Source organism: Kitasatospora sp. P5_F3, from assembly GCF_054049135.1.
In genome coordinates this window covers 1-111073 of record NZ_JBFUMY010000014.1, presented here as the reverse complement: position 1 = coordinate 111073, position 111073 = coordinate 1, and the positions used below count along the sequence as shown (strand labels likewise).

The 111073-nt window shown below is 71.3% G+C and carries 109 protein-coding genes and 7 pseudogenes (1 of these 116 cut by a window edge); 61 read left to right on the top strand and 55 right to left on the bottom strand.

The window, feature by feature from the left end; all coding sequences use genetic code 11:
• A protein-coding gene (locus tag ACXJMZ_RS12695; RefSeq protein ID WP_457030132.1) for a hypothetical protein crosses the window boundary here: on the top strand, positions 1 to 909 show its 3' portion. It extends 588 nt beyond the left edge of the window; 909 of the gene's 1497 nt are visible here — the last part of the coding sequence; its start codon lies beyond the left edge, outside the window; it ends in the stop codon at positions 907 to 909.
• A gap of 79 nt (positions 910 to 988) precedes the next feature.
• Positions 989 to 1306 carry a hypothetical protein gene (locus ACXJMZ_RS12690; protein ID WP_457030113.1) on the top strand — a complete coding sequence of 106 codons (318 nt, stop codon included), beginning with the start codon at positions 989 to 991 and terminating at the stop codon, positions 1304 to 1306.
• A 627-nt stretch (positions 1307 to 1933) separates the two neighbouring features.
• Here ACXJMZ_RS12690 and ACXJMZ_RS12685 read toward each other — a convergent pair.
• The gene (locus ACXJMZ_RS12685) at positions 1934 to 2176 is read right to left on the bottom strand and encodes a hypothetical protein (RefSeq protein ID WP_457030112.1); all 243 of its coding nucleotides are present in this window, start codon (positions 2174 to 2176) and stop codon (positions 1934 to 1936) included.
• 358 nt (positions 2177 to 2534) lie between these two features.
• On the opposite strand from ACXJMZ_RS12685, the pseudogene ACXJMZ_RS12680 reads away from it, so the two are divergent.
• Positions 2535 to 3104: pseudogene (locus ACXJMZ_RS12680) on the top strand (transposase); the annotation flags it as partial.
• Positions 3105 to 3221: 117 nt separating this feature from the next.
• Here the strand turns inward: ACXJMZ_RS12680 and ACXJMZ_RS12675 are convergent.
• The 4 genes and pseudogenes from ACXJMZ_RS12675 to ACXJMZ_RS12660 form a co-directional block, all read right to left on the bottom strand.
• Positions 3222 to 4061 (bottom strand): hypothetical protein, encoded by an 840-nt coding sequence (locus ACXJMZ_RS12675; protein ID WP_457030111.1) that lies wholly within the window; start codon positions 4059 to 4061, stop codon positions 3222 to 3224.
• A gap of 155 nt (positions 4062 to 4216) precedes the next feature.
• Positions 4217 to 4288 (bottom strand): annotated as a pseudogene (locus tag ACXJMZ_RS12670) (DUF5995 family protein); the annotation flags it as partial.
• A gap of 387 nt (positions 4289 to 4675) precedes the next feature.
• Positions 4676 to 4987, bottom strand: coding sequence for an HD domain-containing protein (locus tag ACXJMZ_RS12665; RefSeq protein ID WP_457030131.1), 312 nt, complete (start codon positions 4985 to 4987; stop codon positions 4676 to 4678).
• A 350-nt stretch (positions 4988 to 5337) separates the two neighbouring features.
• Positions 5338 to 5622, bottom strand: a pseudogene (locus ACXJMZ_RS12660) (IS701 family transposase); the annotation flags it as partial.
• 125 nt (positions 5623 to 5747) lie between these two features.
• Between ACXJMZ_RS12660 and ACXJMZ_RS12655 the strand changes: the two are divergent.
• Positions 5748 to 6464, top strand: coding sequence for a DUF6333 family protein (locus ACXJMZ_RS12655; RefSeq protein ID WP_457030110.1), 717 nt, complete (start codon positions 5748 to 5750; stop codon positions 6462 to 6464).
• Here the strand turns inward: ACXJMZ_RS12655 and ACXJMZ_RS12650 are convergent.
• From ACXJMZ_RS12650 to ACXJMZ_RS12620, 7 genes are all read right to left on the bottom strand, one after another.
• Positions 6461 to 6781: a hypothetical protein gene (locus tag ACXJMZ_RS12650; protein WP_457030109.1), complete on the bottom strand. Its 321-nt coding sequence runs from the start codon at positions 6779 to 6781 to the stop codon at positions 6461 to 6463. The genes ACXJMZ_RS12655 and ACXJMZ_RS12650 overlap by 4 nt on opposite strands.
• A gap of 50 nt (positions 6782 to 6831) precedes the next feature.
• On the bottom strand, positions 6832 to 7821 hold the full coding sequence (locus tag ACXJMZ_RS12645) for a hypothetical protein (protein WP_457030108.1): 990 nt from the start codon (positions 7819 to 7821) through the stop codon (positions 6832 to 6834).
• Positions 7818 to 9098, bottom strand: a complete 1281-nt coding sequence (locus ACXJMZ_RS12640) for an MFS transporter (protein ID WP_457030107.1) — start codon at positions 9096 to 9098, stop codon at positions 7818 to 7820. The genes ACXJMZ_RS12645 and ACXJMZ_RS12640 overlap by 4 nt, the downstream gene beginning before the upstream one ends.
• Positions 9098 to 10510, bottom strand: a complete 1413-nt coding sequence (locus tag ACXJMZ_RS12635) for a discoidin domain-containing protein (protein WP_457030106.1) — start codon at positions 10508 to 10510, stop codon at positions 9098 to 9100. The genes ACXJMZ_RS12640 and ACXJMZ_RS12635 overlap by 1 nt, the downstream gene beginning before the upstream one ends.
• A gap of 238 nt (positions 10511 to 10748) precedes the next feature.
• Complete coding sequence (locus ACXJMZ_RS12630; RefSeq protein WP_457030105.1) at positions 10749 to 10880, bottom strand: hypothetical protein; 132 nt, start codon at positions 10878 to 10880, stop codon at positions 10749 to 10751.
• Positions 10881 to 10938: 58 nt separating this feature from the next.
• Entirely contained in the window at positions 10939 to 11688 is a 750-nt protein-coding gene (locus ACXJMZ_RS12625) for a hypothetical protein (RefSeq protein WP_457030104.1), read from the bottom strand.
• 92 nt (positions 11689 to 11780) lie between these two features.
• On the bottom strand, positions 11781 to 12323 hold the full coding sequence (locus tag ACXJMZ_RS12620) for an AAA family ATPase (RefSeq protein WP_457030103.1): 543 nt from the start codon (positions 12321 to 12323) through the stop codon (positions 11781 to 11783).
• 419 nt (positions 12324 to 12742) lie between these two features.
• Between ACXJMZ_RS12620 and ACXJMZ_RS12615 the strand changes: the two genes are divergently transcribed.
• Positions 12743 to 13621 carry an ATP-grasp domain-containing protein gene (locus tag ACXJMZ_RS12615; protein ID WP_457030102.1) on the top strand — a complete coding sequence of 293 codons (879 nt, stop codon included), beginning with the start codon at positions 12743 to 12745 and terminating at the stop codon, positions 13619 to 13621.
• Between the two features lie 8 nt (positions 13622 to 13629).
• Positions 13630 to 14403, top strand: coding sequence for an ATP-grasp domain-containing protein (locus ACXJMZ_RS12610; protein WP_457030101.1), 774 nt, complete (start codon positions 13630 to 13632; stop codon positions 14401 to 14403).
• Here ACXJMZ_RS12610 and ACXJMZ_RS12605 read toward each other — a convergent pair.
• On the bottom strand, positions 14374 to 15270 hold the full coding sequence (locus ACXJMZ_RS12605) for a carbon-nitrogen hydrolase family protein (protein WP_457030100.1): 897 nt from the start codon (positions 15268 to 15270) through the stop codon (positions 14374 to 14376). The genes ACXJMZ_RS12610 and ACXJMZ_RS12605 overlap by 30 nt on opposite strands.
• An 8-nt stretch (positions 15271 to 15278) precedes the next feature.
• Entirely contained in the window at positions 15279 to 16781 is a 1503-nt protein-coding gene (locus tag ACXJMZ_RS12600) for an APC family permease (protein WP_457030099.1), read from the bottom strand.
• Positions 16782 to 16885: 104 nt separating this feature from the next.
• Here ACXJMZ_RS12600 and ACXJMZ_RS12595 point away from each other — a divergent pair, with 104 nt between their 5' ends.
• From ACXJMZ_RS12595 to ACXJMZ_RS12580, 4 genes are all read left to right on the top strand, one after another.
• Positions 16886 to 17512, top strand: a complete 627-nt coding sequence (locus ACXJMZ_RS12595; protein ID WP_457030098.1) for a TetR/AcrR family transcriptional regulator — start codon at positions 16886 to 16888, stop codon at positions 17510 to 17512.
• A gap of 127 nt (positions 17513 to 17639) precedes the next feature.
• Positions 17640 to 18290, top strand: coding sequence for an HD domain-containing protein (locus ACXJMZ_RS12590; protein WP_457030097.1), 651 nt, complete (start codon positions 17640 to 17642; stop codon positions 18288 to 18290).
• The gene (locus tag ACXJMZ_RS12585) at positions 18278 to 18571 is read left to right on the top strand and encodes a hypothetical protein (protein WP_457030096.1); all 294 of its coding nucleotides are present in this window, start codon (positions 18278 to 18280) and stop codon (positions 18569 to 18571) included. The genes ACXJMZ_RS12590 and ACXJMZ_RS12585 overlap by 13 nt, the downstream gene beginning before the upstream one ends.
• Entirely contained in the window at positions 18544 to 18738 is a 195-nt protein-coding gene (locus ACXJMZ_RS12580; RefSeq protein WP_457030095.1) for a DJ-1/PfpI family protein, read from the top strand. The genes ACXJMZ_RS12585 and ACXJMZ_RS12580 overlap by 28 nt, the downstream gene beginning before the upstream one ends.
• On the opposite strand, the gene ACXJMZ_RS12575 is transcribed toward ACXJMZ_RS12580, so the two are convergent.
• From ACXJMZ_RS12575 to ACXJMZ_RS12565, 3 genes are all read right to left on the bottom strand, one after another.
• Complete coding sequence (locus tag ACXJMZ_RS12575; protein WP_457030094.1) at positions 18735 to 18965, bottom strand: ferredoxin; 231 nt, start codon at positions 18963 to 18965, stop codon at positions 18735 to 18737. The genes ACXJMZ_RS12580 and ACXJMZ_RS12575 overlap by 4 nt on opposite strands.
• Entirely contained in the window at positions 18962 to 20155 is a 1194-nt protein-coding gene (locus tag ACXJMZ_RS12570; protein WP_457030093.1) for a cytochrome P450, read from the bottom strand. The genes ACXJMZ_RS12575 and ACXJMZ_RS12570 overlap by 4 nt, the downstream gene beginning before the upstream one ends.
• A 184-nt stretch (positions 20156 to 20339) precedes the next feature.
• A complete protein-coding gene (locus ACXJMZ_RS12565; RefSeq protein WP_457030092.1) occupies positions 20340 to 21725 on the bottom strand; it encodes a DUF2252 domain-containing protein in 1386 nt (461 codons plus the stop codon).
• Positions 21726 to 21805: 80 nt separating this feature from the next.
• Here ACXJMZ_RS12565 and ACXJMZ_RS12560 point away from each other — a divergent pair, with 80 nt between their 5' ends.
• Positions 21806 to 22207: a TIGR03618 family F420-dependent PPOX class oxidoreductase gene (locus tag ACXJMZ_RS12560; RefSeq protein WP_457030091.1), complete on the top strand. Its 402-nt coding sequence runs from the start codon at positions 21806 to 21808 to the stop codon at positions 22205 to 22207.
• Positions 22208 to 22316: 109 nt separating this feature from the next.
• The gene (locus tag ACXJMZ_RS12555) at positions 22317 to 22508 is read left to right on the top strand and encodes a hypothetical protein (RefSeq protein WP_457030090.1); all 192 of its coding nucleotides are present in this window, start codon (positions 22317 to 22319) and stop codon (positions 22506 to 22508) included.
• Here ACXJMZ_RS12555 and ACXJMZ_RS12550 read toward each other — a convergent pair.
• The 13 genes from ACXJMZ_RS12550 to ACXJMZ_RS12490 all read right to left on the bottom strand — a co-directional run bounded on the left by ACXJMZ_RS12550 (position 22442) and on the right by ACXJMZ_RS12490 (position 35331).
• A complete protein-coding gene (locus tag ACXJMZ_RS12550; protein ID WP_457030089.1) occupies positions 22442 to 23992 on the bottom strand; it encodes a M4 family metallopeptidase in 1551 nt (516 codons plus the stop codon). The genes ACXJMZ_RS12555 and ACXJMZ_RS12550 overlap by 67 nt on opposite strands.
• A gap of 240 nt (positions 23993 to 24232) precedes the next feature.
• Entirely contained in the window at positions 24233 to 25039 is an 807-nt protein-coding gene (locus tag ACXJMZ_RS12545) for a DUF3050 domain-containing protein (RefSeq protein WP_457030088.1), read from the bottom strand.
• A 17-nt stretch (positions 25040 to 25056) separates the two neighbouring features.
• Complete coding sequence (locus ACXJMZ_RS12540; protein ID WP_457030087.1) at positions 25057 to 26025, bottom strand: alpha-ketoacid dehydrogenase subunit beta; 969 nt, start codon at positions 26023 to 26025, stop codon at positions 25057 to 25059.
• Positions 26022 to 26990, bottom strand: a complete 969-nt coding sequence (locus tag ACXJMZ_RS12535; protein ID WP_457030086.1) for a thiamine pyrophosphate-dependent dehydrogenase E1 component subunit alpha — start codon at positions 26988 to 26990, stop codon at positions 26022 to 26024. Before ACXJMZ_RS12535 ends, ACXJMZ_RS12540 begins: the two co-directional genes overlap by 4 nt.
• On the bottom strand, positions 26987 to 27892 hold the full coding sequence (locus ACXJMZ_RS12530) for a phytanoyl-CoA dioxygenase family protein (protein ID WP_457030085.1): 906 nt from the start codon (positions 27890 to 27892) through the stop codon (positions 26987 to 26989). The genes ACXJMZ_RS12535 and ACXJMZ_RS12530 overlap by 4 nt, the downstream gene beginning before the upstream one ends.
• Positions 27893 to 27901: 9 nt before the next feature.
• The gene (hppD, locus tag ACXJMZ_RS12525) at positions 27902 to 28879 is read right to left on the bottom strand and encodes a 4-hydroxyphenylpyruvate dioxygenase (RefSeq protein WP_457030084.1); all 978 of its coding nucleotides are present in this window, start codon (positions 28877 to 28879) and stop codon (positions 27902 to 27904) included.
• On the bottom strand, positions 28876 to 30159 hold the full coding sequence (locus ACXJMZ_RS12520; protein WP_457030083.1) for a beta-ketoacyl-[acyl-carrier-protein] synthase family protein: 1284 nt from the start codon (positions 30157 to 30159) through the stop codon (positions 28876 to 28878). Before ACXJMZ_RS12520 ends, hppD begins: the two co-directional genes overlap by 4 nt.
• Entirely contained in the window at positions 30156 to 31778 is a 1623-nt protein-coding gene (locus ACXJMZ_RS12515; RefSeq protein WP_457030082.1) for a class I adenylate-forming enzyme family protein, read from the bottom strand. Before ACXJMZ_RS12515 ends, ACXJMZ_RS12520 begins: the two co-directional genes overlap by 4 nt.
• 84 nt (positions 31779 to 31862) lie before the next feature.
• A complete protein-coding gene (locus tag ACXJMZ_RS12510; RefSeq protein WP_457030081.1) occupies positions 31863 to 32363 on the bottom strand; it encodes a beta-ketoacyl synthase chain length factor in 501 nt (166 codons plus the stop codon).
• Positions 32360 to 33421, bottom strand: a complete 1062-nt coding sequence (locus ACXJMZ_RS12505; protein ID WP_457030080.1) for a beta-ketoacyl-[acyl-carrier-protein] synthase family protein — start codon at positions 33419 to 33421, stop codon at positions 32360 to 32362. Before ACXJMZ_RS12505 ends, ACXJMZ_RS12510 begins: the two co-directional genes overlap by 4 nt.
• Positions 33418 to 33666: an acyl carrier protein gene (locus ACXJMZ_RS12500; RefSeq protein WP_057237135.1), complete on the bottom strand. Its 249-nt coding sequence runs from the start codon at positions 33664 to 33666 to the stop codon at positions 33418 to 33420. Before ACXJMZ_RS12500 ends, ACXJMZ_RS12505 begins: the two co-directional genes overlap by 4 nt.
• The gene (locus ACXJMZ_RS12495) at positions 33663 to 33926 is read right to left on the bottom strand and encodes a phosphopantetheine-binding protein (RefSeq protein WP_057237137.1); all 264 of its coding nucleotides are present in this window, start codon (positions 33924 to 33926) and stop codon (positions 33663 to 33665) included. Before ACXJMZ_RS12495 ends, ACXJMZ_RS12500 begins: the two co-directional genes overlap by 4 nt.
• A gap of 94 nt (positions 33927 to 34020) precedes the next feature.
• A complete protein-coding gene (locus ACXJMZ_RS12490) occupies positions 34021 to 35331 on the bottom strand; it encodes a class I adenylate-forming enzyme family protein (RefSeq protein ID WP_457030079.1) in 1311 nt (436 codons plus the stop codon).
• Positions 35332 to 35633: 302 nt separating this feature from the next.
• Here ACXJMZ_RS12490 and ACXJMZ_RS12485 point away from each other — a divergent pair, with 302 nt between their 5' ends.
• The 4 genes from ACXJMZ_RS12485 (at position 35634) to ACXJMZ_RS12470 (ending at position 39909) form a co-directional block, all read left to right on the top strand.
• Positions 35634 to 36719: an alpha-hydroxy acid oxidase gene (locus ACXJMZ_RS12485; protein ID WP_457030078.1), complete on the top strand. Its 1086-nt coding sequence runs from the start codon at positions 35634 to 35636 to the stop codon at positions 36717 to 36719.
• A gap of 45 nt (positions 36720 to 36764) precedes the next feature.
• Positions 36765 to 37529: a methyltransferase domain-containing protein gene (locus ACXJMZ_RS12480; protein WP_457030077.1), complete on the top strand. Its 765-nt coding sequence runs from the start codon at positions 36765 to 36767 to the stop codon at positions 37527 to 37529.
• A gap of 65 nt (positions 37530 to 37594) precedes the next feature.
• Positions 37595 to 38542 carry an alpha/beta hydrolase gene (locus ACXJMZ_RS12475; RefSeq protein WP_457030076.1) on the top strand — a complete coding sequence of 316 codons (948 nt, stop codon included), beginning with the start codon at positions 37595 to 37597 and terminating at the stop codon, positions 38540 to 38542.
• Complete coding sequence (locus tag ACXJMZ_RS12470) at positions 38539 to 39909, top strand: aminotransferase-like domain-containing protein (protein WP_457030075.1); 1371 nt, start codon at positions 38539 to 38541, stop codon at positions 39907 to 39909. Before ACXJMZ_RS12475 ends, ACXJMZ_RS12470 begins: the two co-directional genes overlap by 4 nt.
• Here ACXJMZ_RS12470 and ACXJMZ_RS12465 read toward each other — a convergent pair.
• From ACXJMZ_RS12465 to ACXJMZ_RS12455, 3 genes and pseudogenes are all read right to left on the bottom strand, one after another.
• A pseudogene (locus ACXJMZ_RS12465) lies at positions 39855 to 40469 on the bottom strand (ABC transporter permease); the annotation flags it as partial. The gene ACXJMZ_RS12470 and the pseudogene ACXJMZ_RS12465 sit on opposite strands and share 55 nt — an antisense overlap.
• 92 nt (positions 40470 to 40561) lie before the next feature.
• On the bottom strand, positions 40562 to 41518 hold the full coding sequence (locus ACXJMZ_RS12460) for an ATP-binding cassette domain-containing protein (RefSeq protein WP_457030074.1): 957 nt from the start codon (positions 41516 to 41518) through the stop codon (positions 40562 to 40564).
• 88 nt (positions 41519 to 41606) lie between these two features.
• The gene (locus ACXJMZ_RS12455; protein WP_457030073.1) at positions 41607 to 42884 is read right to left on the bottom strand and encodes a glycosyltransferase; all 1278 of its coding nucleotides are present in this window, start codon (positions 42882 to 42884) and stop codon (positions 41607 to 41609) included.
• 37 nt (positions 42885 to 42921) lie between these two features.
• Here ACXJMZ_RS12455 and ACXJMZ_RS12450 point away from each other — a divergent pair, with 37 nt between their 5' ends.
• The 6 genes from ACXJMZ_RS12450 to ACXJMZ_RS12425 all read left to right on the top strand — a co-directional run bounded on the left by ACXJMZ_RS12450 (position 42922) and on the right by ACXJMZ_RS12425 (position 48268).
• On the top strand, positions 42922 to 43854 hold the full coding sequence (locus ACXJMZ_RS12450) for a 3-oxoacyl-[acyl-carrier-protein] synthase III C-terminal domain-containing protein (RefSeq protein WP_457030072.1): 933 nt from the start codon (positions 42922 to 42924) through the stop codon (positions 43852 to 43854).
• Positions 43855 to 43950: 96 nt separating this feature from the next.
• Positions 43951 to 44238, top strand: a complete 288-nt coding sequence (locus tag ACXJMZ_RS12445) for a phosphopantetheine-binding protein (RefSeq protein ID WP_457030071.1) — start codon at positions 43951 to 43953, stop codon at positions 44236 to 44238.
• 5 nt (positions 44239 to 44243) lie between these two features.
• Complete coding sequence (locus ACXJMZ_RS12440) at positions 44244 to 44990, top strand: hypothetical protein (protein WP_457030070.1); 747 nt, start codon at positions 44244 to 44246, stop codon at positions 44988 to 44990.
• Positions 44987 to 45733 (top strand): 4'-phosphopantetheinyl transferase family protein, encoded by a 747-nt coding sequence (locus ACXJMZ_RS12435; RefSeq protein WP_457030069.1) that lies wholly within the window; start codon positions 44987 to 44989, stop codon positions 45731 to 45733. Before ACXJMZ_RS12440 ends, ACXJMZ_RS12435 begins: the two co-directional genes overlap by 4 nt.
• Positions 45726 to 46607 (top strand): hypothetical protein, encoded by an 882-nt coding sequence (locus ACXJMZ_RS12430; protein ID WP_457030068.1) that lies wholly within the window; start codon positions 45726 to 45728, stop codon positions 46605 to 46607. Before ACXJMZ_RS12435 ends, ACXJMZ_RS12430 begins: the two co-directional genes overlap by 8 nt.
• A complete protein-coding gene (locus ACXJMZ_RS12425) occupies positions 46604 to 48268 on the top strand; it encodes a condensation domain-containing protein (RefSeq protein WP_457030067.1) in 1665 nt (554 codons plus the stop codon). Before ACXJMZ_RS12430 ends, ACXJMZ_RS12425 begins: the two co-directional genes overlap by 4 nt.
• 8 nt (positions 48269 to 48276) lie before the next feature.
• On the opposite strand, the gene ACXJMZ_RS12420 is transcribed toward ACXJMZ_RS12425, so the two are convergent.
• Positions 48277 to 48489: an EF-hand domain-containing protein gene (locus ACXJMZ_RS12420; RefSeq protein WP_457030066.1), complete on the bottom strand. Its 213-nt coding sequence runs from the start codon at positions 48487 to 48489 to the stop codon at positions 48277 to 48279.
• Positions 48490 to 48627: 138 nt separating this feature from the next.
• Positions 48628 to 48996, bottom strand: a complete 369-nt coding sequence (locus ACXJMZ_RS12415) for a cupin domain-containing protein (protein WP_457030065.1) — start codon at positions 48994 to 48996, stop codon at positions 48628 to 48630.
• Positions 48997 to 49150: 154 nt separating this feature from the next.
• Between ACXJMZ_RS12415 and ACXJMZ_RS12410 the strand changes: the two genes are divergently transcribed.
• Entirely contained in the window at positions 49151 to 49879 is a 729-nt protein-coding gene (locus tag ACXJMZ_RS12410; protein ID WP_457030064.1) for a tyrosine-protein phosphatase, read from the top strand.
• A 26-nt stretch (positions 49880 to 49905) separates the two neighbouring features.
• Here the strand turns inward: ACXJMZ_RS12410 and ACXJMZ_RS12405 are convergent, their stop codons facing one another.
• The gene (locus ACXJMZ_RS12405; RefSeq protein ID WP_457030063.1) at positions 49906 to 50649 is read right to left on the bottom strand and encodes a helical backbone metal receptor; all 744 of its coding nucleotides are present in this window, start codon (positions 50647 to 50649) and stop codon (positions 49906 to 49908) included.
• A gap of 141 nt (positions 50650 to 50790) precedes the next feature.
• Between ACXJMZ_RS12405 and ACXJMZ_RS12400 the strand changes: the two genes are divergently transcribed.
• Both ACXJMZ_RS12400 and ACXJMZ_RS12395 read left to right on the top strand, forming a co-directional pair.
• Positions 50791 to 51666, top strand: coding sequence for a hypothetical protein (locus ACXJMZ_RS12400; RefSeq protein WP_457030062.1), 876 nt, complete (start codon positions 50791 to 50793; stop codon positions 51664 to 51666).
• Between the two features lie 96 nt (positions 51667 to 51762).
• The gene (locus ACXJMZ_RS12395) at positions 51763 to 52689 is read left to right on the top strand and encodes an AurF N-oxygenase family protein (protein ID WP_457030061.1); all 927 of its coding nucleotides are present in this window, start codon (positions 51763 to 51765) and stop codon (positions 52687 to 52689) included.
• A gap of 93 nt (positions 52690 to 52782) precedes the next feature.
• On the opposite strand, the gene ACXJMZ_RS12390 is transcribed toward ACXJMZ_RS12395, so the two are convergent.
• Together ACXJMZ_RS12390 and ACXJMZ_RS12385 are read right to left on the bottom strand one after the other, a co-directional pair.
• The gene (locus tag ACXJMZ_RS12390) at positions 52783 to 53949 is read right to left on the bottom strand and encodes a transglycosylase SLT domain-containing protein (protein WP_457030060.1); all 1167 of its coding nucleotides are present in this window, start codon (positions 53947 to 53949) and stop codon (positions 52783 to 52785) included.
• Between the two features lie 299 nt (positions 53950 to 54248).
• The gene (locus tag ACXJMZ_RS12385; protein WP_457030059.1) at positions 54249 to 54797 is read right to left on the bottom strand and encodes an SMI1/KNR4 family protein; all 549 of its coding nucleotides are present in this window, start codon (positions 54795 to 54797) and stop codon (positions 54249 to 54251) included.
• Positions 54798 to 54982: 185 nt separating this feature from the next.
• Between ACXJMZ_RS12385 and ACXJMZ_RS12380 the strand changes: the two genes are divergently transcribed.
• The gene (locus ACXJMZ_RS12380; protein WP_457030058.1) at positions 54983 to 55918 is read left to right on the top strand and encodes a hypothetical protein; all 936 of its coding nucleotides are present in this window, start codon (positions 54983 to 54985) and stop codon (positions 55916 to 55918) included.
• A 116-nt stretch (positions 55919 to 56034) separates the two neighbouring features.
• Here the strand turns inward: ACXJMZ_RS12380 and ACXJMZ_RS12375 are convergent, their stop codons facing one another.
• A complete protein-coding gene (locus tag ACXJMZ_RS12375) occupies positions 56035 to 56460 on the bottom strand; it encodes a MarR family winged helix-turn-helix transcriptional regulator (RefSeq protein ID WP_457030057.1) in 426 nt (141 codons plus the stop codon).
• A 61-nt stretch (positions 56461 to 56521) separates the two neighbouring features.
• Here ACXJMZ_RS12375 and ACXJMZ_RS12370 point away from each other — a divergent pair, with 61 nt between their 5' ends.
• The gene (locus tag ACXJMZ_RS12370; protein ID WP_457030056.1) at positions 56522 to 57322 is read left to right on the top strand and encodes an alpha/beta fold hydrolase; all 801 of its coding nucleotides are present in this window, start codon (positions 56522 to 56524) and stop codon (positions 57320 to 57322) included.
• 15 nt (positions 57323 to 57337) lie between these two features.
• Here the strand turns inward: ACXJMZ_RS12370 and ACXJMZ_RS12365 are convergent, their stop codons facing one another.
• Positions 57338 to 58264 carry a pseudouridine synthase gene (locus tag ACXJMZ_RS12365; RefSeq protein ID WP_457030055.1) on the bottom strand — a complete coding sequence of 309 codons (927 nt, stop codon included), beginning with the start codon at positions 58262 to 58264 and terminating at the stop codon, positions 57338 to 57340.
• A gap of 92 nt (positions 58265 to 58356) precedes the next feature.
• Here ACXJMZ_RS12365 and ACXJMZ_RS12360 point away from each other — a divergent pair, with 92 nt between their 5' ends.
• Together ACXJMZ_RS12360 and ACXJMZ_RS12355 are read left to right on the top strand one after the other, a co-directional pair.
• Positions 58357 to 59046: a pyridoxine/pyridoxamine 5'-phosphate oxidase gene (locus ACXJMZ_RS12360; RefSeq protein ID WP_457030054.1), complete on the top strand. Its 690-nt coding sequence runs from the start codon at positions 58357 to 58359 to the stop codon at positions 59044 to 59046.
• 125 nt (positions 59047 to 59171) lie between these two features.
• A complete protein-coding gene (locus tag ACXJMZ_RS12355; protein WP_457030053.1) occupies positions 59172 to 60182 on the top strand; it encodes a hypothetical protein in 1011 nt (336 codons plus the stop codon).
• Positions 60183 to 60303: 121 nt separating this feature from the next.
• On the opposite strand, the gene ACXJMZ_RS12350 is transcribed toward ACXJMZ_RS12355, so the two are convergent.
• Positions 60304 to 60576, bottom strand: a complete 273-nt coding sequence (locus tag ACXJMZ_RS12350; protein ID WP_457030052.1) for a hypothetical protein — start codon at positions 60574 to 60576, stop codon at positions 60304 to 60306.
• Between the two features lie 310 nt (positions 60577 to 60886).
• Between ACXJMZ_RS12350 and ACXJMZ_RS12345 the strand changes: the two genes are divergently transcribed.
• The 4 genes from ACXJMZ_RS12345 to menC all read left to right on the top strand — a co-directional run bounded on the left by ACXJMZ_RS12345 (position 60887) and on the right by menC (position 65338).
• Entirely contained in the window at positions 60887 to 61750 is an 864-nt protein-coding gene (locus ACXJMZ_RS12345; protein WP_457030130.1) for an alpha/beta fold hydrolase, read from the top strand.
• A gap of 87 nt (positions 61751 to 61837) precedes the next feature.
• Positions 61838 to 62431, top strand: coding sequence for a maltokinase N-terminal cap-like domain-containing protein (locus ACXJMZ_RS12340; RefSeq protein WP_457030051.1), 594 nt, complete (start codon positions 61838 to 61840; stop codon positions 62429 to 62431).
• A 67-nt stretch (positions 62432 to 62498) separates the two neighbouring features.
• Positions 62499 to 64064 (top strand): UDP-N-acetylmuramoyl-L-alanyl-D-glutamate--2,6-diaminopimelate ligase, encoded by a 1566-nt coding sequence (locus ACXJMZ_RS12335; protein WP_457030050.1) that lies wholly within the window; start codon positions 62499 to 62501, stop codon positions 64062 to 64064.
• 89 nt (positions 64065 to 64153) lie between these two features.
• The gene (gene menC / locus ACXJMZ_RS12330) at positions 64154 to 65338 is read left to right on the top strand and encodes an o-succinylbenzoate synthase (protein ID WP_457030049.1); all 1185 of its coding nucleotides are present in this window, start codon (positions 64154 to 64156) and stop codon (positions 65336 to 65338) included.
• A 30-nt stretch (positions 65339 to 65368) separates the two neighbouring features.
• On the opposite strand, the gene ACXJMZ_RS12325 is transcribed toward menC, so the two are convergent.
• Entirely contained in the window at positions 65369 to 65761 is a 393-nt protein-coding gene (locus ACXJMZ_RS12325) for a hypothetical protein (protein ID WP_457030048.1), read from the bottom strand.
• A gap of 93 nt (positions 65762 to 65854) precedes the next feature.
• Between ACXJMZ_RS12325 and ACXJMZ_RS12320 the strand changes: the two genes are divergently transcribed.
• The gene (locus tag ACXJMZ_RS12320; protein WP_457030047.1) at positions 65855 to 66349 is read left to right on the top strand and encodes a hypothetical protein; all 495 of its coding nucleotides are present in this window, start codon (positions 65855 to 65857) and stop codon (positions 66347 to 66349) included.
• A 3-nt stretch (positions 66350 to 66352) separates the two neighbouring features.
• On the opposite strand, the gene ACXJMZ_RS12315 is transcribed toward ACXJMZ_RS12320, so the two are convergent.
• Together ACXJMZ_RS12315 and ACXJMZ_RS12310 are read right to left on the bottom strand one after the other, a co-directional pair.
• Positions 66353 to 67416, bottom strand: a protein-coding gene (locus ACXJMZ_RS12315) for an IS630 family transposase (RefSeq protein ID WP_457030046.1) whose coding sequence is annotated in 2 segments (ribosomal slippage) — positions 66353 to 66969 and positions 66969 to 67416 — 1065 coding nt in all. Because the reading frame shifts where the segments join, the coding sequence is not laid out codon by codon here.
• Between the two features lie 113 nt (positions 67417 to 67529).
• Positions 67530 to 68444: an SDR family oxidoreductase gene (locus ACXJMZ_RS12310; RefSeq protein ID WP_457030045.1), complete on the bottom strand. Its 915-nt coding sequence runs from the start codon at positions 68442 to 68444 to the stop codon at positions 67530 to 67532.
• A 405-nt stretch (positions 68445 to 68849) separates the two neighbouring features.
• Here ACXJMZ_RS12310 and ACXJMZ_RS12305 point away from each other — a divergent pair, with 405 nt between their 5' ends.
• Genes ACXJMZ_RS12305 through ACXJMZ_RS12295 form a run of 3 tightly spaced genes read left to right on the top strand, consistent with a single transcriptional unit; the run spans position 68850 to position 71720 of the window.
• On the top strand, positions 68850 to 69902 hold the full coding sequence (locus ACXJMZ_RS12305; RefSeq protein ID WP_457030129.1) for a FecCD family ABC transporter permease: 1053 nt from the start codon (positions 68850 to 68852) through the stop codon (positions 69900 to 69902).
• A gap of 25 nt (positions 69903 to 69927) precedes the next feature.
• The gene (locus tag ACXJMZ_RS12300; RefSeq protein WP_457030044.1) at positions 69928 to 70698 is read left to right on the top strand and encodes an ABC transporter ATP-binding protein; all 771 of its coding nucleotides are present in this window, start codon (positions 69928 to 69930) and stop codon (positions 70696 to 70698) included.
• The gene (locus ACXJMZ_RS12295) at positions 70698 to 71720 is read left to right on the top strand and encodes an ABC transporter substrate-binding protein (protein WP_457030043.1); all 1023 of its coding nucleotides are present in this window, start codon (positions 70698 to 70700) and stop codon (positions 71718 to 71720) included. The genes ACXJMZ_RS12300 and ACXJMZ_RS12295 overlap by 1 nt, the downstream gene beginning before the upstream one ends.
• A gap of 9 nt (positions 71721 to 71729) precedes the next feature.
• Here ACXJMZ_RS12295 and ACXJMZ_RS12290 read toward each other — a convergent pair whose 3' ends face one another.
• On the bottom strand, positions 71730 to 72656 hold the full coding sequence (locus ACXJMZ_RS12290; RefSeq protein WP_457030042.1) for a DUF2797 domain-containing protein: 927 nt from the start codon (positions 72654 to 72656) through the stop codon (positions 71730 to 71732).
• 133 nt (positions 72657 to 72789) lie between these two features.
• Here ACXJMZ_RS12290 and ACXJMZ_RS12285 point away from each other — a divergent pair, with 133 nt between their 5' ends.
• From ACXJMZ_RS12285 to ACXJMZ_RS12260, 6 genes are all read left to right on the top strand, one after another.
• Positions 72790 to 74211: a DUF4190 domain-containing protein gene (locus tag ACXJMZ_RS12285; protein WP_457030041.1), complete on the top strand. Its 1422-nt coding sequence runs from the start codon at positions 72790 to 72792 to the stop codon at positions 74209 to 74211.
• The gene (locus ACXJMZ_RS12280; RefSeq protein WP_457030040.1) at positions 74181 to 74609 is read left to right on the top strand and encodes a hypothetical protein; all 429 of its coding nucleotides are present in this window, start codon (positions 74181 to 74183) and stop codon (positions 74607 to 74609) included. Before ACXJMZ_RS12285 ends, ACXJMZ_RS12280 begins: the two co-directional genes overlap by 31 nt.
• Positions 74603 to 74845: a helix-turn-helix transcriptional regulator gene (locus ACXJMZ_RS12275; protein WP_457030039.1), complete on the top strand. Its 243-nt coding sequence runs from the start codon at positions 74603 to 74605 to the stop codon at positions 74843 to 74845. The genes ACXJMZ_RS12280 and ACXJMZ_RS12275 overlap by 7 nt, the downstream gene beginning before the upstream one ends.
• Positions 74842 to 75822: an NAD(P)-dependent alcohol dehydrogenase gene (locus ACXJMZ_RS12270; protein WP_457030038.1), complete on the top strand. Its 981-nt coding sequence runs from the start codon at positions 74842 to 74844 to the stop codon at positions 75820 to 75822. The genes ACXJMZ_RS12275 and ACXJMZ_RS12270 overlap by 4 nt, the downstream gene beginning before the upstream one ends.
• 96 nt (positions 75823 to 75918) lie before the next feature.
• Positions 75919 to 76266, top strand: a complete 348-nt coding sequence (locus ACXJMZ_RS12265) for a polymorphic toxin type 44 domain-containing protein (RefSeq protein WP_457030037.1) — start codon at positions 75919 to 75921, stop codon at positions 76264 to 76266.
• 138 nt (positions 76267 to 76404) lie between these two features.
• Positions 76405 to 77658, top strand: a complete 1254-nt coding sequence (locus ACXJMZ_RS12260) for an MFS transporter (RefSeq protein WP_457030036.1) — start codon at positions 76405 to 76407, stop codon at positions 77656 to 77658.
• A 28-nt stretch (positions 77659 to 77686) separates the two neighbouring features.
• Here the strand turns inward: ACXJMZ_RS12260 and ACXJMZ_RS12255 are convergent, their stop codons facing one another.
• The 3 genes from ACXJMZ_RS12255 to ACXJMZ_RS12245 all read right to left on the bottom strand — a co-directional run bounded on the left by ACXJMZ_RS12255 (position 77687) and on the right by ACXJMZ_RS12245 (position 81425).
• A complete protein-coding gene (locus ACXJMZ_RS12255; protein ID WP_457030035.1) occupies positions 77687 to 78064 on the bottom strand; it encodes a hypothetical protein in 378 nt (125 codons plus the stop codon).
• Positions 78065 to 78214: 150 nt separating this feature from the next.
• Complete coding sequence (locus ACXJMZ_RS12250; RefSeq protein ID WP_457030034.1) at positions 78215 to 78637, bottom strand: hypothetical protein; 423 nt, start codon at positions 78635 to 78637, stop codon at positions 78215 to 78217.
• Positions 78638 to 79106: 469 nt separating this feature from the next.
• Positions 79107 to 81425, bottom strand: coding sequence for a glycoside hydrolase family 44 protein (locus ACXJMZ_RS12245; protein WP_457030033.1), 2319 nt, complete (start codon positions 81423 to 81425; stop codon positions 79107 to 79109).
• A gap of 945 nt (positions 81426 to 82370) precedes the next feature.
• On the opposite strand from ACXJMZ_RS12245, the gene ACXJMZ_RS12240 reads away from it, so the two are divergent.
• On the top strand, positions 82371 to 83015 hold the full coding sequence (locus tag ACXJMZ_RS12240; protein ID WP_457030032.1) for a dihydrofolate reductase family protein: 645 nt from the start codon (positions 82371 to 82373) through the stop codon (positions 83013 to 83015).
• A 220-nt stretch (positions 83016 to 83235) separates the two neighbouring features.
• On the opposite strand, the pseudogene ACXJMZ_RS12235 reads toward ACXJMZ_RS12240, so the two are convergent.
• The 3 genes and pseudogenes from ACXJMZ_RS12235 to ACXJMZ_RS12225 all read right to left on the bottom strand — a co-directional run.
• A pseudogene (locus tag ACXJMZ_RS12235) lies at positions 83236 to 83734 on the bottom strand (transposase); the annotation flags it as partial.
• 233 nt (positions 83735 to 83967) lie between these two features.
• Positions 83968 to 84198: pseudogene (locus ACXJMZ_RS12230) on the bottom strand (transposase); the annotation flags it as partial.
• 192 nt (positions 84199 to 84390) lie between these two features.
• Complete coding sequence (locus ACXJMZ_RS12225; RefSeq protein ID WP_457030031.1) at positions 84391 to 88341, bottom strand: hypothetical protein; 3951 nt, start codon at positions 88339 to 88341, stop codon at positions 84391 to 84393.
• Between the two features lie 412 nt (positions 88342 to 88753).
• Between ACXJMZ_RS12225 and ACXJMZ_RS12220 the strand changes: the two genes are divergently transcribed.
• The gene (locus ACXJMZ_RS12220) at positions 88754 to 89443 is read left to right on the top strand and encodes a hypothetical protein (protein ID WP_457030030.1); all 690 of its coding nucleotides are present in this window, start codon (positions 88754 to 88756) and stop codon (positions 89441 to 89443) included.
• Positions 89444 to 89655: 212 nt separating this feature from the next.
• Here the strand turns inward: ACXJMZ_RS12220 and ACXJMZ_RS12215 are convergent, their stop codons facing one another.
• Positions 89656 to 89985: a hypothetical protein gene (locus tag ACXJMZ_RS12215; protein ID WP_457030029.1), complete on the bottom strand. Its 330-nt coding sequence runs from the start codon at positions 89983 to 89985 to the stop codon at positions 89656 to 89658.
• 638 nt (positions 89986 to 90623) lie between these two features.
• On the opposite strand from ACXJMZ_RS12215, the gene ACXJMZ_RS12210 reads away from it, so the two are divergent.
• From ACXJMZ_RS12210 to ACXJMZ_RS12150, 13 genes are all read left to right on the top strand, one after another.
• Entirely contained in the window at positions 90624 to 91616 is a 993-nt protein-coding gene (locus tag ACXJMZ_RS12210) for a LacI family DNA-binding transcriptional regulator (protein WP_457030128.1), read from the top strand.
• 310 nt (positions 91617 to 91926) lie between these two features.
• Positions 91927 to 92913, top strand: a complete 987-nt coding sequence (locus tag ACXJMZ_RS12205; RefSeq protein ID WP_457030028.1) for a substrate-binding domain-containing protein — start codon at positions 91927 to 91929, stop codon at positions 92911 to 92913.
• Positions 92914 to 92981: 68 nt separating this feature from the next.
• Entirely contained in the window at positions 92982 to 94493 is a 1512-nt protein-coding gene (locus tag ACXJMZ_RS12200; protein ID WP_457030027.1) for a sugar ABC transporter ATP-binding protein, read from the top strand.
• Positions 94490 to 95539, top strand: coding sequence for an ABC transporter permease (locus tag ACXJMZ_RS12195; protein WP_457030026.1), 1050 nt, complete (start codon positions 94490 to 94492; stop codon positions 95537 to 95539). The genes ACXJMZ_RS12200 and ACXJMZ_RS12195 overlap by 4 nt, the downstream gene beginning before the upstream one ends.
• Entirely contained in the window at positions 95536 to 96522 is a 987-nt protein-coding gene (gene yjfF / locus ACXJMZ_RS12190) for a galactofuranose ABC transporter, permease protein YjfF (RefSeq protein ID WP_457030025.1), read from the top strand. Before ACXJMZ_RS12195 ends, yjfF begins: the two co-directional genes overlap by 4 nt.
• 174 nt (positions 96523 to 96696) lie before the next feature.
• A complete protein-coding gene (locus tag ACXJMZ_RS12185; protein WP_457030024.1) occupies positions 96697 to 98385 on the top strand; it encodes a ribulokinase in 1689 nt (562 codons plus the stop codon).
• The gene (locus ACXJMZ_RS12180) at positions 98382 to 99062 is read left to right on the top strand and encodes an L-ribulose-5-phosphate 4-epimerase (protein ID WP_457030023.1); all 681 of its coding nucleotides are present in this window, start codon (positions 98382 to 98384) and stop codon (positions 99060 to 99062) included. Before ACXJMZ_RS12185 ends, ACXJMZ_RS12180 begins: the two co-directional genes overlap by 4 nt.
• Positions 99059 to 100558: an L-arabinose isomerase gene (gene araA, locus ACXJMZ_RS12175; protein ID WP_457030022.1), complete on the top strand. Its 1500-nt coding sequence runs from the start codon at positions 99059 to 99061 to the stop codon at positions 100556 to 100558. Before ACXJMZ_RS12180 ends, araA begins: the two co-directional genes overlap by 4 nt.
• Positions 100559 to 100694: 136 nt before the next feature.
• Positions 100695 to 101765: an aldose epimerase family protein gene (locus tag ACXJMZ_RS12170; protein ID WP_457030021.1), complete on the top strand. Its 1071-nt coding sequence runs from the start codon at positions 100695 to 100697 to the stop codon at positions 101763 to 101765.
• A 199-nt stretch (positions 101766 to 101964) separates the two neighbouring features.
• On the top strand, positions 101965 to 103443 hold the full coding sequence (locus tag ACXJMZ_RS12165) for a family 43 glycosylhydrolase (RefSeq protein WP_457030020.1): 1479 nt from the start codon (positions 101965 to 101967) through the stop codon (positions 103441 to 103443).
• Positions 103444 to 103454: 11 nt separating this feature from the next.
• Entirely contained in the window at positions 103455 to 104897 is a 1443-nt protein-coding gene (locus tag ACXJMZ_RS12160; RefSeq protein ID WP_457030019.1) for a family 43 glycosylhydrolase, read from the top strand.
• A 27-nt stretch (positions 104898 to 104924) separates the two neighbouring features.
• A complete protein-coding gene (locus ACXJMZ_RS12155) occupies positions 104925 to 106271 on the top strand; it encodes a glycoside hydrolase family 43 protein (protein WP_457030018.1) in 1347 nt (448 codons plus the stop codon).
• Positions 106272 to 106358: 87 nt separating this feature from the next.
• Positions 106359 to 107174 carry an alpha/beta fold hydrolase gene (locus ACXJMZ_RS12150; RefSeq protein ID WP_457030017.1) on the top strand — a complete coding sequence of 272 codons (816 nt, stop codon included), beginning with the start codon at positions 106359 to 106361 and terminating at the stop codon, positions 107172 to 107174.
• Between the two features lie 3 nt (positions 107175 to 107177).
• Here the strand turns inward: ACXJMZ_RS12150 and ACXJMZ_RS12145 are convergent, their stop codons facing one another.
• Together ACXJMZ_RS12145 and ACXJMZ_RS12140 are read right to left on the bottom strand one after the other, a co-directional pair.
• A complete protein-coding gene (locus tag ACXJMZ_RS12145) occupies positions 107178 to 107456 on the bottom strand; it encodes a hypothetical protein (protein ID WP_457030016.1) in 279 nt (92 codons plus the stop codon).
• Positions 107457 to 107659: 203 nt separating this feature from the next.
• The gene (locus tag ACXJMZ_RS12140) at positions 107660 to 108346 is read right to left on the bottom strand and encodes a TetR/AcrR family transcriptional regulator C-terminal domain-containing protein (protein WP_457030015.1); all 687 of its coding nucleotides are present in this window, start codon (positions 108344 to 108346) and stop codon (positions 107660 to 107662) included.
• A gap of 116 nt (positions 108347 to 108462) precedes the next feature.
• Here ACXJMZ_RS12140 and ACXJMZ_RS12135 point away from each other — a divergent pair, with 116 nt between their 5' ends.
• From ACXJMZ_RS12135 to ACXJMZ_RS12125, 3 genes are all read left to right on the top strand, one after another.
• A complete protein-coding gene (locus tag ACXJMZ_RS12135; protein ID WP_457030014.1) occupies positions 108463 to 109113 on the top strand; it encodes a DUF4386 domain-containing protein in 651 nt (216 codons plus the stop codon).
• A 131-nt stretch (positions 109114 to 109244) separates the two neighbouring features.
• Positions 109245 to 109982, top strand: coding sequence for a Mut7-C RNAse domain-containing protein (locus ACXJMZ_RS12130; RefSeq protein WP_457030013.1), 738 nt, complete (start codon positions 109245 to 109247; stop codon positions 109980 to 109982).
• Between the two features lie 102 nt (positions 109983 to 110084).
• Positions 110085 to 110918 carry a PIG-L family deacetylase gene (locus tag ACXJMZ_RS12125; RefSeq protein WP_457030012.1) on the top strand — a complete coding sequence of 278 codons (834 nt, stop codon included), beginning with the start codon at positions 110085 to 110087 and terminating at the stop codon, positions 110916 to 110918.
• 7 nt (positions 110919 to 110925) lie between these two features.
• Here the strand turns inward: ACXJMZ_RS12125 and ACXJMZ_RS12120 are convergent.
• Positions 110926 to 111073, bottom strand: a pseudogene (locus tag ACXJMZ_RS12120) (flavodoxin family protein); the annotation flags it as partial.

Sequence of the window (111073 nt, the reverse complement as noted above, 5' to 3'; positions counted from 1 at the left end):
GAGTACGTCGAGCGTGAGCTCCCGGATCGGTCCTGCCACGCCCGGACGCACCTGCTGATGCACGGAGCGCTCTCCCGCCGGGTGGTGGAGCAGGTCCTGGCCGCGCCGGTGGGACACCAGGACCTGGCGATGATCGCCGGTAACCCGAGCCTCCCGCTCGACGTCCTGGCACTGCTCGTCCGCGATCCGGACCGGCACGTGCGCGAGACGACCGCGGGCCGACCGGAACTGACGGCGCAACAGCGGCAGGCCCTCGCCCAGGACTCCCACCCGGCGGTCCGCACCCGGATCTCCCTGCACCCGGCCCTCACCGAGGAGGAGCGCGCCGCCATCGACTACCAGGTCGACGTGGAGCAGACCTTCGGCCCCTCCGACCGGGTACACGACCCGGCGGAGTCCCGCCGCGTCGCCCTCAGCAGTCACCCCACGCTGCGCCGTTCGGCCGCGTGCGACTCCAGTCTTCCGCCGGATCTCGTGACGCACCTGTCCGACGACCCGGATCTCGGGGTGCGGGTCCTGCTCGCGCAGAACCACCCGCAGGCCCCGGAGGAACTGCTGCTGCGCAGCTTCCTGGAATACACCGGCCGCGAGCGGTGGCACCTGACGACCCGTCCGAACTTCCCCACCGCCGATCTCGGCCGCTACGCCGAAGCTGCGGATCCGATGCTCCGACGGCTCGCCCTCCTCGACCCGCAGATCCCGCTGCCCACCGTGGACCGGCTGTCCGCCGACCTCGACCCGGGTGTACGCGCGGACGCCGCCCGCCACCCACGCCTGCCGCTGCGACGGCTCACCGAACTCCTCGACGACGAGGAACTCGCCCACGTGGCCGCCGCCAACCCGGCCCTGCCCCTGCCGGTGATGCACCGCTTGGTGGCTGCGCTCGACGACGAGGGACGGCTTGCCTGACCGAGGCCGGAGTGGATCTGTCCTGAGCGTCCGGAGAGGGGGCGGCGTGGAGCGAGATGTTCAGTTGGTACGGGATTTGGTGGCGGCTGTGCCCGGCTTGGGGGAGCTGTTCGACGCGCACGTCTTCAACGAGGACGGTGTCTTGCCCCACGTGTTCTTCTGGGACGTCGTTCGGGAGACTGTCGCGGCGTTCCTCGGTGGAGGGGAGACGGACTGGCGACTCACGCTGCGCTTCCTGGAGGAGCAGCTTCGACTCGATGCCCCCGAGGTGGCTCAGGTGATCACCACCTCGTTCCTCTTCAACCTGCCTTGGCCGGATCAGCCCGGATACGGCCTGGTCGGCCATCTCGGTCCTGCCATGAGTGCACGGTTCACTGCGATCCGGCCGTCCGGCTAGGGGCTTTGGCCGGTCCAGGCCGTTGGTCCAGCCGGTGACCCGGCGGGCGACCTGCTCACCCCAGTTCTCGGGCAGCGGCTGCTCCCACCACGGGGTCTCCTCCCAGCACTCCACGGCGAGGGGAGCCGTGTCCGGGAAGTGCCGACGAATCTCACCGAGTACCCAGGCGTCGGCGGTCAGCAGCTCCCATGACGAACTGTCGAACTCTCGGAGCACCAGCACCCGTTCAGTGCCTCGGTACCCCACGAAGTCCGCATCGATCGCCTGCAGATCCGGCGGCAGCAGGGCCAACAGCTCCAGCGTCCCCAGGCCGGCCTCGGAGAGCTGCACGATCCCGGCGAGCCGGCCCCCGTCCTCGTGGAACCGCACCCGCCAGGTCAGCCCCAGCCCGAAACTCCCCAATCGCACCAGGAGTTCATTCACCGTGACGTAGCGCCGACCCGTCGGGGCCAATGGCACCGGGCCGTCCTGCCGCCAAGCACCGAACGTCACCGACTCCACTCGGCTCTCATTCTCAGCGCCGTTTCCTGTCATACCGTGCCGTCTCCCAAAGCGGAGTAATTGTCAAGAGTTGTGGACGATGAGAGCCGCCGAGGCGGCAGCCGCAGTTGACGGGGACGTGTGCGGTCAGTCGCCAATCCCGAAATGCAGGATGGTGGCCCAGTTGCTGGTGACCAAGAGTAAGTTGCGCCACCCCATGTCGCCTGCGTGCGGGCCGCCGACGTCGCCGGAGCCTTGGACGGGCCCCAGATGTGCCTCGATGAGGTCGGCGACGCCATCGGCGAGTTCGCCTGCCGGCCGGATCTCAACGGGCGTGCGCAGGTTGGGGTCCGAGTACCTGTAGGCGGGCTGCATGAACTCTTCGGTCACCTGTCTGCGGAGAATGTCCCGCCAGGCTTGTGGTGACTCGAACGGGTCGACCGACGTTCATGTCTGGTGTCCACTCGCCCCCGCGTCGTACACGGCTTGAGCGAGACCCTTCATCCAGTCATGACCAGGTGTCATCCCAGCCACTGGGACTACATGGAACAGGTATATGGACGACACATGGTTGCAGTCGTCGAGCAGGTCCTAGAGCAGTTCAGCTGCGGCTGACACCGCGTCTGGAGCGTCGAGTGGGTTCGGCATGGGTGTCTGGGACCTCTGAGCGGTTCTGTGCTTCGGCCTCAGTGTGTCAGCTGAGCACGTTGGGCCTCCCCCAAGGCCGGGGAGGTAACGGATTTGCGCTGGTGCCAACGCGCACTTCCGTGCGGCCCTGGATGAACGCCACCTGCCTTGGATCGTGCAGGTCAAGGGCCTGGCGACCGCGCACCCTCTCGACGCGGTCACCCACGAGCCGCCCTACGGCGGACTCGGTCCTCGGCCCAAGCCCCGCTACCGCACGCGCCCCGTTGCGCTGGCCGAGCACGTGAGGACCGCAGGCCGCGAGGCGGCTCGGACGGTGACCTGGCGGCGCGGCTCACGCGACCAGCTGACCTCGGCCTTCGTCGCCCTGCGGGTCCGCCTGGCCGGGCGCCGCCCACGGCTGGAGCAGGACGGCACCCTGCCCGCCTGCTGGCTGATCGCCCAATGGCCGCCCGACCTGCCTGAGGAGACACCTGTCGAAGAACTGGTCCGCCTCGCCAAGATCCGATGGCGGATCGAGCACGACTACCGCGAACTCGAAACCGCCCTCGGCCTCGATCACTTCGAAGGCCGCTCCTGGACCGGATGGCACCGCCACGTCACCCTCGTCGCCGCCGCCCACCTCTTCGTCACCCTCGCCCGAAGCCGCCCAAAAGTCCTTGCTCGGGCATGACTCTCTACCAAGCCGTCAGAGCACTCCAACAGCTCCTCGCGACCTGGAACGGCCCATGCCCGACCTGCCACCAACCACCAGCCAGACCCGCACCAGCCCCGACCTAACAAAGCACTACTAGGGTCGTTCGAAGAGTTGCAGGACACCGCCGACCGAGAAGCACGCGGCGCCGGCGAAGGTTCCCCAGTTGGCGATGTCGGTGTTGATCAGGCTGCCAGTTTCCGGACGGGTGAAGGCGGCCAGCGCCGAGACCAGGAAGAGCACGGACCCGAGCTGGTTGACCGCGACGATCCACCAGCCGAGGCTGCGCGAGCGCCAGCACGGGTGGCCGTGGCAGACCTCGACGAGCGCGAGGTGTCCCGAGATCAGGAACAGCACGCACCCGACCAGGTCGGGGGCCCAGATCAACCGGTTCACCTGCTGAACCGAGAGCCCTTTGAGGAACGAGTCCAACAGGTTGACGCCGAACACGAGCGTGCCGGCGAACAGGACGAAGGCGCTCAGCCAGTCGATCCGGGCGGGCTCGTAGCTCCACCACCGCCAGCCGCCCGTGACCAGCGAGTCCGTCCCGCCGGAACGGCGCGGCGCGTTGATGACCTGCAGCAGGGAGGCGTAGCCGCCGGTGTTGAAGAACAGACCTCCGGCGAAGTAGATCGAGGCGATCTCGGCCGCGCCGCTCGACCCGACCTCGGCGACGGCGGCACCCAGTGCGAACAGGGCGCCGCCGACCGTGAACGCGACGGCGGCGACGGTGTTGAGAGTGCGTAGGCGGTGCAGTGCCGTGTCGTCCGCGCTGCGCGGCGTGCCCGGCATCCCTGTCTCGGTGCGGACCCTGAGTACTCCGCGCTTGCGGGCCAGGCGCGACTCCCAGACCGCCGAGCCTCCCTCGGCCAGCCGCCAGGTGAGACGGGTCGTGAACGGTCCGGCGCCTTCGGCGCCCTCGTCGGGTCGAACCACAGGGTGAGCCTAGCGTCGCACGCCGCATCCGACCTGCGGCTCAAGGCGTGTCGCCGGGGCTGATGGGGGGTGGACTCGGACCGACCGGGCACCATCCGACGTGGCAGTGGGGCCAGCAGGGCGTTGATCCGCAGGTAGTCGTCCTCGAGCTCGAGCGGCTCGCAGTGCAGCGTTCGGCAGGTGTCCAGCACGGCGAGCGGCAGGTCGTGCTCGATGTGCGCGTTCATCCCTGCCAGGGCGAACTGCAGCGGGTGGATGCCCGGGTGCTAGCGCAGTTCGAACAGCGGTCGCCAGCAGGCCGCAGGTCGGTGTCCCGCGCTGTTCGCGTCGACGGCCGCCAGGTAGCGTGCGGCGAACGCGGCGTCCAGCTCGGCGACGGCGACCGGGTCGTCGCCAAGTCAGCGGTCGCGTACAACGCGGGCACGCTCACCAAGGCGCGCGAGGCCGGGGTGCAGATGGTCGAAGTATTCGACGGAGCCGACTGCGGCTGGATGTCACACGCTGACCTCGACAAGGCAACTCGAACTCTGCGCACTGTAGATGAGGCAGCCGAGTGGCCGATCTCCCACCCACGGTGCCGACAGGCGTTCGGCCTCCGACCTGATGCAGGCTGACTAGCGGAGGTAAGTACGCTGCCAGTCGGCCAGATTCATGGTCTGAGCGGCATCGGCGAGTTGGATCGCCGACGGCAGCTTGAGCTTCGCGCGGGTACTGTCCACCCACTCCTGTGCAGCGGGGTATCCCTGCTGGATGTACTCAAGCCCCTGGATCATGCACTCAAGCTTGTCCGCGTCGTGGGCAACCTGGACCTCCAGGGACTCGCCGTTCTCGTAGTCGTGAACGATGGCGCCGATCCCCTCGGCCACAGCCGGGTGAGCGTCGGCTACTTGATCGGCGGTCACTGCCTCGTTCGATGCGGTCTGGATGTCGGATCGGCCGCTCCCACGAACTCCTGCTGCCCCTGACGCAGTTCACCGTTCCACCGGCCCGGCCCGCTCTCCAGCAGTCACCGTGATCGTGCACGACACAGGGGCGGGGCCGCTCGTCGGCTCGATGCCGATCACCGTGAACGGCGCTTCAGCGTCCACCGGCGAAGCGGGGGCAGACGCGGTGATGCAGCGTCTGCGTCACCGCCAGGGGGAGGACGGGCCTGACGGCTGATCAGCAGCTCTCGAATTGGCAGCTAGATGTCGCAGGGGTCGTCATCGGCCACGGCACCCAGGTCCTCATCGGGAGACATCCGGGGGATCGGAACGGCCGAGAAGCGCATCGCCGACACACCGCATTCGTTCTTCGCAGCCTGGAAGCACGCTTCGATCGCCCAGCGCGTCCCGGCGATCCGCACCAGTTCCTGAACCGTGGTCTCCAAGGGGGCGTAAGCGAGGCAGTAGGCGATCTCGTCGGGCTTGCGGATGCTGCGGCGGGCCAGTGCCCAACGCATCCTGTGGGGGACCTCGCCCTGGTAGTCGAACTCTGCGACGGCTGGCAGCCGGACCGCTGCCCAGTCGTAGAGGAACGGTCCCTTGCCCCCGTCGGGGGCCGCCTTCCAGGCTGGCAGGGGCAGATCGCCAGAAGGGGTCACACGCCCGGGCCGCGGGCATGGTTCCGCCAGCGCACGGGGCGCACATCTGCCGAGGGGCTGACCGGCGGGCACTTCTGTCATCGCCGGCCGTTACGGTTGCCCGCATGAACGAGGACACCTACTGGACCTCTGCGCCGGACCGGATCGTGCGCGGTTCGATGAGTCTGTGTCACCTGACAGCGTTCGAGGAGCCGTTCAACGTCGACGCCCGTAACCTGCCCCCCAACGACCCTGAGCGCGCACGCGCGTTCGTCGAGTCGTTCGACGGCATTGAGGCCGTCCTGGAGGACCTCGGGCCGCGCTCCGCGCAGACCCCGCTCCCATCGGCAGTACGGTCTGATCTGGACATCGTGCACGCTGCCGCGTGGGGCGGCATGTTGAGCATCGTGACTCCCGCGTTCGCGACCGACGGCAACGACGAGCCGCTCCGGTCGGCGGCGAAGGAGTTGCGGGAGCGGTTCCCGGATGCGCGGATCGTGGGACGGGTCTCCTACCACGGGGGGATGGAGCACACCGAGAACATCGTGTGGTTGCCGGACGGAGCGATGTTCCACGCATCGGGATGGCCGGGTGACGAGCCGTTCGTGATCTCGGGCGATCCGCGTGCGGTGATCGCGTCCTTGGATCTCAGGGGATGGATGGTGGACAACGCCGGCGTCGACCTGGACGAGCCCGCGAACGAGGTCTACTGGGCGGGCCTGGGGGGCCTGGCGCTCGGGCATTCCGATCCGTGGGGGTGGGAGGAGATGGAGACGACGGCGTTCCGTGTGCGGCACTCCGAAGATGCGGTCAGGGACATGGAGAACCTGTACTTCGTCTAGTACTCCGGCAGGCCTTCGACGTTGGGCCGTCGGTGGCCGCAGTCGATCTCGTGGCCGTCGACATCCGTGACACAGCCTCGGCTCCCGTTCGCGTGGACCGTTACCGACCTCGGCCGGTAGTCCACCTCGAACGGTTCGTTGTCGCAGGTCGTCCCGGACCAGGGCCTGCCGCTCGCGGACCCGAACGTCCAGACCACGAAAGTCTCACCGGGAACCAGCCAGTGGTCGCTTCCGTACGGCTCCAGGATCAGTTCCAGCAGTTCCTCGCCGTGGTTGTGAATCCGCAGCCGCGCCACCGGCGCCTCGTCACCGGCCATCGGCCCTCCTTGATCAACGGTCGCTTCGCGAGGAACAGTAGCCGTCCCGTTCAGCCGACCGCCACGGGGGAGGAGGCACCTGGGACGGTCAGTCGGGGGGTGCCGGTGCCGTCGGCGGGGACGGACCAGAGGTCGGTGCCGTGGCCGTCCGGGGCGGGGAGGGCGTAGCCGATCGTGTGGTCGTCCAGCCAGGCGGCCTGGTCGTCGACGCTGTGCGGTTCGGCGAGTGGGTGTTCGGTCATGGTGCGCAGGTCGAGGACGTACAGGCGCCAGGGGGAGTCGGGGCCGTCGGTGACGCGCTTCTTGAAGGCGATCCGGGAGTTGTCGGGGGAGAGGGACGGGCACTCGACGTTCTCCCGCAGGGTGGTCGCGGACCAGGCGGCCATGTCGCCCTCGACCAGGTAGGTGCGGCCCTTGGTGGCGACGGTGGCGTAGAACCGGTTGTCGTCCTTGGCGAAGGTCACGCCCCAGTAGTTGACGTCGGGGGCGTGGTAGCGGGCGCCGTCGATGGTGAGCGGGATCTGCTCGATGGACTTGATCAGATAGCCGGTGTCCAGGTTGAGGATCGAGGTCCGGGTGGAGAACGCGGAGGTGGCGTAGGAGTCACCGGTGGCGAACATGGTCCAGGCGAGCATCCGGCCGGAGGCCGACACCCGGGCCCGGTTGGGGATGCCGGGGAGGGTGATCCGGCGGGTCTCGTGCAACTGCCGGTCCAGGACGACGACGTCGGCCCTGGCGGGCAGTCCTGGCAGTCGCTGGAGGCAGAGGGCGGTGTCCCCGGCGGCGTGGAAGCGCTCGCAGGAGGGGCCGCCGGTGACCGGGGCGGCTTCCGGTGCCGGTGGCCGGTACGCGACCCGGCCGGTGTCGCCGTCCCGGTAGTAGAGCCGGGGTCCGTCCAGGGTGAACGAGGCGTCGGCGGTGGCCTGTTGGGGTGTGGCGTGCTCGCGGGCCCGGAGGACGTAGCCGAGCGATCCGCCGCCGAGCAGCAGTACGGCCAGCAGTACGGCGGCCAGGCGGGCGCGGGGAGAGAGGGTGTTCATGAAGCAGTCCCTTCCAGGGGCGAGGATTCCCTGAGCAGCACCCAGCCGCAGGTCAGGGCTACCGCCAACAGGCTCAACGCCGCGTACAGGGCCGGGCGTTGGCCCCAGAGCGTCCAGGCTGCGCCGAACCCGGCGGTGCCGACCAGGCGGGTCAGTGCCTGCCCGGTCTGCAGCAGGGCCAGCCCGCCGGCCCGGCCGGTGGTGGGCAGGACCGGTCCGGCGAGGGCCATCAGCACGCCGTCGGTGGCGGCGTAGAAGATCCCGAGCAGGACGAGGACGAGGACGATCGCCATCGGTCGCAGCGGCGTCAGCAGCACGGCGTACACGCCGAGCAGGGCGAAGTGCCCGCAGAGGAAAGGAAGTCGGCGTCCGAAACGGTCGGCGATCCGGCCCGCCGGAACCGCCAGCAGCAGGTAGCTCGCGGCCACCCCGAGCGGCAGCAGCGGGAACCAGCCCGGGGACAGGTCGAGTTCGCGTTGCAGCAGGAGATAGACGAAGGAGTCGCCGATGGTGGCGGCGCCGAGCAGGGCGGCTGCGGCCAGGATGCGCCGGAAGGCGGGATCGCGGAGCGGGGCAAGTGCCTTGGCGCGTAAGGGAGTCGGTCGGGTGAGAGTCGCCCGGGTGAGCGGTGGGACGGCCGGCCCGCCGGGGACGTACAGCAGCAGCACCAGTACGCCCAGCAGCCCGATGCAGAAGCTGACCACGAAGACGGCGTCGTACGCGTCGGCGGTGGCCCAGAGCACGGCGAACGCGACGAGCGGGCCGAGCAGGGCGCCGGTGGTGTCCATGGCACGGTGCACGCCGAAGGAGCGGCCGAGGGTCTCCGGTGGGCCGCTGAGCGAGATCAGGGCGTCGCGCGGGGCGGTTCTGATGCCCTTGCCGACCCGGTCGGCGGCCAGTGCGGCGGCCAGGCCGGCCGTCGCGCCGCCCGCGAGCAGCAGCCCGAGCCGGGAGCAGGCGGAGAGCAGGTAACCGATCCCGGCGATCCGCTTGTGCCGGCCGCTCCGATCGGCGGCGTGTCCGCCGATCAGCCGGACGACGGCCGAGGCGGCGTTGAACAGGCCGTCCAGGAAGCCGAACTGGAGCGGTGAGAGTCCCAGGCCGAGGACCAGGTAGAGCGGCAGGACGGCGGTCACCATCTCGGAGGAGACGTCGGTGACCAGACTGACCGTGCCGAGCGCGAGGACGGTCGCGGGGACCCGACGCCCCGCCCCGCCGCCGGTGGGCGGTGAGGCGGAGGCGTCGTCCCGGCGGCCGGTGGTCGCCAGGTAGGTCATCAGTGGCAGCTGTACTTCGGGCTGGTGTCCTTGACCTGGCCGTCCGTGCCGACGTAGGTCCAGCCGTAGCCGGAGTCGGTGAAGTCCAGCTTCAGCACGCCGTACTGACCGCTGATCCGCTTCTGGCTGTTCGGCTGCACGGTCTCGATCGCGTACGGCTCGGCGCCGCCCATCCCGCCGACGATCTCGACGATGCCCGCCGAGGTGGCGTTGCCGTCCGGGTCCTGCGGGGCGAACCGCTCGTAGTGGTGGTCGTGCCCGTTCAGGATCAGGTCTGCCTTGGCGGCGTAGAGGATCTTCCAGACCGGCTTGGAGACCGGGTCGTTGCCGTGCCCGCCGGAGGAGTACAGCGGGTGGTGCCAGTAGGCCGCGACGCAGGACTTGGTGTTGCTCGCCAGGTCGGCCTTGAGCCAGTCGATCTGGGCGGTCTGGTCGAAGGAGTTGGAGTCGAGGGCGATGAAGTGCCAGTTGCCCTCGTTGAAGCTGTAGTAGCTCTTGCCCTGCGGGTAGGCGATCGCGCCGAAGTACTCCTTGTACCCCGCCAGCGAGCCGGCCGGGTCGTAGGTCTCGTGGTTGCCGGGGACGGGGTGGGTCTTCGCCTTGAAGGCGCCCCAGCTCTTGTCGTAGTAGGCCCGGTAGTCCGAGATCCGGGCGTCGTCGTACTGGTTGTCACCCATCGTCAGATAGAACTTCGGGTTGAGCTGCTGGGCGAGCGCGGCCGTCTTCGGGTGGGCGCAGGAGCTGTCCGAGGCGGTGCACTGGGCGGCGATGTCGCCGGCCGCGACGACGGTGAAGGCACCGGTCGGCGAGGTCGGGGACGGTGACGGGGAGGGCGTCGGAGTGGGAGTCGGGGTGGGCGTCGGGGTCGGGGTGCCGCCGAAGTTTCCGTACACGTCGACGCCGAACAGCGAGTAGCCGTACGAGGTGCCCCGGGCGGTGCCGTAGACGCGCAGGTAGCGTCCCCGGCCGGCCAGGCCCGACCAGTCGTCGGTACCGCCGTTCCCGGCGGTCTCGTTGGCGATCCGGGTCCAGGTCGTACCGTCGTCGGAGACCTCGACCCGGTACACCTTGGCGTACGCGGCCTCCCAGGTGAGCTTGACCCGGCTGACGGTCGCGGTGGCGCCGAGGTCGACCCGGAGCCACTGCGGGTCCACGCCCTCGACGCTGGCCCAGCGGGTGGCCGAGTTGGCGTCGAAGGCGTACTTGGCGGGGTAGGAGGAACTCTCGACCGAGGAGGCGGTGGCGGGCTTGCCGGTCGAGATGACGGTGTCGGCTGCGGCGGCCCGTTCGGGGGCGGCCAGCAACAGGCCGCCGACCAGCAGGAGGACGGCGGCGAGGATGATGCCGAGGGTGCCGGGGCGGGTTGCTCCCGGTGATCGGAGGGAAGGTTGAGCGGGAGGGTGCAGGCGCATGTGTGAACTCCCTGGCCTGGGAAGGGGTGAGAGCTGGGAACCAAAGCGAACCGCCGCGCCCCGGTTCGGGGGCGGCGATCCGGCGGCCGGGTCAGAGCTCTCGCTGAGCGCGTCACGCCCTGAGGTCAGGGCACCGCGCCGAGCCGCCGCCGTGAATGCTAGCGGTTAGGAAAGTTTCCTACCAGTGCTCAACCGGCTTTGGTTCCAGGCCCGTTCGTCGCCCATGAGTCGCCCATGATCAGTGCCACTGGGAGGATGTGCCGCTGCTGCCGAGGGCCCAGACCAACAGCAGGATCAGCCCCGCCACCAGCAGCACCATCAGCACGCAGCCGGATATCCCGGTCAGCCGGGATGCTCTCTTCTCGCTCACCCGCCCATCTCAGCCGGGTGGTCAACGAACAGTCAAGTACGGTATCCGGCACGAACATTCAGCCCTCGGCGGCCACCCGGGCGAGCGCCGACTCGGCCCGGTCGAGCTCGTCGGTCAGCTCGGCCCGCAGGGTCGGCAGCAGGGCCAGCGCGGCCCTGGCGGCCTCCGGCGGGGCGTCCGGGTCGGCCCGGACGGCGGCGACCGCCGCCTTCAGCGGCATCGGGGTGAGGGCGGTCTCCCAGGCGGACCGGTGCTCGGCGGTGGCGTAACGGGAGGTCAGGAACTCGATCGGGGCGAGCGCCAGGCCGTCCGTCCGGCCGGGATCGGCGAGTTGCTGCTCCGGGAGCAGCCAGGCGATGCCGTCCCGGGCGATCAGCTCGAAGGCCCGGTTCTCGTCCGGGGCGGCCGAGCGCCCGAGGGTGGCGGCCGCCAGCAGCCGGGTGAGCATCTGCTCCTCCCGGTGGTCGACGGTGCGTTCCGGGTACGGCCGGTCGCCGATCATCTGCTCCAGGTGGTACCGCTGGCCCCAGTTGCCCACCCAGCGGTGCATCGCGCCCGCCCGGGTCTCCCGGATCGCCGCCAGCGCCAGCGCCCGGGTGGTCAGGTCGCGCCGGGCCAGCACCGTCGCGTTCTCCGGCCCGTCCTGCTCCAGTGCCGACCGGACGGCGGCCACCGCCGGGCCGTCGTACCAGCGGAGGGTCCAGCTCTGCCGGCCCGGATCGTACAACGGCTCGACGCTGGTGCGGTGCTGGGTGCCGAGCCGCTCGGCGAGCCGTCGCAGGCGCGCCTCACGTGAGGTAGGGGGCATGACCGCACCCTAGCCAGCGGACCCCGGCGCGCCGCGCGACCCGCCCGGCGACTCACCCGTCCTGCCGCACGTGCCGCGCCTCGCGTCCCGCCCTATGCGCAGCGCTGCTCCTCGAAGCCGATCCGCTGGAGCTCCAGGGCGCCGGGCCGGGAGAGCAGCACGGTGCTCGCGCAGCCGTCCACCGGCCCGGCCGAGGCGGCGAGCCTGGCGTGCAGCCTGGCGGTGGCCTGCCGGTGCCTGGCGAAGGCGTACGCGGAGACCCGGCGGCCCCGGGCCTGCTGGCCCTGCTTGGCCTGGAGCGGGCTGCTGTCCAGCACTATCAGGTGCAGCCGGCGCCCCTGCCGGGCGGCGGTGCGGGACAGCCAGCCACGCACCCAGGGCAGGGTGCCGCAGTCGTGCACCACCAGCGGACCACCCGTCAGCAGGGCGCGGCGCAGCCGCAGGTAGTGCCGCAGCCGCACCAGCGGCCGGTACAGCGCGTACGGCAGCCAGGCGGGGAGCCGGGCGGCCCAGTGCTCGCGGCTCTGCTGGGAGTCGATCACCGGCGCCGTGGCACAGCGCCGCATCAGGGTGCTCTTGCCGCTGCCCGGCAGCCCGGAGACGACCACCAGGTCGCCGGCCGGGTACTGGAGCACCGGCGGGGTGGGCCCCGGCCGGAGGTCGTGCAGCCCGTGTGGCCGCAGCAGTTCGGGCCCACCTGGCCCGCGTGACCCCCGAGGCCGGCCGGGCACCCGAGGTGCGGCCGGAGCCGACCGGACGGGGCCCGGACTGACGGTCTCGTGCACTGCCCCTCCTTCACGATCCCGATGACCTGCCCTGATCGGACACGCCTTCACCAAGAAAGAGTAATGGGCGGGGCCGACGGTGGACCGGGTCGGTGGCCGACTGGCGCCCGCCCGCAGCGGCATCGGGACCGGGCTGTGACGTTGCGGGTGGCATCGTGGCCGGTCTGTTGCCGATTCCTTACGGGTGCGAATGATCTTGGCTGGCCGGTTCGTGGCATTCTGGTCGGTCTCAGACGGGCAGACAGTGGGCAGGGTAGGGGGCGGTGCGGATGAAGTTCTGCTTTCTGGTCGAGGAGCAGTACCGGAACGACGGCATACCGGTGGACGTGGTCCGGCAGTTGGCGGACTGGGGCCACCGGGTGGACGTGCTGCGCCCGGGCGGCTCGCTGCTCGACCTCGGCCGGCTGGTGCGGGCGGGCAGTCACGACGCCTGGGTGCTGAAGACCGTCTCCGGCGGGCCCGGGCTCGGTCTGCTGGAGGCCGCCGCGGCGGCCGGGCTGACCACGGTGAACGACGCCCGGTCGATCCGGTGCGTCCGGGACAAGGCCAGCGCGGCGGTCCGGGCGGCCGGTCTGGGTCTGCCGGTCCCGGAGACCTGGGCGGCGGCCCGGCTGGCCGACCTCGCGCAGATCCCCGCCGACCGCTACCCGCTGGTGGTCAAGCCGGCCGAGGGCAGCCAGGGGCGGTCGGTGCACCGGGTCGACGACCCGGGGCAACTGGTGCTGGCCGCCGGGGAGTTCGCGGGCGAAGGGATGCTGATCGCGCAGCCTTGGGTGCAGAACTCCGGCATCGACCTCAAGGTCTACTGCGTGGACGGCGAACTGTTCGGCACCGAACGGACCTCGCCGCTGGTGCCCGGCAAGCGGCAGGAGCGGGCGGTGCCGCTGAGCGCCGAGGTGGCCGGGATAGCCGCCAGGGTCGGCGCGGTCTACGGGCTCGACCTGTACGGCGTGGACGTCGTGCTCGGCCCGGACGGGCCGATCGTGGTGGACGTGAACGACTTCCCGAGCTTCCGTCAGGTGCCGGACGCGGTTCCCCGGGTGGCGCGGGCGATCATCAACCTGGCCCGGCGGGGCGCGGCGCTGCCGCCCCCCGTGCTGCCGGTGCCCCGGGTGGAGCTCGACCCGGTGGGCGGGGGTGTGCGGTGAGGGTCGGTGTGATCGCCCGCGACCCCCGGCACCCGCTGCTGACCGCGACGGCGGCGCTGCTGACGGCGGCCGGGCACTGGGTGGAGTTCGCCGCCCCGGACCCGGCCGATCCGGCCGACGTCTACCTGCTCAAGGCCCGGACACCCGCCGCGCTGGCCCTGGCCCGGCGGCTGGAGACGGCGGGTGCGGTGGTGCTCAACTCGGCCGCCGCCACCGAGCGGTGCCAGGACCGGGTGCTGATGGCCGAGCTGGCCCTGGCGGCCGGGCTGCCGTTCGCCCCGTCCCTGTCGCCGAACGCGCTGCGCTATCCGCTGGTGGTGAAGAGCCGACACAGTCGGAAGGACGACCTGGTCGCCAAGGTGCCGGACCCGGCCGGGCTGGCCGAGCTGCGGCGGCAGTGGCCGGACGAACCGCTGATCCACCAGGAGTTCGCCCCGGGCGACGGCTGGGACCGCAAGCTCTGGGTGGTCGGCCGCCAGGTGTTCGGCGAACTGCGCCGCTCCGAACTGGTGGCCGGTTCCGGCACCGAGAGCTGGACCGTCCCGCTGGAGCTGGCCGAACTGGCCCTCTGGGTGGGTGAGGTGTTCGCCCTGGACGTCTACGGCGTGGACGTCCTGGAGGTCGACGGCGCCCCGCTGGTCGTGGACGTGAACGCCTTCCCGGGCATCCGCGGCCAGCAGGGCGCCCCGGAGGCGGTGGTCCGGCTGGTGCAGCGTCAACGCCCGGTCGCCGGGCGGGAGAAGGCCCGGTGGCTACGCAGTCCCGGCGGCTGGGGGAGCTGACTCCTCGAGCCAGGCCGGGGTGCGGAAGCTGCCGCCGTACATCGGGAGTTCGACCTGCCCGCCGTAGCGGGCGAGCTGGGCCCACGGGCGGTTCAGCCCGGTGGAGCCGTACCGGCGGACCCGGGTGACCGCGTCCAGGTCGAGCACGTCGACCAGGATCTCCTCGCCGGGGCCCGCCTGTTGGCGTACCAGGCCCTCGGGGTCGACGATCGCGCTGGCGCCGACGGCGGCCGGGTCGGCGGCGTTCACGTTGACCACGTAGACCTGGTTGGCCCAGGCGTTGGCCCGGGCGCAGACCAGCTCCATCTCGCGGTCGCGGGTGGGGGTCAGGGTCGGCTGGACGATCACCTCGGCGCCCAGCCAGGCGAGTTGGCGGACGGTCTCCGGGAAGGAGCCGTCGTAACAGATCGCCAGGCCGATCCGGGTCAGGCCGGGGATCTCGAAGACCACGAACTCGCTGCCCGGGGTGGCCTGTTCGTACGGCTGCCAGGGGAAGATCTTGCGGTAGCGGGCGACGATCTCGCCCAGCGGGGAGACCGCGACGGCGGTGTTGTGGATCGTCCCGTCCGAGGTCCGCTCGAACAGGCTGCCCGGGATCAGCCAGAGGCCGGTCTCCACCGCCAGGGCACAGATCCGGTCGGTGAGCGGCCCGGGGATCGGGACGGCGACCTGCTCCATCCAGTCGGCGGGGGCGTCCGCCAGCAGTGGCCCCTCGGCGGCCAGCAGGAGCTCCGGCACCACGACCAGTTGGACGTGCGGGAACAGCGCCCGGGTGGAGCGAACCTGGGTGGCGAAGCGCTGCCAGCTCGCCTCCGGGTCGTAGGGGACGGGGGCGGTCTGGATGGCGGCGACGGCGAGTGTGCGCATGGTGCTGATCAGTCCTCGGTGACGGTGAGTCGGGTGACGGCCGTACGGCCCTCGCGGAAGAAACGGCCGAACCGGGCGCGGGCGGCCAGCATGGCCAGTGCGCCGGTGGCGATCGAGCCGACGCCGAGCAGGAAGACCCCGCCGACGCCGTGGAAGGAGGTGCTGCCGTAGCCGGGGCCGTACATGTCGACGGCGCTGCGGACGAAGGCGGCCAGCATCAACAGCCCGCCCAGCAGCGGCAGTACACCGCGCAGCAGCAGATCGCGCGGCGAGTCACGGAGCCGCTTGCGGAAGTACCAGACGCAGGTGAGCGCGGTGCTGCCGTAGTAGCAGGCGATCAGCAGGCCGATGCAGAGGATGGCGTCGCCGAGGAAGGTACCCGGGAGCAGGGTGAGCAGGACCAGCGCGACGGAGGCGGTGGCGCCGAAGAAGACCGTGCCGAAGCCGGGGGTGCGGTGGCGCGGGTGGATCCGGGCGAACGCGGTCGGCAGTGCGCCGTGCGCGCTCATCGACAGAGCGCTGCGGGAGCTGCCGACCAGGCTGGTGAGCAGGGCGGAGACGGCCGAGACGCAGACCGCCAGCTCCATCACCTTGGCAAGCGTGGTGCCGAGCACCGGAGGAGCGAGGGTGGCCAGCACGTCGCCCGCGCTGTCCGGGTTGCCGAGCCCGATACCGGTGTCGCCCGTCCCGGCGTAGCTGATCGCGGCGAAGGCGGTGAACAGGTAGCTGCCGAGCAGGATCAGGGTGGAGATCACGGCGGCCTGGCCGGAGACCCGACTGCCGTCCCTGGTCTCCTCGTTGGCGGTGATCAGCGCGTCCCAGCCCCAGTAGACGAACAGGCAGAGCAGGACCGCCTCGGCGAACGAGCCGAAGTCGGCGAAGCCCAGCGGATCGAGCCAGGCCAGGGACGGCGCCTCGGCGCCAGGACGGGCGAAGGCGGCCACACCGAAGCCGAGCAGCGCGAACAGCTGGAGGCCGAGCAGCACGTACTGGACCGAGGCGGCGAGCTGGAGACCGCGGTGGGCGATCGCGGTGGCGCCGGCCAGCAGCAGGACGGCAGTGGCCGCTACCGCCGCCTCCGAACCGGCGAGCGAGTGCAGGCCGAGCAGGTTCAGCAGGTACGTGGCGCCGACCTGGGAGAGCGCGGTCATGGCGATCAGGGTGGCGACCTGCGGCACCCAGCCGCCGGTGAGCCAGCCGGCCGAGGGGCCGAAGGCGCGGGTGGTCCAGACGAAGGTGGTGCCGCAGTCGGGCATCTCCCGGTTGAGCTCACGGAAGGCGAAGGCGGTGAGCAGGATCGGGACGAAGCCGAGCAGCAGGGCGGCCGGCGCCAGGTGTCCGACGGTCAGCGTCACCAGGCCGAGGGTCACCGCAATGCTGTACGCGGGGGCGACCGAGGAGAGTCCGAGGGCAACTGCGGCCGCCAGACCCACCGAGCCGCCGCGCAGTCCCTTGTCGGTGGTGGTGGCCGGTGGGCCCGTTCTGCCCTCGACGTCGGTCGGGTTCGTCATGGCGCGCTCCTCGGGGGTTGGTCGCTTGTTAAACGTGGATTTAAGAGGAGTGCACCGCTCTGGTCAATAGCTGGGGCTGTACTGTTAAATCCGACGAGAACACGGTGAGGACGGAGGCCGACGTGGCGGCGAAGAAGGGCAAGGGCGGCGAGGCCCGGCGGGCCGAGCTGGGCGAGGCGGTGCAGCGCGCGCTGCTGACCCGCGGCCTGGAGGGTCTGCGGCTGCGCGACATCGCCGAGGAGGCCGGGGTGACCCCGGCGGCCGTGCTCTACTACGGCGACCTCGACGGGCTGGTGCACACCACCTACCAGCAGGCCATCGAGCGCTACAGCCAGGAGCGCGAGGCGGCCGCCGACCGGTTCGCCGATGCCCGGGACAAGCTCGGGGCCTGCATCGACAACGGTGTGGCCACCGGACCGGACGACGCGTTGACCCGGCTGCTGTTCGAGTACTGGCCGCGCTGCCTGCGCGATGCCAGGGCGGCCGCGCTGGACAGTGCGCTGACTGAACGTCAGATCGCGGTGTACGCAGGGATCCTGGTGCTGGGTCAGGCGCAGGGGCACTTCACCCTGAACGACCCACCCCGGCTGCTGGCGGCCAGCTTCGTCGCGATGGAGGACGGGTACCAGATGGAGGTGCTGGCCGGCCGCCGCACCCGTGCCGAGGTGATCGCCGCACTCGGCGCCTACGCCCGCGCGGTGACCGGATACGACCCCGCCACCCGCGCCTGACCGGCGAGGGGAGGTCGTGATCCGTGGGATGGACGGCGCGATCGCCATGGCGCCGGACCCGCCGCGCGGGCGAGGCTGGAGGCAGCGCCCAACCGGGCGGCAGGACCGGACCCGATGGGTGGACGAGATGGCAACGACCGACTTCGACGGCGCGGCGGACGTGCGGGTCCCGGGTACGAAGCTCGCCCGTGCGGCGACGGAGCTGATCCGGGACGTCACGAACGACCTGATCTACCACCACTCGCGGCGGGTGTACTTCTTCGGCAGTCTGCAGGGGCGCCACCGGGACCTGAGCTTCGACCCCGAGCTGCTCTACGTCGGGGCGATGTTCCACGACGTGGGCCTGAACGAGGAGTTCCACCACACCGGCCGTCGCTTCGAGGTGGACAGCGCGGACGAGGCCCGGCGCTTCCTGCAGAGCCACGGCGTACCCGAGGACGGCATCCGGCGGGTCTGGACGGCGATCGCCCTGCACACCACCCCCGGCATCCCCGGCTTCATGGAGCCTGAGGTGGCGCTGGTCACCGCCGGTGTCGAGTACGACGTCCTGGGCATCGGTCATGACGCCGTATCGGCCGAGGACCGCGCCGCGGTCGTCGCGCTGCACCCGCGCCCCGACTTCAAACGCCAGATCCTGCGGGCGTTCCACGACGGCGTCGGCCCCCGGCCGGAGACCGCGTTCGGCAACGTCAAGGCGGACGTCCTGGCGCACTTCGACCCCGACTTCGAGCGGATGGACTTCGTCCGCACGGTCCTGGACTCCCCGTGGCAGGAGTGACCTCCCGGGGCCGCCGGAGCGTGGCGGTGGTCGCGTTCGACGGTGTGCAGCTGCTCGATGTCACCGGCCCCGTCGAGGTCTTCACCACCGCCAACCGTTACGGCGCCGACTACCGGGTACGCGTGGTCTCCCCGGCGGGTACCGCGGTCGCCACCTCCGCCGGGCTGGTGATCGGCACCGACGGCACGGCCGACACCCTGCCGCACCGGATCGACACCCCCTGGTGCCCGGCAGGAGGGACTGGCGCTCTGCGGTGGCCGACCAGGAACTCGTCCGGCTGATCGCCCGGCTGGCCCCGCGTGCCGAGCGGGTGGCATCGGTCTGCGCCGGGGCGTTCGTGCTGGCCGAGGCGGGCCTGCTGGACGGACGACGGGCCGCCGCACTGACCTGGTCCGGCCGGCCACGGGGGTGTCGGCCGGACCAGGCGGGGCTACCGGACCCGGTCTAGCAGGCCGGGGCGACCTGTTCGCCGGTGTCGGTGCGGTGGATGGTGATGGCCTCGACCGGGCAGAGCTCGGCCGCCTCGGTGAGCTGGCCGAGGTGGACCGGGACCGGCGTCAGGAGCTGGGCCCGGCCGTCCTGGCCCAGGGTCAGGTCGGCGGGGGCGGTGGCGGCGCAGGCGCCCGTGCCGACGCAGCGGGCGCGGTCGACCCGGCTCTCCAGTGCGGCGCTCACCAGGTGACCGGGAGGGTGAGCGGGCTGCGGGTGAGCAGGCCCTCGCGCCACTCGATCCGCTCGACGGGGTGGGCCAGCCGGAGCTCCGGCAGGCGGGCGGCCAGGCTGTGCAGGCCGGACTCCAGCTCCATCCGGGCCAGCCAGGCGCCGAGGCAGTGGTGCGGCCCGGCGCCGAAGGTCAGGGTGGGTACGTCGACCGCGGCGAACAGGTCGGGCCACTCGCCCTCGCCCGGCTCGGGGTGGACCGCCGGGTCGTGGTTGGCCGAGAAGGTGTCGGCGGCGACCACCGCACCGGCCGGGATGGTGACCCCGCCGATCTCCAACTGCTCGGTGGCCCGCCGGAGCATCCCGGGCAGCGCGACCCGATCGCCCAACGGGATGGTGCGCAGCAGCTGTTCGGTGGCGGCCCCGGCCTCGTCCCGGGAGGTGCCGATCCTGGCCCAGGCCGGCCGATCCTCGGTGAGCAGGAAGACCAGCGCGTTGCCGAGCGTGGTCATGGTGGTCTCGTGCCCGGCGACCACCAGGCCGAGCACCAGCTTGGTGATCTGCATCTCGGTGACGCCGTCGGCCTCGTCGGCCGCCTGGACCAGACTGCTGACCAGGTCGTCGCCGGGGTTCTTGCGCCGCTCCAGCACCAGGTCGAAGCAGAAGGCGCCGAACTCGCCCATCGCCTGCTGGATCTCCTCGGCGGTGTACGCCGTGGTGGAGAGCGCGTGGTCGCTCCAGTCGCCGAGCTTGCGCAGGTCGAGCCCGTCCAGGCCCATCAGCCGGCTGATCACGGCGACCGGCAGCCGCCGGGTGTAGGCGGCGACCACGTCGGCGGGGGCCGGCTGGGCCGTCAGCTCGTTGATCAGCTCGTCGACGACCGTGGCGACCCACGGGCGCCAGCGCTCGATCGCCCTTGGGGTGAAAGCACGTTGGACGGTGCGGCGGAGCTTCTGGTGCTCGGTGCCGTCGATGTTGAGCAGGCCGTCCGGGTCGTCCAGCAGGTTCGGGACGACCGAGAGTGCGGGCGCGTCCGGCGCGTAGAGCGAGGCCCGGTCCAGCCGCGGGTCGGTGAGCGCCTGCCGGACGTCGGCGTGCCGGGTGAGCAGCCAGGCCGGGGTCCCGGTGGGCAGCTCGGTGAGCCGAGGCGGACCCGGTTCGGCCTGGCGCAGGCAGTGCAGGGGGACGAGCGGAGCGGTGGTCATGACGGCTTCTTCCTCTGCTGGTGGTGCCGAGGGATACAGGGCCGGGGGACGGGGCGGACATCGACGGAGCGAGTCCGGGCCACCACCGACCGTAAGCCCCGGGTGCCGTGCCCGACAGGGCGCGAACCGGCCAAGCGGGCGCGCCCKTTCGGTCACCGGGCGCGCCCCACCACCTGCTGCCTCGTCAGACCCCGTGCTCGGCCGGCAGCCGGCCGGTGCGGACGGCCTCGACCAAGTCGGCGTGGTCGGCCTCGGTCCGGTCCGCGTACGCCACCGCGAAGGCGGCGATCGCCTCGTCCAGCGCCTCGCTCTTGCCGCAGTAGCCGGAGACCACGGTCGCGTCCAGGGTGTGCGCGTGCGCCCGGGCCAGCAGAGCGCCGGTCAGCCGGCCGTAGTCGTCGAGCTGGCCGGACTGGAGCGCGGCCGGGTCGACGCTGCCCTTGCGGTTGCGGAACTGCCGTACCTGGTACGGCAGTCCGTCCACGGTGGCCCAGCCCATCAGGGTGTCGCTGACCACCTGCATCCGCTTCTGGCCGAGCACCACCCGCTGGCCCTCGTGCGCGACCGGCTCGGCGACCGCGTACCCGGCCCTGGCCAGGTGTGGCAGCAGCACCGACGGCCTGGCCTCCTTGACCTGGAGCACCAGCGCCTCACCGCGCTGGTCGAGCAGCAGCACCACGTACGAACGGGTGCCGACACTGCCGGTGCCGACCACCCGGAACGCCACGTCCTGGACGTTGTACCGGGAGAGCAGCGGGTGCAGTTCGACCGGGACGGTGGCCAGGTAGCCGGTCAGCGCGGCGGCCACCGAGGCGGCGGTACGGTCGTCGACCTCGCTGAGCACCGGCGGCGCCGGGGTGAAGCGGTGCCGGCCGTCCTGGTCCTCGACGGTGGACCTGGCGGCGAACCGGGCACTGGTGTTGCGCAGCGCCTTCGCGGCCACCCCGCCGATCACGTCCCGGAGGTCGTGGGCGTCGGTGACGGCGACCAGCTGCTCGTCGGCGATCGCGTTCCAGGCCTCTATGGCGGGCAGCCCGGACAGCACCCGCATGGTCCTGCGATAGGAGCCGACGGTGTCGTGCGCGGCGCTGCGGCACTCGTCCTCGCTCGCGCCGGACTGACGGCCCGCCAGCACCAGGCTGGCGGCCAGCCGCTTGAGGTCCCACTCCCAGGGGCCCGGCACGGTCTCGTCGAAGTCGTTGATGTCCATCACCAGCCGGCCCCTGGCGTCGCCGTAGAGGCCGAAGTTGGCGGCGTGTGCGTCGCCGCAGAGCTGGGCGGTCAGGCCGCTGGTGGGCCCGGTGCTCAGGTCGTGCGCCATCAGCCCGGCCGAGCCGCGCAGGAAGGCGAACGGCGAGGCGGCCATCCGGCCGGTACGGATCGGCACCAGGTGTGCCAGCCGTCCGACGTTGGCCGAGTCGACCGACTCGACCACGTCCGGCCGGTCGGCCGGCAGCTCCAGCACGCTGTGCGACTCGCGCGGCGTCTTCTCCCGCAGCCGCTTGCCGCGCCGTCTCGCCCCGCCCTGCGGCGGCCATGCCGCGAACCCGTCGACCTCGAACTCCCGCACTGCGACCCCTCCCGTACCTGACTGACGGGAGGTACGGTACCGCGCGCCGGGCCCGCCGAGCAGGCACGTAGCATTCCGGTATGGCTCATGACCTCGGTGCTCTCGGTGACTCCTTCCACGACTTCTGGCGGGAACGGCACCTGGCCACCTTCACGACGCTGCGCCCGGACGGCACCCCGCACGTCGCCCCGGTCGGCGTGAGCTACGACCCGGAGGCCCGGATCGCCCGGGTGATCAGCAGCTGCAGCAGCCGCAAGGCGCTCAACGTGCTGGCCGCCGGGGAGGCCGGGCTGCGGGTGGCGGTCTGTCAGGTGGACCGGGCCCGCTGGTGCACGCTGGAGGGCACGGCGGTGGTGCGGTCCGAGCCCGAAGCGGTCGCCGAGGCCGAGCGCCGGTACGCGGAGCGGTACCAGGCGCCGAGGGTCAACCCGGCCCGGGTGGCGATCGAGATCACCGTGGACCGGGTGCTCGGGCGGTTCTGAGCGGAGTTCCGAGCAGAGTGAACAGTGGTGCGTTTATCGACTGTTGAGGCGGGCAGGGCAGCATCGCCGACGTCAAGCGAACGCACCGTCAGATTGCGAAGCCCACACCGTGAACGAGCAGGACACCGCCAACTTCCAACGGCTGCTGGACCGGCTGGCCGGCTACTTCGAGGCGGACCGCGCGACGGTCCSGMGCGGTGACCCGCTCCGGACCGAACAGGCGCGGCCGGCCGGTCAGTTGACCGCGACGGCGGACCAGGCGGCGGCGACCGCGGCGTACTCGGCGCTGCCCGCCCCGTAGAGGTCGGTGGCGGCCTTGAGGGTGGCGGTGCGGGCGCCCGCGTAGTTGGTGCTCGACGTCATGTAGACCGTCAGGGCGCGGTACCAGACCTTGCCCAGCTTGTCCCGGCCGATGCCGTTGACGGTGGAGCCGTCGCAGGTCGGGCTGTCGTAGGAGACGCCGTTGACCACCCGGGGGCCGCTGCCCTCGGCGAGCAGGAAGGCGAAGTGGTTGGCGACGCCGGAGGAGTAGTGCACGTCCAGCCCGCCGACGCTGGAGCTCCAGCAGTCCGCGGACTTGGTGTCCTTGGACGGCTTGTCCATGAAGCGCAGCGCCTCCTTGCCGAAGCCGGGCTTCACGATCTCCTCGCCGATCAGGTAGTCACCGCTGTCGCCGGCGTTGGCCGCGTACCACTCCACCAGGGTGCCGAAGATGTCGGAGGTGGCCTCGTTCAGGCCGCCGGACTCGCCGGAGTAGGTGAGCTTGGCGGTGCGGGAGGTGACGCCGTGCGACATCTCGTGCCCGGCCACGTCCAGCGAGACCAGCGGGCCGAAGACGTTGCCGTCGCCGTCGCCGTAGGTCATGCAGAAGCACGAGTCCTGCCAGAAGGCGTTGTTGTAGTTGCTGCCGTAGTGCACCCGGTTGTACGCGCCCTTGCCGTCCCCGGCGATGCCGTTGCGGCCGTGCACGTTCTTGTAGTAGTCCCAGGTGACGTTGGTGCCGTACTGGGCGTCGACCGCCGCGGTGGAGCGGTCGGCGGTGGTGCCGGTGCCCCAGTGGTTGTCGGCGTCGGTGAACAGGGTCGCGGGCGCCCGGCTGAAGCAGATGCTGCCGAAGCACAGGTCGGTCTTGTTGGCCGCGTCGCCGGTGTAGGTGTTGCCCCGGGTCGGGTCCTTGAGCTGGTACGTGGAGCCGGAGAGCGTGGACTCCAGCGGGACGGTGCCGCCGTAGAGCGACTGGCCGTCGCCGGTCGCGGTCTCGATCGCGTCCCAGGCGTCGATCTGGGCACCGGTACGGGCGTCCACCAGGACGGTGCGGGCCACCGGGTTGCCGAGCGAGTCCTGTCCGCTCGCGGTGGTCTGCCAGGCCAGCCGGGGCGTGCCGTGCAGCGCGTCGATCACCAACTGCTGGGCTGCCTGGGCCTGCTGGACGGCCTTGCCCGCCGCCTGGGCGGAGCGGTTCAGCTCGCCGACGGCCAGCTGTCCGGCACGGTCGGCGGAGACCGAGGGCGTGGTGGAGCCGACGGCTATCGAGCCCGGCACCGCGCGGTCGGTGGACTCGGCCGCGCCGCCCGGCGCCAGATGGACGATCAGATCGCCGCCCAGCACGGGCAGCCCCGCGTAGGTGCGGTCGTACCGGACATGCCGGCTGCCGTCCTGGTCGGTCACCACGTCCCGGACGGTCCGGCCCTCGGGGGTGACAGCCGGGGCGGCGGCAGTGGTCAACGCGCCGGCGGCCAGGGCGACCACGGTGGCGACTGCGGCGGTACGGATACGGATGTGCATCGTGCTCCTCGGATCTCGGGGGCGCCGGACGGACGGAGCCGTGGGTCGGCTCGGTCCCCGGGCGGGATGCGATGAGACAGACTGCGAACCGGCAGCGATCCGTCGGGCGCACGCGAGAGGGGGAGGCGCTGTACGAGTGAGGGCTGGGAGGGGCGGACGCTGCCGGGACGCCTTTCTACATGTACCGGTCATGTTGTGTCCATAGTGCGGACACGCGTCGTCCGCCCCGTCGTCCGCCTGTCAGACCGTCAGGGGCTGCTCAGGGAAGGCCGCCTGAACGGCCGTCCAGAGCCGGACTCGGCCGGCCAGTGCGGTGCGCACGGTCTCCGCGCACTCGTCCCACTTCTGCTGGTCGTCGCCGCACAGGTCGATCAGCATCTGCATCGCCATCGGCGTGTGCATCTCGCCGTCCACCTCGATGTGCCGGGCGAGGTAGTCCTTGAAGACGGTGAGCACACCGTCCGGGTCCTCGATCCGGATCACCTGCTCGAACATCTCCGGGATCAGGTCCTCGCGGCCGAAGGCGAAGGCCGCCGCCCGGCAGTGCACCGGCGCGCTCTCGATGATGTCCCAGGTGACCGAGGTGAAGTCGGCCGCCGCCGACGGCACCTGGGCCAGCTTCAGCGCCTCCGGCACCGGGGTGCCCCGGCCCAGCAGCTCGAGGAAGGCCGCCATCGGCGCGGTGTCGGCGCCTGCCTGGCGCATGCCGTCCAGGTACAGCTCGAAGTGGCTGATGAAGCCCTCGCCGAGCTCGTCGCTCTCCTCCACCAGCACGATCTCGTTGATCAGTCTGCGGCTCGCGGTCGGGCCGGTCGGCAGCCACGGCACGTCCACGCTGGTCAGCTCGCGCTGCAGGCTCTTCAGCAGCGACATGAAGTCCCAGACCGCGAAGACGTGCCGCTCCAGGAAGGTGCGGACCCGGGCCTGGCTGTTCAGCTCGGCGTAGATCGAGTGGTCCACCACCTGGCGGCGGAGCGGCTCGATCGCCGCCTGCAGGCCGGACAGGCCCGGGTGCGTACGGTCCCAGCTGTAACGGTTGTTGGACATCTCTGCTCCCGGAAATTTCAGTGTTTGAGGACGGCGTGAACGGCGTGCCGGAGCTGATCCCGGCTGGGCTGGAGGGCCCGGTCGAGCTCGCGGGCGAACGGCAGCACGGCGCCGTCCGGGCGGGTGATCCGGCGAGGTGGTGCGGTCAGGCGGTACTGCTCGGCGGCCGTGGCCAGGATCTCTGCCCCGATCCCGCAGCTGCGGTTGGAGTCGTCGATCACCACCAGCCGCCCGGTCTTCTCCAACGAGGCGCCGAGCGAGTCCCAATCGAAGGGGTACAGGGTGCGCGGGTCAAGTACCTCGACCGAGATTCCCTGATCGGCCAACTCTCTTGCCACTGGCAGGGATTCGTGCACCAGATGGCCGACGGCGACCACCGTGACGTCCGTGCCGGGACGGTGTACCCGGGCCTGGCCGAGCGGGATCGCGGGCAGCGGCCCGGTGACGTCCTCCCGGACCCCGAGCGCGGCCGCCGGGGCGAAGACCACCACCGGGTCCGGATCGGCGATCGCCGAGCGGAGCAGCCCGTAGGCGTCGGTGGGGGTGGCGGGCACCACGGTCTTCACGCCCATATGGGCAAACAGCCCGTACGGGTGGTCCGAGTGCTGTCCGGCCCAGCCGTCCCGGGAGCCCGATCCCGGCACCAGGCAGGTCAGCGGCACACTGGCCTGACCACCTGTCATCAGCGAGAACTTGTGGGCCTGGTTGACCAGTTGCTCGAAGACCAGGAAGAGCAGCGCGGGGATCTGGAACTCGATCACCGGCCGCAGCCCGGCCAGTGCCGCGCCGACCGCCACCCCGGTGAAGCCCTGCTCGGAGAGCGGGGTGTCCACCACCCGGCTGGTCCCGAACCGCTTCTGCAGTCCGAGGGTCGGCCCGGCCAGACCGGCCCCGATGTCCTCGCCGAACAGACAGACCGAGGGGTCGTCGGCCAGTGCGTCGGCCAGCGCCCGGTTCAGCGCCTTGGTGTAGGAGAGCCAGCTCATGCCACCGCCCCGGCCCGGGGCCGCAGCCCGCTCGCGTACAGGTGGTCGCAGGCGCCGGCCGGGTCCGGTGCGGGTGAGCTGAGCGCGAACTCTATGGCCTGGTGCAGCTGTTCGGCCACCTCGGCGTCGATCGCGGTGGTGTCGCCGACCAGTGCGGCGGCCCGGGCGAGTGGGTCGCGCTCGCGCCAGGAGGCGAGCTCCTCGGCCGGGCGGTAGTCCAGCTTGATCCGCCGCTCCATGGTGTGGTGCCCCTCGAAGCGGTAGGTGCTGCACTCCAGGAAGGTCGGACCGCCGCCCGAGCGGGCCCGGTCCACCGCCGCCAGCGCGGCTTCCCGGACGGCCTCGGTGTCCATGCCGTCCACCGCCACCGCCGGGATGCCGAACGCCTCGGCCCGGCCCAGTGCGCTGCCCGCCACCGCGACGGCCGCCGGCAGGGTGGTGGCGTAGCCGTTGTTCTCGCAGACGAAGACCACCGGCACCTGCCACATCGCGGCCAGGTTGAAGGACTCCAGCAGCACGCCCTGGTTGAGCGCGCCGTCCCCGAAGAAGCTGACCACCACCCGCGGCTCACCGGCGAGTTGGGCCGCCCAGGCGGCACCGACCGCGATCGGCGCACCCGCGCCGACGATGCCGTTGGCACCCAGGATGCCGAGCGAGAGGTCGGCGGCGTGCATCGAGCCGCCCCGTCCCCGGTTCAACCCACCCTCGCGGCCGGTCAGTTCGGCCAGCAGTCGGGCCGGGTCCGCGCCCTTGGCGAGCACGTGCCCGTGACCCCGGTGGGTGCTGGTCAGCCGGTCCTCCGGCCGCAGCGCCGAGCAGACCCCGACCGCGACGGCCTCCTGCCCGATGTACGGGTGCGTACCGCCGACGATGTCGCCGGACCGGACCAGCTCCAGGGCGAGCTCCTCGAAGCCCCGGATCAGCCGGACCATCCGGTAGCGGTCGGCCGGGGTTCGCAGGCTCACACGGCACCTTGCCAGATCGGCGGGCAGAACTCCGGGTCGGCGTAGTCCGGGCGCCCGTCGGCGGTGCGGCGGACCAGCACGTCGTGGTTGTAGACCACGGGGGTGCCGTCGGCCCTGGTGTGGGCGCGGTACTCGTTGGCGCCGTCCTGCAGGTGCAGCGACACCGCCCGGCGCGGGATCTCGGCCAGGTTCGGGCCGCTGCCGTGGTAGGTCCGGCAGTGGTGGAAGCTGACGTGACCGCGCGGGATCACCACCGGGACCTTGCGGACCTCGGCGCCGTTGTACTCGGCGTTCTCGAGCAGCAGTTGCTCCAGCTCGCTGCGGTCGCGCTGGGCGAAGTGCCGGCTGGAGTCCTCCCCGGCGGGCCGCTCCCGCCAGCGGTGGCTGCCCTCCACCATGGTGATGGTGCCCATCTCCGCTCCACAGTCGTGGAACGGGACGAACGCGGTGAGCATCCGCTCGGAGGTGCTGGTGGCCCAGTAGTGCCGGTCGAAGTGCCAGGGCACCTGGTTGCTCGGCTCGCCCGGGATCGGCGGCTTGAGGATCAGGGTGGCCTGGAAGACCCGGATCTCCTCGGCCTCGGCCAGCAGCGCGGCGACGGCACCGAGCAGCGGCTTGCGCAGGATCCGCCCGATCGCCTCGCTCTCGTAGTGCACGTAGTCGTTGTGCCGTTGGACCGGACCGTGCGAGGGCTCCCAGGCGGCCAGATTCGGCGGGCGGACGGCCAGCGTGCGGTCGCGGTGGCCTTCGTAGTACTTCTCGGTGGCGTCCTGGAGGAGATCGAGCTCCTCGTCGGTGAACAGCTTCCGGGAGAGGTACCAGCCGCGCTCGGCGTACCCGGCCACCTCCTCAGGTGTCGGGAGCAGGGCGCGCTCGGCCTCGGTCAGTTCGAACTCGGTCATCGGTGCTCCTCAGTTGGCCGTGGTGGCGTGCTGGCGTTCGACGGCCTCGTACAGGGCCCGGATGTTGGCGGAGCCGAAGGTGCCCGCGCCCTGACGCTCGATCAGCTCCAGGAAGAAGGTCCGCCGGTCGTGCGCCGAGCGGGTGAAGATCTGGTACAGCTGGCCGCCGTGGTCCTGGTCGACCAGCACGTTCAGCTCGCGCAGGGTCTCGACCGGGACGCTGGTGGCCCCGATCCGCTCCGGCAGCACGTCGTAGTAGGTCGGCGGGGCGGTGAGGAACTCGACGCCGCGACCAGCGAGTTCGCGCACCGCGACGGCGATGTCGCCGGTGTGGAAGGCCAGGTGCTGCACGCCCGAACCCTGGTGCCGGTCCAGGAAGGTGTCGATCTGGCCCGGCGGACGGGCGGTGTCCGGCTCGATCAGCGTGAAGGTGACCAGGCCGGAGGGGCTCTGCACCACGCTGGAGTCCATCGCCTGGGCGCCGACCTCGATGTACTCGTCGAAGATCCGGGTGAAGCCGAGCGCCTGCTCACAGAACTTCACCGCACCCGTCAGCTCCCCGGCCGGCACGCAGAGCGCGGCGTGGTCCAGGAACTGCAGCAGGTCGTCAGTGGTGGCCGGCTGCTCCGGCAGCGCGACGAACCGCAGCGCGACGTCGCCGAAGCCCGCCACCAGCCCGGGCGCCAGCGGCCGGGCACCGTTGCGCAGCGCCTGGTCGAGCGCGGCCGCCGGATCGGCGCAGCCGAGTGCGAAGACCGCCACCCCGTCACCGTGCCGGGCCACGAACTCGGCCACCGGGTGGCCCGGTTGCTCGGCCGAGCTGAGCAGGAAGCGGATCGTACCCTGGCGGACCCAGACCCGGCGGACGCCCGGTTCGGCGGCGACCGGCGGCTCCAGGGCGAAGGCGTACGCCTCGACCAGGTAGGCGGCGAACCGGTCTGCGTCGGCGCAGTGGAACTCGACGTGGGCGATGCTCTGGATGCTCAACGGATCTCTCCCGGCTGGTGTCTGGTGGCGCGGGTGGACGGCGGGCCGAAGATCAGGCTGAGGTTGTGACCGCCGAAGGCGAAGGAGTTGGAGAGGGCGGCCCGGACCGGGCCGGTACGCGCGGCACCCCGGACGTGGTCGAGATCGCAGGCCGGGTCGATGTCGTCCAGGTTGACGGTGGGCGGCAGTTCGCCCCGGGCCACGGCCAGCACCGAGACCACCGCCTCGACCGCACCGGCCGCCCCCAGCAGGTGGCCGGTGGCGCCCTTGGTGGAGCTGACGGCGGGCTGTCCGGCGCCGAACACCTGGCGCAGCGCAGCGACTTCGGCCAGATCGCCGAGCTTGGTGCCGGTACCGTGCGCGTTGACGTAGTCGATGTCGCCGGGCGCCAGACCTGCGCTGCGCAGCGCAAGGCGCATCGCGTCGGCGGCTCCGGAGCCGTCCGGGCGGGGCATGGTCGGGTGGTGCGCGTCGGTGCTGCCGCCCCAGCCGGCCAGGTCGGCGTAGCCCGCCGCGCCCCGGGCGTCGGCGTGCTCGGCCCGCTCGATCACCAGGACGGCGCTGCCCTCGCCGAGCACGAAGCCGTTCCTGCGGGCGTCGAACGGGCGGCTGGCCTGCCCGGGATCTTCCCAACCCTGGGCGAGCGCCCGGGCGTTGGTGAAGGCGGCGGCGATGGTCGGGTGCAGCGAGGACTCGCTGCCGCCGCAGACCACCACGTCGGCGTCACCGGCCCGGATCAGCCGGAGCGCCTCGGCAACCGCCTGGGCGCCGGCTGCGCAGGCGGTGACGGGGGCCGAACTGTAGCCCCGGGCACCGTACTTGATGGCGATCCGGGCCGCCGCCATGTTGGCCAGCATGCCCGGCAGCAGGTAGGGGCTGACGGCGGGCCGGCCGCGCTCCAGGCGGCGGTGCGACTGCTGCTCGAAGGTCTCCAGGCCCGCGCCGCCGGTGCCCAGCACCACGGCGATCCGGTCCGGCGCGACGTCCCGGCCGACCACGATCCCGGCATCGGCCAGCGCGTCGTCGGCGGCGGCCAGCGCGAGCAGGACGAACCGGTCCACGCAGCGGGTCTCGGTCGGCGGCAGCACCTCGCGGCCGTCGATCGCCGGGGCGATCCCGGCGGCCGGCAGCCAGCCGAAGGCCGGGTGGCCCTCGGGGACCGGGCCGATGCCCGAGCGTCCGGCGGTGAGCGCCTCGAAGACCTCGGCCGCCTTCCGGCCGACCGGGGTGACCAGGCCGAGGCCGGTCACGGTGGCGGCGGGTGCCGCAGCGGCGGTCACCGGCCGGCCCGGGTGCCGGCCAGGTGCCACTCGCGGAGCAGGACCTTGCGCACCTTGCCGGTGGGGCCGAGCGGGATGCGGTCGTCCGACACCACCAGCACCCGGCGGACGGTGGCGGCCACCCGCTCCTCCAGAGCCGCCGTCACCTCCTTGGTGCGGTCGGCCAGCTGGTCCGTCTTCGGGTCCAGCTGGAGCAGTACGTCGGTGACCACCCGGTCGCCCTCGCGGACCGCGACCACGGTGCAGTCCAGCACCTCCGGGCAGGCCGCGAGCACCCGCTCCTCGGACATCGCGGTGTGCAGCCGGTGCCCGTCGCCGAGGTCGACCGAGTCCACCGCGCGGTCCACGTGGTAGTAGTAGCCCTCCTCGTCCCGGTAGACCAGGTCGCCGGTGAGGAAGTAGCCGCGCACCCGGGTGCGGTAGGTGGTGACCGAGTCGTTCCAGTAACCCAGCGCCAGGGTCGGGGACTTGGTACCCAGCTCGCCGATCTCGTGCGGTCCGAGCTCGCTGCCGTCGGGCCCGAGCACCACGCAGTCGACGAAGGCGTGCGGCCGGCCGACGCAGCGGCCGTAGCGGTCGGTGTCCTGGCTGTGCGTGATGAAGAAGTGCGAGTGGCCCATCTCGGTGGAGCCGAGACCGTCCACGAAGACCGAGCCCGGAGTGCGGACCCGGCCCGCTCGGGTGACGCCCGCCCGGGAGCCGGTGGCGATCAGGCGGCGGATGTGCGCCTCGTGCGCGCAGTCGCCGGTGTTCCACCAGAGCGCGACGCTGTCCAGTTGACGGCTGCTCAGGTCGTGCCTGGCCAGGTCGGCCCAGGTGGCGGCGAAGCCGATCACGCCGTGCGGCTGCCAGCTCTCCACCGCGTCCAGCACGCCCTCGCCGCCCTGGGCGGAGAGCAGCGCGAGCTGGGCCTGCGAGCTGAGCGCCAGGTTGGTGATGATCAGGGTGGCGGCGTGCGGGGAGGGCAGCGCGGAGAGCATCCGCTCCGAGCCCTGCGGGCGGGGCAGTGCCAGGCGGTGCCGGATCGCCGCGTACAGGCTGTCGTGCGAGTGCAGCACGGCCTTGGGCAGGCCGGTGGTGCCGGAGGAGTGGGTGATCGCCACCGGGTCGCCGCCCCAGTGCCGGTACGGCTCGGGGGCGTCGTCCGGGTCGCCGAGGGCGAGCGAGGCGATCTCCGGCAGCAGAGGTGCGCCCGGGTCGTGCCCGGCCAGCAGCTCGCGGTGCGCGGGGTCGGTCAACACCCCGGCGGCGCGCAGCCGGTGGATGTAGCGGGCGGCCTTGTCGCCGTCCAGGTTCGGGTTGAGCAGCGCCGGGATGGCGCCGAGCCTGGCCAGCGCCAGGAAGCCGAGCACGTGGTCGGCGGCGGCGGTCGAGTAGATCACCACCGGGTCGCGGCGGCCGATGCCGAGCCCGTGCAGGGCGGCGGCCCTGGCCCGGACCGCGCGGTCGAGCTCGCGGAGGGTGAAGGGCTGCCAGGCGGCGTGGTCGTCGACCGGGGTGTCGAAGGTCAGCAGTGGTTCGTCGAGGCCCTCGCCGAGGGCGATCCGGGTGGTCAGGACGTTTCCCGCGCCGACGGCGGGGTCGTCCGCGAGTCGGGCCCGGATGCTGCGGATGCTCACAGTGGGTGGTCCCTCCCGATGGCCGGAGGCCATGCCGGTGAGATGAGCCGCCGGCGGACAGCGGCGGGGGATGACGGGGGAGTGTCAGGCGATGGTGCTGACCAGCACGGCCACGGCCCGGCCGGGGTCGGCGGGGTCGGCCTGCTCGGCGGCGATCACCAGCAGCTGGTCGGCGTCGTCGTCGGCCAGCAGCAGGGACGCCAACTCGATGGCGTCCGGCGGTACTTCACCCGGCACGGCGGCCGGTGGGCTGGTGGCCACCACCGGTCCGGTCAGGTTCCAGCGGGCGGCCAGGTGGCCGAGTACGGCGTTCGGGTTGGACTGGAAGAACAGCAGCGGCGGTACCCGGCGACCGCTGCCGGCTGCCTCGTTGATGGCCCGGGCGGTGCCCAGGTCACCGCTGAGACTGGTGAGCAACAGGCCGGTCCGGCCCGGTAGTTCGCGGCCCCAGGCATGCAGGCAGCGTTCGGCGGCGGCCACCACCAGCGGGTTGAACGGGGAGTCGGTGAAGCCGGGCAGTCGGGGGAGCTCGGTGTCGCCGGGCTCCGGCCAACGGCCCTGCGCGAGTAGACGGAGACTGTTCACGCGACGCCCACCAGCAGCGCGGTGTTCGCGCCGCCGAACGCCGAGTTGAGGCTCAGTGCGTACCGGGGCCCGGCCAGGTGCGGCCCGGTCAGCACCAGGTCCAGCGCGCAGTCCGGGTCCGGCCCGAGCCACCCCGCGTTGACCGGTAGCAGCCCGGTGCGCAGCGACTCGACGGTGACCGCGAGTTCGAGCAGGGCGGACGCCTCGAGGGCGTGCCCGTGCACGGACTTGCTGGAGCTGACCGGCGGCGGGTTCGGCCCGAAGACCGTGTGCAGCGCCCGTACCTCGGCCTGGTCCGCGAGCGGCGAGCCGGTGGCGTTGGCGTTCACGTACCCGATCCGATCCGGCGTCAGGTCGGCCCGGCCGAGCGCGGCCCGGATCGCCCGGGCGAGCCCGGAGCCGTCCGGTGCCGGACGGCAGACGTGGTACCCGTCGCCGGCCCGGCCCCAGCCCGCCAGCACGGCCAGCACCTCGGCGCCGCGCCGCAGCGCCACCGCCTCGGACTCCAGCACCACCGCCACCACGCCGTCGCCGAGCAGCAACCCGCTGCGGCCGGCGCTGAACGGCCGGACCTCGCCGTCCCGGGCCAGGGCCCGGCCGGCGTCGAAGACCGCGAAGGTGTCCGGCTCGACCAGGTAGCCGGCCGCGACCAGCACCCGGTCCTGCCGCCCGGCGGCGATCAGCGCTGCGGCGTCGGCCACGGCAGTGCCGGCTGCCACGCACGCGCCGGTGTAGACCCGGCCCGAGCCCCAACGCTCGTGCACAGGTGCGCAGCCGGCGGCGGTGACCGGGTCGCCGTGCCGGGCCAGCAGGAGTGGGCCGCCGGGCACGCCCGCCTGGTCGGCCGCCTCCGCCAGTACCGCCGTGAGCGCTTCGCCGAGGACAGGGGAGCCCGGCGCCAGCGCGGCCCGGTGGGCCTGGCGGTGTGTCACGTCGAAGCGGTCGACCGGAGCGAACCCCGGCCTTCCGTGCGTGGCGGCGGCCAGCAGCGGCCCGATCCCGGCGCCGAACGCGGAGCGCACCCCGAGCCCGGTGACCGCCACCCGGACGCCGCTCACGGCTGCCCGCGCCCGGCCGGGCCGACCGCGGTCCGCAGCAGCTCGACCGCGTCGGTGACCGTACGGACCGCGTCCACCGCCTCGTCGGGCAGCTCCAGGTCGCCGTAGCGCTGCTCGAACTCGGCTATCAGCCAGGTGAGTTCGAGCGAACCGAGCTCCTCGTCGACCGCCTCGGCGGAACGGTCGTGGAACTGCGCCAGCACGGTCAGCACCTCTGCCCGGTCGGGCAGCGGCGCCCCGGTCACGCCGGGGTACCGGCGGCGGCGAGCCGGTTGGCCACGTCGGCGGTGAACTGGTCGAGAGTCATCAGCGCGGTGCTCTCCATGTCGTCCAGGTCGAACTTCACGCCGTACTCCTCCTCCACCTGGACGGCCAGGTCGGCGAGCGCGAGCGACTCCAGGTCGAGACCGGCCGGTCCGAGATCGGTGTCGCCGGTGGCCTCGGAGATGTCGTAGTTCATCTCGGTCAGGGCGGCGAGCACGAACTCGCGGATGGCGTCCTGCATCGGGGGGCTCCGTTCAAGGGGTCGGGGGGTGAGTGGAACTCATGGGGAGTGCCCAGAAATTGCCCAGGTACTGCCCAGGAAGGTGGTGGCGAGCTCAGTGCTCGGCCGGCTCGGCCAGCGCGGCCGCCCGCAGTCCGGCCGGGTCGCGCAGCAGCTTGCCGGTGGCGGTCCGGGGGAGCGCCGGGAGCAGGGACAGCCGCCGGGGCCGCTTGTAGCCCGCGAGCCGGTGCTCCAGCCCGGCCCGGATCTGCTCGGACCCGGCGCCGTCGGCCGGGACCAGGTACGCCGCGACCGCGCCGGACTCGAACACCACCACCGCTTCCCGGACTTCGGGCAGCGCGGTCAGGGTGTGCTCGACCTCGGTCAGGTCGACCTTGAGTCCGCCGATCGAGACCTGTGAGTCCCGTCGGCCGAGCACGGTGAGCAGGCCGGTCTCCCGGTCCAGCCCGGCGGCGTCGCGGGTGTGCAGCCAACCGTCGGACCAGCGGCTCGGATCGGTGAGCCCCAGGTACGGCGAGTCGGCCCGCCGGATGTGCAGTTCGCCGCCCTCGGTGCGCAGTTCGAGACCGGGGACGGGGCGGGTGCCGGGGTACTGGGTGCCCGTCAGATCGGTGGCGATCACACCGAGTTCGGTCATCCCGTACATGGTCCCGAGCTGTACCCCGTACCGTTCGCCGATCGCCGCGGCCACGCCCGGCCTGGTCAGCTCGCCCGCGACGATGACGCGGGTGAGCTGGGGCAGCGGGCGCGGGGCACGGACCCCGGCGAGCAGTTCGGCGTGGAACGGTACGCCGATCACGGTGGTCGGCAGATCGTCCTCGGCTATCGCGGCCAGGATGCCGGCCGCTGTCATGCGTTCCGGCACGGTTAGCCGGACCCCGCTGTGCAGGCTGTGCAGCAACCCGCCGACCAGGCCCAGTACATGGACCACCGAGGAGAGCAGTACGGTCCGTGAACCCGCCTGGGGGAAGCCGGGCAGAGCGCGGTAGCAGGCGAGCTCACGGAGCAGATCGGCGGCCGTCCGGCCGATCACCTTGGACGGTCCGGTCGAGCCTGAGCTCAACTGGACCAGCGCGTGCGGCGATCGGGCCGGCTGCCCGCCGGGCAGTGGGACGGCGACCGGTTCGATCTCGCTGAACCCGCGCAGCCCCGAAGCCGGGTGCCGGTCCGCCTCGACCAGTACCTGCGGGGTGAGCCGGTCCAGCGCCGCCGCCACCTCGTGCTCCGTCAGCCGGTGGTCCAACAGGCAGACCTGGCCGCCCAGCTGCCAGGCGGCGAGCAGGGTGCTGACGTAGCCGAGCGAGGGCGGCAGCCGAAGGGCCACCGTACCGCCGGGTGCGAGCCCGGCAGCGGTCAGTTGCGTCACCTGGTCGGCGACCAGGGAACGCAGGTTGGCGCGTGTCACCGGCTTTTCGAACCGGAGACACACTTCTTGACCGGGACCGGCCAATAGGAAGTGCTCGACCCAGCCTTCCGGTGCTTCGGAATGCGGGGGCGGAGAGCTGGGGAAACCGGTCAACGCCACTCCACGAATGGGGGAGACAAAGATGGCAGTCGGTTCACTTTCGGCGGGTTGGAATTCCGCGTTCCCCGACCCTGGCACAGACGATTGGATCGGGTCAAGGTCTATACCAATGAGGGATCGGGCACCTACGCTGCCGACCCGGGAGCGGCCCGCGCGCGGCCGCCCGGGAGGGTGGGGCGCCGATGGGTCCGCTGACGCTGCGGGAGATCGAGGAGGACGCCCGGGGCCGACTCCCGGTCGCAGTCCGGGAGTTCATCGACGGGGGCAGCGACCAGGAACGCACGCTGGCGGGCAACCTGAGCCAGTACCGCAGCTGGGGCTTCCGACCCCGGGTGCTGGTCGACGTCTCGGCCCCGGATCTGACGGTGGATCTGCTCGGCAGCACGCTGGCCGCGCCGATCGGGGTGGCACCGATGGCCTACCACCGACTGGTCGACCCGGCGGGTGAGACCGCCACGGCGCGGGCCGCCGGGCAGCACGGCCTGCTCACGGTGGCCGCGATGTTCGCCAGCCGGACCCTCGAGGAGATCGCCGCGGCAGCCACCGGCCCGCTCTGGCTGCAGCTGTACTGGCTGCGGCAACGGGACGTGCTGGCCGGGCTGGTGGAGCGGGCCGAGCAGGCCGGCTACCGGGCCCTGGTGCTGACCGTGGACGCCCCGAGGATCGGCCGCCGACTACGTGACCTGCGGAACGGTTTCGCCGTTCCGCCGCAGGTCAGGGCGGTGAACCTGGACCCGGAGCTGATGACTGCCAGCAGTCGCTCGGCGGCCGGCAGTTCGGCGATCGCCGAGCACGCCAGGCAGCAGTTCGACACCACGTTGACCTGGGCCGACCTGGCCTGGCTGCGCGAGCGGACCAACCTGCCGCTGGTACTGAAAGGTATCCTGACCGCCGAGGACGCCCGGCTCGCGGTCGAGCACGGCGCGGCCGCGGTGGTGGTCTCCAACCACGGCGGCCGCCAACTCGACGGCGCGGTACCCACCCTGACCGCACTCCCCGAGGTGGCCGCCGCCGTCCCCGCCGACTTCCCGGTGCTGCTGGACGGCGGCATCCGCACCGGCACCGACGCGGCCACCGCGCTGGCGCTCGGGGCGCGGGCGGTGCTGGTCGGCCGCCCGGTGCTGTGGGGCCTGGCCACGGGCGGCGAGGCCGGTGCGGCCCGGGTGCTCGGACTGCTCCGGGACGAACTCGAACACACCCTTGCGCTGCTCGGCCGCCCCCGCCCCGGCGACCTCGACCGCAGTGCCCTCGCGCGACTCGGCGCCTGATCCGTTCTCATATTCCGTGCATTTCCAGTGAAAGGCAGCAGTGCAGTGGACAAGTTTTCCGACTGGGACTGGGAGAATCCGGAGACGCTGGCCGTCCGGATGGAAGAATTCAGTGCCGGAGTGGCAGGCTGCGAGAAACTCGAACCAATATCCGTAACACTTCCGCACAGCCACCAGGATTTCCTCGACCTGGGCCTGACCGGAATCGAGTTCGCCGCATTCAAGACCGCGCACCCGAACGGTCTCGGCAGCGATATCACCGCACTCACCAGCCCCGAGGCCACCACCGAGCCGGGCACCCTCTACCGGGTGGACGGCGAGCGCTGCTTCACCCAGCTCGACATCTCCCGGCCGCTGCCGTTCGCCGACGCCAGCGTGACCTGGGTGTACGCCGAGCACCTGATCGAGCACGTGCCGCTACCGGTGGCGCTGGGCTGGCTGCGCGAGTGCCACCGGGTGCTGCGCCCCGGCGGCGTGCTCCGGATCACCACCCCGGACCTCCGGCGCTACCTGGCGGGCTACGTCAACGGTGACGGCTTCCTGGCCAAGCACCGGCGACGGCTGAGCATGCTCGGCTTCGGCCCGCCGATGCCCGAGCGCAAGGCCTTCCTGATCAACCAGATCTTCCAGTACTACGGTCACCAATGGATCTACGACCAGGAGGAGTTGGAGTACGTGTTGGGTGAGGCCGGTTTCGCGGCCGAGGCGGTGCAATTGTGCGCCTACCGTGAAGGCATGCACACCGAGATCGCAGATCTCGACACCGCCTTCCGCAGTGACGAGACGATCTATGTCGAGGCATACCGGTAGAGCTGACGAATGGTCACCTGGAACCCCATCAGCTCCCTTTCCCCGAACGGAGGTTGAGCGAAGCCATGCCGCTCGACCCGCAAGTCCTGGCCCTGCTGGCCCGGCGCGCCGAAGCCGGTACACCCCCCCTCTACACCCTGACCCTGGACCAGGCCCGGGCCGCCGACCTGGCCGCCGTGCAGGCGGCAGGGGGTGCCCCCGAGCCGGTCCACTCGGTCACCGAGCTGGAGATCCCCGGCCCCGGCGGTCCGCTCACCCTGCGGCTGTACCGGCCGCCCGGCGGCGCCCGGCTCCCCGCGCTGGTCTACCTGTTCGGCGGCGGCTGGACGCTCGGCTCGCTGGACACCTGCGACGCGATCTGTCGCCGGCTGGCCAACGCCGCCGACTGCGTCACCGTCTCGATCGGCTACCGGCGGGCCCCCGAACACCCCTTCCCCGCCGCCGTCCAGGACTGCCACGCCGGCACCGTCTGGCTGGCCGAACACGCCGCCGAGCTGGGCCTGGACCCGGACCGGATCGCGATCGGCGGCGACAGCGCGGGCGGCAACCTGGCCGCCGCCGTCACCCTGCTGGCCCGCCGCGAGGGCGGCCCCGCCCTGCGCCACCAGCTGCTGGTCTACCCCAACACCGCGTACCGGGCGGACACCGCCTCGGTCCGCGAGAGCGAGGACCCGCTGCTGTTCAACCGGCACTCGGTGGACTGGTACTGGGGGCACTATCTGAAGGCCGAGGCGGACGGTGAGGACCCGCTGGCCTCCCCGCTGCGCGCCGACGACCTGTCAGGACTGCCGCCCGCCACCGTGATCACCGCCGAGTACGACCCGCTCCGGGACGAGGGCGAGGCGTACGCGGCCGCCCTGACGGCCGCCGGGGTGGAGGTCGCGGCCCGGCGGTACGACGGCATGGTGCACGGCTTCTTCGCGATGGCGGGGGAGCTGACGGCCGGCCGGGACGCCCAGGACTGGGCGGCGCTGCGGCTGCGGACGGCCTTCGGGACGGACGGGCCGTCATGAGCCTGCGGCTGGACCAGCTGCACGGCTCGCTGGCCGACCCGCTGCTGGACTCGATGACCTTCCTGAACGAGATCACCGGCCGCCATCCGGAGGCGATCTCGTTCGCCCCGGGGCGCCCCTACGAGGGGTTCTTCGAGACCGACCGGGTGGCCGAGTACCTGGACGCCTACCTGGACCACCTGCGCGAGCGGGGTCTGACGGAGGGGCAGGTCCGCAGCACGCTGTTCCAGTACGGCCCCACCAAAGGCATCGTGGCCGAGCTGATCGCCCGGACCCTGGCCAACGACGAGGGCCTGACGGTGGCGCCCCCGGCGCTGGTGGTGACGGTCGGCGCGCAGGAGGGCATGCTGCTGGTGCTGCGCGCCCTGTGTGCCGACCGGGACGATGTCCTGCTGGTCAGCTCGCCCTGCTACGTGGGCGTCACGGGCGCGGCCCGGCTGCTGGACATCAGCACCGTGCCCGTCCCCGAGGGCGACCCGGCGGCGGTCGCGGCCGCCGCCCGGGCGCTGCGGGCCGAGGGCCGCCGTCCCCGGGCGCTGTACGTGGTGCCGGACTTCGCCAACCCGTCCGGGGTCAGCCTGCCCACCGCCGTGCGCCGGGAGCTGCTGGCCACCGCCCGGGCCGAGGGGCTGCTGGTGATCGAGGACAACCCGTACGGCTTCTTCACCCGCACCGGCCGCACCCGGCCGACCCTGAAGGCGCTGGACGAGCACCAAGTGGTGGTCCACCTCGGCTCGTTCGCCAAGACCTGCTTCCCCGGCGCCCGGCTCGGCTACGTGCTGGCCGACCAGCAGGTGGTGGCGCCGGACGGCACTGTGACGCTGCTGGCCGACCAGCTGGCCAAGCTGAAGAGCATGACGACGGTGAACACCCCGGCGCTCAGCCAGGCCGTGATCGGCGGCCTGCTGATCCAGCACGACTTCCGGCTGCGGGCGGCCAACGCCACCGCGGTCGCCCATTACGCGGCCGGACTGACCACTCTGCTGGCCGAGTTGGAGCAGCACTTCCCGGCCGCCGAACGGGCCCGGCTCGGGGTGAGCTGGAACGAGCCGGAGGGCGGCTACTTCACCGTCCTCACGGTGCCGTTCCGGGCCGACGCGGCGGCGATGCGGCGTTGCGCGGAGCAGTACGGCGTGCTCTGGACACCGATGGCCGACTTCTACCCGGCCCCCCCCCCCCCCCCCCCCCCCCCCCCCCCCCCCCCCCCCTTCTGTCGTGCCGGTCAGCGCACCCGCTCCGCGAACAGCCGGGCCGACCACCAGACCGCCACCACGGTGAGCACCGAGACGATCAGCAGGCTCTGCCAGACCGAGCTGTCCCCGACCTGTCCGGCGAACAGGGACCGCATGCCCTCCACGGCCCAGTAGAAGGGGTTCCACTCGGCGATCGACCGGAGCCACTGCGGCGCCAGCGCCAGCGGCAGCAGCACGCCGGAGAGCAGCGCGATCGGCTGGGCCACGGTGTTCACCACCGGGGCCAGCGCGGCGTCGCTGCGCACCAGCAGGGCGATGCCGTAGGAGATCGCGGAGGTCATCAGCGCCAGCAGGGCCATCAGGAGGTAGGCCAGCAGCAGGTCGAGCGGGGCGACCGTGAGGCCGAACGGCAGCGCCAGCAGCGTGATGATGACGGCCTGCACCATCAGCGCCAGCACCTCGCGCAGCGCCCGGCCGAGCAGCAGCGCCAGCCGGCTGACCGGGGTGACCCGGGAGCGTTCGATGATCCCGGCCCGCAGCTCGCCCAGCAGGCTGAAGCCGGTGAACAGGCCACCGAAGATGACCAGCACGGCCAGCAGGCCTGGCACGTAGATGCGGTACGCCTCTTCGTAACTCCCGGCCCCCAGCACCTGCTTGAGCAGCGGGGCGAACAGCAGCAGGTAGAACAGCGGCTGGACGACGCCGACCACCAGCCAGACCGGGGTGCGGACCATCAGCAGCACCTGACGCTGGAAGACCAGCCAGGTGTCACGGGCGAGTTTCATGGGGCGGGGTTCTCCGGCTTCGGGCTAGCTGCAGGGCAGCTTCAGGCGAGGGAGCGGCCGGTACGGGCCAGGAAGACGTCGTCCAGGCTGGGGCGCTGGAGCTGGATGGTGGCAGGGGCCACGCCCGCGCCGTCCAGGGCGCGGAGCAGCTGCGGGATGGCGGAGGCGCCGTCGCGGACGTAGAGCCGCAGTCCGCCGTCCTCGGGCGTCTCCAGCCGGTGCAGGGCGGGTTCGCCGCGCAGTGCGCCGGCCGCCTTCTCCACGCTGTCGCCGGCGGTGAGGCCGACCAGCAGCACGTCTCCGGAGATCTCCTGCTTGAGCTCCTCCGGGGTGCCCTCGGCGACGATGCCGCCGTGGTCGATGATGCCGATCCGGTCGCAGAGCGCGTCGGCCTCGTCCAGGTAATGGGTCGTCACGAAGACCGTCATGCCCTCGCCGCGCAGCCGCCGGATCTCCTGCCAGACCTGCGCCCGGCTGGCCGGGTCGAGGCCGACGGTCGGCTCGTCCAGGAACAGCACGCCGGGCGAGTGAATCACGCCGAGCGCGATGTCCACCCGGCGGCGCTGGCCGCCGGAGTAGGTCTGGCACGGGCGGTCGGCGAACTCGCCCAACTCGAAGGCGGCGATTGCCCGCTCGGCGCGCTGCCCGGCCTCGGCCTTGCCGATGCCGTGCAGCCTGGCCTGGTGGACCAGCTCCTCCCGGCCGCTGACGGTGTCGGTGGTGCCGCCGCCCTGGGCGACGTAGCCGATCCGGCGGCGGACACCGGCCGGGTCCTGCCGCAGGTCGGCGCCCGCGACGGTGGCCTCGCCGCCGTCCGGGCGGATCAGGGTGGCGAGCATCCGCAGGGTGGTGGTCTTCCCGGCGCCGTTGGGGCCGAGGAAGCCGTAGATCTCACCGGCGGCGACGCTCAGGTCGAGGCCGGCGACGGCATCGACCGTGGTGGCCTGGCGGCCCTTGCGGGACTGGTAGGACTTGCGCAGCCCCGTGGTCTCGATCAAGCCGGAACTCCCGTACTGGGGTGGGCTGTCAGGGGAAGGCCCGCGCTGTGGGGTGCCCGCTGCGGGCGCCGCGACCGGGCACTGCGAGTCACCCTAGGGTCTGGGCGGGGTCCGGAACAATGGTCTGGACCATCCGGTTTTCGCGCCGGGCGGCCGTGGCGGCCAGCAGCTCAAGGCGGTCAACTGCCGTGCGTGCGCCACCCTTCGCCCGAAGTTCCGCGCCGAGCCGTTCGGCCCCGGCGCGCAGGGCAGGTTCGTCCAGCACCCGGCGCAGGGCCTGTGCGATCTCCTCGGGCCCGGCCTGCTCGAAGGAGATCCGCAACCCGGCTCCGGCGGCGGCCACCCGGGCCGCCACCAGCGGTTGGTCGTGCCGGATCGGCGCCAGCACCGGCGGCACGCCGTACGTCAGCGCCTCCCCGGTGGTGCCAAGGCCGCCGTGGCCGAGCACGGCCGACAGGGTGCCGCGCGCCAGCAGCTCCAGCACCGGCGCCCGCTCGACCGTCACCGCCTGGGCCGGGAAAGTCGGCCAGAGCTCGCGCGGTGCGACCACCACCGCCTGGACGTCGGGGCCGAGCCGGTGCAGGGCGGCCGCCGTCCGGCGCAGGAAGTCGGCGGTCACCTCCTCGGCCAGCGTGCCCATCGAGACCAGCACCTGACGGCGGGTCGGATCGAGCCGCTCCCAGGGGAAGTCCGGCTGGGCCGGACGGTCCGCCAGTACCGGGCCGACCAGCGCGTACTGCTCCGGGTGCGGGCCGCCGGCCAGCGCGTCGCCGGTCAGCGCCAGCACCAGGTCGGGGGAGAAGCGCGGGTCCAGGTACGCCCCGGCGGGCAGGCCGGCCCGCTGCCACAGTCCGCGCAGCCGCTCCTCGATCCACGGCTCCAGCTCGGCGAACGGGCGGCCCAGCTCCATCAGGCCCGGCGCCAGCGAGGCCCAGGCCAACCCGTGCCGATGCGCCGTCAGCGCGCCCGCCGGGGTGTGCTGGTCCACCACCAGCACGTCGGGCCGCCAGCTGCGGACGGCGGAGTCCAGGGCCTTCGCGGTGAACCGCGCGTACGGCACCACGAAGCCGTCCCAGAGCGAGTGCACCGCCGCCAGGCCCGAGCCGCCCTGCGGGCGGAACAGCCGGGAACCGGTGCCGAGAATCCCGCTGCCCGGGTCCAGCAGCGAGCGCAGCACGGGCTCCGAACCGGTCCAGACCACCTGGTGGCCACGGGCCAGCAGCTCGCGGCCTAGACCAATTGTGGGAAAAACGTGGCCGGTCAGTGGTGGCACGACGAGCATGAACCTGCTGGTCAAAGGGGTATGACGCACCATCAGGGAGGTCTCCACCTGCTCGGGGTCGCCCGCGTCGGAAGCGGAACGCATCTTGTGCGGTGCGCGGGGCGTGGGAATACTAGCCCGGGTGACCGCACTGGAGGCAGTGGCCGTCCATCTGCCAGACCGTGCTGTGCCCATCGAGGCGGTCGGGGAGCGGATCGGTCTGACCCCGCGCCAACTCAAACTCTTCCGCCGCTTCCACGGCCTGGACCAGGTGCGCCTGGACCCGGACGGGACGCTGCTCGACCTGCTCACCGGCGCCCTCGGCGCCCTGACCGAACTCCGGGGACGGGAACACCAGGTCCGGTACGTGCTGCACGCCCGCAGCATGCCGGTCTCGACGCCCTACCCGGCCAACCCGCTGCACGAACTGCTCGACCGCTTCGGCCTCGGCCATGCCAACGCCTTCGCGGTCACCCACCACGCCTGTGCGGCAAGCCTGCTGGCCATCGACCTGGCCGGCAGGCTGCTCGCCGCCGAACCCGACCCGGAGGCACTGGTCCTGGTGCTGACGGGGGAGAAGACCTTCACCCGGGACGCCCAACTCGTCCCGGAGACGGCCATCTTCGCCGAAGGCTCGGCCGCCTGCCTGGTCCGGGCCGGTGGCGGCCGGGACGAGGTGCTCTCGTACGCCGTCCGGCAGCTCGGCGAGTTCGACGGCCGGCTGGCCGAGGACCCGGAGCTGATGGCCGGCTACCAGCGGGCCTACCCGGAGGCGATGGACGAGGTGATCCTGCGGGCGGTCGACCAGGCCGGACTCGGGCTGGACGACATCGCGCTGATCCTGCCGCACAACGTGAACAGCATTTCCTGGCAACGCCTGTGCCGTCGGCTGGGCTACCCGGTGGAACGGGTGGTGCTGGACAACGTGGCCTCGGTCGGGCACAGTTTCGCCGCAGATGCTTTCATCAATCTTCACACCGCCACCGCGCGAGGTCTGCTCCGGCCAGGTGACCGCTACCTGATCGCGGCCTCCGGTCTCGGCGCCACCTTCTCGGCGATGACCGTCCGCCACTGACCGTCCGCCACTGACGGTCCGTCAGTTCTCCTCTCCGCCAAGCCGGTTCCGGCTCTGCTGTCCGAGCCGTGCCATGCCCGATGGGACGTACCACCGATGGACGACACCACCCTGCAGACCGATCCCGCCCTCCGTGGCCGGGTACTGACCAGCATCGGCACCCTGCTGCCCCGGGTGCTGAAGAAGGAGCTCGCCGAAGTCCCGGAGAACGCCTGCCTCTTCGACGACCTCGGGCTCACCTCGGCCGGCACGCTGGAGCTGATCCTGGAACTGGAGGAGGCGCTGGACATCCAGGTCGACGTCGAGCAGATCGGCGAGGACGACCTGCGCTCGGTCGCCAGCCTGGCCGACTTCGTCGCCGGACACACGATCGCCGAGGACTGACCGGAATGCACCCGCACCCGTCCGGGCCGTACCTCCGGCACCTCCGGCACGGCGAAGGCGGACTGCGGATCAGCCGGGTGCTGGCCCAGGAGTTCGACGGACACTCGAAGGCCGCGCTCGACCCGGACCTGCGGGTCTTCGCGGGCGACCTGGCCCGGCCGTACGGGCTGCCGCTGCGCGAAGACCTGCTCGAGCAGGGCGTCGGGCACGCGTACGGCGAGATGGGCGAGGCGCTGATCGACCGGCTCGGCCTGACCGGGGATCAGCCGGTGGACCTGCTGATCCTGGCCTTCGCCGTGCCGGACGTCCAACCCGGCCGGGCCGTCACGCTCCATCTGGCGCGCCGCTGTCCCGGGCAGCCGCTCGCCTTCGCGATCGGCGACCAGGGCTCGGCCGTGCCGTTCACCGCCCTGCGGATCGCCGACCAGTACGCGCGGACCGGCGGCTGCCGCCGGGCCCTGGTGCTGATCCTGGAGCAGAGCGCACTGCACTACCTGCCCGCCGGTCCTGTGGTGCTGCCGAAGCGGCATCAGGGCGTTCTTCTGCTGCTCGAACCAGCCTTGGAGGGACAGGAGATGACGATCAGTCAGATTCATGGCCCGGCCGTCGCGGGCCGGTCGTCCAGCCATCCGGACCAGCCGCTGACCGGGTGTTGGGCCGAACTGGCCGGCGTCGGCGGCCCGCTGCGGGTTGCCGACCTCGACGAGCAGTTCGGCCGCCGGTCGACACTGGATCAGCCGGCCGTGCGGTGAGCATCGACACGGTCGCGCTCTGGGTGATCCCGACCGACCAGCCCGCGCCGGTGGTGGACCGCCTGCACCGGCTGCTCGACCCCGGCGAACGTGAACGGGCCAGGACCATGCCGGACCCGGCCCGCCGGGCCAGGTTCGTGGTCGGCCGGGGCGCGGTCCGGCTGCTGGCGGCCCGGCCGCTCGGGCTGCCACCGGCCGAGCTGGCCTGGCGCCGGGGCCCGCACGGCAAGCCCGAGCCGGTGCACAACCCGACCGGCGCGCAGTTCAGTTGGTCCGGCTCGGGTTCGCTCGCGGTGCTCGCCGTCGCGCACGGGCGGCCGGTCGGCGCCGACGTCGAGGAGCTGCCCGCCGAACGGGTCGCGGTCCGGGTGGCCGATCGGTACTTCCCGCCCGAGGAGGCCCGGTTCGTCGCCGACGGGCCGTCCGGGCAGCACCGTTCGGCCCGCTTCGCCCAGCTCTGGTGTCGCAGGGAGGCGGGCGTCAAGCTCTACGGCGGACGGCTCGCCCAGGGCCTGCCGCTCAGGCTGGCCGGCCGCAGCCCGCTGCGGCTGGACGCACTCAAGGGCCTTTCGCCGAGCCCCTGTTGGATCCGGGACATCCGGGTGCCCGGACCGTTCCGGGCCGCCGTCGCGCTGGCCGGACCGGCACCCTTCCTGGTCCGCCGCCGGACCTGGACCCCGCACGCCCCACTCGACCTCCCACCACTCGAAGTACCACTTGAACCAGGAGCAGCCGATGACTGATCTTCACCCGTCGGGAGCGGCCACCCTGCTGCCCACCGACGTACCCGGCGTGGTGCTCTGCTCCGGCGCCTTCGAGACACTGATCGCCGACCTGCGACTGGGGATCGAGGCACTCGGCGCCGACGAACCCTTCGAGCGGATCGCCGTCCCGCCGGTGATCTCCCGCGCACTGGTCGAGCGGGCCGGCTACGCGAAAGCCTTCCCGCACCTGCTCGGCACGGTGCACAGCTTCACCGGCACCGCCGCCGAGTGGGGTGAGCTCTCCGGCCGCCCGGACTGGCACGCCACCCAGCGGATCGGCGACGTGGTCCTGCTGCCCGCCGCCTGCTATCCGCTCTACGCCACGCTGGCGGGCCGGGAACTGACCGAGCCGGTCGGGTTCGCCACCTCCGCGTACTGCTTCCGGCAGGAGGGCAGTCACGAGCCGGGCCGGCTGCGCAGCTTCCGGATGGCCGAGTACGTCACCGCCGGAAGTCAGCAGCACTGCGAGGACTGGCGGACGCGCTGGCTGGACCGGGTGGCCGACTGGCTGACCGCACTGGACCTCAAGGCCACCGTCGAGGTGGCCGACGACCCGTTCTTCGGCCGGGCCCGCAGGATCTTCCAAGCCGCCCAGCGCGCCCAGGAGTTGAAGTACGAGCTGCGGGTCGAGCTGGCCGACGGACTGGTCCAGGCGATCGCCTCGGCCAACTGCCACAAGGACACCTTCGGTACCGCCTTCGGCTTCACCGCCGACGGCGAGCCGGGGCACACCGCCTGCGCCGCGTTCGGGCTGGAGCGGATCGCGCTCGCGCTGATCCACGCCCATGGGGAGCACCCGGCGCAGTGGCCGGCGTCCGTCCGGCTCGCGCTGACCGGGGGGCCGGGCCGATGACCGTGATCACGGTTCAGTACGACGGCGGTAGTTCGGGTTCGGGGCCGCTGACCTTCGGTCAGGACAACATGATCCTGTGCATCCGCCGGGACGACCCCGACCAGATCAACAAGCAGGCGGTCTGGCCGATCCCGCCGGATGCAGGGCTGCCGGAGGTGTTGGCGGTGCTGCGGCAGCTGGCCGAGCGGCACGAGTCGCTGCGTACCCGGTTCCCCTCCGACGGCCCCGACGGCGGGACCCGGCAGGTGGTGCACGCCGCCGGATCGTTCCGGGTGACCCTGGTGGAGGCCGGTTCGGAGGGTGAACTCGACGCGCTGGCCGACGAGTTGGCGCGGAAGGACCGGCCGGTCGCCTTCGACCTGGCGGCGGACTTCCCGATCCGGTACACCCTGCTGACCCGGGACGGCCGGCCGGTCCGGCTGGCCGTGGTGGTCTGCCACTCCGCCGCGGACGGCGCCGCCACCTCCCGGCTGTTCGAGGAGTGGTACACGCTGCTCGGCGGTGGCGAACTCGCGCCGCCGAGCGCGCCCACCCCGCTGGAGGTGGCCGAGTCCGAGCGCACCCCGGTGGGCCGTCGCCGGGCCACTGCCTCGCTGCGGCACTGGGAGAAGATCCTGCGGACCAGCCCGCAGGCGGTGTTCGCGGACTCGGGCATCACCGGGCCGCCGGGCCGGGTGGCCACCCTGGCGATCCGGTCCCCCTCGGCCGCCGCCGCGCTGGCCGCCGCCGCGCAGCGGACCGGCGCCAGCCCGTCCAGCGTGCTGCTCGGCATCTTCGCCGCCCTGATCGCACACCGGGCCGCCCAGCCCAGGCTGGTGATCGCCGCACTCTCGGCCAACCGGCACCGCTCCCAGCTGGCCGGCTACGTGGGCACGCTGGCCCAGGACGCGCTGCTCGCCGTGGACACGGCGGCCGAGGACCTGGACGAGGTGATCGGCCGGACCAAGGCGGCCGCGCTGGCGGGTTACTGGCACAGCACCTTCGACGCGACCCGGATCTGGGAGCTGATCGAGGACGTCGCCCACCTGCGCGGATCGCGCTGGGCCCGCCAGGTGGTGGTGAACGACCTCAGCATGAGCATCCCGGACGCCGCCGCCCAGGCACGCCCGATGCCGTACACCGATCCGGAGCTCAGCTGGTACCCGGAGGAGGAGGTGCCGGTCCGGGTGATGCTCAACATCTGGCGGGTCAAGGACTGTGTCGAACTCTCGCTGCACACCTGCCCGCAGGTGTTCGACCGGGCGGACAGCGAGCGGCTGGCACGGGGTCTGCTGACCCTGGTCGAGGCAGCTGCGACCGGCCCCGTGGCGCTGGACGGGCTGGCCGGACTGACCGGCCTGGCACCCGGGGTACGGGACGGTGAGTGGGAGTCGGTCGACGGCTCGTGGATCGACCTGGCCGCCGTCCGGGAACTGCTGACGCACGCACTGGGCGCCGGGCTCCGTCCGAGGGTGGCGGTGGAGAACGGGCGGCTGACCGCCCGGCTGGACGCCGGCCCGGCCGCGCTCACCCCGGCCGGGGCGCACCTCGCGGTGCTGGCCGCTCTGTCGGAGCGGCAGACCGCGATGGCCCCGCAGTACTACGTGATCGACGGGGCCGTCCCGGCCGAAGGAAGCGGCCGGGACGGTGGAGTGACCGACTGGCAGGCCCTGTTGGGCTGAGCCGAGGATCAGCCGTTCTGGGCGGCCCAGAACTCGTCGAAGTTCAGCACGCCGTCCTTGCTGGTGTCGGCCTTGTTGATGATCGCCTGGGCGACGGGCTCGGTGACGTACGGGTCACCGAGCTCCGCCATCGCCTTGGTGTACTCGGCCGCGGTGATGAAGCCGTCGCCGTTGGCGTCGAAGCGTGCGAAGACCTGCTTGGCGGTCTCGATGTCAGCCATGGTGGTACCCCTCCTGATGGGTCGTGGTGCAGGTACTTTATCGGCCCATCGGGAGAGGTCCGGACGCCGGACCCCCGGCCACGGCCCCCCAGGTCAGCGCGTCGGTCCGGGCCGGGGCAGCGACCCGGGCCCGGCCGGTCAGGCGGGGCGCTTGGCGTAGTCCGTGTAGCCCTGCCAGTCGAGCACCACACACGCCTCGTCACCGACCACCCAGGCGTCGTGCCCGGGGGCGATGACCATCGCGTCACCGGGGACGAACTCCTGCTCCTCCCCGTCGTCCATCCGGACCGTGATCCGCCCCGACAGGCAGTAACCGGTGTGGGCGGACTGGCAGCTCTCGGTGCCCGCGATCGGCTTCACGTGCTCGGACCAGCGCCAGCCGGGTTCGAAGGTGGCCCGCCCCAAGGCGATGCCGTCCAGGTCGACCAGTGCCAGCTGCCCCTTGCCCGCCTCGAAGGGGCGGACCTCCTCCGGTGTTTCCAGGCTCTTCCGCAGCATGCCGGACATCACGCCTCCTTCGGTGGCCGCCCGGACGGACTCTGCCGTGGAGAGGACGGCCCTCCTCCCCACGGTACGCCGCCTGCGGGGCGCTCTCCTTTCGTGCCAGAGCCCGCTGCCACCGCCATCGGCCGACCCTCGGTGCGTGGATAGGGTGGCGGTCATGATCAGGCATCTGGAGTTCGAACGGCTGCACAACTTCCGTGACTTGGGGGGATACCGGACCTCGGACGGCCGGGAGACCCGGCCCGGGCTGCTCTACCGCTCCGACTCGCTGGGCAAGCTGGCGGGCGAGGACCTGGCGCGGTTCGAGAAGCTGGGCGTCCGGACGGTCATCGACCTGCGCTACCCGTGGGAGATCGAGCGCAAGGGCCGGGTGCCCGAGCTGTCCGGGCTCGGCTACCACAACCTGAGCATCGAGCACCGCCCTTACGACCAGGCCGCGTTGGGCCCCGAGGTGGACCCGGCGGTGTACCTGGCCGAGCGGTTCGCCGAGGTGGCCTCGGACGGGGTGGCCGAGATCCGGGCCGCCCTGCAGGTGATCGCCGACCCGGCGAGCGGGACGGTGGCCTTCCACTGCGCCTCCGGCAAGGACCGCACGGGCATCATCGCCGCCCTGGTGCTCACCCGGCTCGGCGTCCCGGAGCAGACGGTGGTCGAGGACTTCGCGCTCACCGGACTCGCCACCGAGCGGCTGGTCGCCGAGTGGCACGCCTCCTACCCCGACCTGGTGATGAAGTGGCCCGGCTACGGCCGGGCGCCCGCCGAGCTGATGCGGCGCTTCCTGGCCGACCTGACGGAGCGGTACGGCTCGGTCGACGACTACCTCACCCGACAGCTGGGCCTGGACGAGGAGTTCACCACCGCGCTGCGGGCCAAGCTGCTGCTCTGATCCAGGCTGCCGGTCTGATCCGGCGCCTACCGCCGGACGGCCCGGTCGAGGGCTGCCGCCAGCACCTGCGGCGCCTCGGCCAGCGAGGGACCGTACCAGGTCAGGTGACGCCCACTCAGCAGCGCCGTCGGAATGCCGGGGAAGGCCTCGGGCCCGTCCTCGGCGGTGAAGCGGTACGGCTCGTCCGGCAGCACCACCAGCTCCGGGCGGGCCGCCAGCAGCTCACCGATCGGGATCGCCGGGTACCGCTCCGGGTGCTCGGCGTGGATCAGCCGCACGCCGAGCCGCCGCAGCACGTCCCCGGCGAAGGTGTCCCGGCCCAGCACCATCCACGGCCGCCGCCAGATCGGCACCACGGCCCGGACCGGCGCCCGTTCGGGCAGCGCCTGCCAGGCCAGTTCGGCGGCGTCCAGCCAGTCCGGCCTCGCCAGCCCCAGATCGCCCGTCAGCAGCTGCGCCAGCTCGGCGAAGGCCTGCGGCAGCGTCCGCACCTCGGTGACCCGGACGGACAGCCCGGCCGCGCGCAGCGCCGCCAGGTCGACGGCCCGGTTCTCCTCCTCGTTGGCCACCACCAGATCCGGCCGCAGTGCCACGATCCGCGCCAGATCCGGATTCTTCGTCCCCCCGACCCGCGCCACCGTCAGATCCCCGGGCTCACTGCACCAGTCGGTCACCCCGACCAACAGCTCCCGCCCGACCAGCTGCTCCCGCCCGCTCACCGCGATCGCCTCGGTGAGCGAGGGCACCAGTGACACCACCCGCATCGTCATCCGGCCACGCTACCGCCCGGGCTCTCCCCGGCGGGGCCGCCGGTGGCAGGACTGTCACAGAGCCGCCACAGGGCCGCCACCAGGGTGAACCAACCGCTGGTGGTGGGCGTGGCGGGTCGCCGGGTGGGTACCCGGAAGGTCATGGGACTCATTCGCAGGCGCCGCCAGGAGGACTCCGTACCCGAGCCGGTCGGTGAGGACGTGGCGGGCGAGCTGGCCGCGCTCGCCACCGAGATGGAGCGCGACCTGCCGGAGGCGAGCCCGGCCGTTCGGGAGGCGTGGTACCGGCGGAAGGGCGGGCAACGGGCCAGGGAGCTGATCCGCACGCTGACCCGGGTGCTCGGGCGCAGCGGGCTGGCGGCGGCGAAGGGGGTGGGGTGGGGAGGGAAGGCACTGGCCGACCGGCTGCTGATGGCCGCGCCGCGGATCCCGATCCGCAGCGTGGCGACCCTGCGTGCGCAGCACCCGACGGCGGCCACCCCGGAGGAGCTGGCCGAACTGATCACGCTCGGGGCCTGCCGGTCCTCGGCCGCGCTCGGGGCCGGGGCCGGGGCGGCGGCGATGCTGCCGGTGCCGCCCGCGATGCTGCTGGAGATCGCGGCCGAGACGCTCTCGGTCGCGGCGGTGGAGATCAAACTGATCGCCGAGCTGCACGAGATCCACGGGCAGCCCGCCGTCGGCACGGTCACCCAGCGGGCCGGTGCGTACGTCGGCGCCTGGGCCGACGGCCGGGGGATCGACCGGGCGGCGCTGATCCGGCCGGCGAGCCTGGCCGCGCTGGCGGTCGGCTCGGAGGTACGGCAGAAGCTGCGCAAGCGGCTGACCAGGAGCACCCTGCGCAAGCTGCCCTCGCTGATTCCGCTGATGATCGGAGCGGGGATCGGCGCCACCATGAACCGCCGGGACACCCGCAAGCTGGCCGACCAGGTCCGGGCCGATCTGGCCGGACGCAAGGTGCTCGACCCCGGGTACTGGGCGGCGGCCGCACCCACTGGGGAGCGGGCGGTGGAGGCCTGACGGTCAGAACTATTGACGGTCCGTCTAATAATCTCTAGCTTCTCGGGGCAGAGGGGTGCGCCGTGCCCTTCGGCCAGCCCGAGGAGGAGAGAGCCGATGACAACCGCAGCCGGCCGCAGGCCGACCGTCAGGACCGCCCCGGAGGAGTGGCCGGAGGAGCGCCGCCGGACCGCCGAGCGGCTGCTCGCCTCCTCCGCCAAGGTCTCCTTCGACCCGCTCACCGAGGTGGACTGGGCCTCCCCGCCGGTGCCCGGCCGCTACTACAGCCCGGCGCACAACCTCTCGCTCTACGGCACGCCGCTCTGGGACGCGCTGACCGAGGAGCAGCGGATCGAGCTCAGCAAGCACGAGGTCGCCAGCATCGCGAGCGTCGGCATCTGGTTCGAGGAGATCCTGATGCAGATGCTGCTGCGGCACGCCTTCGACCGCGACCCGACCAGCGCGCACGTGCAGTACGCGCTGACCGAGATCGCGGACGAGTGCCGGCACTCCGTCATGTTCGCGAAGATGATCTCCTGGATGGGCGTGCCCGCGTACGGTCCGGGGCGGCTCTCGCACGAGCTCGGCCGGCTCTTCAAGGCGATCTCGACGCACAGCCAGACCTTCGGCGGCACCATGTACGTCGAGGAGATCCTGGACGCCTTCCAGCGCGAGCTGATGAACGACGAGTCGATGCAGCCGCTCACCCGCCAGGTCTCCCGGATCCACGTGATCGAGGAGTCCCGGCACATCACCTACGCCCGCGAGGAACTGGTCCGCACCAAGGTCGGTCCGCTGCAACGCCGTTGGGAGCAACTGCTGCTCGGCCTGGTGGTGCACCGCTCCACCGTCGGCCTGATCAACCCCAGGCTGTACGCGGCCGTCGGCATCGACCCGAAGGTCGGCCGCAAGGCCGCCCGGAACAACCCGCACTGGCACGCCACCAAGAAGCAGATGGCCGCCAAGGCGATCGACGTCCTCGACCGGGCCGGCCTGGTCGGCCGGACCAACCGCTGGCTGCTCCGGTCGGCCGGGGTGATCTGACGGTCGGTCAGGACGTACGGGAGATGCGCCGTTCGGTGGGAACCGAGCGGCGCGGGTGCGGACAGGGGTTGTTGCGGGATTGATACGGCCGGTTCAGGGTTCGACCCGGAAGCCGTGCCTGCGGCCGAGCCAGGACAGCGAGTCCATGCCGGGCTTGCCGTCGGCGTCCGGGCCGGAGTATCCGAGGTTGAGCTGGAGCTGCCGGTACGCGTCGATGGTCACCGTCCCGAAGGAGCCGTCGACGAACGGGTGGGCCAGCAGCCCCTCCGATTCGAGGGCCCGCTCCAGGCGGAGCACCTGCGGCCAGGAGTAGGAGCGGTGGCCCTGTTCGGCCGGCGGGTCCCAGGACGCCGCGTGGTTGACCTGTCCGACGTACAGCACCTCAGGAAGCTCGACGGGAATCTCCAGAGTCGTGGGTCCGGTGCCCTGGCCGTCCTGGTTCTGGTAGGCGGGGTCCGCGCAGCGGATCCCCTCCGCGAACCTGGGATATCCGTACCCGTAGACGTAGGAGTCCCTGCGTTCGCGGGTGACCAGGGAGACCTGGTCGTTCCAGTTGCCCTCCACTGAGGTGACGGTGGTCTCGGTGTAGCTCACGACGATGCCGGTGTGCTCACCACCGCCGGGGCCGAAGACGACCTGTGCCCCCAGGCCCGGGTACTCCGAGAAGCGACCGTCGCTCCTCCAGGCCTCGGTGGACTTCCCGCAGTTGTCGAACTTGCCGGGGAGCAGGCCCACCAGCCCGACACGGTTGAAGATGCACCAGACGAAGATGTCGCACCAGGCGACACCGTCCTCTCCGAATTCCTTGCCGAACTCCGTCCGGTTGTCGCCGGTCTCATGGATGCCGAGGTACGACTTCGCTTTGTCGATGACGAGATCTCGTTCGTTCATGCCCGATGCTCCTGGTGTCGGCCCAGCCTGGAGGTGAGCCTGGTAGGCACCGTTCGTGAAGGTGCTCCACTGCTTCCACCCGTTGCCGCTCTTGAAGATGGCGTAGGTGGCGGCAGCGTTCTTACTGGGATCGTGCAGAGCTGACTCCACACGGAGGGTGTCGGGAAATCCGTAGGACTGGGGCTTCCGCAGGGCGCGGATCTGCCAGAGCCCGACGGACGGTCCCCACTTGTCGTCCACCAGCGTGGTGTCGCCGAGGGCGTCCGGGTTGCCGCTCGACTCCGCCATGGCCACGGCTGCGGCGATACCGACGTCCTGACCCGAGAAACCGGCCTGTTCGGCCAGGGATCTCAGCTCATTGATGTTCACGGCTACTCCTTACCTGCCCGTCGGATCCTTGACGATCCCGGGCAGCGACGAGAGCGGGAGATGAAGAGCGCCTTTGGGGGTGAGGCGGTCACCTGCTTCCACGGAATCAACCGATGCCATGGCAGGCGCGCGAAACTCAACACATGACGGGAGGGATGGCTGGCCGCACCTGAGGGCGCGCCTGGATTACGGCCATATATTCACCGTGCGCTCAGGCGTGGGCGGATGCAACCCCTGAGCGTCTCTTGAATGGTCAAGTGAACTCGCCGTCGGCTGCGGCGAGTTCAGATCCTGCCGTGCTACCGCCAGTCGGGTTCGAAGGTCGGGGCCGGCAGCGACTCGTCACCCTCCTCGTCCTCGTCTTCGAGGGAGAACGCCGCGGTGGTGATCCGCCCGCTCAGCAGGTCGTGGAGGAACTCGACTGCCCCCATCGCGTAGGCCTCGTAGTACCAACTGCGTGGGCTCCATGCGACGACGGTCCAGCTGTCCGGTTCCGCCTCGGTGAGCCAGCAGAGCCGGGCTCCGTTGTCGACGCCGGCCCACGGCAGCAGTCCGCCGGGCTCGGGGTAGAAGGGATACGGACACTTGTCGGGATTGGTCCGACGGAAGGACCGTTCGCCGTCCAGCAGCTGCCGGGCGCTCTCGACCAGCAGGTTGCGACTGCCGAAGGGCGTCAGCGGTGCGATGAAATCGACGAACAGGCCGGAGCCGTAACGCTCGATCAGATCCTTGAAATCTGCGGGAAGCCCGAGCCCGAGGGCGGCCTCGACCTCCGCCCAGTCACCGTTCGCGTGGACCGGGTTCGCGGGTGGCTGCACCAGGCGTATCAAATCGTCGATCGTCGTCATGGCGGAGAGTGTAGGGAGCTCTCGCCGGGCGTTTCGCCGCTGACCCTTGAAACGGGGGACGAACCTCGCATGCCCCGCCTAACCTCGTCCTTTCGTGAGCCGGGCTTTCGAGCGTGAGCTGGATGCCCCTCCGTACTGTGTCAATATCCCTTGCACCGGGTCCGGAGCTGTGCGGAGGATGGCCTGTGCAGAAACTGGATGCCTGGCTTGCTGACCGGCGTGAATCCCTCAACGCCGTAGGACGGGAGAGGGTGACCTCCTTCGAGCGGGCCGCTGCGGCGTTGCCCACCTACTTGGCGGCTTTGGAGTTGACCGATCTCGGTCCGATGGTCGGCAGCCCCCTGTCTCCCAACGTGCTCCGCGAAGTCCGGCAGAGCGACGGATCTGTCGCCGTTCTGAAACTGATCGGTGAACCCCAGCACGCGGAGGCCGCGACGTTGGCTGCCTGGACGGCGCATCGGGTGCCGTGCGCTCCTCTCCTCGACCACGGTGTCGGCGCCCATGCCCCCGATGTCACACACCTGTTGCTGGGGAAAGTCTTGGGCGTTGAGTTGCCGCACACGGAGATGGCTGCAGCCACGGAACAGGTCGTCAGGTTGTTCCATCAGGCACACCTCACGCCGCCGACAGCGGTGGCGCGCTTGCAGGACTTCCTTGAGCCCAGACTTCATGACGCCGTACGAGTTTGGCGGGAGTCCGGACTGCCCTCGCCTGAAGGCGCGTTGCTCGTTCTCGCGGATGCCGCCATCGAGCCCGTCCTGCTGCACGGTGATGCGGTCGGCTTCAATCTCCTGAGATCAGGTGCCGAGCTCGCGCTCATCGACCCCGCAGGCGTAAGCGGACCAGCGGAGTTCGATGCCGCGCGTTGGGTGGCACGCTGCCTGGCCGTCACCGGGCCGAGCGCCTTGGACGGCCTAACCGAGACCGCACTGTCCGCAGACGTGGCGCTGGATCGGCATTTGTTCGACGCCTGCGTCGCAGTAGAGCTGGTGATTGAAGTGCGGCATCGGATCACCAGCCCGCACATGTTTCTCAGTGTTGGAGCTCCAGCACAGACCTTTGACGCCGACACTCAGCTGCTTGCCGAGGCGGCGGCCCATCGGATGGCGGCGGCAGGTTGATCAGCCTCGTGCCCTCAACCAAGCGACACGAATAGCGCTCGGTCTGCGACTCCCGCAGGTTCGCGGAGATCTTCTCGACAGGCGTTGCGGGGGCACGGCTGAACTGGGTGACGTTCTCAACTCTCCAGGGCGGACGCTTCGGTGAGGCGCTGGAGCAGTCCGAGCAGGGTCGTGCGGTCCGCCTCCGACAGTGCGGCGAAGCAGTCGGCGAGGACGTCGTCGGCGACCTCGTGGCCGGCGGCCAGGAGCTGTTCGCCGGCGGAGGTGAGGTGGTGCTCGATGCGTCGGCCGTGTCCTGGCCGGCGCTCGACCAGGCCCCGGGTCGTCAGGCGGCCGACGAGGGTTCCGAAGGCCTGCTCGCTCTGGAAGGTCGCCGTGGCCAGCTCGCGGGCCGAAGCGCCGGGGGTGCGGCCGATCGCACGCAGGGCGTCCCACTGGGCCAGTGTCGTGCCGACGGTGGTCAGGGCGGTGTCGAGGGCCCGGTGTTGGCGGTACTGGGCTTGCTTGACCGCCCTGCCAAGGACTTGCAGGTCATCGCGCATGGGCTGAGTCTACGCCAGAGCCAAGCTAGCTTATATAAGCATCTTTAGTTACTGTGATGGCATGTCAGCAGAACGCACCACACTCATGTCCGACGATCTGTCACTCACCCTGTCCGAGGCGGGAGTCGGCAGGCCGGTCCTGATACTGCACGGCGGCGGGGGTCCGGCCACGGTCGCCGGTCTCGCCGGGCAGCTCGCCCGGACCGCGCACACCATCACCCCGGTGCACCCCGGCTGGGACGGCACCCACCGCCCCGACTGGCTCACCGGCATCGACGACCTCGCCCTCACCTACCTGCACCTCCTCCGCGATCGCGGACTGCACGACGTCCTGGTCATCGGGTCCTCGCTCGGCGGCTGGATCGCCGCCGAGATGGCAGTGCGCGACACCGAGGGAGTGATCACCGGCCTGATCCTGATCGACGCCGTCGGCGTGCACGTCGAAGCGGCACCGATCACCGACTTCTTCGCCCTCGACGCCCGCGGCGCGGCCGAGCATTCCTGGCACGATCCCGACCGGTACCACCTCGACCCCGCCGCCCTGCCGGGCGCCGAACTCGCCCGCAGGCAAGCCAACATGGCCACCATGCGGACCATCGCCGGCGACCCCTACATGCACGACCCCAAGCTGCTCCGCCGGCTGGGACGTATCGGAGTGCCGGCCCTCGTGCTCTGGGGAGAGAGCGATCGCATCGTCACTCCCGTCTATGGTGCGGCGTACGCCGCCGCCTTCGGCAACGGCCGGTTCGAGGTCATCCCCAAGGCGGGCCACCTGCCGCAGATCGAACAGCCGGAGGCCACCCTCGCGCTGATCGAGGCCCACCTGGGCCGGACGGGCGCCGCGTCCGGCGGTGCGGCGTGACGCCGTACAGAGCGGTCAGTCCGCTGACGGCCAGGCCGACAGGTGGCGGGTGCTCTCGAAGTGTCTCGGCTCGCCGGTCACCGGGTCGGTGAACTCTAGGGTGTGGGCGAGGAGTTGGAGCGGGTGGCGGAAGTCGTCCGGGGCCGTCTCGGGCAGCACGTCGGGGTAGAGCGGGTCGTGCAGGATCGGGATGCCCAGGGCGCTCAGGTGGACCCGGAGCTGGTGGGTCTTGCCGGTCTCGGGCAGCAGGCGGTACCCGGCCAGGCCGTTCCGGTGTACCAGCAGTTCCACCACGCTGCTGCTGTTCGGTGCGCCCGGCACCTCACGGGCCGTCAGTTCGCCGCGCTCCTTCACCAGGTGGCTGCGCACCGTACGGGGCAGCGTCAGCCCCGGGTCGAACGGTGCGACCGCGCGGTACTCCTTGCGGACCCGGCGCTCGGCGAACAACAGCTGGTAGGCGCCCCGGTACTCCGGCCGCGCCACGAAGAGCGTCAGCCCGGCGGTCAGCCGGTCCAGCCGGTGGGCCGGGCTCAGTTCGGGCAGCGCCAGCTCGTCCCGCAGCCGGGACAGTGCCGTCTCCACCACGTGGCGACCGCGCGGCGTGACGGCCAGGAAGTGCGGCTTGTCGGCCACCACGATCCGCTCGTCCTGGTAGAGCACCGTCAGCGGGAACGGCACCGGCACCTCCGGCGCCAGCTCCCGGTGGTACCAGACGTAGCCGCCCGGCAGGTACGGCGCGTCGGCGGGGAGCGGTCCCGCCACCCCGTGCACCGCACCGTCGGCGAACATCGCGTCGACCAACTCGGGCGGCACCGGCAGCCGGTCGACCAGGTAGTCGCGCACCGTCGCCCAGCCACCCTCGACGGGCAGCCGCCGCCGGACCGGGTCGACCCCGCGCCGCTGCGGCAGCGGGGCGGGCGGTACGGCGGATCTGCGTCTCATGTCGAGCCAGCGTAGTCGAGTGGCCGACGGCGGTTCCGGCCCCGGGCCGGGGCAGAATGGGGACCCGGACACCGAGCTCGGGAGGCAGTACCGTGACGCGACCGGCCCAGCAGAGCGAGGAGTTGGCGACGCTTCGTCAGCTGCTGCGCACCCGCCCGCCGATGGACCGGAAACTGCCGGTCTTCGACCCGGCCGACGCTCCGGCCGACCCCGCTACCCTGCACGTGTCCTGGCTGCTGGAGGCGATGACCGCCGAGCTGCCGGACGCCCAGGTGGTCACCGTCTCCACCTCGGACGGCGACGGCCACCCCGACGCCCGGGTGCTGGTGCTGCGCGACATCGACCCGGCCACCGGCGGCTGGAGCTTCTTCGCCGACCTGCGCAGCCCGAAGGGCGAGCAGCTCGCCGTCACCCCCTGGGCCGCGCTCACCTCGTACTGGCCCGACTTCGGCCGCCAGGTCAGGGTGCGCGGCCCGGTCGAGGCGATCGGCCGGCAGGACGCACCGCCAGCCGAGCGAGGCGTCGGCCCGGCCGGGCACACCGCCGCCGTGGTCGGTCGGCAGAGCCAGCGGCTGGGCAGCGCAGGTGAGTTGGAGTCCGCCTGGCGGCTGGCCGCCGCCGAGGTGGCCGCCGACCCGAACGCCCCGGTGCCGGGCCTGACCCGGTACGTGCTGCGCGCCGAAGCGGTGGAGTTCTGGCAGGGCGACCCCGGGCGGCGGCACATCCGGCTGGCGTACGAGCGGGCCACCTGCGGGTGGGAGCGGGGGCTGCTCTGGCCGTGAGCGGTCGTGAGCGGCTGGCGCCCCGGGGCGTCGGCCGGTGTCCGGCGCCCGTGACGGGTGTCAGCGAGCGGTCGGCGGGCTGGGACGGCGGCCCGGCCGCATGCGATGATCGTCGTGTGCTTCGGGTGCCTGGAACATCGGTCCTCCGGCGGGGCCGGTCGGCCGGACCAGCCTCGGCGCTGGCGGCTGCCCTGCTGTTGGTGCTCGGCCCGGCGGCCGCTCCGGCCGCCGCCGACGGCAGCCCACGGCGCGAGTTCACCGTCCAGGACGCGCGGATCACCGAATCCAGCGGCCTGGCCGCGAGCCGTCGGCACCCCGGCGTCTACTGGACGCACAACGACAGCGACGACGGCCCGTACGTCTTCGCCGTCGACTCCCAGGGCCGGACGCTGGCCACCGTCACCCTGCGCGGGGTCACCCTGCGGGACGCCGAGGCGATCGCGCTCGGCCCGGACAACCAGCTCTACCTGGCCGACATCGGCGACAACTTCAACGGCAAGTGGCCCGAGGTCTGGCTGTACCGCTTCGCCGAGCCCTCCCAACTCGGCGACCAGACCGTGCAGGCCACCCGCTACCGGGTCCGGTACGCGGACGGGCCGCGCGACGCCGAGGCGTTGCTGGTCCACCCGGTGACCGGCCGGGTGTACATCGCCAGCAAGAGCGACAAGGACCAGGGACACCTGTACCAGGGCCCCGAGAGCCTCTCCATCTCCGCCGTGAACACCTTCAAGAGCATCGCCGACGTCCCCTGGGTCACCGACGGCGGCTTCTCGCCGGACGGTACCAAGGTGGTGCTGCGCGGCTACTTCTGGGCGAAGCTCTACGACTGGAAGGACGGCACCATCACCGCCCCCGAGACGGTGAACGTCCCGTTCCAGCGCCAGGGCGAATCGGTCACCTTCGCGGCCGACGGCGGCTCGCTGCTGTTCGGCAGCGAGGGCAAGCAGAGCGAGGTCTGGCGAGTCCCGCTCGCCGCCGACCCGACCCCCACCGCCCCCAGCCCGTCGCCCACACCGGCGGTACCGGGCGCCGCCCCGGAGCCGAAGGCCGAGCCGAACCACGCGGGCGCGCTGCTGCTGGTGATCGCCGCCGTCGGGGCGCTGTTCCTCTGGCGCAAGGGCCGCAACTCCGGCTGACAACCCGTTGCCTGCCGGTCGTCGGCCTGTTGGGATGCAGGGCTTTCGACGGCGGGAGGGGACGGCTTGGCGGTGTGCGGACTGCGGTGCGGCGCCTTGGAGCGTCGGCAGAGCGGGACGCTCAGAGGTGCCGCCCACCTCGTGGGGCAGCAGCGGTGGCGGCAGGTGCCGTCAGGCCGGTCTTGCCCTGCGCGACGCACAGGATCACGTACCCGGTGCGCAGCAGGCCGAGGCCGAGAGCAACGGCCGGGAAGACGTAGAGCCAGGTACCCGAGGCGGTCCAGGTGAGAGTCAGGGTGAGAAGCACGGCGAAGTAACAGAAGTTGATCAGGAGCAGCGGCCAGCCCGAGTCCGTCTTGGCGCGGTTCAAGCGCTGCCAGGTGGTGCGCGGCATGGATATCGGGTGGGGACTGAATCGCTGCTGGGGTGTGGGTCGAGTGGATTGCATAGCGGCCAATATGACAGTCGATGTGCCCCCCCGTGCAAGTCATCTCGGTCGGGCCCCAGTCCTGGCCGGACGGTTCGAGGATCAGCTCCAGGAGCTCGTCGCCCCGGTTGATCACGAGCATCGACACCGGGTTCCCCAGGTTCCGGATGGCCGGGTGGCTGAAGTCACCGGCGTTCGGGTAGCTCCGGACGCGGGGGCGGTGTCGCCGATGGAGGGTAGCGTGGCCACGGTCACGTACCTGCCCGGGAGGTTGACGATGCACTTGACGGTCCGTTCGTTCCGCACACCCGAAGGCGTCACGCTCGGGGTCGAGCACTTCGGCGATGCGGCGGCGCCGCTCGTGCTGCTCGTGGGCGGCACGACCATGCTGTCGTGGCCCGACGCGCTCTGCGAGGCGCTCGCGCGCGGCGGACGTCACGTCGTGCGCTACGACCTGCGGGACTCCGGCACGTCGACGACCGTCGACCCCGAGGCGCCCGCGTACACGCTCCGGGATCTCGCCGCCGACGCGGCCGCGCTCGCCCGCGGGCTCGCCGACCGGCCGGCGCACCTGGCGGGCATCGGCGTCGGCGGGATGGTCGCCCAGGTCGCCGCGCTCGACCATCCGGACGCGTTCTCGGCGCTCACCCTGGCCGGGACGCGGCCCGTCGCCCCCGGCCCGGTCGACCACGATCTGCCCGACCACGACGAGGCGGTCATGAAGCGAGGGTTCGCGCTCCCGAGGCCCGACTGGGCCGACCGCGCTGCCGTGGCGGAGTTCGCCGCCGCCAGAGCGGAGATCCTCGGCGACGATCCCGCTGCGGCACGCGCCACCGCCGAGCGCGTCTTCGACCGCACGCCGAGCACGGAGCCCGCGGTCCAGACGGCCAATCAGATGGGCCTGGTGTTCGCCAAGCTCGACTGCAAGCCGCGGTGGCGGGAGCGCCTGCCCGAGCTGGCGATTCCGGCGCTCGTGGTGCACGGCCGCCACAACCGGTTCTTTCCGGTCGGCAACGGCGAGGCACTCGCGCGCGAGATCCCCGGTGCACGGCTGCTGGTGCTCGAACAGGCCGCGACCGCGATCCCCGACGCGGCGGCCGATGAGGTCGCCACGGCGATGCTCGCGCTCCAGAGCCGGTAATCACCCACTCGGCAGCGGTAGTTCGGGCCGCCGGGGGTCGGACGGGGGCTGATAGCCTCGCAGCCCACCTGGCGAGAAGGAGCCCCGATGGCCGTCGTCCACAACACCAGCATGAAGCCCGGCAAGCTCGAGCTGCTCACCGCCTGGCTGCCGCAGCAGTCCTGGTACCTCGGCTCGGGCCGGGCGCCCGAGCTGGTCAGGGCCGGCGGGTTCCGGCTGGACGATCCCGAGGGCGAGGTGGGGATCGAGTTCCTGGTGGTGGTGGACACGGCGGGGCCCGATCCGGTGGCCTACCTGGTGCCGATGAGCTACCGCGGTGCGCCGAACGGAACCGGGCCGGGATCGGGGCTGATCGGTATCTCCGAGCACGGGGTGCTGGGCACCAGGTGGATCTACGACGGAACCGCCGACCCGGTGCTCATGACCGAGCTGGCGGCCCTGTTGGGCGGGCGGGCCGTGCCGCAGAAGCAGAGCGAGAGCGACGCCCCGGACCCGACCGTCACGGTGTACCCGGTCACCGCCGGGGACGCCTTCAGCTACGAAGTCCTTCACGTCCTGCGGCCGTTGGAGGAGCCGGCCAGCGAACTCCCGGGCGAAGCCGGTACGGGCCAGGTCGTCGCGGGCTGGGTCCGGCCGGACGGCACCGCCGCTCGCGCCGTCTTCGCGACGGCCGTCCCGTAGCACGGCCGGTTCGACGGGCCGCGCTGACTGGTCATGAGAAGGCCGTTCGTAGGGATAACGTCATGGCGTGTCACACACCGAAACCTCCTCTGCCGTGCTCCTGCCCCGTCCGGAGCGCCCGCGCACCGTCCCGATCGCGTCGATAGCCGAGCTCCTGGGTATCCCCGGGACTCCGGCCGACGTCCTGGTCACGGGTATCACGCACAGTCACTCCGCAGTCCTCCCGGGCGACCTGTACGTGATCCTGCCGGACAGCCGGGCGGATGCCCGGGAGGCGGTGGCGGCGGCGCGAGCGGCCGGGGCGGTGGCCGTACTTGCGGAGGCGGCCGCAGCGGAGCGGGTGGGCGGGTGCGGGTTGCCGGTGCTGGTGGTGGCCGGTCTGCGGTCGCGGCTGGCGGAGCTGTCCAGCTGGTTCTACGGTCGGGCGGCGGACGGCCTGTTGAGCTTCGGGGTGACCGGCACCAACGGGAAGACGACCAGCTGCTACCTGCTGGAGGGCGGCCTGATCGGTGCCGGCCGGACCCCCGGCCTGCTGGGCACGGTGGAGCGACGGCTCGGTGCCGAGCGGTTCGCCGGTGAGCTGACCACCCCGGAGGCGCCGCAGCTGTACGCGCTGCTGGCGGTGATGGCGGAGCGCGGCGCGGACGCGCTGGCGATGGAGGTGTCCAGCCACGCGCTGCGCCTGGGCCGGGTGGACGCCCTGGTGCTGGACGTCGCGGTCTTCACCAACCTGACGCACGATCACCTGGACTTCCATCCCGACATGGCGGACTACTACCGTGCGAAGGCGGCCCTGTTCACCCCGGACCGGTGCCGGCGCGCGGTGGTCAACATCGACGACCCCCACGGGCGCAGGCTGGCGGGGGAGGCGGGCGTGCCCGTGGTGACGTTCTCCGCCGAGGGCGACCCCGGAGCGGACTGGCGCGCGGTGGACACCGTCCTGCTGGCGGGCGGTTCGACGTTCCGGGTGCTCGGTCCCGGCGGAGCCTGGGCGGAGGTCCGGATCGCGCTGCCCGGCGGCTACAACGTGGCCAACGCCCTGGGCGCCGTCGCGGCCCTGGCCACCGCCGGCCTGCCGCTGGCCCGGGTGGTGGCCGGGATCGGTGCGGTGGCCGGCGTACCGGGGCGGGTGGAACGCGTCGAGGCCGGGCAGCCCTACCTGGCCGTGGTGGACTACGCCCACCAACCCGACGCGCTGCGGGCCGTCCTGACGACACTTCGGGCGGTCACCCCGGGACGGCTGCACGTGGTGATCGGCTGCGGCGGCGACCGCGACACCGCCAAGCGGGCCGTGATGGGCGAGGTCGCCGCCCGGTTCGCCGACACCGCCGTCCTGACCACCGACAACCCCCGCTCCGAGGACCCGCTGGCGATCCTGGCCACGATGCGTGCGGGTGCGGCCGCCGTGCCCGACGCCGAACGGGGCGAGCTCCTGGTCGTCGCGGACCGCGCCGAGGCCATCGCCGCCGTGGTGGCCCGTGCGGACGCCGGTGACACCGTGCTGATCGCCGGGAAGGGCCACGAGAGCGGCCAGCAGATCGGTGCCGTGAGCCTTCCGTTCGACGACCGGGCGGTACTGAGGGCGGCGATCACGGCCGCACGGGACACTGCCGGTGCAGCCAACTGCCGCTAGCAGTAAGGCTGTTGGCGCGACCTGAGGGGTCGGTGCCGACGCGGACCGCGCACCCTCGCCCTCCCCGACCACCCGACCTCGGAGAACCCTTGCTCGCCTCACCCGCCCTGCCCCTCGCGATACCCGCACCGGGACCGGTCCTCGACACCATCCGGATCGCGCGCGTCGACCTGTTCGTGGTCCGGCTGCCGCTGATCCGCCCCTTCACCACCAGCAGTCACCGCAAGGACCACCTCGACCACATCCTGGCCCGGATCACCGACCAGGACGGCGCCACCGGCTGGGGGGAGTGCGCCAGCCCGACCGACCCCTTCTTCGGGCCGGAGAACCTCCGCAGCTGCTGGAACGCCCTGAACGACTACTTCGCCCCGGCCCTGCTGGCCACCGACTGGCAGCATCCCACCGACCTGACGGCGGCCTGGGGCCACGTCCAGGGCAACCACTTCGCCCGCGCGACGCTGGACATCGCCTGCTGGGACCTGTTCGCCCGCCGGCTGGACCGCTCCCTGGCGGACAGCCTCGGCGCCGCCGCGCCACGGGTCGAGGTCGGTGTCAGCCTCGGCATCGAGCCCGGCATCGACGAACTGCTCGACCAGGTCGACCGGTTCGTGGCGCAGGGCTACCGGCGGGTCAAGCTCAAGATCGCCCCCGGGTGGGACACCGCGCCGGTGGCAGCCGTCCGCGACCGCTTCCCGGACACCCCGCTCCAGGTGGATGCCAACGGCGCCTACCGGGAGCGCCCGTCGCACCGCGCGGTCCTGCGGGAGCTGGACGGCCACGGCCTGACGATGATCGAACAGCCCTTTCCCGCCGACGACCTGCTCGCCCACGCCCGCCTGCAGAGCGAACTGGCCACCCCGATCTGCCTGGACGAGTCCGTCACCACCGTGCACACCGCACGGACCGCCCTCGCCCTGGGAGCCGGACGGATCGTCAACATCAAGGTCTCCCGCCTCGGCGGCCTGACCGAGGCCCGCGCCGTCCACGACCTGTGCGAGCAGGCGGGCGTGCCGGTCTGGTGCGGCGGGATGCACGAGTTCGGCATCGGCCGGGCCGCGAACCTCGCACTCGCCGCACTCCCCGGCTTCACCTTCCCCGGCGACCTCTCCGGCTCCGACCGGTACTTCAGCGCGGACGTGGTGCAGCCGCCGATCCGCGCCACCGGCGGCACGGTGGCCGTCCCGACCGGCCTCGGCCTGGGCGTCGAGATCGACCAGGCGGCCCTCCAGAGCCACCTCCTGCGCAGTGCCACACTGACGGGCAGTCACCGGTAGCCGGTCAGGTCGCGGCGGGTCGGGTGACGCTCAGCAGTAGGTCTCGATGTAGAGCAGGACACGGCCGTCGTCGGCGACGAACTCGTACGCCTCGTGAACCAGCAGGTCGGCAGCGCCGAACCGGGACTTCGCCACCAACCAGGCGGCCGGGCGCTCGTGTTCCGGGAGGAAGCGGGGAAACCGCATCCCGGCGTTCTCGTCGTAGTGGTCACCCATCGACATCACGGCGGCGTCGACCGCGAGCCGCTTGGCCCGGCGAGGGTCGAGCGGACCACGGACGAGCCGCCAGTGGCAGCCGGCGGCGTCGGTGAAGCCACGCTCCTGCACCGGGGACTGGAGGTACTGGCCGCCCGACTGTTCCGCCGGGGCCGGCCCCAGGGCCGTGAGCATCTCGGCCAAGGTCGTGGCACGCTTCTTCGACATCGCTACTGAACTTGAATGGGTGATGTCGGGCAGCGGTGAGCGTGGTGGTGCCCGGGGCTGCCCCGCGGTTGGCTGCTGCGTCAAGATGGGCGCATGACCGAGAGCGAAGCGGATCTGCTGGCGTTGCTGCGCAAGCTCGATGATCCGGAGTGGCTGGAGTGGCCGCAGCACTACGACCGTGGCGAGACCGCAGTCCATTTCGGTGCTCTGGTGGCTCGGCTCGAAGGCGACTTCGCAGCTCCCTGCACGGCCGAGCAGGACACCCAGGACTCCAGCGAGTACGGACGCGTCGTCGTGCCCGGGGACGCAACCGTCTGCGGAACCCGGATCGTCGTCTGCGTGAGCAAGTTCGGCTCACTGGCTCTGGTCTGCGCCGACAACCCGGGCGCCTTCCTGGGAACGGAGGAAGCCCAGGCCGAAGGCGAGCTGGACGGCGCTGACCTTGCCAAGGTCGGCCGGGCGCTGGTCGAGCTCGGCTATGTCGTGGTTGCCGAGGAACTGCTGGAGAGCGACTACGACGGGCCGAGTCGACTGCCCTGGCACGTTCGGCGGCCCACCTGGTGGGCTCGCTTCTTCGGCTTCTTCTGACGGTCACGCCGGCAGGGTCAGGCCGGTGCCCCTCAGACAGCCGTCGATGGCCTCCGGCCGGTACTGGAGCATCTTGAGCTTGCGCTTCACTGCGCGGGTGACCTGGCCGAGGTCGGCGGCGGCCAGGTTGCCGATGTCGCGCTTGACCAGCGACCAGATGCCCTCCTGCGGGTTGAGATCCGGTGCGTACGTGGGCAGTTGGAACACCGTCAGCCAGTGCGAGTTCGCTTCGAAGAACGCCCGAAGCGGCGGAACGAGGTGGATGCGAGCGTTGTCCCAGACGAGCACGATCGGTCCGCCGAGCTGGATGCGGGCGCGGACGATCAGGTCCCTGAAGTCGCGCCAGCCGAAGCCCTTGGGCTCGTCCTTGCGGCCTCGGTACTCGCGGATTGCGTAGATCAGCCGGGATCGTTCGCCCGGTTTGTAGCAGGCCATGCCCGCCATCGAGACCCGGCCGGCTCCCCGGCCGCGCACGCGGATGACGGGTGTGTGCCCAACGCGGCCCCAGGTTCTGGCGCGCGGCGGTGTCATCGACTGCCCGGCCTCGTCCTCGAAGACGATCCAGGCGCCGCGACCCGCCGCGGTGCTTTTACCCGCGGCCGGACCTCCTTCTTCCACAACTCCACTGCGGCGTCGTCGCGTTCGATCGCCCGGCGGGCCGGCTGCTGCCACGACCAGCCGTGCCGCTTCAGCAGCCGCCAGGTGCCCTCCACCGTGTAGCTCACATGGAACAACCGACGGATCAACGTCTTCACCCGCGCCAGCGTCCAGCGCTGATCGGCCCAACCATGAACCAGCGGCCCGCGCTCCAACTCCCGCTCCAGCCTGGCGATCTGAGCATCTCCGAGCCGAGGGCGCCCCGGCGAACCCTTGGGCAGAACCCCGGCCTCTCCTCGCTGGCGCCACTGCCGGCGCCACCGCTCCACGGACCGCTCACTCACCCGCAACGCGGCAGCGATCTCCCGGTTCTTCTGCCCGCCCTCGAAGCGCTCCACTGCCTGCAGCCGCACCCGCTCCCGGACAGCCCTCCCAGCGTCGGTCAACCCGCCGCCCTGCGCATACCTCATAGCCCACAGCTACCGCAGCCGAGCAACCGCCGTCAGGCAAACGGCACCGACATCACCCAATCAAGTTCAGTACAGGATGCCAGGGTGAGGGAGCCGTCGGGCCCGGGGAGCGCTCAGCGGTAGCCGGTGGGGTCGGCGGGGAGGCCGGGGTCCTGGACCTCGAGCATGTAGCGCCAGGCGTCGGGTCGGCTGCCGTCGAGGTCGGTGAACCCGTAGACCCGGGCGAGTTGGCCGCTGGAGAGGGACTGGCCGTTCCAGCGGGCGACGTCGGGGTCGGCGGCCAGGGCGGCCACCGCGCGGCCTACGTACGAGGGGGTCTCGGAGATGCCGAAGTGGGGCACCTCGGCGATCGCGTCCCGCCAGTTCTGCTCGGTGACGCCGAAGGTGGCGAGCATCAGTTCCGAGCGCAGCCAGCCGGGGGTCAGGGCCACGGCGGTGGCGCCGCGCGGGCCCAGGTCGTGGCCGAGGGAGAAGGCCATCCGGAGTACGGCGGACTTGGCCAGGTCGTAGAAGAAGGAGACCCGGTAGCGGGTGCGGTTGTACTCCTCGGTGCCGTCGGTCATCTCGACCACCAGGCCGCCCGGCGTGCGCAGCAGCAGCGGCAGTGCGTGGTGGCTGGTGATGGCGTGGGTCTCCACGGCGAGCCGGAGCAGGCGCAGGCCGTTGTCGAGGTCGTGCTCCCAGACGGTGCTGTTCCACTCGAAGAGCCGTTCGCCGCCCCAGATGTCGTTCACCAGCACGTCGAGCCGGCCCTGCTCGGTGTCGATCCGCTGCACCAACGCGGCAACCTGCGCGGGGACCAGATGGTCTGTCACCACCGCGATGCCGTGCCCGCCGGCCGCCGTGACCAACTCGGCGGTGTCCTCGATGGTCTCGGGGAGGTCGTACTCCGAGCGTCGGCCCCGGGTGCTGCGGCCCGTCACGTAGACGGTCGCCCCGGCGGCGCCGAGCTGGACGGCGATGCCCCGCCCCGCGCCCCTGGTCGCCCCTGCGACCAGCGCGACCTTGCCGTCGAGTGCTCCTGCCATGGTGCCACCGCCACCCTTCGCTCCAGGTGCCACCAAGCTACGCGACGGGTGGCAGGACCAGCGGGAGCGCGGCCGAACGCCGACTGATGTGCCGGGCACCACAGCTGACGGCCCCTTACCCGGCCGGGCGGTGTTGTTATGCTGCCGGAGCGTCCCGAGGGGAAAGTCCGGTGGAAGTCCGGCGCTGACCCGCAACGGTGGACGGGCCCCTGAGGGTCCGTGAGCCCGATCGCCCTCGGCGGCGCTGACCTCCCGACAACTCGCCGCGGACTGCGAGGGGATGCGGCACGGCGCGCCCACGCGCGGACCCGAGGGTCCGCGCCGACCGGGCGGGCCCGGGCGCGTCGCCCCGTACGGCCACGGCCCGACGCGAAGGCCGCCGTGAGCACTGCTGTAGCCGCACCGATGGCGAAGGCCGTCCACCCGCCCGCCCGGACTCCGGCGCTGGCTGCCGGACTGGCCGTCGCCCTGTTGTTCTCGCTGGTCTGCGGCGTCGCGCTGGGCTCCGCCGGGATCGGCTGGGGGACGGTACTGGAGTACCTGCGGGCCGGTCTGACGGGTGGTCGGATCGGCGCCGACCAGCTGGCCGGCTACACCATCGTGTGGGAGATCCGGCTGCCCAGGACGGTGCTGGCCGCCGTGGTCGGTGCCGGACTGTCGGCGACCGGCGTGGCCGTCCAGGCGATGGTGCGCAACGCGCTCGCCGACCCGTTCGTGCTCGGCATCTCCTCCGGTGCGGCCGTCGGTGCCAACGCCGTTCTGCTGCTGGGCGCGTTCGCCTCGCTCGGCGTCTGGGCGCTCTCCGCCTCCGCGTTCGGCTCCGCGCTGGCCGCGATGGTGCTGGTCTACGCGGTGGCCAGGACCGCCCAGGGCCTCACCCCGCTGCGCCTGGTGCTCACCGGCACCGCGCTGGCGTACGGCTTCTCCGCGGTCACCTCGCTGATGGTCTTCTCCGCCGAACGCGGCGAGGCGGCCAGGACCGCGATGATGTGGCTGCTCGGCAGCCTCGGCGGCGCGACCTGGGCCTCGGTCCCGATCGCGGCCGGGACGGTGCTGGCGGGCACCGCCTGTCTGCTGTGCTCCGCCGGGCAGTTGGACGCCCTGGCGATGGGCGACGAGACTGCCGCCGCGCTGGGCGTGGACGCCTCCCGGCTGCGCCGGGCGTTGTTCGTGGTCACCGCCGCCGTCACCGGCACGGTGGTCGCGGTCAGCGGCGCGATCGGCTTCGTCGGCCTGATGGTCCCGCACCTGGCCCGGATGCTGGTCGGCGCCGACCACCGGCGGGTGCTGACGGTCGCTCCGCTGCTCGGCGCGGTGCTGCTGGTCTGGGTGGACATCGTCTCCCGGCTGCTGCTCGCCCCCGCCGAACTGCCGGTCGGCGTGATCACCGCCGTGCTCGGGGTGCCGTGCTTCCTGCTGCTGATGCGCCGTCGCAGCTACAGCTTCGGCGGCCGCTGATGGCCGGTCAGGGGAGGGGACACTGATGCGCGTCGACATCGAGGACGTCTCGGTCGAGATCGCCGGGACCAGGCTGGTGCACGAGGTCACCGTACGGGCCGCGAGCGGCCAGGTGCTCGGCCTGGTCGGGCCGAACGGCAGCGGGAAGTCCACGCTGCTGCGCTGCGTCTACCGGGCGCTGCGCCCGGCGGCCGGCACCGTCCGGCTGGACGGTGACGACCTGCACGGCCTGACGCCCCGTGAGGGTGCCCGCCGGGTCGGCGCGCTGCCGCAGGAGACGGTGGCGGAGTTCGACTTCACCGTCGCCGAGGTGGTCGGGATGGGACGGCTGCCGCACCGGCGCGGCTTCGGCGGGCCGGGCCCGGACGACGCGGCGGGCTGCGCGGAGGCGCTGGCCCGGGTCGGCGCCGGGCACCTGGCCGGGCGGGGCTTCCTCGACCTCTCGGGCGGCGAGAAGCAGCGCGTGCTGATTGCCCGGGCGCTGGTGCAGCAGCCGAAGGTGCTGGTGCTCGACGAGCCCACCAACCACCTGGACATCGCACACCAGTTGGAGGTGCTCGCGCTGGTCCGGGCCAGCGGCCTGACCGTGCTGACGGCGCTGCACGACCTCAACCTCGCGGCCGCCCACTGCGACCTGCTGTACGTGATCGCCGGCGGCCGGATCGTCGCGTCGGGGCCGCCGGGGGAGGTGCTGTCCGCCGAACTGCTCGCCGAGGTGTTCGGGGTGCGGGCCCACCCGGTGCGGCACCCGGTGACCGGCGCCGTGCAACTGCTCTTCGACCGACTCCACCCCTGATGAGGACGGACACCTTGCTCACCCACCCCCGCCGCACCCTGGCCGCCACCGCAGTGCTCGCCCTGGGCCTGACCGCCTGCGGCGCCGAGGTCACCCCCTCGGCGGAGAGCGCGGGTTCGGCGCACTACCCCGTCACCGTCGACAACTGCGGCACCCCGCTGACGTACCACCACAAGCCGGCCAGGGCGGTGACGAACGACATCGGCATCACCGAGCTGATGCTCTCGCTCGGCCTGGCCGACCGGATGGCGGGCTACGTGATGCCGGACGAGAAGGGCGACCTGGCGAAGGTGCCGTGGGCGGCGGAGTACGACCGCACCAAGTGGCTGTCCAAGAAGGAGATCACCAAGGAGCTGGTGCTGGACGCCAAGGCCGACCTGGTCTTCGCAGGCTGGAACTACGGCTGGAACGACACCGCCGGGCTGACCCCCGAGGGCCTGGGCAAGCTGGGTGTCGGCGCCTACACGCTCACCGAGTCCTGCCGGAACGGCAAGGAGAAGGCGCGCGGCGTGATGCCGCCGCTGGACGCGCTCTACACGGACCTGGCCAACCTCGGGAAGATCTTCGACGTGGAGCCGAAGGCCCAGCAGTTGATCGCGGAGTTCAAGGCGGAGGTGGCCAGGGCCGAGGCCGGTGCGCCGGCCCGGCGGCCGAGCGTCTTCCTGTACGACAGCGGCCAGGACAAGCCGTTCACCTCCGGGCGGTTCGCCGCTCCCGAGCAGGTCATCAGCAAGGCGGGCGGCCGCAACGTGATGGGTGACCTGGACGACTCGTGGACCACGGTGGGGTGGGAGAGCGTGGTGGCCAGGGACCCCGAGGTGATCGTGATCAACAACTACGGGGAGACCGGTGCGGAGGCCAAGCGTCAGTTCCTGAAGTCCTACCCGGCGCTGGCCAACGTCTCGGCGGTCCGGAACGACCGGATCTTCGTGCTGGACTACGTCGACCTGGTGGAGAGCCCGCGCAACCCGTCGGCGATCACCCGACTCGCCGCCTATCTCCGGACGGTGCCCGCCCCCTGACGCGGCTCTTCAGAAGAGTGCGGCCTGCTCGACCGGCCGGGCCCGGAGCTGCTCGGTAATTCCGGTGCAGGGTGCCAGCTGGGTGGGCCGCAGGGCCCAGCCGATCAGCAGCCGGGTGTCCAGCAGCAGCGGCGGAGCGTCGACCTGATCGGGCGTCACGAACAGGTGGCGCCCGATCGGCGCGCGCAGGGTGCCGCCGAGCGTGGCGCCGGGGCCGAGTGCGGTGATCTCGCGGTAAGCGGCCGGCGGACCGTCGGTGAGACCGAACAGTGCCACCTGATCGGTCACCGGGTCGGCCGGGAAGAGCTCGACCCCGTGGCCCGCCAGCACTCCTAGCACCTGGCCGCGCAGCGCACGGACGGCCGCCGCCCGCTCGTCCGGCGGGGGCAGCCGCCACCAGCCGCCGACCTTCGCCTTCGAGGTGAACCGCTCCCTGGCCAGCCCGGACTGGGCCACCGTCAGCTCGGCCCGGCGGATGCTCGGCAGCGAGCCCCGGGCGACGAACGTCCAGGCCAGGGCGGCCTGCTCGACCAGCCGGGCGGTGCCGCGCTGCTCGGCGGTCAGCCCGACCTTGGCCAATCCGGGCCCGAACCAGGCGAGGTAGAGCCGGTACGTCCGCCCGTCGTCGAGGATCTGGTCCCTGGCGAGGGCCAGCCCCTGGTCGGCGTCCTGGCAGGAGGTGCACTGGCCGGCCTTGCTCCCGGGCTCCAGCTCCGCCGCGACCGGGCACGGGTGGTGGCGCTGCGCCGTCCGCACCCCGACGCAGCGGCGCGGGCCGACCACCGTCCAGCCGACCCGGGTGCCGACGGCGATCTCCCGCTCCAGCAGCCGGGCCCCGCTCGCGGCTGTCAGCCGGGGCACACCCTCGCGCCAGCGCAGACCGGTGGCCGTCCAGCCGCTGCCGTCAGCCGCCGGGCCCGCTGGGTTGCTCGTCATAGGACGTGAGCGTAGGGCCTGGCACTGACAGTCGTCCCGTTGTTCGAATCCCATTGGGAATGCGGTCTGATGATCCGCTATATTCGCGCAGCCGTCGGACCCGACGGCAGTGCAGCTTCGGGGGAGTCCCACGGTGTCGTCCGAGTCCGACCAGTCCAGCAGTTCGAGCAGCGGCAGCTCGGCGGACTGGTCCCCGCCGTCCGGCAACGACAGCACCCCGGCGCCCGCCGCGAGCACCCCGTACGAGCCACCTCCGGCGGACGCCAACCCGTACGCGACGCCCGCCGATCCGTACGCGCCCCCGACCGGTCCGTACGCGCCGCCTGCCGACCCGTACGCCCAGCAGTCCGGTCCGTACGTCCCTCCGGGCCCGCCCGGAGGGACGCCGTACCCCGGTCAGTGGGCGGGCGCCCCGGCGCCGTACGGGCAGCCGTACTGGACCGGTCCGCAGCCGTCGGCGCAGGGGACCAACGGGCTGGCCATCACCTCGCTGGTGCTCGGCATCCTCGGCTTCGGCTGCTGCCTCTGGGTGCTCGGCCTCGGCTTCGGCATCGGTGCGCTCCGGCAGATCCGCCGCCGTCCGCAGCAGGGCAAGGGGCTGGCCGTCGCCGGCATCGTGATCTCCTGCCTCTGGGCGGTGCTGATGATCGGGGCGGTGGGGGTGTTGGCGGTGAAGGGCGACCTGGACTCCATCACGAGCCAGACCAATGTCTTCAGCCTGCAGCCCGGCGACTGCCTGAAGGAGAAGACCGGCGGACAGGGCCAGCTCTCCCGTCGGTTCACCGTGGTGCCCTGCACCGAGCCGCACTACGGCGAGGTGTTTGGCACGGTCCCGCTGTCGGCCGTCCAGGAGAAGGGCTCCGCCTACCCGGGGGAGAAGGTGTTGGAGGAGGCTGCCGCGAAGGCCTGCGTCAGGCGGCAGTACGAGTACGCGGCGGACTACCTCGCCATCCCCCGGGGGGTGGAGGTCAGCACGCTCTACCCGGACCGCACATCCTGGAAGGCGGGCACCAGCAAGCGGTTCGGTCTGTGCCTCTTCGAGTCGGGGGAGACCATGAGCCGGACGCTCCATCAGGACACCGCCGCGGTCACGGGCGAGCAGCGCGCCTACCTGACCGCCTCCACGGAGCTGGACCAGGTGCTCGACCAGTGGCCGCTGGACGATCCCGCCGACGCCGCCCCTGGCGCCTACCAGGACTGGGCCCGCCAGGTGGTCAGCGCCGCCGAGGCCGAGAAGAGCCAGCTCCGCCTCAGTCGGTGGACCGACGGACCCGCCGCCAAGGTGGGCCCGCTGCAGGCCGAGTTGGACCAGGTCATCGCGCACGCGGAGAAGATCCGAAAGGCGACGGACCCCACCGTGCTGGAGGACGAGCTGTTGGAACTCGAGGACTACGTCCGCGGCCCCTTACGGGACCGGGGCGGCGCTGTCTGTTCGTCCACGGCTCCAGCGTCAAGAATTCTTGACATGGTGTCGGTGTTGCTTGACACTCCGGATGTCGGGTTTTCTTTACCTGAGGGAGCGGGATGGCCGTCGAAGAGAAACGCGCCTGGATGATGCTGCTGCTCACGGTCGCGGCCTACGCCGCGTACCTGGCCGCCGTCCTGGACCGGCCCGAGGGCCTGAGGCTCACTCAGGCGCCCTATGTGTCGGCGCTGTTGTGGTCGGTCGGCGGGGGGATCGTGGCGTCGATCGTGCTGCACATCGTGGTGTCCACGTTCTCGCCCAAGGAGGAGAACGTCCGGGACCAGCGGGACCGGGAGATCCACCGCTTCGGCGAGTACGTCGGCCAGTCCTTCGTGGTGCTCGGCGGCGTCGCCGGGCTGATCCTGGCGATGACCGGGCAGGACCGGTTCTGGATCGCCAACGCGATCTACCTGGCCTTCGTCCTGTCGGCGGTGCTCGGCGCGACCGCGAAGATCGTCGCCTACCGGTTCGGGTTCCACCCGTGGTGAAGCCGACCCGGGTCACCAACGCGATCCGCACCCTGCGGTTCACCCACGGCGAGATGACCCAGGCCGAACTCGCCCGCCGGATCGGGGTCACCCGACAGACCGTCATCGCCATCGAACAGGGCCGCTACTCGCCCTCGCTGGAGGTGGCGTTCCAGATCGCCCAGGTCTTCCACGTCCCGCTCGACGACGTGTTCCAGTACCCAGCTGCCACCACCGAGGGAGACATCCGCCCATGAAGGCTGTCCTGCACGACGTCTACGGTCCGCCCGAGGTACTGCGGGTGGAGGAGACCGACCGGCCCGTGCCCGGTGAGGGCGAGGTGCTCGTCCGGGTGCACGCGGCCGGCGTCGACCCGGGGGTCTGGCACCTCACGGCGGGTCTGCCCTACCTGATCCGCGCGGCGGGCTTCGGCCTGCGGGCCCCCAAGCAGCGGATCCGCGGCCTGGACGTCTCCGGCACGGTGGAGACGGTCGGCCCCGGCGTCACCCGGTTCGGTCCCGGCGACGAGGTGTACGGCATCGCGGCCGGCTCGTTCGCCGAGTACGCCTGCGCCAAGGCGGACAAGCTCGCCCACCGCCCGGCGAACCTCAGCCACGCACAGTCCGCCGCCGTCCCGATCTCCGGCGCCACCGCTCTCCAGGCGCTGCGCGACGCCGGGCGCCTGAAGCCCGGTCAGAGCGTGCTGGTGATCGGCGCGGCGGGCGGGGTCGGCACCTTCGCCGTGCAGATCGCCAAGGCCCTCGGCGCCCACGTCACCGCCGTCTGCAGCACCGGCAAGGCGGACCTGGTCCGCTCGCTGGGCGCCGATGAGGTGATCGACTACACCCGCACCGACTTCACCGACGGCAGCCGCCGTCACGACCTGGTCCTCGACATCGCCGGCAACCGGTCGCTGACCCTGCTGCGCCGCACCCTCACCCCGCGCGGCACCCTGGTCATCGTCGGCGGCGAGAACGGCGGCCGCTGGATCGGCGGCAACGACCGGCAGCTGCGGGCCCTGCTGCTCTCCCCGTTCCTCCGGCAGCGCCTGTGCGGCCTGATGGCCAAGGAGCACCACGCCGACCTCGACATCCTCAGGGGTCTGATCGAGGCGGGATCGGTGACCCCCGCGATCGAGCGGACGTACCCGTTGGCCGAAGTCCCGGACGCGATAGCACATCTGATGGCAGGTCAGGCCCGCGGCAAGCTGGTGATCGAGGTTCGGGAGGACTGAGTCGCCGAGCGCCCGACCGCCTACGACTGACGCGGAGCCGGGGAGTCCTGCCGGATCAGGCGTCGGCCGTGGGCCCGCTTCTTCCTGTTTCCGCCGGTGCTGCGAGCCGCCAGTGCCACCACCAACGCCAAGGCGGACGACTTCTACTTCCAGGTGCCGGGCACCAAGGACAAGGTCTTCTACGACATCTACTCGAACATCCACTACGGCTACGTCGGCACCGCCGCCGGCATGGGCCCGGACACCCTGATCAAGGGCGCCACCGTCCCGATCCCGATCCTGGTCGGCAAGAGCGACCCGGGCGACGTGCTGACCATGCAGGCCGGCATCGACCTGTGGAAGAAGTACGGCAAGGATCTGACGAGGAAACAGCTCGACGCCAAGATCCGCGAGGTGGTGGCCGAGATGAAGGCCAAGAACCTGACCCAGGTCCGACCGGCCTGAACCTGCTTCGGCCTGGTGGCCTGGCCGGCTCGCAAATCCGGTCCGCCCCCGGTCAGCTGTGGCCAACTTCCGCCAACTGCCGGGTCGTGACTCGCGGCGACTGGAAATCCCGGCAGGTCGGCACCAAAACTGCTTCACGTGACGCAATCCGGGCTGAAGCAGCCCCCACTCTCCGGCCCCGCCGCCGCGACCGCCGGGCCGGCGATCTGGTCCCGCAACTTCCGGTACTACTTCACCGCGCGCAGCGCCGGACTGCTCGGCCACACCATGCTGCCGGTCGCGGTCGCCGCCGGGCTGATCGGCTCGGGGCACGGGCTCGGCAGCGTCGGCCTCGCGCTGGCCTTCCTGACGGCACCGTTCGCCGGTCTGGTGCTCTTCGGCGGCGTGCTCTCCGACCGGTTCACCGCCCGCCGGATGATGATCGGCGCCGATCTCACCAACCTGCTCACCCGCGCGCTGATGGCGGTGCTGTTCTTCCAAGGCGTCGACCGGCTCTGGCAGTTGTACGCGCTGATGGCCGTGGCAGGCAGCGCCGCCGCGATGTTCCAGCCCGGCGCCGCCAGCACCGTCCCGCTGGTGGCCCGCGACGTGCAGGGGGCCAACGGCGTGCTGCGTACCTCCGAGGCGCTCACCGCACTGCTCGGCCCGGCGCTGGCGGGCCTGCTGGTCAGCGCCGCCGCGACCGGCTGGGTGATGGTCATCGCCGCCGTCACGTACGGCATCAGCGCCTGCGGCCTGTTCGCGCTGAGGCTCGACCCGGTGCCCGCCCCTCCGCCCGGCGACAGCCTCTGGCGGAACCTGGTGACCGGCTGGCACGAGTTCCGCTCCCGGAGGTGGCTGTGGGGCACCATCGTGGTCTGGATGTTCTACACCGTGCTCTCGACCGGGCCGCTGCTGCCCGTGGCCGCCGGGACACTCGTCCCGGTGTACGGGTCCACCCTGTTCGGGCTGCTCAGTTGCGCCTTCGCCGTCGGGACGGTGTGCGGCGGGCTGCTGGCGATCCGGCTGAAGCCGCCGCGACCGCTCGCGGCGGGCGCAGTGGCGTTGCTGGCCTTCCCGCTCTACCCCTTCGGGATCGTCCTCGGCTGGCACGTTCCGGCACTCGCCGTCGCGCAGGTGCTGGTCGGCACTGGCGTGACCTTCTGGGGCGTCATGTGGGCGACCAGCGTGCAGACCCAGGTCCCCGGCGAGGTGCTCAACCGTGTCCACGCGTACGACGTCGCGGGCTCGGTCTGCATGCTCCCGATCGGCAGCGCACTCGCCGGCCCGGCGGCCGCGTCGTTCGGCCCGAACGCCGTGCTCGCCGCCGTGGGAGTGGCCGCCCTGCTGGTGGTCGCGGCCCTGCTGCTGAGCCGCCCGATCCGCGAGCTCCGGCGGGTGCCCGGCACCTAGTGCCGCGCCCGGCGGCCGAGTGGACAGCTCAGAGGGTCGGGAGCTCCTCCCCGAGGCGGGGCTCGCGGCGATTGATCAGCCAGAACAGGTAGCCGCGCAGGTAGTACTCCAGGCCGTCGTCCAGGTAGGCGGCGTACCGGCGTAGGGCCTCCTTCTCGTTCTGGTCGTCGGCTATCCACGCGCGGACCCTCTCGCGCCCGGCCCACCACAACCGCACTGCCTCGGGAGTCCACTGCTGGTCGCCGTCCCAGGCGTAACCGCCTGCTGGTTCGTCATGGGCGATCTCCACCAGGCCCGCCAACTCCCGGGGATTGGCGGGCTGACGGTATACGAACTCGTAGTGCTCGTCGCTGGAGAGCACATGCTCCGGGAGGTAGTAGGGGCCGTTCAGCCCGCTGTCGGTCACGCACGCGTAGAACGGACCGGGAACGTTGAGCCAACTGCGATCCTCCCAGCGCCCGCAGCCCATCGAATCCGTGAGCTCGCGCGCGTTGGGCAGCGGATCCCAGTACGCCAGGTCCTGCCAGTGCCCCTCGGTCGGATGGACCGTCAGCCGTTATCGCATCTGCGCTGCTGCCCGCTCAAGCGTGTGTTGCCAAGCGCGGCCCATCACATCCAACTCCCACTGGGCGAGATCGCCTCGGAACCTACGAGATGCCATCCAGCTGCCCTCCTCCGCGAGAGAAACGCTCAGGACCACGTCGCGGCTCGGCCGGGAGAAGGACACTTTCACCTCCCCGGAGACGACAGCCGCCATGAACTCCAGGGCGAGGCACGAGGGAACCCGGTCGAAGACATACCCGTCGCAGGTGATCCTGCTCGCGGTGCCCCCTTCCGCCAGAGAGACGACGAACTGCTGCCCCGTCGAAGCGCCCAGGTGGACATCGACGGTCCGGGGCGACCGGACGACCTCCACCAGTTCCACCGAGTCGAAGTGGGCCGCGCTCTTGGCAGAGGAGACGAACCCCTCGAGATCCACCGGCGGCCAGGGTCCGTCCGACAGCCGGGCCCGCGATGCGGGCTGTCGTCGCCCCTTCCAACCGGACCACGCGTCCACTGCTGCCGACAGCATTCTCGTACCGCCACACCCGTATGCCCACGGATCGGTCCGCCCGCCGCCAGGGCCAGGTCACGACAGGAGGCACCTGCACCGACCGATTGCGCTGAGCCTTGGGAGGTTAAAGGGCAAGCCCGGTCCGAGGCGGTAGCCGGTGGTTCGATGTACTTCAAGTGCGCTGCCTGAATGGCTAGTTGGTACCCTCCGGACTTCCTGGCGGACACCTGGGATCGTCGGCGCCGGTCACGGACTCTCCCTCTAAGACCGCCCGTCCGGCGACCCGGAGGGCAACGAGTTCTGCGTTCACTAGAGCGCGCAGTCAATCGTGATCGTCAAGTGGCGCATGGCCGACCCCTGCGGTTCGGGGTCGGCCATGCGTGGACGGGGTGGGTCAGTGAGCCGCAGTGGTGCAGGGGGTGCCGTTGAGGGTGAAGGTGCCGGGTGCGGGGTTGGCGCCGGAGTAGGCGCCGTTGAAGCCGATCGTGGTGGAACTCCCGGTGGGCAGGGACGCGTTCCAGCCGGCGTCCTTGACGGTGACCGTGGCGCCGGTCTGCGACCAGGTGCCGTTCCAGCCCTGGGTGACCATCTGGTTGCCGGTGAAGGTGAATCCGAGGTTCCAGCCGTTGACCGGTCCCGCCTGGTTGGTGATCTGCACGTCGGCGGTGAAGCCGACGCCCCAGTCGTTGCCGACCTGGTAGGCGACCGTGCAGCCGCTCGTCGTGGCCGGTCCGGTGGTGACCTGCAAGGCGGCCGACGGAGGCGAGCTTCGGCCCCCGGTGTCGGTGGCCACCACGCGGAACGTGTAGGCGGTGGCCGGGGTCAGGCCGGTGACGGTGGCGGTGGTCGCCGACGCGGGGACGGTGGCCAGCGGCGCCGTGCCGGCCGGGTCGCCGCCGTACACGCGGTAGTCCGCCAGGGGGGAGGCCCCGGCTGTGGCGGCCGGCCAGGTCAGCGTCACGCGGTCGGAGCCGGTCGCGGAGGCCGTCGGAGTGCCCGGCGCCGACGGCGGGGTGGCCTGGGTCGAGCCGGCCGGAATGACGTACTCGGTGATGGAGTACGCCGGGAAGGTCGCGGTGAAGGAGCCGCCGTTCAGCGGCTGACCGGCCGGGTGCTGGATCGCGGCGGGATCGGCCTGGCCGTAGCGGTAGACCTGCGCCGCTGCCGGGAGCGCCGTGCTGCCGGTCACGGAGACGGGTGCGGTCAGGTCGCCGGTGGTCTTGTTGATCACCATCACCGTGGTGGCGTGGTCGCTGCTGCGCTCGGCCGCGTACACCGACAGCTTGTCCTGGTCGGCGCTCGCGGCCTTGAACGAGGTGTCGCCGAAGGTGCCGCCCTGGCCGTCGTAGTTCAGGAACATCCGGAAGGCGTACGCTCCGGGGTCGGTCGCCTTCGGCGGTGACCACAGTGTGGCCAGGTCCAGCCCCTGACGTCCGAAGATCCCCAGCACGTCGGCCTGGGCCAGACCGCCGTCGATGTGGTCCAGCGCGCCCCAGTTGTACTCCGAGATGGCCAGCTTCGTACCCGGGTAGTTCTGGTCGACCAGCGACCGCAGCCGGGGGACGAACTGGATCGGCTGGTTGATCCAGCTCTCGTCGACGTAGGAGGGATCCCACAACTGCCGGGTGGAGCGCAGCCGCAGGGCCTGCGTCGCCGCGTCGTCCGCACTGCCGGACACGCCGGACTGCTGGGGGTAGATGTGCTCGTCGAAGTAGTCGAGGATCCGGCGCCCGTGCGCCTGCTCGTACTCCTTCATCTTCTGCAGGTACCACGGGGCGAACTGCACCCCGCCGTGCGCGGCGGTGTCCGGCGGGTTCGACCAGCAGCTGCCCCCCTGCTGGCTGCACACCTGCTGGTCCAGGCCGGAGTAGATCAGCGAGTTGAAGCCCCAGCCAACCGGGCCGAGGGTCTGCGCAGCCGGGTCGGCGTCCTTGACGGCTGCGGCGATGGCGTAGGTGCTGTCGCGCAGTTCGTCGAAGCCCGCCCCGGCCGGGTGGACGTCGCGGTGCGTGCCGGACCACAGGTCCGGCTCGTTGTCCAGGTTGTAGAAGCGCACCCCGCCGCTGCCTGCGGTGCCGTAGGCGCTGTCGAGGTACTGCACCCAGCCCTTGACGAAGTCCGGGCCCGCCGGCGTACTGGTCTCGGCCGGAGCGTTACCCGTGATCAGGGTGCCGTCGGGCTTCCTGCCGTTGCCGCAGTCCGGCCGCCACTGCGCGTCGGTCTCCTGCTGGGGACCGTACTTGGCGACACTGAACCCACAGCCGCTGTCCCGGGCGGCCGCCGTCCAGCCGATCATCGGAACGGTCATCAGCGTGTCGGTGCCGGTCCTGCGGTTCTGCTCGACGAACTTGTCGGCCTGCGATCCGGCGGGCAGGGCCGCGGTGTCGTTGTTGTAGTGCAGGTCCTCGAAGTACCAGTCGGAGCCGGCGTTGTAGGCGTCGAGCTTGTAGTTGTAACGGCTGGTGGCGTTGCCGCCCCAGCGGCTGATCGGCAGCCGTAGGTCCTTGGCCAATGCCTCGTCGGGGAAGTTCATGCCGTAGATGTGGGGGTCGATGGCGTGCCGCCCACTGGTGGTGTCCACGGTGATCGCCGGGCCCGCGGTGGCAGCGGCCGCCTGCACGGATCGCCCGCTGTCGGCGGCCTGCGCCGCCCCGGTACCGGCCAGCAGGACCGCGACCGCCGCCAGGGCGGCCGCCTTGTGTGTCGTACGCATGGTCTCCTTCTCAGCAGCCGGCAGCGCGGGCGGTACGGCCCGCAACGCCCGTGGCGTGCGATCGACACGTACCGCCGACAGCGCCGCGGCCTTGGGTGGGGGATGGAAACGACCGCGCTGTGGGAACCCGGCTCTCACCGGCCGGCGGGCGGGCGAGGCAGGACGCTGCAGCCGGCGGTGGCATTGCCGCGGCCGACGGCGCAACTCCTCAACTCGCCGCAAGGTGGGGCCAGTCGATACGTGGGAGCGCTCCCAAATGGGAGTGTGGGGCGCCTGGATCGGGGTGTCAACACGTACGCACACAGCAAGGGGAGCGGAAGCCTGCGGGGGCCCATGGGCCTGGCGGCCCCTCATGGGCGCCGACGCGCCGTCAGGTGCGGGGTGCCGCCCGGCGGCGCCACCGTGCGTGACGTACCAGGCGACTTGCAAGACCGCCGTCGTCGTCATCACCGCGAAGCCCGCCGGGCTCCCTTGCTGGGCACTGGGCCGGGTGCAGCGGGCCAGGAGCGGGGAGGTCCGGGTGGACTGTGGCCGGAGGCTGGTCCGCAGGGCGCGGCGAGCAGGCTCGGCACGAGGCGAGTCGCCAGAGGTAGTCGAAGTAGCGAATCCACCAGTGGCAAGGGCGGTCTTCCCGTAGTACGAAGCCAGCGTGCTCGTCCCGCCGTAGGGACGCGCGAGCAACCGCTCGGGGAGCACCACGTAGCCCAGGTCGGTGAGCTCGCGCTCGACCGCTGCCAGGTCGTCCGCGGCCAGCGCGGCTTTCTCCACCGCCTCGGCGGTGTCAGCGTAGATTCTCGCCAAACTTCGTTGAGACGGGGTACCGACAGCCCGCCGCGGCGCGGCGTTCGGCTTGTCCGACTGGTGCGTTGTGGCGCTGGGCCTAACGTCAGTGGACGCGTTTAGGCTCGGTTTGACCATGGAGTCCGAGTGAGGGACGTGAGTGTCATGTCGCGTGTTCGAGTGCACAACTTCAGCGTGTCGCTGGACGGGTTCGCCGCCGGGGAGGGACAGGGACTCGAGGCTCCGTTCGGGCATGCCGGGACTCGGCTTGTCGAGTGGTTCTTCCAGACCCGCGCCTTCCGGAGGATGCAGGGTCAGGCCGGCGGCGACAGCGGTGTTGACGACGCCCTCGCGGGGACCTGGGGGCCCGGGATCGGGGCTGAGATCATGGGCCGCAACAAGTTCGGGCCGCAGCGCGGCCCGTGGACCGACGAGGAGTGGAAGGGCTGGTGGGGGGACAACCCGCCGTTCCACACCCCGGTGTTCGTGCTGACGCACCACCCGCGCCCGTCCCTGGAGATGGAGGGCGGCACGGTCTTCCACTTCGTCGACGCCTCGCCGCAGGAGGCGCTGCGGCAGGCACGCGAGGCCGCGGGCGGTCTCGATGTGCGGATCGGTGGGGGCCCCACCACGGTCAGACAGTTCCTCGTGGAGGACCTGGTCGACCACCTCCACGTCGCCGTCGTTCCGATCGTCCTGGGCCGCGGTGAGCGGCTGTGGGACGGGCTGGAAGGGCTGGAGCAGCGGTTCCGGGTCGAGTCCGTGACGACACCCAGCGGCACCACCCACCTGACCTTCACCCGGCCGTAGCTCCGCCGCCATGCCGTAATGACGGCATGCGGTCACCCTGAGTTGTTGGGAACGGTGGTTCGTCCGGGACCTGGCGGGCCGGAGCCAGGATACGGGCCCCGGGAGCCTCGCCCGTCGGCGCCGGAACGGGCCGCTGACACCTCTGTTCGGGCGGCACGCCCGCCTGAGGTTTCGTCAGACCGCGAGCCGGCGGGCCCGGCCGGGGTCGAGGTGCAACTCGTACCCACCGCCTTTTCACCACGTGAATCCGGGGACGTCGGACTTCCGGTGAACGACCTCGACGTCGATTCCGAGGCCGGCTCCGTGCTCGACCATGGCGTAGCGTCGGTTCCCTGGCTGGTCAGGGGCACGTTGGTGGAGGTCTTCACGCTCTGGGTGTCGATCACGGATGCTGTCGGCTCGGGCTTGCGCCCCTCCTTCACGCGGGCCAGGCCGGTCAGGTCGTAGTTGAGCTGGGCGAAGATTCCTTCATCGCGCCAGGCAGCGTAGTAGGCGTAGACGGTGCCGTGGTTCGGGAAGTCGTGCGGGAGGTACTTCCGCGGGATTCCCGTGCGGATGACGTAGAGAATCGCGTTGAACACGTCGCGCAGTTCGACCTTGGCCGGCTGTCCGGTGRGCCTGCGGTCGAGCCGGGCTTTCCTCCAGGCCGTAAGTTTCGGCTCGATCAGGGTCCACCGGGCGTCGGACAGGTCGCTGGGGTAGGGCTTGCGCTCGGTCATGACACAGCGTCAGCATGATCGGGGCCGAAGATCCAGCTCTGCTGCCGGCAGGGCGGTTCTATGACGTTTCTAAGCCAGACGGACTTCGGGTTCTATAAGCGGATGAGACGGACCTTGACTTTGCCTGCCTCCGCGATGGTGGACGCCGCCTTCCCGACATATCGGGGTATACCAGGCAGAAGTAAACGCCTCATAGCGGATGATCGCTATCAAAATGCCCGCTCACAGCCACTCGTCGAGTCGACATTCACCTCCCAGACGATCAGACCCGCCGCGTCCGCCCGAGCCTGCAGGCCCGTCAGCACTCGATGCCAGACCCCCTGCCGCTGCCAACGGCGGAACAGACCGTAGCTCGTCTGCCAGGGGCCGTAGTCCAGCGGAATGTCGCGCCACGGAGCACCCGTTCGCACCCGCCACCGGATGCCGTCGATCAACCTACGCCGCGACCTGGCCGGACGCCTCACCCCGCCAACTGGCTACAACGGCTCCAGCACAGCCCACTGCCCATCCGACAGATTCCCACGCCCCACACCACGAGCCTTCCATCACCCCACGCCACCTCAGCCCCACTTCGAGAACAGACCCTGGTCGTCCCGAGAACCGACACTGCCGCGCCGCCCGGGTGACCGGACGGCGCGGCAGGCGGAACGCGGGGATCAGGCTGCGAAGTAGCCGATCAGGTCGGCGACCACATCGGTGCTGCCCCACTGGTTGGCGAACGAAACCCGGCCGTCCACCACCGGAACCATCACCAGGGCGGACACCACCTCTCCCGGCCGGTAGTTGATGTTCGAGGCGTCCGGACGGTCGGTCCCGTGCGGAAAGACCGTCAGGAAGCTGGTGCTGGTGGGCCAGACGACGGTGACGTTCATCAGCACCGAGGTGACCCCGGTCTCGGGCACGCCCTCGACCCCGGCCACCTTCAGGCTGACCACGTCGCCGGCCGCGCCGAGAGTCCCGGCGCGGGCGCCCTCGCCGTAGCGGGTGTCGAGCAGCCGGACGAGCCCGGCCGCCGAGTAGCTGGCGCCCGAGTCGGTGTAGTACCCGACGACGTCGACGCCGAAGTCGACCTCACCCCACGCGTTGTACAGATTCACCTTCCCGTTCGCCCCCACCGGAACGGTCACCAGGTTCGACACGTTCTTCCCGGCGGTGAAATTGAGGTTCGACGCGTCGGGGACCGACTGACCGTTCGGATACACCGTCACATAGCCGGTCCGGGAGGGGTTGACGGCCGTCACGCTCATCACGACCGCCTTCACACCGGTGGCCGGGACCCCGCCCGCCCCGGTCACCTGCAACGACACGACGCCGCCCCAGCCGACCCGCCCGGCGGGCGCACCGATGCCCGAAACGGTGTTCAGGATGCGCGTCGGGTTGACCGGGCGCAGGAAGGAGCCGGTGCCACTGTCGGTGTAGTAGCCGGCGACGTCGACGCCGAGGTCGACCTCGCCCCACGCGTTGCGCAGGTCCACCTTCCCGTTCGACAGCGGGACCGTCACCAGGTTCGGAACGTTCTGCCCGGCCGCGAAGCTCACGGTCGGCAGGTCGGGCACCGCCTGACCGCTCGGGTACACCGAAATGGCGCTGTTGCGCGTGGGGTTGACGGCCGTCACGTTCATCACGACCGCCGTGACACCGGTGGCCGGAATCCCGCCCACACCGGCGACCCGCAGTGACACCACGCCGCCCTGGCCGACCCGCCCGGCGGGCGCACCGACGCCCGAGACGGTGTTCAGGATGCGCGACGGGGGAACCGGGACGAACCGGCCCTTCGCCGCCGTCGGCGCAGGCGTCACCGTGTACGCCTTGACGAGGCCGGACCCGCTCCCGGCACCGTCCAGCATCACGTCGTAACTGCCCGGCTCCAGACCGTTGGTGTCGACCAGGACGTGGAGCGAGGTCCCGTCGGGGCTGACCGAGAGCGGCTTCATGAGCGGCTGGGTGCTGCTCCAGGTGTCGTTGCGGACCAGCTTCACCGAGGTGCCCAGGGTGAGTCCGCTGCCGCGGATGACGGCCTGGGTCTGCGTACCGGCTGCGCCGGTGGCGGGGCTGATCGAGCCCAGCACCAGGGGCGGACGAGGCAGGCCGACACACCCGGTGTACTCACACTCCCCCTGCACGCTGTACTCGACCGGCGTCGCCGCCCCCGCCGCGCTGATGATCAGCACGGCCTGCCCGGCGTCGGAGCCGTTGAGGGCCAGGCACCGGGCACCGAACTGGCCGTAGTTGCTGTTGCACTGGTAGCTGAGATCGGAGCTGTCCCAATTGGCCGGGCCGAACATGGTCACGGCCGGCTGCTTGGCATAGGAACCGCTGGTGGTGCCGGAGACCTTGAAGGCCTGCGACGGCTTCATGTCGAGCACCGCGCAGTAGGCGGACGAGGACTCGGTGAACACGCCGCTCCGCAGCGAGAAGCCCTCCACCGAAATCGGGTGGGAGGTGCACTCCGGCGCCCAGCCGCTCGCCGTACCGACCCTCCAGGTGTCCACGTTGGCGTGGATGTTCGTGCCGTGGTACCCGGCGGCGAGCACGACCACGGTGTACGAGGTCGAGCCCGTGACCTGGCAGGAGAGGCCCCACTGCAGGCAGATGTTCTTACCGGTCGCATCGGCGACCTGCACCTGCACCGAGCCGCTGGTCGCCCGCGCGCTCAGCCAGAGCTTGTCCGTGGCGGCGGCGTTCACCCGGACGCACCGAGCGTCCAGCACGGAGGTCAGGTCCACCGGGGTGGACTGGCCACCGACCGTGGTCGCGTTCGGGGTGAGGCAGTTCGCGGTGGGCGAGATGTCCCGCCGGACCAGCTTGTAGCTGTCGCCCCACTGCGAGTTGACGAGCAGCGCGGTGTACGGCACACCGGCGGTGAGGGCACAGGTGAAGGCCGAGCTGGAAGATGTCGAACACGCCACGTCGCCCTTGGGGTCGACCACCTGCAGCGAGGCGTTGAGCTTGTTCTGCGTGTTGGTGTAGTCGGCCATCTCGGCGGTGCTGTGCTGACTGGCCGGCAGGGCGAGGCAGGCCTGCTTCACCTCCGCGGTCAGCGTGACCTCGGCACCCCAGGTACCGTCGAACCCGCTCCGCGTCCAGGCGGCGCAGCCGGCCGTCTCACCGGTCCGGTGGATCACCAGCTTGTACGCCTTGTTCGGCGTGCCGCCCAGAACGGCGCGGAACGGCGCGGTGCCGGTCAACTTGCAGACGGAGGAGTATCCGCCGTTCTCGCACTGCTTGGCGCCGGCCGCGTCGTAGACCACGACCTTGGCGCCGGTGCCGTCGGCGGGCGGCCGGTTGAGCAGGTAGACACCCTTCCCGGTGGCAGTCGGCAGGGTGCGGCAGAGCTGCTGGCCCGGCCCGCCGAAAGTGCCGGCGACCGGTCCGGACACCAGCCCGGTGTCGTTGGCCGCAGTGCAGCCCCGAGTCTCCTTGTCCGAGTGGAAGACCATCCCGAACGGGCCGGCGGAGACGTTCCGGGCCTCGACCGCCCAGGTGTAGTCACCGGGTGTCAGATCGCAGCCGGTGCCCAGCCAGCAATTGCCGAACAGCTGGGTGCCGTCGCGGCCGTACAGGCCACCGTAGAGGGTGGAACCCTCGGTCGTGACCGGCTGGAAGGAGTAGGGAGCCTGCTCGGAGACCCGCAGTGAGCGGCAGCGCGCTACCGGGCTCAGGTCCGGAGCGACACCGAACGCCTGCGGCTCCACCACAGCACAGCCGTCCGGCCGGGAGAGCCGCGCCAGGGTGAGGTCGTACGCCTGGATCGCGCCCGAGATCTGTTGCATCGTCACCCGGAACGGCGCCTGGCCCGTGAGCTTGCAGTCGAGCTCGGTGGGCTGGCCCAACCTGCTGTTGCAGATCTCCTTGCCCGTGGCGTCGTAGACCATCTGGATGATCTGGAAGGTGGACACGTGGGTCCGCAGCACGTCACCGGCGGCCAGTTCGGTCGGCGCGTAACAGTCACCCGCCGAGCCGAGCGGCAGGTCTCCGTGGAACAGGGTCGGCGCGCCGAGTGCGAGGTCGGCGGCGCTCACCGTCTTGCAGGCACTGGTAGACAGCAGCGGCAGGTACGAGACCGAGACGCCGTTCTGCTGACCACTGTTATCCCTGACCGTGAGCGTGAAGTCTCCTGCCTGGCCGGTGGCGCAGCGCAGCAGTGCGCTCGCCCAAGCGGCACCCATCGGCTGGTCGCAGGTCACTGCGGTACCGCCCGGCGTGACCAGGTTCGGGTAGATCGCCCCGGTCGTCGAGACGACCTGGACGAGAACCACGTCCTTGGGCTGCGTCAGCGGGAGCGAGAAAGAGGCGGTCTGGTACGGAGCGATCGTGCAGGTGGCCACCGCCCCCGGCGTCAGGACCGCCGGACAGGCGCCGCTCGGGTCGGCCTGCTGGAGCTGCCGAACGGCGGCCTGCTCCTCGGCCTTCCGGTCCGCCGTGGGCGCGGCCGTCGGGCCGACGGGTGACGCCGCGCTCGCGGACGGGGCGGCCGCACTCGGACCTGGCTGCGGCGTTCCGACCGCTGCGGTCGGTGCCGCCGCAGCGGCGGGGTTGACCTGGCCCATCAACGTGGCCAGCACGGCGAGCAACAGGACGCCCGGAGCGGCGACGCCGGATCTCACCCGCCTGTGTCGCACGCGTCTACCGGACAGCACATTCCTCATGCTTCCCCCCAATTTTTGGAACACCCGACTTTCATGACCATCACAAAAGTTCGCGGGCGGGCGAAGTTTAGCGAGCCGCACTCCCAGAACGATCACCCACTCCGGCCAACGTGAGGGTGCCATGCGAGGCCCCCGGAGTGCGATGCGATTTCCGTATGGCCGCTTAGGGCCTGTCTGACCATTCCCGCCGGGTCCGGCGCGAGTGGTCAGACAGGCCCGAGGGGCGAGGCGGTAGCCGGTGGTTCGACGTGCTTCAAGTGCGCTGCCTGAATGGCTAGTTGGTACCCTTCCGGACTCCCTGGTGGAGACCTAGAATCGTCGGCGCCGGTCGCTCGGATCTCGGATCGCCGGCCGGGACTGGGGGGACCGGATGGAGAGCAGGCAGAGAGTCGTCCGCAGGAACACGCTGCTTTCCAGGCTGCTGAACGCGGCGGCCGCGGTGGCGTTGGCCCTGTTGGTCTACAGCGTGATCCGCGACAACCTGCCGGATCAGCTTCGGGGCAGCTGGCCGTGGAAGCTGAAGTTCCTGGACATCCAGAGTGCGACCACGGCGGCGCTGGCCGCACTGGGGGCGTCCCTGGCCCGCGCCCAGTACGCGCGGACGGTCAGGCCCGCGCTCGGGCACAACGGACGGGCCGTGGACGGCATGGCCCCGTTCGGCCAACGTGCCTGGGCCTGCAGTCTGACGAACGCCGGCCAGGACGTCGCGGTGGTCTCGGAGATCAGCTATCTCGTCACTTTCCTGCCGGCCGCGCACGGCGAACCGTCCCGGGCACCGGGCACCTGGGGGACGGCCCTGCAGGCGATCGAGGGGATCGCCGCCGAAGGCCTGGAGGTCCGGAAGGACTTCATGCTCACGGTCATCACGGCAGGCACCCCGCTCCCAGGCCAAGGGATGCGCTTTCTGGGCTGGTTCACCGAGAAGGCCATGCGCGTCATCGACGAGGTCTACATCCGGGTCCAGGTGGTCGACCGGGTGGGAGACACCCACGAGCGGATCATCGCCTGCCTCAAGGCCGCCGACCGCTCTCCGGCCCACATCGACCCGGAACTTTCCTGAGCATCGACCCCGCGCAGCCGTCGGCCGTCGGCCGTCAGCTGACGGCTGCGGATCGATCGATGAGCGTCTCATGAACGCCGAGTACGTGGAGTTCAGCGGGACCGAGTAGTCCACGATCAGTTTCGCCGCATCGCAGTGGAGCTGCGTGGCCCGGGAGTTGTGGCCCGGTGCCGCTGGTCGTCCGGCGGATCCGACAGTTGCGGCCGCCCGGTCTACCAGGCCGAGCCGTGGTGCCAGGTCGGCGGGCCGGCAGGAAGGTACCCGGTCGCCCGGGTCCGGCGGGTGGACCATGCCACGCCGCCGGCCCCCGAGGCGAGCGTGGCCAGGCCGACCAGGAAGGCGACGGCCGGCACCAGGTCGCTGGAGGCGAGCAGGAGCGCCCACGCTGCCGTCTGACCCGCGGCCACCAGCAGGAGCAGGCCGATCCGCACCGGCGCCGCCAGCTTGGCGGTCAGCAGGCCGGTGACCAGACCGAACGCGGCAGCCGGTCCCACCATGACGAGCACTCCGACAGCCAGGAAGAGGATCAGGGCGATGATCACGTCGTACGCTCCCAATTGTTGGGACGGCAGGGGTACGTGACAGCCGGTCGGCTGCCGCCGTGTTGCCCGGCCGACATCGAGTGATGCCATCCTGGCAGATACTTTGAACGTGTTCAATATGGATTCGGGCAGTGCGGCCGGAGCGGGTCCACGTACCGTCGGTCGGGGCGGGGCAGGACGTCCGGCGGGCACGTACGGCGGAGGCTGCGCCGGTCAGGGGTGCCGGTCATCGCCCCCCAGGCGGTCGGCAGAGGTGGACGGGTGCCGGTGCGGGGGCGAGGAGTTCGAAACGGCCGTCGCGTTCTCGCCGGCCGGCGACGGGTCGGTCCGCTGGGTCACCGTCGGGCTGCGGTGCCGGACGGACGGCGCCAGTGGGGTCTATGTCGACTGGAAGAACGACTACGGCCCCACGGATCACCTCCTGGCCATGGTCCAGGTCTGCGGAGCGATGGCCGAACGGGGCGCGGGTGCGCCTGTCCACGGCCCATGGCCGGGGGAGAGGTGGGCCGGCCGGGCAGGTCCGGGGTGGGCCAGTGCGGTATGTGAGCGTGCACAAGAAGTAGGCTCTGCTGAACGCCATCAGGAAACCTAGGGGGCCGTTCGTGGGGACCGACAGTGCCGAGCTCCGGCAGCCCGTGATGGCGGACGTGGCGAAGCTCGCCGGGGTGTCGCATCAGACCGTCTCGCGGGTGCTCAACGGTGCGCCGCACGTCCGCCCCGACACCCGGGACCGGGTGCTGGCGGCGATCCGGGAGTTGGACTACCGGCCGAACTCGGCAGCCCGGGCGCTGGTCACCAAGCGGTCCCAGACGCTCGGCGTGGTCAGCTTCGACAGCACCCTGTACGGTCCGGCCTCGATGCTGGACGGGATCGAGCAGGCCGCCCGCAGCGCCGGGTACTTCGTGAGCGTCGCGAGCCTGCGCTCGCTGGACAGCCGCTCGGTGCAGGAGGCGGTGGACCGGCTGCGCGACCAGGGCGTCGAGGGTGTGGTGGTGATCGCCCCGCAGATCTCGGCGGTCAGCGCGGTGGCCAAGCTGTCCAGTTCGGTGCCGGTGGTCGCGGTCGGTTCGGGGAACCAGACCCGGGTGCCGATGGTGTCGGTGGACAACCAGGCGGGCGCCGCCGCGGCGACCCGGCACCTGCTGGACCTCGGCCACCGGACGGTCCATCACCTGGCCGGTCCGAGCGGCTGGTTGGAGAGCCAGGACCGGCAGGCCGGCTGGCGGCAGACGCTGGAGGCGGCCGGTGCCCAGGTGCCGCAGGTGCACAGCGGCGACTGGAGTGCGCGTTCGGGCTACCAGGCCGGGCTGCAGCTGGCCGAGGACCCCGAGGTCAGTGCGGTGTTCTGCGCGAACGACCACATGGCGCTCGGGCTGCTGCGGGCGATGCACGAGGCGGGCCGGGCGATCCCCGGGGACATCTCCGTGGTGGGCTTCGACGACATCCACGAGGCGGCGTACTTCACCCCGCCGCTGACCACCGTCCGGCAGGACTTCGGGGAGCTGGGTCGTCGGGCGCTGGCGCTGCTCGTGGACGCGGTGGCCGGTGCCGGGGGGGCCCACGAGCACGTACTGATCTCGGCGGAGCTGGTGCTGCGCCGCAGCAGCGGCCCGTCCGCCGCTCACCGCTGACCCTTCTGCGGCTCCGCGCGGCGCGCTGACCCCTGATCAATCCCGCGGCTCCGCCGCGGCGCGCTGACGCCTGCCCGGAAGCGGTGGCGGCCCGGCCCGGCCCGGCGCGGTGGGCCCGGTCAAGATTGGGTAACTGGCCGCCGGGCCCTTGCCTCAGCCAATTGTTAGCGTTAACAATCTCACTCAGACGAAACACCCCCGGCATCGCCCGTTCACAGCGGACGTACCCGGTGGGCCCCCTTTCGTGCTCGGGTCGCGCATCGCCCCCGGTCGCACTCAGCATTGCCCCCACCCGAGAGGAACCCCCAACATGTCCAAGAGAGCTGCGGTGGCCCTGGTCGCCACTGCGATGGCCGTCGCCCTCACCGCCTGTGGTTCCGGTGGCGGTTCGGGAGACAAGGCGAGCGGCAGCGGCGACAAGCAGCTCACCGTCGGGTTCTCCCAGGTCGGCGCGGAGAGCGGCTGGCGCACCGCCAACACCAAGTCGGTCCAGGACGCGGCGAAGAAGGCCGGGATCACCCTCAAGTTCTCCGACGCGCAGCAGAAGCAGGAGAACCAGATCAAGGCGATCCGCTCGTTCATCCAGCAGAAGGTGGACGTCATCGCCTTCTCGCCGGTGGTCGAGTCCGGCTGGGACACGGTGCTCAAGGAGGCCAAGGACGCCAAGATCCCGGTCGTCCTGACGGACCGTGCGGTGGACTCCAAGGACGAGTCGCTGTACGCCACCTTCCTCGGCTCCGACTTCGTCGAGGAGGGCAAGAAGGCCGGCGACTGGCTGGTCAAGGAGTACCAGGGCAAGACCGAGCCGGTGAACATCGTCGAGCTCCAGGGCACCACCGGCTCCGCCCCCGCCAACGACCGCAAGTCCGGCTTCGGCGACGTCATCAAGGGCGACGCGAAGTTCAAGGTGGTCGCCTCGCAGACCGGTGACTTCACCCGAGCCAAGGGCAAGGAGGTCATGCAGGCCTTCCTGAAGTCCCAGCCGAAGATCGACGTGCTCTACGCGCACAACGACGACATGGCGCTCGGCGCGATCCAGGCGATCGAGGAGGCCGGCAAGACGCCCGGCAAGGACATCAAGATCATCTCGGTGGACGGTGTCAAGGACGCCTTCACCGCGATGGCCGCGAGCAAGATCAACGTCGTGGTCGAGTGCAACCCGCTGCTCGGTGACCAGCTGATGGAGCTGATCAAGAAGGTCAAGAAGGGCGAGACCGTCGAGCGCCGGATCAAGACCGTCGAGGGCGTCTTCACCATGGACCAGGCGGCCGCCGCGCTGCCGACCCGTCAGTACTGACCCAGCCCGGTGAGGTGGGCGGCCGTCGGCGGACGGCCGCCCGCCCACCGACACGAGAGGAGGAGCGGGTGCGAGCGCAACCGGTCCTGGAAGTACGGGGGATCCGCAAGGAGTTCCCCGGCGTGGTGGCACTGGACGGGGTCGACTTCCGGCTCTTCCCCGGCGAGGTGCACGCGCTGATGGGCGAGAACGGCGCGGGCAAGTCCACCTTGATCAAGGTGCTCACCGGCGTGTACGAGTCGGACGGCGGCGAGGTCAGCCTGGCCGGGCAGACGGTGCGGATCGGCGGCCCGCTGGAGGCCCAGCAGGCCGGCATCAGCACCGTCTACCAGGAGGTCAACCTCTGCCCGAACCTCTCGGTCGCGGAGAACATCTTCATCGGCCGCGAGCCCCGCCGGTTCGGTCTGATCCACTGGGCCGAACTCCGGCGCCGGGCCGCCGCGTCGGTGGCCGCGCTCGACCTGGACATCGACGTCACCGCCCCGCTGAACAGCCACTCGATCGCCGTCCAGCAACTGGTCGCGATCGTCCGCGCGGTGGACGTGCAGGCCAAGGTACTGATCCTGGACGAGCCGACCTCCAGCCTGGACCGCGACGAGGTCCGCCAGCTCTTCACGGTGCTGCGCCGACTGCGCGACCAGGGCGTGGCGATCCTGTTCGTCTCGCACTTCCTGGACCAGATCTACGAGATCTGCGACCGGCTGACCATCCTGCGCGGCGGCCGCCAGGAGGGCGAGTACCTGACCAGCGAGCTGCACCAGACCGAGTTGGTCGCCCGGATGATCGGCGGCGAGCTGACCGGCCTGGCCGAACTCGCCGACGCCACCCGCACCGAGCCGACCGGCACCTCCTTCCTGCGCGCCGAGGGCCTCGGCCGCCGGGGCGCGGTGGAGCCGTACGACCTGGCGATCAGGCCCGGTGAAGTGGTCGGTCTGGCGGGCCTGTTGGGCTCGGGCCGGACCGAGGCGGCCCGGCTGCTGTTCGGTGCGGACCAGAGCGACCAGGGGACCGTGAAGATCGACGGCGCCGTCACGGCGCTGCGCAGCCCCCGGTCCGCGATCGGGCACGGCATCGCGTTCTGCTCGGAGAACCGCAAGACCGAGGGCCTGGTCGGTGAACTGACGGTCCGGGAGAACATCGTGCTGGCCCTGCAGGCCGCTCGCGGCTGGACCCGACCGCTCTCCCGCGCGGCCCAGGACGAGCTGGCGATCCGCTGGATCCGGGCCCTGGACATCCGCCCGAACAACCCCGAGGCGCTGATCCGCAACCTCAGCGGCGGCAACCAGCAGAAGGTGCTGCTGGCACGCTGGCTGATCACCGACCCCAAGCTGCTGATCCTGGACGAGCCGACCCGAGGCATCGACATCGGGGCCAAGACCGAGATCCAGAAACTGGTCGCCAAGCTGGCCGGTGACGGTATGTCGGTGCTGTTCATCTCCGCCGAACTGGAGGAGGTGCTGCGCCTCAGCCACCGGGTCGGGGTGCTGCGCGACCACCGGCTGGTGGCCGAACTGCGCAACGACGGCACGCTCACCCCGGAGCGGATCATGTCGACCATCGCGAGCGGAGCCACGTCGTGAAGCGCCTGACCGGACACCGCCTGTTCTGGCCCGCCGTGGTGCTGATCGCGCTGCTGCTCGCCAACCTGGCGTTCACCCCCGACTTCTTCGCGATCAGGGTCAGGGACGGGCACCTGTACGGGAGCCTGATCGACATCCTGCACTTCGGCTCACCACTGATCCTGGTCGCGCTCGGCATGACGTTGGTGATCGCCACCGGTGGGATCGACCTCTCGGTCGGCTCCACCGTGGCCATCGCGGCAGCGCTGGCCTGCCTGCACATCAGCGAGTCGGACGACCCCGGCAGCGTCGGTACGGTGCTGACGGCGGTGGCGATCGCGCTCGGCGTGGCGCTGCTGCTCGGCGCCGCCAACGGTGTGCTGGTGGCCCGGATCGGGGTACAGCCGATCATCGCCACCCTGATCCTGATGGTCGCCGGGCGCGGCGTGGCGCAGCTCATCACGGACGGTCAGATCATCACCGTCACCAGCGAGCCCTTCAAGCTGATCGGCGGCGGGTACTGGCTCACCGTGCCGTTCTCGATCCTGCTGGCCGCCGCCGTGGTGCTGTTCGCGTCGATGCTCACCCGGCGCACCGCGCTCGGGCTGCTGCTCGAGTCGGTCGGCGGCAACCCGGTGGCCAGCCGACTGGTCGGCATCCGGGCGGCCGGTCTGATCGGTCTGGTCTACGTGGTCAGCGCGCTCTGCGCGGCGCTGGCCGGGCTGATGATCAGCTCCAACGTCTCGGCGGCGGACGGCAACAACGCCGGGCTCTGGATCGAGCTGGACGCCATCCTCGCGGTGGTGGTCGGCGGCACCTCACTGAACGGCGGGCGGTTCTCGCTCGGCGGCACGGTGCTCGGCGCCCTGGTGATCCAGACCCTGTCCACCACCGTCTACACCATCGGCATCCCGCCGGAGACCACCCTGGTCTTCAAGGCCGTCGTGGTGATCGCTGTCTGTCTGGTCCAGTCGCCGGTGTTCCGGGCCAAGGCCGCCCGCCGCAAGTCCGGCGCGCGGCACGGCAACCGGCCGGTGGCATCGAAGAAGCTGGAGGTCGGCGCATGAGCACCGACACCGTCCTGTCCACGCTGACCCGGCGCGGCCGGGGCCAGATCCCGATGCTGGTCACCTCCGTCCTGCTGGTGGTGATGTTCGCCGCCGGGTCGGTGAGTTACGACGGATTCCTCTCCGGTCAGGTGCTGCTGAACCTGCTGATCGACAACGCCTTCCTGCTGGTGGTGGCGGTCGGGATGACCTTCGTGATCCTGACCGGCGGCATCGACCTCTCGGTCGGCGCGATGGTCGCACTGTCCACCATGATCTCCGCCTGGCTGGTCCAACTGCACGGCTGGCCACCGCTGTTGGTGATCCCGCTGGTGCTGGCGATCGGCACCGGGGCGGGCCTGGCGATGGGCTGGGTGATCCACACCTTCGAGATCCAGCCGTTCATCGTCACGCTGGCCGGCATGTTCCTGGCCCGCGGCCTCTGCTACACGATCAGCATCGACTCGATCTCGATCACCGACCCGACGTACACCTCGATGGCCCAGACCCGGATCCCGCTGGGTGAGTTGTTCATCTCGCCGAGCGTGCTGATCGCCGTGCTGGCGGTCGTGGCGGCGTTCGTGGTGCTGCACTACAGCCGGTTCGGCCGGAACGTGTACGCGCTCGGCGGCAGCGAGCAGTCCTCGGTGCTGATGGGCCTGCCGGTGTCCCGGACGAAGATCGGCGTGTACGGCGTGAGCGGCTTCTGCTCGGCGCTCGGCGGCGTGCTGATGACCTTCTACATGCTCTCCGGCTACGGACTGCACGCCGTGGGTCTCGAGCTGGACGCGATCGCCGCCGTGGTGATCGGCGGCACGCTGCTCACCGGCGGCACCGGCTATCTGCTCGGCACCGTGCTGGGCGTGCTGGTGCTGGGCCTGATCCAGACCGTGATCAGCTTCCAGGGCACGCTCAGCTCGTGGTGGACCAGGATCGTGATCGGCGCCCTGCTGTTCGTCTTCATCCTGCTGCAGCGACTGCTGACGTCCCGTCGGCGCAGCTAGCCAACGCACACACAGTCTCCGCTCGCTGGACCGGCCCACCCGCTTCGGTCGCCCAGCAACGCGGCCCCGTTCCCCGGAGTTTCCCCGGAACGGCGGACCGGCCGCCGGGCCCGCACCGTCGCGGACCCGCCCGGCGGCCGGCACCAGATCCACACTCTCAAGAAGGACGTGAACGTGCCCTCTTCCCCCGAGGCCCCGGAGCGCTACGTCGTCGGCGTCGACTTCGGTACCCTGTCCGGCCGCGCCGTGGTGGTGCGGGTACGCGACGGCGAGGAGCTCGGCACCGCCGTCCACGAGTACCCGCACGGTGTGATCGAGCACCAACTGCCCGGCACCGATGCCCTGTTGCCCCCCGACTGGGCGCTCCAGCACCCCGAGGACTGGCGCGAGGTGCTGCGCACCGCCGTCCCCGCCGCACTGGCGGCGAGTGGTGTCGACCCGGCTGCCGTGATCGGCATCGCCACCGACTTCACCGCCTGCACCGTGCTCCCCGTCCGGGCCGACGGCACCCCGCTGGCCGAGACCGAGCTGGCCGAACGCCCGCATGCCTGGCCGAAGTTGTGGAAGCACCACGCGGCCCAGGGGCAGGCCGACCGGATCAACGAGCTGGCGCACCAGCGCGGCGAGAAGTGGATCAGCCGGTACGGCGGGAAGATCTCCGCCGAGTGGCAGTTCGCCAAGGCTCTCCAGCTGCTGGAGGAGGACCCGGCGGTCTACGCGGCCACCGAGCGCTGGATCGAGGCGGCCGACTGGATCGTCTGGCAGCTCACCGGCGCCGAGAGCCGCAACACCTGTACGGCCGGTTACAAGGGCATCCTCCAGGACGGCAGCTACCCCTCGGAGGAGTATCTCGCTGCCCTGCACCCCGACTTCGCCGACTTCGCCCGGACCCGCCTGGAGCACCCGCTCGCCCAACTCGGCTCCCGGGTCGGATCGCTCAACCCCGAGGCGGCCGGCTGGACCGGCCTGCCCGAGGGCATCGCGGTCGCCGCGGGCAACGTGGACGCCCACGTCGCCGCGCCTGCGGCCCAGGCCGTCGAGAACGGCCAGCTCCTCGCCATCATGGGCACCTCCACCTGCCACGTGGTCAACGGCGCCACCCTGGCCGACGTCCCCGGTATCTGCGGCGTGGTCGAGGGCGGCATCGTCGAGGGCGCCTACGGCTACGAGGCCGGGCAGAGCGCGGTCGGCGACATCTTCGCCTGGTGGCTGCGCCAGGGCCTGCCCGCCGACTACCTGGCCGAGGCCGAGGCAGCCGGCCAGGACGCCCACCAGCTGCTGACCGACAAGGCCGCCGCCCAGCCGGTCGGCGGGCACGGACTGGTCGCGCTGGACTGGCTGAACGGCAACCGCTCCACCCTGGTGGACCACCACCTCTCCGGCGTGATCATCGGTCTCACCCTGGCCACCCGGCCGGAGGAGATCTACCGCGCGCTGCTCGAGTCCACCGCCTACGGCACCCGCACCATCGTCGAGGCGCTGGAGCAGGGCGGCGTCCCCGTCACCGAGTTCATCGTCACCGGCGGACTGAAGAAGAACGCCCTGCTGATGCAGATCTACGCCGACGTGCTGCGCCGCCCGGTCTCGCTCGCCGCCTCCGCCCAGGGCCCGGCGCTGGGCTCCGCCATCCACGCCGCCGTCGCCGCCGGGGCACATCCCGACGTCCGGACCGCCGCCGCCGCGATGGGCCGGGTCGAACGGAGCGCGTACCTGCCGGACCCCGAGCGGGCCGACGCCTACGACGCGCTGTACGCCGAGTACGCCGAACTGCACCGGCACTTCGGCACCGGCGCCGACAAGCAGCTGCACCGGCTGCGCCGCATCCGTAACCGTGCGCTCACCCAGATCGGCAAGGAATCATGACCGACCTCATCCAGCTGCTCCGCCGTCAGGTCAGCGACCTGCACCAGGAGCTGGTCCGCTACCAGCTGGTGGTCTGGACGGCAGGCAACGTCTCCGCCCGGGTCCCCGGCGAGGACCTGATGGTGATCAAGCCCAGCGGCGTCTCGTACGACGAACTGACGCCCGAGAACATGATCCTGTGCGACCTCGACGGCACGGTGCTGGAGGGCGCGCACTCGCCGTCCTCGGACACCGCCGCGCACGCCTACGTCTACCGCCACATGCCCGAGGTCGGGGGAGTGGTGCACACCCACTCCACCTACGCCTGTGCCTGGGCCGCCCGGGGCGAGGCGGTGCCGTGCGTACTCACCGCGATGGCCGACGAGTTCGGCGCCGAGATCCCGGTCGGCCCGTTCGCGCTGATCGGTGACGACTCGATCGGGCGCGGCATCGTGGAGACGCTGCGCGGCCACCGCTCGCCCGCCGTGCTGATGAAGAGCCATGGCGTCTTCACCATCGGCAAGGACGCCAAGGCCGCCGTGAAGGCCGCCGTGATGTGCGAGGACGTCGCCCGCACCGTGCACATCTCCCGCCAGCTCGGCGAACCGCTGCCGATCGCTCAGGACGACATCGACAGCCTCAACTTCCGCTACCAGAACGTGTACGGCCAGCAGTCAGTCAAGGAGACCCACGCATGAGTTCGATCGAAGGCCGCGAGATCTGGTTCCTGACCGGCAGTCAGGGCCTCTACGGCGAGGAGACGCTCCGTCAGGTGGCGGCGCAGTCGCAGCAGATCGCCGAGAGCCTGGGCGGCTCCCTCCCCGTCAAGGTGGTCTGGAAGCCCGTCCTGACCGACGCGAGCGCGATCCGCCGGGTCTGCCTGGAGGCCAACTCGGAGGACAGCTGCATCGGCCTGGTCGCCTGGATGCACACCTTCTCCCCGGCCAAGATGTGGATCGCCGGGCTGGACGCCCTGCGTAAGCCGCTGCTGCACCTGCACACCCAGGCCAATGTCGAACTGCCCTGGGGCACTATCGACATGGACTTCATGAACCTGAACCAGGCCGCCCACGGCGACCGCGAGTTCGGCTACATCCAGTCCCGGATCGGCGTCACCCGCAAGACCGTCGCCGGACACGTCAGCGATCCCACCGTGGCGGTCCGGATCGCCTCCTGGGCCCGCGCCGCAGCCGGCCGCGCCGAGCTCTCCTCGCTCAAGCTCGCCCGGTTCGGCGACAACATGCGCGACGTCGCGGTGACCGAGGGCGACAAGGTCGAGGCCCAGCTCCGGTTCGGCGTCTCGGTCAACACCTACGGCGTCAACGACCTGGTGGAGGTGGTCGATTCGACCGGCGACGCCGAGATCACCGAGCTGGTCAAGGAGTACGAGGAGCTCTACCGGCTCGCCCCCGAACTGCGCCTGGGAGGTGAGCGGCACGACTCGCTGCGCTACGCCGCCCGGATCGAGCTCGGCCTGCGCGGGTTCCTGGTGGAGGGTGGCTTCAAGGCATTCACCACCAACTTCGAGGACCTCGGCGGGCTGCGCCAGCTGCCCGGTCTCGCGGTCCAGCGGCTGATGGCCGACGGGTACGGCTTCGGCGGCGAGGGGGACTGGAAGACCTCGGTGCTGCTGCGCACCCTCAAGGTGATGGCGCAGGGCCTGCCCGGCGGCACCTCGTTCATGGAGGACTACACCTACCACCTGGAGCCGGGACGGGAGTTGATCCTCGGCGCGCACATGCTGGAGGTCTGCCCGAGCATCGCCGCGGCCACCCCGTCCTGCGAGATCCACCCGCTCGGCATCGGCGGCCGGGAGGACCCGGTCCGGCTGGTCTTCGACGCCGAGCCGGGGCCGGCCGTGGTGGTCGGTCTGGCGGACATGGGCGACCGGTTCCGGCTGGTGGCCAACGAGATCGACGTGGTCGAGCCCGCTGCCCCGCTGCCCAGCCTGCCGGTGGCCCGCGCGGTCTGGCAGCCCCGGCCGGACTTCCGGACCTCCGCGGAGGCCTGGTTGGCCGCCGGCGCCCCGCACCACACCGTGCTCAGCAGCGCGCTCGGCGCGGAGGAGCTGGACGACCTGGCCGAGATGCTCTCGACCGAGCTGGTGCTGATCGACGCCGACACGACGATCCGCCAGCTCACCAAGGAGCTGCGCTGGAACCAGGCCTACCACCGCCTGGCCCAGGGCTTCTGAGACCGACCGGCAATTGGGGCGCCGCGACGCCGCCCCCCAATTGCCGGTCGGTCTGAGCCCATCCCTTCCTCTGGGGCGGCGTCCGAACCGGGCGTCGCCCCACACGTCTTGAACCTCACGAGAGGAGCACCCTGCGATGACCGGTGACCTGACCATCCAGCACCACCCGGCAGGCGAGCTGCCGGACGGCCGAGCCATCGACCGCTGGGTCTTCGGCACGGCGGGCGGTGTCACGGCGGAGGTGCTGAGCCTCGGCGCCCGCCTGCAGTCGCTGTACGCCCCGGACCGGGACGGCCGGCGGGCCAACGTGGTGCTCGGCGGCACCTCGACCGGTGACCTGCTCGGCGAGGCCGCGTACTTCGGCGCCACCGTGGGCCGCTACGGCAACCGGATCGCGGGCGGCGAGCTGCCGCTCGACGGAGTGGTGCACCGGCTGGCCACCCAGCCGAACGGCCACACCCTGCACGGCGGCCCGGACGGCTTCGCCACCCGGCTGTGGGACGGGGAGCAGGTGCGTGAGGGTGACCGGGTGGGTGTCCGGCTGACGTTGCACAGCCCGGACGGTGACCAGGGCTTCCCCGGTGCGCTGGACGTGACGGTGACGTACCTGCTGGACGGCGCAGGCGAGTTGACGGTCTCGTACGAGGCGGTCACGGATGCCCCGACCGTGGTGAACCTGACCAACCACGCCTACTTCAACCTGGGCGGCGAGGGCAGTGGGATGGTGCTGGACCACCTGCTCCGGGTGATGGCCGACGCATACCTGCCGGTGGACCGGGAGTTGATCCCGTTCGGCCCGCCCGAACCGGTCACCGGCACGCCGTTCGACCTCACCGCACCGACCGGCCTGGGCGGGCGGGTCTCGGCGGCGCACCCGCAGATCTGGCTGGCGGGGGACGGGTACGACCACACCTGGGTGCTCCGGCCAGGTGCGGGACTGCGGGAGGCGGCCACCCTGTTCCACCCGGGCAGCGGCCGGCGGCTGGACTGCCTGACCACCGAGCCCGGCCTGCAGGTCTACACCGGCAACCACTTCGACGGCGGGCTGACCGGCCCTGGTGGCAGCCCGTACCGGCGGTATGCGGGCATCGCGCTGGAGACCCAGCACTTCCCGGACTCGCCGCACTTCCCCGACTACCCCTCCACCGTCCTGCGCCCGGGGGAGCGGTACCGGTCGACCACCGTCTACCGACTGTCGGCGGAGTGATCCGACCGAGATGGTCGGGGGCCTTGACCCTTGTTCTGTGAGCGTTAACATTCTCGACACGCGGTCGAAATGAACGGCGGGGTGTCGGCGGAATCCACGAGCCCCAGCGCCGAACCGCCGCACCCCGCCGTGCCGTTCACCGGCCGCCGCACCGCTCTCGGTGCCCGCGGGGAGACGCCACCCTCGAAGGGACCCGTCCGTGACCCGTGCCCGCTCGCACCCCTGGCTCCTTCTGGTGGTCGCGCTGCTCGCCCTGCTGGGCTCCACCCTCGCCGAGCGCCCGGCCACGGCTGCTGCCGGGCGCGCGTACACCAATCCGGTCAAGTCGCAGAAGGGGGCGGACCCTTGGCTGGAGTACTACAACGGCAACTACTACCTGGTGACCACCTCCTGGTCGTCCGAGATCACCATGCGCAAGTCGCCGACCCTGGCCGGGCTGTCGACCGCCCCGAGCGTGCAGATCTTCAAGGACACCAACACCAACCGGTGCTGCAACATCTGGGCGCCCGAGATCCACTTCCTCAACGGCAGGTGGTACCTCTACTACGTCGCAGGCCAGGGCATCGCCGACTACAACTCGACCCAGCGGCTGCACGTGGCCGAGAGCGTCGGCACCGATCCGATGGGCCCGTACAGCTTCAAGAACGACCTGGCCGCGCCGGGCAGTGACACCTGGCTGATCGACGCGAGTGTGCTCAAGGTCGGCAGTGCGCTCTACCTGCTCGGCAGCGCGTTCGGCGGCGGCACCCAGAACCTGGTGATCGCGCCGATGAGCAACCCGTACACGGTGAGCGGTGCGCTGAGCGTCATCTCGACGCCGACGTACAGCTGGGAGAAGTCCGGCGCGGCCGTCAACGAGGGCCCGGAGCCGCTCTACCACAACGGCAAGACCTTCATCGTGTACTCGGGTAGCTACTGCACCACCCCCGACTACAAGCTCGGGCAGCTCGAACTAACCGGCAGCAACCCGCTGTTGGCCTCGTCCTGGACGAAGAAGTCGACACCGGTGTTCCAACGCAACGACGCGGCCGGGGTGTACGGGCCGGGGCACAACGGGTTCTTCAAGTCACCGGACGGGACGGAGGACTGGATCGTCTACCACGCCAACAACTCGGCGAGCGGCGGCTGCGACAACAACCGGACCACCCGGGCGCAGAAGTTCAGCTGGAACGCGGACGGTACGCCGAACTTCGGGGTGCCGGTCGGTACGGGTGTGACGCCGGCCGGCCCGTCCGGGGAGACGGCGGCGACGCCGACGAGCTACTCCCTGGTGAACCGGAACAGTGGCAAGTGCCTTGACCTGCTGGACGGTTCGTCGGCCGACGGGGCGAACGTCCGGCAGTTCGCCTGCAACGGTGCGGCTGCCCAGAAGTGGCGAGTGGAGGACCAGGCGGACGACACCAGCCGGCTGGTGAACGTCGCGAGCGGCAAGGTGCTGGATCTGGCGGACTGTTCCGGCGCCGACGGTGCGGATCTGCGGCAGTGGTCGTGGCTGAACAACAGCTGCCAGCGGTTCCGGCTGGTGCTCAGCGACTCCGGCGGCTGGGTCCGGCTGGTGAACGCGAGCAGCGGCAAGGTCGCGGACGTCGCCAACTGCGGTACAGCGGACGGCGCTGACGTGCGGCAGTGGACCTGGTTGAACAACGCCTGCCAGCAGTGGCAGCTCACCGCGAACTGAGGAGAAGAGCCATGACGAAGACCCGTTCGCTGGCGGTCGGTGCCGCCGTGCTGGCCGCGCTGATGCTGCCGGTGGCCCCCGCCCAGGCGGCCGCTCCGGCCTCGCCCGCCGTCTCGTACAGCAACACCCTGATCAGCCAGCGTGCCGACGCGCAGATCTACAAGCACACCGACGGCTACTACTACTTCACGGCCACCGCCCCGGAGTACGACCGGATCATCCTGCGCCGGGCCACCACCATCCAGGGCCTGGCCACCGCCGCCGAGACGGTGATCTGGACCAAGCACGCCACCGGTGCGATGGGTGCGCACATCTGGGCGCCGGAGATCCACTTCATCGACGGCAAGTGGTACGTCTACTTCGCCGCCGGCAGCACCACCGACATCTGGAAGATCCGGATGTACGTGCTGGAGAGCTCGGCCGCCAACCCGGTCACGGGGAGCTGGACCGAGAAGGGCCAGATCGCGACCCCGATGGACAGTTTCGCGCTGGACGCCACCACCTTCGTGGTCAACGGCACCCGCTATCTGAGCTGGGCCCAGAAGGACCCGGCGATCGCGACCAACTCCAACGTCTACATCGCCAAGCTCGCCAACCCCTGGACCATCAGCGGGACTCCGGCCCGGCTGACCGTGCCGACGTACGCCTGGGAGACGGTCGGCTACAAGGTCAACGAGGGCCCCGCGGTGATCCAGCACGGCGGGAAGGTCTTCATGACCTTCTCCGCCGCCGCCACCGACAGCAACTACTGCCTCGGCCTGCTCACCGCCTCGGCGAGCAGCGACCTGACCGACCCGGCCTCCTGGAGCAAGACTGCGACCCCGGTCTTCACCAGCAACGCGGCGACGTCCCAGTACGGCCCCGGGCACAACCAGTTCACCACTTCGGAGGACGGCAGGAGCGACATCCTCGTCTACCACGACCGGGGCTACAAGGACATCACCGGCGACCCGCTGAACGACCCGAACCGCCGGACCCGGGTGCAGAAGCTGTACTGGAACGCCGACGGCACGCCCAACTTCGGCATCCCGGTGGCGGACGGGGCGACCCCGGTCCGGCTGTCCTCCTACAACTACCCCGACCGCTTCATCCGCCACTGGGAGTACCGGGCCCGGCTGGACGCGGATGTCGCCAACCTGGCCGACTCGCAGTTCCGCACGGTGCCGGGTCTCTCCGGCTCCGGCACGGTCTCGCTGGAGTCGGCCAACTTCCCGGGCTACTACCTGCGTTCGCGCAGCAACGGCGAGGTCTGGGTGGAGAAGAGCGACGGTTCCACCGGCTTCAAGGACAGCGCCACTTTCCACCAGCGGGCCGGTCTGGCCGATTCGGCCGCCGTCTCCTACGAGGCGTACAGCCTGCCGGGCCAGTACCTGCGGCACTACAACTACCTGCTCCAGGTGCAGGCGGTGAGCACGACGGTCGCGAAGGCCGACGCGACGTTCTACCAGCAGTAGCCCCCACCACCCAGAGGAGCAGACACCTTGTCAGGAACCCTCCGCCGCCTGGCGGCCACACTCGCTGCGGCCCTCGCCTTCGCGGCCGTACCGGTCACGGGTGCGTCGGCCGCCGCACCCCCGGCGGGATCGGCGACGCGGTACACGATGACCGCGTTCACCAACACCAGCGAGTCCAACATGTACGTCTACGACTCCCCGGACGGCGCCGGCTACCGTCTGGTCAAGTCCTCGGCGTACACGCCGCCTTCGGGCCTGATCCGCGACCCGAGCATCATCCGGCACACCGACGGCAAGTACTACATCACGTACACCACGAACTGGACCGGCGACACCATCGGCTTCGCCTCCAGCACCGACCGGGTGAACTGGACCTTCCTCGGCAACCACACCATCCCGCTGGCCGGCCTGCAGCGCACCTGGGCGCCCGAGTGGCACGTGGACACCGACGGCAGCGTCAACGTGATCGTCTCGCTCTCCACCTCGGCGAGCGGGGCGGACTTCCAGCCGTATCGGCTGACGGCGACCAACTCGGCGCTCACGTCGTGGAGTTCGCCGACGGCGCTGGCCGGGATCACGGGCAACCACATCGACACCTTCGTGGTGAAGATCGGCTCGACCTACCACGCGATCACCAAGAACGAGACCACCAAGTACCTGGAGCACGCCACCGCGAGCAGCCTCGGCGGCCCCTACACGATCACCGGCACCGGGAACTGGTCCGGCTGGGGCAACTGGGTGGAGGGCCCCGCGCTGGTCCAGCTCGACAACGGCGGCTGGCGGATCTACTACGACGGCTACAGCGCGCACAAGTACTACTACAGCGACAGCTACGACGGACTGGCCACCTGGTCCACGCCGACCGAACTGCCCGGACTCACCGGTTTCGCCCGGCACTTCACCGTGCTCAAGGAGACCGTCGCCGGGGGCGCCACGCTGCCGGTCAACACCACCCGTTCGCTGCAGTCCGTGAACTACCCCGGACGGTACGTCAGTTCACGCAGCGGTCTTGGCTACCTCGACCCGGTGACCGCCAGCAGCAGCGCCACCGTGAAGCAGGACGCCACCGTGACGGTGGTGCCCGGCCTGGCCGACGCCAACTGCTACTCGCTGCGCGCCGCCGACGGCCGGTACCTGCGCCACTGGGACTTCAAGCTCCGGCTCGACAGCAACGACGGCAGTACCGCCTTCCGGGGCGACGCCACCTACTGCGCCCGTCCCGGCTCGGCGGCCGGCTCGGTCTCGCTGGAGTCCTACAACTACCCTGGGCGCTACCTGCGGCACTACAACTACGAGCTGCGGGCCGACCTCTACCAGGACAGTGACACCTTCCGCGCCGACAGCTCCTTCCAGGTGGTCAGCCCCTGGGCCTGATGCTGGTCCCGCCGAGGCGGTCGGCGACACACCGCGTCCGGAGCAGGGTGATTGCCTGGGCCGGGTCGGGGGATCAGGCTGTGGCCCATGAGCACGGAGAGTGGGCGCGCAGGCTGGGACATCCGGAGGGCCGGTCCGGAGGGTGCCGGGCGCCGGGTGCTGATGCTTCCGGGCGGAATGTGTACGACGGAGTTCTACGCGGATGTGATGGCCGAGCCCGTGCTGGCGGATGCCGGGCTCGGCATGGTGGCGGTGACGCTGCCGGGGTTCGGGCGTACGCCGCCGCCCGAGGATCTGACGATGGAGAACTACGCCAGGCTGATGGGGGAGTTCGCCGCCGAGGCGGGCTGCGACGTGCTGGTGGGTCACAGCATGGGGGCGAACGTGGCGATCGAGATGGTGGCGGCCGGGGTGTTCTCGGGGCCGGTGGTGCTGCTGTCGCCGACGTTCTCCCGCCGGGACGAGGCGAAGTTCCTGGAGGTGATGGACCGGGTGGGCCGGGTGCCGGGCCTGGGCCCACTGGCGTGGGCGGCGATGATGAAGACCTTGCCGAGGGCGATGAAGCGCGAGCTTCCGCCGGAGCGCGCGGAGGTGTTGGCGGCGGACCTCGGCCGGAACGATCCGAGGTTCTGCCGCCGGAGCGTGCGGCGCTACTACGAATACCTGGACCGGCACGGGTCCCTGGTCGCCCGGCTGTGCGACTCGGGGGCGCCGGCCTGGGTGGTACGCGGCGACCGCGACGAGGTCGGGCTCGCGGCGGAGGAACTCCAGGGCTTGCGGGCGTGCTCCCGGGTGACGATGGTCACGGTGCCGGACGCGGGGCACATGGCGCTGGTGGAGCAGCCCGCGCGAATCGCCGAGGTGATCGTCGAGGCGGCCGGGGCGGGCGCGGGGCGGCGGTGAGCGTCAGGGCGGCGTCGGGCAGGAGGTGTCGCCCGAGCCGGCCAGCGTGATCAGGACTACCGCCACCGTGACGACCGCGAGGGCCGTCGACAGCAGCACGGTGAACGTCCTGGCCTCGGGCTCGACCTCGGCCTTCCTGGCGATCCAGTCGCCTGTCCAGCCGCCGAGGTAGACCGCTGCGAGCTCCAGGACGAACGCCACGGGCAGTGCGGCCGACAGGGCAAATTGTGAGCCGGGCTCCAGGTGGCTCTCACACCCACGCCATCGCTGCCCGATCTCCATGACCGTCCCCACCGTCCCGAGCCCCGCCGCTATCGGCCCCAGGCAACCGACCTTGACCCACATGCGCAACTTCAACCCCCCTTGTCACGGCCTCAGACGCCGATCACTGACGGGCGGTTGCGTTGGCCACCGTTGACTCCGGCTCGGTCCGGTGGGTGCGCCGACCGTGTCTGTGAGAACTGCCCGGATGCCCTGGTGGTTGGCTAACCGCCGGAGGACCAGCCTCGGCGGCGGAGGCGTTCGAAGCCGTCGAGGAGCAGGTCAAGGGCGAACTCGAACTCGAACTGGTCGTCACATCCGGGGCCCACGACGGAGTTCTCGTCGCCCCCCCCCGCCATGGCCAGCTCGGCGACGTGCGGGTAGTTCGCCGCCAGCGCCTGCAGTACGGCCGGGTCGGCCGGGCCGGGGCCGGGGGAGTCGTCGAAGAGTTCCTGGGTGAAGCCGAGCACCCGGCTGCCGAGCGCGTGCATCGCGTGGTGGGTGAGGTCGACCGAGAATCCGCCGGTACGGAACAGGCCGATCACCGAGTCGGTGTACCCCAGCAGCGCCGGGGTCGGGGCGATGCGGGACTGGATCACCCTGCCCGCCCAGGCGTGGCCGAGCAGCGCGCTGCGGGCGGCGAGGATGCGCGCCCGGACGGTGCTCTGCCAGTCCGGGCCCGGGATCGGCGGGCCGATCTCGCCGAGCACGAAGTCGACCATGCCGTCCAGCAGTTGGTCCTTGTTGGCGACGTGCTTGTAGAGCGCCATCGGCACCACACCCAGCTCCTGCGCGAGCTTGCGCATGCTGAGTGCGTCGATCCCGGTCCCGTCCGCGAGCGCGACGGCGGCGCGCAGCACCCGGTCGCGGCTCAGCGGCGCCCGGTGGGCCGGCTCCGGCAGCCGAGTCATCGTCAACTCCCTCGTGGTCGGCCGGCGGACCGGCGGCTGGTGTTGACGAGTGTACGGCGTACGCCTAACCTCTGCGGAAGGTGTACGCCGTACACCTGGCCATGGGGAGGGTACTGATGAGCTCAACCAGAAGGACCGCGTTGGTCGCGGGTGTGCTGTTCCTGATCACCGAGGTCGCCGCGATCGCCGGCCTGCTGCTGTACGGTCCGGCGCTGAAGGCCGGCTACGTGGCCGGCGCCGGGGCGGATGCCCGGGTGTTCGCGGGGGCGCTGTGCGAGATCGTCCTGGTGCTGGCGGTGATCGGGACCGGGGTGGTGCTGTACCCGGTCGTCAAGCGGCAGAACGAGGGCGCCGCGCTCGGCTACGTCTGCGGCCGGCTGCTGGAGGCCGCCGTGATCGCGGTCGGCATCGTCGCGGTCCTGTCGGTGGTGACGCTGCGTCGGGAGGCGCCGGGTGGCGACGTGGCCACGGTGGCCCGCGCGCTGGTGGCTGTCCACGACTGGACGTTCCTGCTCGGGCCGAACTTCGTGCTGGGGGCGAACACGCTGGTGCTGGCGGTCCTGATGTACCGCTCGCGGCTGGTGCCCCGGTTCATCGCCGTGCTGGGGCTGGTCGGCGGTCCGCTGATCTGCGCCTCGGCCGTCGCGGTGCTGTTCGGGCTCTACGGGCAGGTCTCCCCGCTGGGGTCGCTGGCGGCCCTGCCGGTGTTCGCCTGGGAGGTGACGCTCGCCGTCCGGCTGATCGCCCGTGGTTTCAGCGAGAACTGATGCACCGTCAGCCATTGACCACGGTTGGCGCCCGTGATTCGTCGATGCCCGGGCCCGGCCGCTCTCCGCGCTCGCCGCGACCTCGGGCACCTGACGGCAGCCGACCCAGCGGCGGCTGGCATGCTGTCGGTGTGGAGAAGCCGGAGATCTGGATCGAGTTCGCTGCCGAGCTGCACGTCTTCGTCGGCGCGCCCCGGCGGGTCGGCTGGTCGGCGGTGCGGACCGACGGGACGGCGACGCTCGGGCATGTGGTGGAGTCGCTCGGCGTGCCGCTCACCGAGGTCGGCTCGCTGCGGGCAGCCGGTGGGCCGGTGGCCGCCGCCCACGTCCCGGTGGACGGTGAGCGGTTCTCGGTGCTGGCCGTGACCAGGCCCCAGCAACTCCCGGGGCCCGCGCGCTTCCTGCTGGATGTCCACCTCGGGACGCTGGCGCGTCGGCTCCGGCTGCTGGGCGTCGATGCGGCGTACGAGAGCGTGGACATCGGGGATCCGGCCCTGGCGGCGCGTTCGGCCGCCGAGCAGCGGGTGATGCTCTCCCGCGACCGGGGGCTGCTGCACCGCCGGGAGCTGTGGGCGGGCGGCTATGTGTACAGTCACCGACCCGTCGAGCAACTGCGGGACGTGCTCTCCCGGTTCGCTCCGCCGCTCGCGCCCTGGACCAGGTGCACGGCCTGCAACGGGACGCTGCGCGATGCCGAGAAGTCGGAGGTCAGGAAGCAGCTCCAGGACGGCACCGAGCGGGCGTACGACGTGTTCGCGCAGTGCGCCGACTGCGCGCAGGTGTACTGGCGCGGCGCGCACCACTCGCAGTTGGACGCGATCGTGGCGGCGGCGGTGGAGGAGTTCGGCGGGCCGGGCCGGCCGGCCTGAGCGGGGCGGAGCAACCCGAGGCGCCCGCGATATTGCGGGCGGCAGCCGGCCCGCCTACCGCAGACTGGGGCCGAGTACTTTTCAGACCGAAGGATGGTTTTCATGGTTGACCGGCCCTTGACGCTGATGGCAGTTCACGCCCACCCCGACGACGAGGCCACCGGAACAGGCGGTGTCCTGGCGCGGTATGCGGCGGAGGGCATTCGCACGGTGCTCGTCACGTGTACCGACGGCGGTTGCGGTGACGGACCGGGGGGTGTCAAGCCGGGCGAGCCCGGGCACGATCCGGCGGCGGTCGCCGCGATGCGCCGTCAGGAACTCGAGGCGAGCTGCGAGGTGCTGAAGGTCGGTCACCTGGAGCTGCTGGAGTACGCCGACTCCGGGATGATGGGCTGGCCGGCCAACGACGCGCCCGGTTCCTTCTGGCAGACGCCCGTGACGGAGGGCGCCGCCCGCCTCGCCGAACTGTTGCGGCGCTACCAGCCCGACGTGGTCGTGACGTACGACGAGAACGGGTTCTACGGCCACCCCGACCACATCCAGGCGAATCGCATCACGATGGCGGCGCTGGCGATGACGGAGCTGACGCCGAAGGTGTACTGGACGACGGCGCCGCGCTCGATGATGCAGCGGTTCGGGGAGGTCATGCGCGAGTTCGGCGCGGACTGGGAGGAGCCGGATCCGGCGGAGGCCGCCGCGATGGCCGAGATCGGACTCCCCGACGAGGAGATCACCACCTGGGTGGACACCACCGAGTTCGGCGGGCAGAAGTTCGACGCGCTGGCCGCGCATGCCAGCCAGGGCGAGAACATCTTCTTCCTGAAGATGGGCAAGGAGAGGTTCACCGAGCTGATGGGCGTGGAGACCTTCGTGCGGGTCCAGGACACGACCGAGGCGGCCGTACCCGAGAGCGACCTCTTCGCCGGGCTGCGCTGACCCCCACTCAGCGGTGCTCGGGGTTCTCGAAGTCGAAGCGGCAGCCGGCGTCCCATTCGGAGCGCTGGTTGCCGTGGGCCGGGATGCCTCCGGCGTCCTTGAGCAGGCGGGCGAGGTGGAGCTGGTTCCAGGTCATGAAGGTGGTGTTGCGGTTG

Bases quoted from the DNA above. Each gene is read 5' to 3' on its own strand.
- ACXJMZ_RS12440 (WP_457030070.1), top strand. From the start codon at position 44,244: ATGCACCCGCACCCGTCCGGGCCGTACCTCCGGCACCTCCGGCACGGC.
- ACXJMZ_RS12270 (WP_457030038.1), top strand. From the start codon at position 74,842: ATGAAGGCTGTCCTGCACGACGTCTACGGTCCGCCCGAGGTACTGCGG.
- ACXJMZ_RS12205 (WP_457030028.1), top strand. From the start codon at position 91,927: ATGTCCAAGAGAGCTGCGGTGGCCCTGGTCGCCACTGCGATGGCCGTC.
- ACXJMZ_RS12280 (WP_457030040.1), top strand. From the start codon at position 74,181: ATGGCCGTCGAAGAGAAACGCGCCTGGATGATGCTGCTGCTCACGGTC.
- ACXJMZ_RS12305 (WP_457030129.1), top strand. From the start codon at position 68,850: ATGGCGAAGGCCGTCCACCCGCCCGCCCGGACTCCGGCGCTGGCTGCC.
- ACXJMZ_RS12385 (WP_457030059.1), bottom strand. From the start codon at position 54,797: ATGACGACGATCGACGATTTGATACGCCTGGTGCAGCCACCCGCGAAC.
- ACXJMZ_RS12410 (WP_457030064.1), top strand. From the start codon at position 49,151: ATGATCAGGCATCTGGAGTTCGAACGGCTGCACAACTTCCGTGACTTG.
- ACXJMZ_RS12150 (WP_457030017.1), top strand. From the start codon at position 106,359: ATGAGCACGGAGAGTGGGCGCGCAGGCTGGGACATCCGGAGGGCCGGT.
- ACXJMZ_RS12245 (WP_457030033.1), bottom strand. From the start codon at position 81,425: ATGCGTACGACACACAAGGCGGCCGCCCTGGCGGCGGTCGCGGTCCTG.
- ACXJMZ_RS12645 (WP_457030108.1), bottom strand. From the start codon at position 7,821: ATGAACACCCTCTCTCCCCGCGCCCGCCTGGCCGCCGTACTGCTGGCC.
- ACXJMZ_RS12420 (WP_457030066.1), bottom strand. From the start codon at position 48,489: ATGGCTGACATCGAGACCGCCAAGCAGGTCTTCGCACGCTTCGACGCC.
- ACXJMZ_RS12210 (WP_457030128.1), top strand. From the start codon at position 90,624: ATGGCGGACGTGGCGAAGCTCGCCGGGGTGTCGCATCAGACCGTCTCG.
- ACXJMZ_RS12300 (WP_457030044.1), top strand. From the start codon at position 69,928: ATGCGCGTCGACATCGAGGACGTCTCGGTCGAGATCGCCGGGACCAGG.
- ACXJMZ_RS12395 (WP_457030061.1), top strand. From the start codon at position 51,763: ATGACAACCGCAGCCGGCCGCAGGCCGACCGTCAGGACCGCCCCGGAG.
- ACXJMZ_RS12240 (WP_457030032.1), top strand. From the start codon at position 82,371: ATGTCGCGTGTTCGAGTGCACAACTTCAGCGTGTCGCTGGACGGGTTC.
- ACXJMZ_RS12545 (WP_457030088.1), bottom strand. From the start codon at position 25,039: ATGTCCAACAACCGTTACAGCTGGGACCGTACGCACCCGGGCCTGTCC.
- ACXJMZ_RS12650 (WP_457030109.1), bottom strand. From the start codon at position 6,781: ATGGCCGGTGACGAGGCGCCGGTGGCGCGGCTGCGGATTCACAACCAC.
- ACXJMZ_RS12375 (WP_457030057.1), bottom strand. From the start codon at position 56,460: ATGCGCGATGACCTGCAAGTCCTTGGCAGGGCGGTCAAGCAAGCCCAG.
- ACXJMZ_RS12470 (WP_457030075.1), top strand. From the start codon at position 38,539: ATGAGCCTGCGGCTGGACCAGCTGCACGGCTCGCTGGCCGACCCGCTG.
- ACXJMZ_RS12365 (WP_457030055.1), bottom strand. From the start codon at position 58,264: ATGAGACGCAGATCCGCCGTACCGCCCGCCCCGCTGCCGCAGCGGCGC.
- ACXJMZ_RS12590 (WP_457030097.1), top strand. From the start codon at position 17,640: ATGGCAACGACCGACTTCGACGGCGCGGCGGACGTGCGGGTCCCGGGT.
- ACXJMZ_RS12160 (WP_457030019.1), top strand. From the start codon at position 103,455: ATGACGAAGACCCGTTCGCTGGCGGTCGGTGCCGCCGTGCTGGCCGCG.
- ACXJMZ_RS12140 (WP_457030015.1), bottom strand. From the start codon at position 108,346: ATGACTCGGCTGCCGGAGCCGGCCCACCGGGCGCCGCTGAGCCGCGAC.
- ACXJMZ_RS12540 (WP_457030087.1), bottom strand. From the start codon at position 26,025: ATGAGCTGGCTCTCCTACACCAAGGCGCTGAACCGGGCGCTGGCCGAC.
- ACXJMZ_RS12135 (WP_457030014.1), top strand. From the start codon at position 108,463: ATGAGCTCAACCAGAAGGACCGCGTTGGTCGCGGGTGTGCTGTTCCTG.
- ACXJMZ_RS12325 (WP_457030048.1), bottom strand. From the start codon at position 65,761: ATGTCGAAGAAGCGTGCCACGACCTTGGCCGAGATGCTCACGGCCCTG.
- ACXJMZ_RS12220 (WP_457030030.1), top strand. From the start codon at position 88,754: ATGGAGAGCAGGCAGAGAGTCGTCCGCAGGAACACGCTGCTTTCCAGG.
- ACXJMZ_RS12295 (WP_457030043.1), top strand. From the start codon at position 70,698: ATGAGGACGGACACCTTGCTCACCCACCCCCGCCGCACCCTGGCCGCC.
- araA (WP_457030022.1), top strand. From the start codon at position 99,059: ATGAGTTCGATCGAAGGCCGCGAGATCTGGTTCCTGACCGGCAGTCAG.
- ACXJMZ_RS12290 (WP_457030042.1), bottom strand. From the start codon at position 72,656: ATGACGAGCAACCCAGCGGGCCCGGCGGCTGACGGCAGCGGCTGGACG.
- yjfF (WP_457030025.1), top strand. From the start codon at position 95,536: ATGAGCACCGACACCGTCCTGTCCACGCTGACCCGGCGCGGCCGGGGC.
- ACXJMZ_RS12655 (WP_457030110.1), top strand. From the start codon at position 5,748: ATGAACGAGGACACCTACTGGACCTCTGCGCCGGACCGGATCGTGCGC.
- ACXJMZ_RS12570 (WP_457030093.1), bottom strand. From the start codon at position 20,155: ATGACCACCGCTCCGCTCGTCCCCCTGCACTGCCTGCGCCAGGCCGAA.
- ACXJMZ_RS12170 (WP_457030021.1), top strand. From the start codon at position 100,695: ATGACCGGTGACCTGACCATCCAGCACCACCCGGCAGGCGAGCTGCCG.
- ACXJMZ_RS12455 (WP_457030073.1), bottom strand. From the start codon at position 42,884: ATGCGTTCCGCTTCCGACGCGGGCGACCCCGAGCAGGTGGAGACCTCC.
- ACXJMZ_RS12370 (WP_457030056.1), top strand. From the start codon at position 56,522: ATGTCAGCAGAACGCACCACACTCATGTCCGACGATCTGTCACTCACC.
- ACXJMZ_RS12350 (WP_457030052.1), bottom strand. From the start codon at position 60,576: ATGCCGCGCACCACCTGGCAGCGCTTGAACCGCGCCAAGACGGACTCG.
- ACXJMZ_RS12345 (WP_457030130.1), top strand. From the start codon at position 60,887: ATGCACTTGACGGTCCGTTCGTTCCGCACACCCGAAGGCGTCACGCTC.
- ACXJMZ_RS12625 (WP_457030104.1), bottom strand. From the start codon at position 11,688: ATGCCCCCTACCTCACGTGAGGCGCGCCTGCGACGGCTCGCCGAGCGG.
- ACXJMZ_RS12415 (WP_457030065.1), bottom strand. From the start codon at position 48,996: ATGTCCGGCATGCTGCGGAAGAGCCTGGAAACACCGGAGGAGGTCCGC.
- ACXJMZ_RS12145 (WP_457030016.1), bottom strand. From the start codon at position 107,456: ATGGAGATCGGGCAGCGATGGCGTGGGTGTGAGAGCCACCTGGAGCCC.
- ACXJMZ_RS12400 (WP_457030062.1), top strand. From the start codon at position 50,791: ATGGGACTCATTCGCAGGCGCCGCCAGGAGGACTCCGTACCCGAGCCG.
- ACXJMZ_RS12530 (WP_457030085.1), bottom strand. From the start codon at position 27,892: ATGACCGAGTTCGAACTGACCGAGGCCGAGCGCGCCCTGCTCCCGACA.
- ACXJMZ_RS12310 (WP_457030045.1), bottom strand. From the start codon at position 68,444: ATGGCAGGAGCACTCGACGGCAAGGTCGCGCTGGTCGCAGGGGCGACC.
- ACXJMZ_RS12405 (WP_457030063.1), bottom strand. From the start codon at position 50,649: ATGACGATGCGGGTGGTGTCACTGGTGCCCTCGCTCACCGAGGCGATC.
- ACXJMZ_RS12485 (WP_457030078.1), top strand. From the start codon at position 35,634: ATGGGTCCGCTGACGCTGCGGGAGATCGAGGAGGACGCCCGGGGCCGA.
- ACXJMZ_RS12475 (WP_457030076.1), top strand. From the start codon at position 37,595: ATGCCGCTCGACCCGCAAGTCCTGGCCCTGCTGGCCCGGCGCGCCGAA.
- ACXJMZ_RS12605 (WP_457030100.1), bottom strand. From the start codon at position 15,270: ATGCGCACACTCGCCGTCGCCGCCATCCAGACCGCCCCCGTCCCCTAC.
- ACXJMZ_RS12635 (WP_457030106.1), bottom strand. From the start codon at position 10,510: ATGCGCCTGCACCCTCCCGCTCAACCTTCCCTCCGATCACCGGGAGCA.
- ACXJMZ_RS12425 (WP_457030067.1), top strand. From the start codon at position 46,604: ATGACCGTGATCACGGTTCAGTACGACGGCGGTAGTTCGGGTTCGGGG.
- ACXJMZ_RS12600 (WP_457030099.1), bottom strand. From the start codon at position 16,781: ATGACGAACCCGACCGACGTCGAGGGCAGAACGGGCCCACCGGCCACC.
- ACXJMZ_RS12615 (WP_457030102.1), top strand. From the start codon at position 12,743: ATGAAGTTCTGCTTTCTGGTCGAGGAGCAGTACCGGAACGACGGCATA.
- ACXJMZ_RS12180 (WP_457030023.1), top strand. From the start codon at position 98,382: ATGACCGACCTCATCCAGCTGCTCCGCCGTCAGGTCAGCGACCTGCAC.
- ACXJMZ_RS12340 (WP_457030051.1), top strand. From the start codon at position 61,838: ATGGCCGTCGTCCACAACACCAGCATGAAGCCCGGCAAGCTCGAGCTG.
- ACXJMZ_RS12640 (WP_457030107.1), bottom strand. From the start codon at position 9,098: ATGACCTACCTGGCGACCACCGGCCGCCGGGACGACGCCTCCGCCTCA.
- ACXJMZ_RS12445 (WP_457030071.1), top strand. From the start codon at position 43,951: ATGGACGACACCACCCTGCAGACCGATCCCGCCCTCCGTGGCCGGGTA.
- ACXJMZ_RS12495 (WP_057237137.1), bottom strand. From the start codon at position 33,926: ATGCAGGACGCCATCCGCGAGTTCGTGCTCGCCGCCCTGACCGAGATG.
- ACXJMZ_RS12560 (WP_457030091.1), top strand. From the start codon at position 21,806: ATGGCTCATGACCTCGGTGCTCTCGGTGACTCCTTCCACGACTTCTGG.
- ACXJMZ_RS12125 (WP_457030012.1), top strand. From the start codon at position 110,085: ATGGTTGACCGGCCCTTGACGCTGATGGCAGTTCACGCCCACCCCGAC.
- ACXJMZ_RS12430 (WP_457030068.1), top strand. From the start codon at position 45,726: ATGACTGATCTTCACCCGTCGGGAGCGGCCACCCTGCTGCCCACCGAC.
- ACXJMZ_RS12550 (WP_457030089.1), bottom strand. From the start codon at position 23,992: ATGCACATCCGTATCCGTACCGCCGCAGTCGCCACCGTGGTCGCCCTG.
- ACXJMZ_RS12320 (WP_457030047.1), top strand. From the start codon at position 65,855: ATGACCGAGAGCGAAGCGGATCTGCTGGCGTTGCTGCGCAAGCTCGAT.